The sequence below is a fragment of the Pseudomonas koreensis genome, assembly GCF_036668835.1.
Classification (GTDB): domain Bacteria; phylum Pseudomonadota; class Gammaproteobacteria; order Pseudomonadales; family Pseudomonadaceae; genus Aquipseudomonas; species Aquipseudomonas koreensis_I.
Genome location: NZ_JAZEVW010000004.1, coordinates 228,971 through 344,313, shown reverse-complemented (window position 1 = coordinate 344,313; position 115,343 = coordinate 228,971). Strand labels below are relative to the sequence as shown.

The following is a 115,343-nucleotide window of genomic DNA, read 5'->3' as shown; positions in this document are numbered from 1 at the left end:
CATCCCGGCGGACAAACCGCAGTTCTGTGGGGTTGAGCGCAACCCGCCGTTCGACAAAGGTCTGCTGGCCGAGAAAATGGTCGAAATGGCTTCGGCGGCGATCAACGACCTCAGCGGTGCCGAGTTCGAACTGGACATCTGCAACTGCGACCGTTCGATCGGCGCGCGGATCTCCGGCGAGATCGCCCGCAAGCACGGCAACCAGGGCATGGCGAAAGCGCCGATCACCTTCCGCTTCAAAGGCACGGCTGGTCAGAGCTTCGGCGTGTGGAACGCTGGCGGTCTGAACATGTACCTCGAAGGCGATGCCAACGACTACGTTGGCAAAGGCATGACCGGTGGCAAGCTGACCATCGTGCCGCCCAAGGGCAGCGTCTATAAGACTCAGGAAAGCGCCATCATCGGCAACACCTGCCTGTACGGCGCGACCGGCGGCAAGCTGTTCGCCGCTGGCACCGCAGGCGAGCGTTTCGCCGTGCGTAACTCCGGTGCCCACACCGTCGTGGAAGGCACTGGCGATCACTGCTGCGAGTACATGACCGGTGGTTTCGTCTGCGTACTGGGCAAGACCGGTTACAACTTCGGCTCAGGCATGACCGGTGGTTTCGCCTACGTGCTCGATCAGGACAACACCTTCGTTGACCGGGTCAACCACGAACTGGTGGAAATCCAGCGGATCAGCGGCGAGGCGATGGAAGCCTATCGCAGCCACCTGCAAAACGTGCTGAACGAGTACGTCGCGGAAACCGACAGCGAGTGGGGTCGTGAGCTCGCCGAAAACCTCGATGATTACTTGCGTCGTTTCTGGCTGGTCAAACCGAAGGCAGCGAGTCTGAAATCTCTGCTCTCTAGTACTCGTGCGAGTCCGCAGTAACGACGCAGCTGCAAGCCACTAGCTTCAAGCGACAAGCTGAAGCTAGTACGCGTTGTACCGGACTAATGTGATTTTCTTGCAGCTTGAAGCTTGTAGCTTGGAGCTGTCGTGTAAGAGGTTTTAGTAATGGCTGAACGTCTGAATAACGACTTCCAGTTCATCGATGTCGGGCGCAAGGATCCGAAGAAGAAACTGTTGCGTCAACGCAAGAAAGAGTTCGTCGAAATCTACGAACCGTTCAAACCCCAGCAGTCGGCCGATCAGGCCCACCGGTGCCTGGGTTGCGGCAACCCGTATTGCGAATGGAAGTGCCCGGTGCACAACTTCATTCCCAACTGGCTGAAGCTGGTGGCCGAGGGCAACATCCTCCAGGCCGCGGAGCTGTCGCACCAGACCAACACCCTGCCGGAAGTCTGCGGCCGGGTGTGCCCGCAGGATCGTCTGTGCGAGGGTGCCTGCACCCTCAACGACGGCTTCGGCGCGGTGACCATCGGTTCGGTCGAGAAGTACATCACCGACACCGCGTTCGCCATGGGCTGGCGCCCGGACATGTCCAAGGTCAAACCGACCGGCAAACGTGTCGCGATCATCGGTGCGGGCCCGGCGGGTCTGGGCTGTGCCGACGTGCTGGTGCGCGGTGGCGTAACCCCTGTGGTGTTCGACAAGAACCCGGAAATCGGTGGTTTGCTGACCTTCGGTATCCCCGAGTTCAAGCTGGAAAAGACCGTGCTGAGCAATCGCCGCGAAGTCTTCACCGGCATGGGCATCGAGTTCCGGCTGAATACCGAAGTCGGCACAGACGTGACCATGGAGCAACTGCTCGCCGAATACGATGCGGTGTTCATGGGCATGGGCACCTACACCTACATGAAGGGCGGTTTTGCCGGTGAGGATCTGCCGGGCGTTTACGACGCGCTGGACTTCCTGATCGCCAACGTCAATCGCAACCTGGGCTTTGAAAAGTCGCCGGAAGATTTCGTCGATATGAAAGGCAAGAAGGTCGTGGTACTCGGCGGCGGCGACACGGCGATGGACTGCAACCGCACGTCGATCCGTCAGGGCGCCAAATCGGTGACCTGCGCTTATCGTCGTGACGAAGCGAACATGCCCGGTTCGCGCAAAGAGGTGAAGAACGCCAAGGAAGAAGGCGTGAAATTCCTCTACAACCGCCAGCCGATCGCCATCGTCGGCGAAGACAAGGTCGAAGGCGTGAAAGTCGTCGAGACCCGTCTCGGTGAACCGGACGCCCGTGGCCGTCGCAGCCCCGAGCCGATTCCGGGTTCCGAAGAGATCATCCCGGCCGACGCCGTGGTCATCGCGTTCGGTTTCCGCCCGAGCCCGGCGCCGTGGTTCGAACAGTTCGAAATCCAGACCGACAGCCAGGGCCGCGTCGTTGCGCCTGAGCAAGGTCAGTACAAGCACCAGACCAGCAATCCGAAAATCTTTGCGGGTGGCGACATGGTGCGCGGTTCCGACCTGGTGGTGACGGCGATTTTCGAAGGGCGTAATGCGGCCGAAGGGATCCTCGATTACCTGGGCGTCTGACGACGCCAGCGGCAAGCTTCAAGTTTCAAGCGGCAAGCTACAAAGCAATCCTGCCTTTAACTTGCCGCTTGTAGCTTGCCGCTTGCCGCTGTCTTTTGAGACCATGCCCGCACTTTTTTTCCGGATGCCGACATGACTGCCCTGAAGAACGACCGCTTCCTCCGCGCCCTGCTCAAGCAACCCGTTGACGTCACCCCAGTGTGGATGATGCGCCAGGCCGGTCGCTATCTGCCGGAGTATCGCGCCAGCCGTGCCCACGCCGGCGACTTCATGAGCCTGTGCATGAATCCGCAATTCGCCTGCGAAGTCACAATGCAACCGCTCGACCGCTATCCGCAACTGGACGCGGCGATCCTGTTTTCCGACATCCTCACCATCCCCGACGCCATGGGCCAGGGCCTGTACTTCGAGACCGGCGAAGGTCCGCGCTTCAAGAAAGTCGTCAGCACGATGGCTGACATCGAAGCCTTGCCGATTCCTGATCCGCACAAGGACCTCGGTTATGTGATGGACGCGGTCAGCACCATTCGCCGCGAGCTGAACGGCCGCGTACCGCTGATCGGCTTCTCCGGCAGCCCGTGGACCCTGGCGACCTACATGGTCGAAGGCGGTTCGTCGAAGGACTTTCGCAAGACCAAAGCGATGCTCTACGACAATCCGCAAGCCATGCACCTGCTACTGGATAAACTGGCGCAGTCGGTGACCTCCTACCTCAACGGTCAGATCATGGCGGGTGCGCAAGCGGTGCAGATTTTCGATACCTGGGGCGGCAACCTTTCGGCCGCGGCGTATCAGGAATTCTCGCTGGCCTACATGAAGAAAATCGTCAGCGGCCTGATCCGTGAGAACGATGGCCGCAAGGTGCCGGTGATCCTCTTCACCAAGAATGGCGGCCTGTGGCTGGAGAGCATCGCCGAGGCCGGCGCCGATGCTCTGGGCCTGGACTGGACCTGCGACATCGGCAACGCCCGCGCCCGTGTCGGCGACAAGGTCGCGCTGCAAGGCAACATGGACCCGACCGTGCTTTACGCCAAGCCGGAAGCGATCCGCACCGAAGTCGGGCGCATTCTGGCCAGCTACGGCAAGGGCAGCGGCCATGTATTCAACCTCGGCCACGGCATCACGCCTGAGGTTGACCCGGAGCATGCCGGTGCATTTTTGCGCGCGGTGCATGAGCTGTCGGCGCAGTATCACGAGTGATCAGCGCACAATAAAAAACGCCCGGTTTATGCCGGGCGTTTTTGTTCCACGATCGCATGTCGAACGCCGATCAAATGTAGGAGTGAGGCTGCTCGCGATAGCGGTGAGTCAGTCGCTGAAAGTGCTGGCTGACCCACCGCTATCGCGAGCAGGCTCACTCCTACAAGGGTTTTGTATCAGGCTTTGACACCTTGCAGCGGTGGCAGCTTCGCCAGCTTCAACGCCACCCCAAGCGCAATCAGCAACAGCGCGCCAATGAACAACCCGATCCCGTTCCACTCGCCCAAATGCCAGAACACTCCACCCGCCGTGCCGGCAATGCTCGACCCGGCGTAATAGCTGAACAGGTACAACGACGATGCCTGGCCCTTGGCCTTGGTCGCGCGGCGGCCGATCCAGCTGCTGGCCACCGAGTGCGCGCCGAAGAAGCCGAAGGTGAAGATCAGCATGCCGACGATAATCAATAGCAGTGGTGCAAACATCGTCAGCGCGAGGCCGACGAACATCAGCGCAATCGTCGCCCAGAGCACTTTGCGTCGCCCCAGGTTGTCCGCCAGCGAACCGATCTTTGCCGAGCTGTAGATTCCCGACAGGTACACCACCGAGAGCAAACCGACGTACACCTGATCGAGGTGATAGGGCGCTGCCAGCAAGCGATAGCCGATGTAGTTGAACAGCGTGACGAATGCGCCCATCAATACGAACGCCTCAAGAAACAGCAGTGGCAGACCGGCGTCGCGAAAGTGCATGGTGAAACCGTCGAGCAGGCTGCGCGGGTGCAGTGAGCGTGAGCGGAAATTGCGCGACTCGGGAAGGATCTTCCAGAACACTGCGGCCGCAATCAGCGCCAGACCGCCGATCACCAGCATCGCCGTGTGCCAACTGACGAAGTCGATCAGCACCCCGGTAATCAAACGTCCGCTCATCCCGCCGATGGCGTTGCCAGCGATGTACAAACCCATTGCCAGACCAATGTGTTGCGGATGAATTTCTTCACTCAGATAAGTCATCGCTACCGCCGCCAGGCCACTGAGCGACAGGCCGATCAGGGCGCGCATGATCAATACGCCATGCCAGCTCGGCATCATCGCGCTGGCCATGGTGCACAGCGCAGCGGCGAACAAGGCGGCGACCATCACCGGTTTGCGCCCGACCCGATCGGAAATCGGCCCGGTGATCAGCAGGCCGAAGGCGAGCATGCCGGTTGCCACCGAAAGGATCAGGCTGCTCTGCGCCGCGTTGATCCCGTATTCATGAGACAGCAGCGGCATCATCGGCTGCACGCAATAGAGCAAAGCAAAGGTCGCGAAACCGCCGCAGAACAGCGCCAACACCGTGCGCATGAACGCCGGTGTGCCTTTTTCGATAAAGACCTCTTGCAACTCGGCGATGGCATCGTCCGCTGCAGTAGGCGGGACTTCATGGGCTAATGGCGCAACGGCAGTTTTCACTTCAGACCTCGGGGAAGCACAGCCAGGCTGGCAATGAAAAAATCATATAGCTGGCTAATGTTTCTATCCAATATATTGTTCGTCTTGTTTGATAGCTTTAACGACCTAATGAGAAATCCATGGAACTGCGCCATCTACGCTACTTCATTGCCGTCGCCGAAGAACTGCATTTCGGCCGCGCGGCACAGGTGCTGGGCATTTCCCAGCCACCGCTGAGCCAGCAGATTCAAGCACTGGAGCAAGAGGTCGGCGCACGCTTGTTCGAGCGGACCAATCGTCGGGTCGAGCTCAGCGAAGCCGGCCGGCTGTTTCTGCAGGAGGCGCGGTTGGTGCTGGCGCAGGTCGATAAGGCTGCGGATGTCGCGCGGCGGGCGCAATTGGGGGAACTGGGCGAATTGAAGATCGGCTTCACTTCGTCGGCGCCGTTCAATTCGACGATTCCGCAGGCGATCTTCGCCTTTCGCCAGCGTTTCCCGGCGGTGCATCTGAACCTGCGCGAGATGAGCAGCACCATGGTCGCCGATGCATTGGTCGACGAGTCGATCGAGGTCGGCATCATGCGTCCGCTGGGGTTGCCGGATTCGTTGAGCGTGGTCGAATTGATGCGCGAGCCGTTGGTCGCGGTGCTCAGTTCCACGCATCCATTGGCGCAGGGCTCCGAGCAAGGGCTGTTTCTCTCGGCGCTGGCGCTTGAACCATTCGTATTCTTTCCGCGCAGCTATGGCAGTGGCTTGTACGCGCAGCTACTGAGTTTGGCGCGAGACGCCGGTTTCAGTCCGCACTTTGCCCAAGAAGCCGGCGAGGCGATGACCATCATCGGCCTGGTGGCTGCGGGGCTGGGGGTTTCGGTGCTGCCGGCGTCCTATCAGCGGATGCGCATCGACGGTGTGGTCTACCGCCCGCTGCTCGATCCGCAAGCGATTTCGGCGGTGTGGCTGGTGCAGCGCAAAGACCAGAAATCACCGATGGCCAAGGCATTTGTCGAACTGCTGACGCGCAAGGTCGACTCCATGTGACCGCTGATGGCCCCTTCGCGAGCAGGCTCGCTCCCACAGGGGAACGCATTCCAAGGTGGGAGCAAACCTGCTCACGAAGGCATCCGCTGCGACACCACAGCCTTCAGGGCAACCGCACCAGATCCCCCTTCAACGCTACCCGCGTGACAAAGATCCCCGCCCGACACTCGTAGGTATTCAAATCCTTGCGCACACGCTGGTCGTAATAACTGACGATATTGACCACCGCATTCGCCCCGACCCGCTTGGCATCGGCCTGCAACTTGATCAGATTCGACTGCAACACCCACTCGCAGGAATGGTGATCGCTCTTGTTGAAACCGTTGGTCTTCAGATCACTGACCACGCCCCGCCGCAACAACTGCTGAGTGCCCTGCGGCCCGTTGCCGATCAGGTAGAACCTCACACTGCCATCCAGCCGCCCGGCACGAATCGCATCCGACAGCACGGTTTCGAAGGGCATGTACATCAGGTTGGTCGCGTGGCTGGCTCCAGGCAGCAGACTGAAAAGCGCAGCGGCGATCAGGGCTTTCGCTTGCATGGTCATCTCCTTGACGGTGAAAGAGAATGCGCGTGCCGCTCGCCGGTCTGGCAGGCGCGAGGCGACGGTTCGCTAGGGCGAGTGTAGATGCAGAAAATAAAAAGGGCGCCGAAAGGCGCCCTTTGTCGTTTCTACAATCCCATCAATCCACGTGCGCCAGATCTCCGCGCAGCGCGACGCTCGACACCAATGTCCCGGCACGGCACTGGAATTTCTCGGTGTCTTTGTACAGGTCGCGCTGGTCGACGCTGGCGATGTTGATCACGGCGTTGGCGTCGGCGTTTTTTGCGGCGTTCTGCAGGGTGGCAAGGGCTGATTGCAGGGCCCAGAAGCAGGCGTCTTCGTCGGACTTGTTCGAGCCGTTGGTCTTGCGGCTGCTGCTCACGGTGTCGAGTTTGCGCACTTGCTTGGGCAGGGTTTCGCCGGCCAGGTAGAACTTCACGCTGCCATCGAGCAGGCCAGCGTCAGTGGCGCGTTTGACGCCTTCACGGAAGCTCAGGTAGGTCGGCTCATCAGCGCCCTGTTTGATGATGCCGAGGTTGTTGACGGCTTCGATATCCGGGTTGATCGACAGTTCTTTCAGTACGTTGTCACGCAGGCGGTTGACCCAGCGGTTGTAGTTGCCGTGGATCTTGCCGTCCTTGGCATTGAGGCCGTAGCTGCTGCGGTAGTCGATCTCGAACGAGGTCGGGCTGAACGGAATGTCGACTTCGGCGTGATGGCGTCCGCGCACGGTGATTGCCGCTTTGATCATGCCCGGGCGCACCGATTGCACCACCCATTGCCGATCATTGAGCGCTGTGACGATCGCGCGGCTCATCTGTTGCTGGGTGAAGCCCAGGTTCGGCGAAAATTCTTCCTTGGCGTTGTACACCGGTTTGCTGGTGCAACCGCCGAGTACCAGAAGCAGTGCCAACAGAGCAGCGATGCGGTGAAACTGAGTCATTCCCTTCACTCCAAACGTATTGCGGTCAGTGCCAGCGGCGAAAAATCAACGAGGTGTTGACGCCACCAAAAGCGAAATTGTTGTTCATCACGTAGTCGTGATGCATCTGGCGGAATTCACCGCGCAGGTAATCGAGCTTGCCGCAGTGCGGATCGACCTCGTCGAGGTTGAACGTGTGCACGTACAGGTCGCGGTTCATCATCTCGATGCTGAACCACGACTCCAGCGCACCACAGGCGCCAAGGGTGTGGCCGAGAAAACTCTTTTGTGAGCTGATCGGCATGCGTTCGCCGAACAAACTGCTGGTTGCCAGTGTTTCGGCAATGTCGCCCTGTTCTGTAGCGGTGCCATGACCATTTACATAACCGATCGCATCCGGCGTCAGCCCAGCGTCTTCCAGCGCCAGCTCCATGGCGCGGCGCATGGTCACTTGCTCGGGGCGCGTGGTGTGCTGGCCGTCGGCATTGCTGCCGAAACCGACGATCTCGGCGTGGATGTGCGCACCACGGGCGAGGGCGTGCTCCAGTTCTTCAAGGACCAGCATGCCGCCGCCTTCGCCGATGACCAGACCATCGCGGCCCTTGTCGTATGGGCGCGGGCTGGTCTGCGGCGCATCGTTTTTCAGGCTGGTGGCGTAGAGCGCGTCAAAGACCATGGCTTCGGTCGGGCACAGCTCTTCGGCACCGCCGGCGAGCATCAGTGGCAGGCGACCGAACTTGATCGCTTCATACGCATAGCCGATGCCCTGGCTGCCGCTGGTGCAGGCGCTGGAGGTCGGGATCAAACGGCCGGTGAGGCCGAAGAAGATGCTGATGTTGGCCGCCGTGGTGTGCGGCATCATCCGCACGTAGGAGTTGGCGTTGAGCCCCTCGGCCACCGAGTTGAGCAACATGTTGCCGAACGCCTTGATCTCATCGGTGCTGCCGGTGGACGACCCGCACGCGACGCCCATGCGGCCGTCCTTGATCGATTCGTTGCCGAGCAGCCCGGCATCGGCCAGGGCCCTTTCCGAGGCACCGACCGCCAGCCGCGAAACCCGGCCCATGCTGCGCAATTGCTTGCGCGTCCAGTGCGCGGGCACTACGAAGTCGTCGATGGGACCGGCCAGGCGCGTGTTCAGTTCGCTGAAGCGGTCCCACTCGTGCATGCGACGGATACCGCTGCGGTTGCTGGCGAAGTGGCCGGCGATGGTGTCCCAGTCGCTGCCCAGCGAGGTGATGCCGGCCATGCCGGTGACGACGACGCGCTTCATCAGCACAAGCCTCCGTTGACCGCCAGAACCTGACGGGTGATGTACGAGGCTTCCGCCGACATCAGGAAATTCACCGCAGCGGCCACCTCTTCAGGGGTGCCCATGCGTTGCGCGGGGATCATTTTCATCAGTTCTTCCACCGGCACGTTTTCATCGAGCATCGCCGTGTCGATCAGGCCCGGGGCGACACAGTTAACGGTGATTTTGCGCTTGCCCAGCTCGATCGCCAATGCCTTCGCCGCGCCGATCACACCCGCTTTGGAGGCGCTGTAATTGACCTGGCCACGGTTGCCGATCAGCCCGGACACCGAAGTGATGCAGACAATCCGCCCAGCGGCGCGGCGGCGAATCATCGGCATCATCACCGGGTGCAGCACGTTGTAGAAACCGTCAAGATTGGTGCGCAGCACCACGTCCCAATCGTCATCGCTGAGCGCGGGGAAGGCGCCGTCCCGGGTGAGGCCGGCATTGAGCACCACGCCGTAATAGGCGCCATGGGTTTCGACGTCGGCTTCGAGAATGGCTTTGCAGGTATCGCGCTCAGCCACGTCGAATTGCAGGATGCGTGCGTTGCGCCCCAGCGCTTGGATTTGCGCCTGAACGGCTTGCGCTTCAGCCATGCCGCTACGGCAATGCAGGACGATATCGTGCCCGGCCTGTGCCAGACGCAGGGCAATGGCGCGGCCGATGCCACGGCTGGAGCCGGTGACCAGTACCGATTCAGTCATCGTTCGACTCCTTGGTTTGTTGCAGATATTGAGTGGCCTGCGGCGGACGAAACACATTCAGCCGCGCACTGGCATGGATGCCCTCGCCGTGAACGTGGCATTCGAACACGCCCATGCCGTTGTCATCTTCCAGCGAACGCAGGCCGTGGACGGTCAGTTCGCTGCCGGCAGGAAAAGCTTCGACGTTGCACTCGAATTTGCGCGTGCCGAGCAGAAAACCCAGCTCGACCGGATTGCCTTTCTGCCGCGCGTGACAGCCGGCGAACGCGGCGACGCTTTGCGCCATCAGCTCGATGCCGACCCATGCGGGCAGGCTGCCGTCGGCGAGGCTGAACAGGCCGTCCGGCTGGACCGTGAGGCGGGTGAAAATCTGCTCATCGTCGAAACGCTCGATCGCGTCGATCAGAATCATGTCGCCGGCATGCGGCAGCAGTTCGGCGAGCGGCCAGGGGGTCATGGGGCGTCTCCGATAATCAGGCTGACGTTATTGCCGCCGAAAGCAAACGAATTGCTCATCAGGTAGCGCGGTGCAATGGACGACAGGCGTGTGCTCGCGGTCACCCAGTTCAGTGCAGGCAAGGCAGGATCGGCCGCGCCGTCCCAGATGTGTGGCGGCAACGCGTGCTTGTGGTTGTCGGCGCTCAGGCTCAGCCAGCAAAACGCCGCTTCCAGCGCGCCGGCAGCACCGAGGGTGTGGCCGGTCAGCGGTTTGGTCGAGGAGCAGGCGACGCCTTCGCCAAACAGCGCCGCGACCGCGAGACTTTCCATGGCGTCGTTGTGCTGGGTCGCGGTGCCGTGCAGGTTCAGATAATTGATTTGCGCTGCTTGCAGTTGCGCGCGACTTAGCGCTTTCTGCATCGCTTGCAGGGCGCCGCGCCCGCTCGGTTCCGGCGCGGAAATATGGTGCGCATCGGAACTGGCGCCGGCGCCGAGCAGCGCGATCGCCGGGCCTGCGCCTGGCTGTTTGCTCATCACGAACAGCACCGCCGCTTCGCCGATATTGATGCCGTTGCGGTTGGCCGAGAACGGATTGCAACGCTCCTCTGACATGGCTTCCAGTGAGGAGAAGCCGTTCAGGGTCAGTTTGCACAGGCTGTCGACACCGCCGCACAACACGGCGTCACACAGGCCCAGATCGAGCAGGCGCTGAGCGCTCATCAACGCCCGAGCGCTGGAAGTGCATGCAGTGGAAATCACATACGCCGGGCCGCTGAGTTGCAGCCACTCGGCGAGAAAATTCGCCGGGGCGCCGAGTTCCTGCTGCCGGTAGTCGTATTCAGCCGGGAAATGCTGCTCACGGATGTAGTGCGCCAGACCCCGGCTGGCTTCGTCGATGCCTGAAGTGCTGGTGCCGAGCACCACGCCGATGCGCTCGCGGCCGTAGGTCTGGATCGCCTGCTCGATGTCATCGCGTATTTGCAGCGCGGCTTCGAGCAGCAATTGATTGTTACGCGTGCTGTGCTCGGCCAGCTCGACTGGAATCGGCGCCAGTTCACCGGGCACCGCGGCCACCGGCAGCTCACGTTGCGGCACCCACGCCGATTCGCGGCGCATGCCCGAGCAATCGCCGGCAAACAGCTTGCGTGCAACTTCGCGTTTGTCACGGCCCAGGGCGCAGATCACGCCCAGAGCATTCAGGTAAGCGGTCATGGCGTAGAGTCACCGAGCGGGGAAACGCGATAATGCGGGCCTTGCGGCAGGTTCAGTTCGAAGCTCAACGGTTGTGCATAGTCAATGGTCCAGCGTGCTGGCAGGGAGCGTTGCCGGTCCTGTTGCTGCGCGGCGGGGTAGTTGCGCAGCAACTCGCCGGACGGGGTCAGGGCGAACAACAGCGCGGCAAACAATTCCCGCGCTTCGGGGTTCGGCGGCAGCAGACCATCGGCCTGCCAATGACCGTCGATCAATTGCTGACGGGCCTGAGGGATGCCCAGCGGGTCCATCATCGACCAGCGGATGCCCGGGCCTTCGCGCTGGATCACCAACAGCCAGTCCTGACGCTGCCCGGCCTGCTGGCGTTCGATGTGCAGTTGCAGCGGCAGGGGCAAAGTCGGGTTGGCCGCGGGCAGCGGCGCCTGGCTGGCGCAGGCACTCAACAACAGGGAACAGCACACCATTATCAGCCACACCACAATCCCTGTGGGAGCGAGCCTGCTCGCGAATACGCCGGCACATTCAACAAAGAGGCTGGCTGACCCACCGCTTTCGCGAGCAGGCTCGCTCCCACAGGTTATGTGTCGCATCGACGATCACCTTCAAGCGGTTTACGCGCCACAACGTTGACCAAGGTCTCTTCCCGCTGCCCGAACGGCTTAGGTTTGCGCAACCCGAAGCGCTCCAGCAAACCAAAATCCTTCGACCGGCTCCACCACAAATACGGGTAGGAAACATTGCGTTCGGCAAACTCAAACCCCTGCCCGCGAATCATTTCCAGATACTGCGCCGCGCTCTTCTGCACATGCATCGGATGGCGGAACAGCCAGCGGATCACCCAGGTATCAATGTAAGCCTCGGTGGACTCGGCGAACAGCAGATAGCCGCCCGGCTTCAGTACGCGATAAAACTCGGCGAGGGCTTTTTCCTGCTCGACCAAGTGATGGAACGTCTGGTGGCAGAACAGCAGGTCGACACTGGCGTCCGGCACATTGAGCCTGGCACAGTCGCTGCCGATCAACTCGACCTCCAGCTCCAGGCGCGCCGCTTCTGCAGCGCTCAGCTCGAGGCTGTGCCGATCGGCGTCGACACCGATCAGGCGCTGCGGGGCGAAGGTCTGGCGAAGATGAGCGAACGATTTGCCCTGGCCGCATCCGGCATCAAGCAACACCGGGTTTTGCGGCAGCGCCTCGGTGAACAAACCCCGCAGATCATTGATCGCCACGCGCAGTACATGGTGCTGCCAGGTGTGGCTGCGCAGGAACCAGAAACCGAAGCGGGTTTCCTCGACGTAGCTGTCGCTCAAGTGGTTCATGTGGCATCCTTTGCACAGAGTTCGGAAATCATTTTCAGGCGTCGGCGCGCTTCGCTGACGAACGGGTTGCGTTCGTCCCAGGCGTAACCGGCGAGAATCGAGCAGATCATCCGGCGAATATCCGCCTGACCATTTTCATAAAAAATCACGTCCTGAAAGGTGCCGGCGTACCAGCCCTCAACGTAGCAGCGGAAGGTGTCGACGCCGCGCTTGAGCGGCTCGGCAAACTCGCTTTGCCAATCGACCGCTTCACCCTGCAACTGACGGTGCAGCACCGCGGCGGCCATGCTCGCCGAGCGCATGGCGATGGTCACGCCGGAGGAAAACACCGGGTCGAGAAATTCCGCAGCATTGCCAAGCAAGGCAAAGCCCGGCCCGTGCAGGGTTTTCACATTCGCCGCATAACCGCCGAGGGTGCGTGCCGGGGTATCCCAAACGGCGTTGTTCAGTACGCCGGCCAGGCTCGGCGTTTCACTGATGAAGCCGCGCAGGCAGGCGTCCAGATCAGTATCACGACCGTTGAAGTGTTCAGCCGCGGCCACCACGCCCACCGAACAGCGCCCGTTGCTGAACGGAATCGTCCAGAACCATACGTCGCGGTGTTCAGGGTGGGTGGTGACGAGGATTTTCTCGCGGTCGAAGGCCGGATTGTCGATGTGATCTTCGACATGCGTGAACACGGCCTGACGCACGGGGAAATTCGACGGTGCCTCCAGATCGAGCAAGCGCGACAACACCCGCCCGTAGCCGCTGGCATCGAGCACGAAATCGGCTTCGACGCGGTACTCGCTGCCGTCCTCGCGACGGACATCAAGCTGTGGTCGGGTCCGCTCGAAATCAACGTTGACGATGGCATCGCCGTAACGGATTTCCGCACCTTGCAGCGCCGCTTGATCGGCCAGCAGTTTGTCGAAATCTGCGCGTTGTACCTGAAAGGTGGTCGGCTTGCCGTCGGTGAAGGTGTCGCTGAAATCAAAGGCGCTGTAGCGCTCGCCCCAGGCGAAGGCAGCGCCGGTCTTGCGCTGGAAGCCGGCGGCATTCACCGCCTCAAGCATGCCGGCCTCTTCGACGAAATCCAGACAATGGCTGAGCAGGCTTTCACCAATGGAAAAGCGTGGGAAATGCTGGCGCTCGATCACCAGCACATCATGGCCCTTACGCTTGAGCAGGGCGGCGGCGATGGCACCGGACGGGCCGGCACCGATGATCACCACCTGACGCGATTGCAGTTCAGCGATTGGCACGGGAGCTCCGGGACAAATGAGATTTGATATTCAGTGGTGCGCGGTGCAGACCGATCAGCGCCGGCAACAGCGTTGCGATCAGGCCCATCAGCATCAAGGCAAAGTACAGCGCCGGGCTGATCAGTTGTTGCTGCAACAGCAGATTCAGAAAAACGATTTCGCTCAGGCCGCGAATGTTCAGCAGCACGCTTTCGCGCCAGCGGCTGGCCCCTGCGAACGAAGCCCCGGCCCAGCCGAGGCCGAGCCAGTTGCCGAGCAGTTTACTGACAATCGGCAACAGCAGCAGCGCCGCCCATTGCCGCGCGTCGAGACTGGCGAACGCGCTGTGCACATCGATCTGGACGATGCCAAAGGTGAGGATCAGCGGAATCGCCAGCCACGTCTGCAAACGGTTCATCCACAGCGCCGGCAACGGCAGCACCAACGGCACTTTCAGGGCGGCCATGCACAGCAGGTAACCGATGCCGAGAATCAGCGCGTTGAGTTTGTAATGCTCGGCCATCACCAGCAGCGCAAAGAAGCCGAGGCTGAACGTCAGCGGCCGACGCACCCCGAACAGGCGCAGCAGCAACGGCACGCCAGCCAGGGCCAGCGGCAGCAACAGACTGCTCAGGTGCAGACTGCCCTGAGCGAGGCCGAACAGTGTCCAGCAGGCCAGATCAATGAGGATCGCGGTCTGCACCAAGCGGCGAGTAGCGGCGGGCGGGTAATCGATATGGCGCAGATACAGATACAGCACCGGGATCGCAGTGATCGCGAACACCAGCCCGATCGCCAGCGAACTGAGCCACGGCTGCGCGGGCAGCAGCCAATAAGCGGCTGCGAGACCCGCAGCGAAGGGTACGGCGAAACTCGGTACGGCGATCTTCAGGCTTTGCCGATCCAGCTTCAGATCGATGACATCACTGAGAATGTGCCCCAGCAGCAGGGCGAAACTCAGGCTGTACAGACTTTTCAGCCAGTCTGGCGCTATCAGTTGCACGCCGCTGAGCTGCCAGCCCGGCTCGATCCAGACGTACATCAACAGCGGCAGGCCGAAGCTCGCCAACAGCAACTGACTGACAATCGGGATCAGGCCGAAGTGGCGGCCAACGCGGGTCGCCCCGGCGAACAAGGCCAAAGCCAACAGCCAGAAAGCCGCGATCATCATGCGTGCGGCTCCGTGGCAGCGGCGCTGTGCGTATGGCGTCCGGCCCACGGCGCGAGCATGAAGCTGAACGCCAGACCGAGGCTCACCGACAGACCGAAATTGCTCACCGCCGGGGTGCTGGACACCGCCAGCAGACCAAACGACAGCCAGGTTGTCACTGCCGCGAGCAAGGTGCCAAGCAGGCTCACTGCCGCGCCGCCGACCTGTTCACGCATGAGAATTGCGTAGTCGACACTGATCGCCGTCACCAGCAGCAGGCCGAACAGGCTGAACAATGTCAGCGGCTGACCGAGCCAGCCGAGGCTGGCCAGGCTGCACAGCGCCGCGAGCAACGGCAGGGCGACGATGCGCAGCGCCCCACCGAGGCCGAACGGCAACATCAGCACCAGCACGATCAGCACGCAGGAGGCGAGCTTGAGTTCGGCGGCGCTGATCTGCGTGGCCGCGAAGACTTCATTCAATTCGCCGAGACGGTCGACCAAGCGCACGCCCGGCAAGTCCAGCGCCTGCACCCGCAGCAGCGCCGGGTTGTTCAGGCCTTGCAGGCTGGTGATCGCTGCGACGCCATCGTCGGTGGGGCCGAGCCACAGCGTACGGTACGGCTCGCCGAGCGGACCGGCCAGTGCGGCGTCAATGTCCTCGGCAGGCACCGTCTGCAAATGCTGCAGCTCGGCTTGCAGCGCCGCGAGCGGCACGCCGAGGTCGAGCAGTGGCTGCCAGTGCTGCGGCAGTTGATTCAGCGCGGCGCGCACCCGCTCTTGCTGAGATGGCGGGCTGACCAATTGATCAAGCGCCAGATAGCCTTGCAGCTTGTCGAGATTGACCAGTTGCTGCAGTCGTTCGCTCAGCGCCGCCTGGCGTTCGAGCAATTGCTCCTGATTGGCGGCGCGAACGAGGAAAAACTGGCTGGTCGGCTGATAACCGGTGATGCGCGCGATGGTCTGCGCTTCATCGGTGAGCTGCTGCGGTGCGCCGACCCACTGGCGGATGTCGTTCTTGCTTTGCAGCTGCATCAAACCACCGGCGCAGAAAGCAATCAGCAGCGCCAGCAACACCGGGGTGCGGACGCGTTCGAGCAGTCTTTCGCGCAGCGTGACCAGGCGTTCGGCCAGTTGCAGCGGCCATCGTGCCGGGCGCAGTTCGAGGTTGTTCAGCAACGCCGGCAGCAGGCACACGGCGGATAAATAGGCGCCGAGCAGTCCGGCCGCCGAGAACACGGCAATCTGCGTCAGCGCCGGGAACGGCGTCCACGCCAGCGCCAGGTAGCCGATGGCGCTGGTGATCAGGCTCAAGGTCAGCCCCGACAGGGTCAGACGCAAGGCCGGCCAACTGCGCCACGGCTTCAGGCTCCAGCTTTTCGATAAATAGTGCAGCGGATAATCCACCGCCACGCCGATCAGGCTGGAACCGAGCACGAGGGTCATCACGTGCATGTGGCCGAACAGTGCGACGCAAGCGACCGCACCGAACAACATGCCGACCAGCACCGGGACGAACGCCAGCAACACCCGCCAGCGGCGGAACGCGAGCAACAGCAGCAACAGGATGCCGACCGTGGCACCGCCGCCAACCCAGGTCATTTCCCGGGTCGCCTGCTGTTGGCCGTTGGCGGCATACAGCAAGCCGCTGGCGGCCAGCAGTTGCACGTCGGCTTGCGCTGCTTGCGCACGACCTTGCGCGAGCAGATCGGCGACTTGCAGCGGCAGGTTCATGTCGAAGGCGTTGCCGCGGGTACGCGCCCGCAGCAACACCCAGCTCTTGCCGTCGGCATCCGCGATCAACGCGCCGCTGCCGATGTCCAGTTGCACCGCGCCGTGTTGCGGCTGGCTGTTCTGGATGCGCCCGGTCAGGCCCAGCCAATCCTCCTGACTGGAGACCAGACTGAAGCCGCTGAACGGGTCGAACAGCGCCTGAACCCGTTGCTGAATGAACGCGTCGGGATGCTCGATCAGCAATTGCCGATCATCGGCCGAGAGCATCGCCAGCCGCCCTTGCAGCAGTTGCGCGCGCAGGGCCGGCAGATCGGCTTGCAGGTTCCACTGCACTTTCTCGAACAAGCCGCTGGCCTGCCATTGCTCGCCGAGCGCCTGCGCCATGGCCACCGCCTGCTGGCGATCGGCGTGGCCGACCAGCACCAGCATTTCGCGGTTGAGTGGTTCCTGCATGCGCTGCTCGGCGCGCTGTTCGAGGGCGTCAGGCTGGGTGCCGGGCACCAGTTCCATGAGGTTCGCCGACAATGGCGGACCGGCGCGCCACTGCCAGCCGGCCAGCGCAACGACCGCCAACAGCAGGATCAGAAACAGCCACGGCAGCCTGCGTTCACTCGGCAAAGTCATGTTGCTCCGCGTCGCTCAATGGCTGGTCGGCCGTGCTGTTCTGCATGCGCAGCACCGTGCTGTCGCCTTGGGTTTCCAGCAGTTCGATAGTCTGCACCAGCGTACCGCCGTCGATATTGATCTGCTTGAACACTTGCTTGAGCAGCAGCGAGCGCGGGGTCAGGGTCAGTTGCCACTGCTGCGCATCGCCTTTGAGAGCCAGTTCGAAATCCCGTTGCAGGCCGCTGCTGTCGCCTTGCAGTACGGCAAGGAACAAACGGTTCTGCTCGGCACCGGCGCTCTTGTTCGGCAACAATTGCCAGCCCGCGCCGTCACGCCGGGCGATGCCCTTGGCGCTGATGCGGTAGTCCTGCTGCAAGGGGGTTTTCAACAGCCACAGCAAACCGTGATTTTTCGCCAGGACGAAGCTGCCTTTGCTGATCAGCGGCTGCGGCAGGGCCCGCAGGTGTTTTTCCTGGACGAACTGGCCGTGGATGACGTCCGGCTTCGCCAGTTGCGCGCTCAGTTGCTGCAGGTCGAAGGCCTGGGCGAGCGATGAGATGAGCAGCAGCGCCAAGGCGCTGAGGCTTTTGACGAGAACGTTCATAGCAGCATCCTTTCTACGGCGTCGGTAAAGACTTTCGGCGACACCAGCTGCATCTCGCGGCGGCTGACTTCGACAGCGACCTGCACCGAGCTGGCGCGGGTCAGGCGCTCGCCGGTTTGCAGGTCAGTGATCAGGTAATGGATCTTCAGACGGTTTTCCCACTCGACCAGGCTGGCGCGCACATTCAGCCGCTGGCCGAACACCGCACCGCGCACGTAGCGCAGTTGCAGGTCGATCACCGGCCAGGCGTAACCGGACTCGACCATGGCCGTGTAGTTGTGGCCGATCTTGTCCAACAGCGCACACCGCGCCACTTCCAGGTATTTGACGTAATGCCCGTGCCAGACCACATGCATGGTGTCGACGTCGAAGAACGGCACGAGGATTTCCGTGTCGGCGTGCAGCACTCCGGCGCTACGCATGCAGCCTCCAGTGTTGCGCGGCAATGCGTTGCAGGCACAGGCGCAGCTCGCCTTCCAGCGCGCGGTCTTCGATGACCGGCGGAAAGTCTTTGCTCAGTTCTTCATGCATGGCGGCCAGCGCCGGCGGCAGCGCGCGTGCATCGTCAGCTTGTGCGCGCAGCCAGACGCCTTGGTTGGCGGCCAGCAAGGTGGCGGCGGCGACCTGTTCGGTCAGCTCCAGCACGCGGATCGCATCGCGGGCGGCGATGGTGCCCATGCTCACCTTGTCCTGGTTGTGGCACTCGGTGGAGCGCGAGAACACGCTGGCCGGCATAGTATTTTTCAGCGCCTCGGCGGTCCACGCGCTGGTGCCGATCTGCACGGCTTTGAAGCCATGGTTGATCATCGCCCGATCCGCCGGAGCGCCGGAGAGGTTGCTTGGCAAGCCGTGGTTGTAACGCTCGTCGACCAGCAGCGCGAGTTGACGGTCGAGCAGATCGGCAACGTTGGCCACCAGATTTTTCAGGCTGTCCATGGCGAAGGCGATATGCCCGCCGTAGAAGTGCCCGCCGTGCAGCACGCGCTCGGCTTCGGCGTCGATGATCGGGTTGTCGTTGGCGCTGTTCAGTTCGGTTTCGATGAACGAACGCAGCCAGTTCAGGCTGTCGGCCAGCACGCCGAGCACGTGCGGGGCGCAGCGCAGCGAATAGCGATCCTGCAAGCGATGCAGCGGCGCGGTCGGTGCGTCGATCGCCAGATCCTTGCGCAACCACGCGGCCACCTGCATTTGCCCTGGATGCGGTTTGGCAGCGAACAGGCGTTCATCGAAGTGCTCGGGATTGCCTTGCAGCGCGACCACGTTGAGCGCGGTGATGCGCGTGGCCAGTTGCAGCAGGTAGTCGGCGCGGGCGAAAGCCAGGCAGGCGAGGCCGGTCATCACCGCCGTGCCGTTCATCAGCGCCAGCGCTTCTTTCGGGCGCAGCACCAGCGGCGTCCAGCCCAGTTCGCGGTGCACATCGGCGGCCTGACGGCGCTCGCCACGGAACAGCACTTCGCGCTCGCCGGACAAGGTTGCGGCGACGTAGGACAGCGGGGTCAGATCGCCGCTGGCGCCGACCGAGCCTTCTTCGGGAATCAGCGGCAGGATGTCGTATTCGAGAAACGCATGCAGACGCTCGAGAAGCTCGACCCGAACCCCGGAGACGCCGTGACACAACGACTGCAACCGCGCCGCCAGCACCGCGCGGGTGGCTTGCGCGTCGAGCAGTTTACCGAGGCCGCAGCCGTGGAAGGTGTAGAGATGACGCGGCAATGCTTCGACGTGATGCAGCGGCACCGCCACCACGCAGGAATCGCCATAACCGGTGGTCACGCCGTAGATGACGCCTTCCTTGTCCAGCAACGAATCGAGAAACCGCGCGCCTTTGGCGATGCGTTCGCGGTAATCGGCATCGTTCTGCAACTGCACGGGCACCTGACGGTTGGCCAGGGCCAGCACGTCTTCGATGCGCAAGGGGCGTTCGCCGAAGGTTACCGGCTCAGGAATTGGCGTGGTCATCGGTTTTCCAGAAAGGGTAGAAGTTGAACCATTGCTGTGGCGCTTCGAGGCAATAGTGACTCAGGCGCTGCGCATAAAGACTGGCCCACTGATGAATGACCTGCTCGCGTTCGCGGCGCGTCCACACCACGGCGTCGGCGAACGGTTCGAGGGTCAGGCGATAGTGGCCGTCGGGTTGTTTCAGACACATCAAAAGATTGACCGGGCACTTCAACAGGCCGGCCAACAACCATGGCCCTTGCGGAAATGGCGCCGGGTGGCCGAGAAAGTCGACGGTGACGCTGCGCCCGCCGTGCAGCGGCACGCGGTCGCCGGCAATCGCCAGCCACTCGCCGCGCTCCAGCCGTTCGTGCAGCTGCAGCATGATCACCGGGTCGAGTTCGCTGACCTGAATCAGGCGCAGATTGGTTGCGCCGGCCTCGCCGAGCAAACGGTTGAATTGCTCGGCGTGCTTGGTGTGCACCAGAACGTTCATGGTGACTTTTTCGCCGATTTCCGCCAGCGCGCGGCAGACCTCGAGGTTGCCCAGATGCGCGCCGACCAACAGCTGACCACGACTGCCGCGCAACTGCTTGCGCAACAACGCCGGGTCGATGATTTCGATCTGCTCGATGCGCAGCTTGCCGTTCCACACGTCGAGTTTGTCGAGCAACGAATCGGCAAACGTCATGAACTGGCTGAAGACGCGCCAGTGGCTCGGGCGCAGATCATCGCGCTGACTCCAATCGGCCAAGCGCTGCTGGTACTGCCAGGCGCTGCGCCGGGCGATGCGGCCGAACAGGAAAAAGTACAGCACGATGCCGTACAGCAAGGGGCTGAGCAGACGGCGACCAAGAACCTTGGCAGCCACCGCGGTGAGTTTCATCAGCAGGAAGCTGCCGCGCTCTTCGCGGTCGGCCCAGTGCTTGTTGTCGGCTTCTTCGCTCATGGTTTGCACCGGCGCCAGAGGATCACCGGCAAGCGCAGCAACATGCCGAAGAACAGTCGCGTGTGCATGCTGGAAATCAGCGCGTTGTCATGGAACAGGCGAAAGTGCGACACCCCATCCAGCGGGTAATGCACACTGGTTTGCAGCCAGCGCATCGGTTGGTTGCGCCACGCCAGGCGCACCAGGATGTCGGAATCGAAATCCATACGCTTGCCGACTTTCGCCGAGTCGATCACCGCCAGCGTCGGCGCCAGCGGATACACGCGAAAGCCGCACATCGAATCGCGGATCTGCAGCGACAACGTGTTGATCCATACCATCACATGGGTCAGGTAGCGCGCATACAAACGGCCCTTGGGCACGCTTTCATCGAACAGCGGATAACCGCAGATCATTGCCTCGGGATGCGCGCGGGATTCGGCGACGAATCGGGCGACATCCTGCAAATCGTGCTGACCGTCGGCATCGACCTGCAGGGCATGGCTGAAGCCCAGCCGCGAGGCTTCGCGCAGCCCGGTCATCACCGCGCCGCCCTTGCCCTGATTGGCGGTCAGACGCACCAGAAACACGTCTTCACGCTGGGCCAGGCCATCGAGCACGCGCGCGCAGGAAGGCGCACTGGCGTCATCGACCAGAATGCACGGCAGGCCCTGGGCGAGGAGGGCATCGACCACGCTGCCGACTGCGGTTTCGTGGTTGTAGACCGGAATCACGGCGCAAGGCTTATGCATGCCCGTTCTCCTCTGGCACACCGCAAACCCTGTGGGAGTGAGCCTGCTCGCGATTGAGTGCGCAGCACTCACCGAAATCAACCATGTTCAACACCCAGCAAGATCCGTCCACTGGAACACGTCGCCGTGTCATTGCGATAAGCAAAATACAACTTGCGCCGTTCGGCATCGAAACGCAGGTGCAATTGAATTTCATCACCCGGGCGCACCAGTTGCTGGAATTTCAGCACTTCCATGCCGGCGAATGCACCGTCGAGTTTCAGCAATTGACGACCGAGATTCAGTGCCCATTCCACTTGCACCACACCGGGCAAAACCGGCGCTTTGGGGAAGTGCCCGCTGAAGTAGGCCAGGTCGGGCGGCACGCTGAGTTGCAGACTCCACTCACCGTTCGTTTCGATCTGTTCGAGCACTTCTGGCGCTTTCGGGCGCGGCGCAACCAGCAAGGTGTCGACTTCGGCCTGGGGCAGTTTGCCCTGGCTGTTGAGCGGTAGTTGCCGCAGCAGCCGCCAGCGCCGTGGCAGGGCCAGCGCTTCGCAATGCGCCTTGAGGTGTTCGCGCAGCGACTCGGTCAAACCGCGGCGGCCGTGTTCACGCAATGCAAACAGACCGGCGTTGCTGAGCACCAGCAAAGCGCCGAGGGAGGCGCGGTTTTCCTGGACAACGCCCAGACGTGCTTCGGCGACCCACTCGTGGACAATCAGGGCCTGTTCGAGCATGGGCAGGGAGATGCGTTTTTCTTCGAGTTTGACGATCCGGTCGAGGCGCCCGAGCAATTCAAAGCGCCCATCGGCGGCGAATCGTGCAGCATCTGCGCTGTGCTCGATGTGCCCGGCAGGTAAATAGGGTGAGGCGATCAGCAGCGCGCCGTCGCTGTCCTGACTCAGTTCGACCGCAGCGAACGGTTGCCACAATGCTTCCCCCTGACGCCAGGCAATGCCGCCGGTTTCCGAGCTGCCGAGAATTTCTGTCGGCCATTGTTGCAAGCGCTGATGCAGGCTTTGCCCGGCCTCAAGCGGCAGCGCGCCACCGGAGGAAAATACCCGGCGCACCGCGCTCAGCGCCGGCCAGTCGAGGTTGTCGCCCATGCGCTTGAGCAATGCCGGGCTGGCGACCCAGGCGAAGGCCGGATGTTCGCGGCTGGCGCGCTGCATGTCCTCGGGGAATGCCAGTTGTTTGCGCACGAACGGGCGTCCGGCGCACAGCGGCCACAGCACGCGAAACAGCAAGCCGTAGATGTGCTGGGTGGCGACGCTGCCGATGACGCACGCTTGGCCAAGATCCGTGCCCCACAACTGTTCCAGTGCCTGGACTTCATTGGCGAGTTGGCGCAGGGACTTGTCGATGCGCTTGGGTTCGCCGCTGGAGCCTGAGGTGCACAGGCTCAGTCGGCATTGATCGAGATCCAGCGCCGTGCCCGCTAATGGCGGCTGCTGAATTTCATCGAGTCGAGTATCGCCAGGCTGGTCGGTCAGCCACATATCGACCTCGGCCGCCCAGCGCTGGCGCGTCTGCCCTTGCAGATCTGCAGGCAACAGCACGCTGACGCCTGCGCGCCAGGCACCCAGCAGCGCGATAGCCAGTTCGGCGGCGTCTTCCAGATGCACAGCCAGATGCCGCACACCGTTTGCCCGCAGGCCGGCGGCGACGCTCAGCGCCTGCTCGCACAGCGCGGCATGATCAAGTCCCGGTGCGAAGCTAACGGCCCGCAGCGGTTGGGCCTTGAGCAACAGATGCTCAAGTTTTATCCAGTTCATGTACGGCCTCTTACCCGTTGTCGTATCAGCCATTCAATGGCAAACATCAGGCCGATCAATCCATAGGAGATCAGGCCGGTGTACAACATCCACCAATCCAGCGGCGCCCACAGGGTCAGGAGGGCGGCGCACAAACCGTTGCAGAAGAAAAACACGCTCCAGGCCAGCGTGACCTGGCGCGTGTAGCGAATCGCCTCGGGTGGCAGATCCGGCTCACGCAAGCGCGCCAGCCGCTCGACCATCGGCATGCCGAACGTCAGGCTCGAGGCGAACAGCACCAGCATGAAGCCGCTGATCAGCACCGGGTACCAGCGCAGCAATTGCGGACTGTCGAACAGCGCCAGCAGCACGCAGAAGGCAATCGCGACGCCAGCCATCCACACGCTGCCGGGTTTGCGCTCACCGCTCAGTACCCGCGCCAGCCACAGACTGCCCAACAGCAGGCCGAACTGCCACGGCGCGAAGTGCTCCATGCCGAAATACACCGCAAAGGGGTACAGCAGGCCGGCCAGCAGCAGGCCGAGGCCGATCAATCGGCTCATGCGGCCGGTTGAACCAGACGGTAGACCGCCTCGACCACGTCGCCGACGGTGCGCACCGACTTGAATTCTTCGGCGGCGATTTTCTTGCCCGTCTGGCGTTTGATGTGATCGATCAGATCGACCGCGTCGATGCTGTCGATCTCCAGATCCTGATACAGATTGGCGTCCATGCTTACGCGGGCCGGATCGAGCTCGAACAGCTCGACCAGGGCATCGCGCAGGGTGTTGAAAATATCGTCACGAGTTTGCATGGTCCGGTCTCAAGCTGCCTGTCTGGCCGTGACGAAAGCCGCAAGGCTCGCCACGTTGGAGAAATGGTTACGGGTGTCTTTGGCGTCGGCGTCGATCTTGATGCCGTATTTTTTCTGGATGGCCAGGCCCAGCTCCAGCGCGTCGACCGAGTCCAGGCCCAGGCCTTCGCCAAACAGCGTCTGCTCGTCACCGATGTCGTCGGGGCCGATGTCTTCGAGACCGAGGGCGTCGATGATCAGCAGTTTGATGTCGCGCAGCAGGTCAGGGTTGTTCAATTCGCTCATCTTCGGCGAGCTCCTTAATGAAATAGTCATGCAAATAATCGTTGAGCTTGCGCGAGGCCTGCGGTGCGGGCCCCTGCGCGGCGAAGGTCTGTGGGTCTATATCGGCGCCCACGCGAAAACTGAAGTGCACGCGGCGCTTGGGGATGCGGTACCAGGGTTCGGCTTTGGTCAGGGTGGTCGGGCTGACCTTGATGATCACCGGCGTGAGTATTTTCGCACCGCGCAGGGCAATCGCAGCGGCCCCCCGATGAAAGGCCGGCGCCTGCCCAGGCTGGGTGCGAGTGCCCTCTGGGAAGATGATCAGGGTCTGGCCGTTTTGCAGGGATTGGGCGGCGGCGTCGAGCATGTCCATGCTGCCGTCATTACTGATGTATTCGGTGCTGCGCAGCGGGCCACGGGTGAAGGGGTTTTCCCACAGGCTTTTCTTGACCACGCAATTGGCCTGGCGCACCAGACCGATGAGGAACACCACGTCGATCAGCGACGGGTGATTGGCGATGATCATCTGCCCCGGTCGACCGAGGTGCTCGGCGCCCTGTATTTCGTAAGTCAAGACACCGGTGCGGGCCATGAAACGCACGAAAAACCAGAACAACCGGCTAACGGTTTTGCGTGCGCGTTGCCGGTGCGCAAGGGCATCGCCGGGCAGGCAGTTGAGTAATGGAAATATCAGCACGCGCAGGCACAGGCCGCCCAACCCGAACAGGGCGAAGCTTGCGGCGGTGGCCAGCAAGCGCCAGTAATAGGCGTCGCGGTTTTTCTCGGTCACGGGTTGCGTTGCCAGGTCCATACACGATTTTTCCACGCATGTTGGCAATGGGGTTGCTGGCCGAGCAGGGTTCGCAGCAGGTTCAGCGCGTGTGGCCAGTGCGTCTTGGACCGTGTTTGCGGGGCGCTGTTCAAGGTCAGCCGCCAGTCGGTACCCGGCGTGAGCAGCAGCCCGAGCGCATAAGGGAATGGCACGTCATCGACCCACGCCGAATAGGCCGCTGGCGGTTGCTCCTCGGTAATCACCAGCAGCACCGCCGGAGCGCCTTCAGCCAGCAGGGCAGCAGCTTCGAGCATGCCGTGTTCAAGACCGTCGCCAGCGGCGGCGAGCGCGGTCATTTCACTGGTTTCGCCGCGCATGATCGACCACAAACCGATGATCGCGTTGTGCACCGAGAGGCTGAACTGGGTGGGCGACAGTGGCTGTTCGTTTGCCAGATCGCAAAGGATGTCGAAGGTGCGCGGGGTTTCGCCGTGGCGCGAGACGAACACCAGCGGCAGATTGTCCCGTCCGTCGGCCAGCGGCCAGCCGACGCTGAAGGCCATCCGCGCCAGCCGGCTCAGGCGGCGGCGCTGCATGGCCGGCAAAAACGACACATCGGGCGCGGCATCACTGCTCTGGAGCACGACCGGTTGTCGGCTCCAGGCCTGCCAGGCGTCCACGCTGTCGAGCCCGGGGGCCCACGCGCGCCATTGGGCGATGTTGAAGTTGATCACGGACGTTCATCCCGCCCCTGCGGGCAATTATTGACGCGTTGAATCGCCCAGGCCGCGGCAGGCCTGACGTGGCGCTCGGCGCCGGGTGGCGCGCATTATCCCGGTGCGACGGGTGTGTAGCAAATGCTGGTTACATTTTGCCCAGCGAAATGTACCGACCGGTTCGCCGGGCGACTGTCACATGGCCATTATCCAGATTCTCACCGGCGTGTCTGTCGGCCTTCTCGGCGATCAATGGCGGTTGTCGCGTCTTCTGACTGCGGATATTTGCCCCAGAGGTTGTAGTCCACGTCCGTGAAGGTAGCGAAGCGAGGTCGCGCGCATCTACACTCGGTCATTCTTTGATACACGGAGGTTTTGTCATGCGGCGCGTGGTGTTCAATCAGAAAGGTGGCGTAGGCAAGTCGAGCATTGCCTGCAATCTGGCGGCGGTCAGCGCCAGCGAGGGTTATCGCACACTGTTGGTCGACCTCGATGCCCAGGCCAACTCCACTCAGTATCTGACCGGGCTGACCGGCGACGACATCCCGATGGGCATCGCTGATTTCTTCAAACAGACCCTGTCCTCCGGGCCGTTTTCCAAGAAGAACCAGGCCGACATCTACGAAACCCCGTTCGACAACCTGCATATCATCACCGCCACCGCCGAACTGGCCGACCTGCAGCCCAAGCTTGAGGCCAAACACAAGATCAACAAGCTGCGTAAATTGCTTGATGAACTGGCTGAAGATTACGATCGAATCTACCTCGACACGCCGCCAGCGCTGAATTTTTACGCGGTTTCAGCGCTGATCGCCGCCGATCGGGTATTGATACCTTTCGACTGCGACAGTTTTTCCCGTCAGGCCCTGTACGGACTGATCGCCGAAATCGAAGAGCTCAAGGATGACCACAACGAAGGCCTGGAAGTCGAGGGCATCGTGGTCAATCAATTCCAGGCACGGGCCAGTCTGCCGCAGCAGATCCTTGATGAACTGATTGCCGAAGGCCTGCCGGTGCTGCCGGTGTACCTGTCCAGCTCGGTGCGCATGCGCGAATCCCATCAGGCCAGCATGCCGCTGATCCACCTCGACCCACGGCACAAGCTGACCCAGCAGTTCGTCGAGCTGCATGACCTGCTCGAAGGCCACTGATCCATCGAACCCCGCGTAAATGCCCTGTAGGAGTGAGCCTGCTCGCGATCAGGCCGTTACATTCAAAGCTTGCGTTGACTGACACGACGCCATCGCGAGCAGGCTCACTCCTACCATTGGATCTGTGTTGGGTCAGATTCCTTGGCTGCGCAACCACGCCATCAACTGCGGCAACGGAAACGCGCCACTCTGCCGCGCCACTTCCCTGCCGTTCTTGAACAGAATCAGGCTCGGAATCGAGCGAATCCCCAACTGCGCCGACAACTGTTGATTGGCCTCGCTGTCGAGCTTGGCCAGCCGACACTTGCCCGCCAACTGCGCCGCCGCCTGCTCGAACACCGGCGCAAATGACTTACAGGGCCCGCACCAGTCCGCCCAGACATCCACCAGCAGCGGCAGATCGCCCTTGATCTGACTGGCGTAATCGCCTTGCTTGAGTTCGAAGGGTTTGCTCAACAACACCGCCGATTTGCAGCGCCCACATTTGGGCTGATCAGCCAGGCGCTCGGCGGGAATGCGGTTGAGGCCGTTGCAGGACGGGCAGGGGATGAGGAGTGGTTCGGGCATGATGGGCTCTCCAGCGAAGTCTATGAGACTGATCTGGAGGCAAAGTCACCATTATCAAGGATAGGTCCGTAGGTCATTACCTTCTCTATTAGAGGAAATGGCCTACGTGCGTCAGTGCGGAGGCTGACTATCTGTATCCGATCGAATCAGTAATCTTGTGCGGACTTGAACAAGTCATCTTTTGGATATCCATCTTTATGACCGTCAAAACAATCAACCGCCTCTCACTCTCGGAGCCTTTAAAGGGTTCTGAATATCGAAATACGGGAGTCTTCCCCCATTCGCTGCATCGTCCAGAAAATGAAGATGACTACGATACCTTGGTGCTAGTGCTCGACGAACTTCTAGAGATTACGGGCGACGATGAGTCGCATCCTTTGATGAGCCTTGTCGATATCATCGGTGACTGGATCGAGGAGTGGGATCACACCCATCACCCCATGGCCCAAGCGAGTGGCGAAGAGGTTCTCGGTTACATGATGCGCGAACACGGCCTGACCCAAAGCGATTTGCCGGGCGTCGGTCCTCAATCCGTCGTTTCGGAAGTTCTCAGTGGCAAGCGCAAGCTGAACGAGCGCCAGATTCGCTGGTTGGCTGAGCGCTTCAATGTGCCCATCGACGTGTTTACCTGATTCTGCCTCAGGAAGAACAACTGACCTCCAGATGCTTGCCCCACTCCGGCGGCCGTTCGGCGTAACTCTCCATCCCCGCCTGCTGTTCAAAAGGTTTGCTCAACACGGCGTGCAGTCGACGCACCTCGGAGTAATCGCCTTGCTCGGCGGCGTCGATGGCTTTTTGCGCAAGGTAGTTGCGCAGGATGTACAGCGGATTGACCGCATGCATCCGCGTGCGGCGCTGCTCTTGATCGGTATCGCCATCGCGAGCAACGCGGGCCACATAGCGTTCGCCCCAGGCATCGAAACCCTTGATGTCGAAAAAGTCATCACGCAAGCGGGCGACGGCCTGTTCGGCTGACTCTTCACCGAGGCGGCGGAAGAACAGCGTGTAATCGACGCCGCTGTTCTGCATCAGCTGCAGCAGGTTTTCCAGCAGTTGCTGGTCGTCGTCTTCGGCAGAAGTGAAGCCGAAACGGCGGCGCATCAGGTCGAGGTAATGCGCCTGGAACAGCGGCAGGTACAAGCCGAGGGTTTCGCGCAGGGCTTCGACGCTGATGAACGGCGTCAGTGCCTGGGCGAGGGCGCTCAGGTTCCATTGGCCGACCGGCACCTGATTGCTGAACGAGTAGCGGCCCTGATCATCCGAGTGGTTGCAGATGAAGTTCGCATCGAAATCGTCGAGGAAGGCGAACGGGCCGAAGTCGAAAGTGATGCCGAGGATCGACATGTTGTCGGTGTTCATTACGCCGTGACAGAAGCCGTAGGCCTGCCATTTGGCGATCAGTTCGGCGTTGCGTTCGACGATCTCGCGGAACATCGCCAGATACGGTTCCGGTTGTTCGAGGCATTCGGCAAAGTGCATCGCCAGGACGTGCTCGCCGAGCTGCTTTTGCTGCTCGGGGCGCTTGGTGTAGTAGAAATATTCAAAGTGGCCGAAGCGGATATGGCTCGGTGCCAGGCGCAGCACCATCGCCGCACGCTCCTGTTTTTCCCGCCAGACTGGTGTGTCGGAGCCGATCACGCAGGCTGCACGCGAGGAAGGGATATTCAGCGCATACAGCGCTTCGGAAGCGAGAAATTCGCGGATCGAAGAGCGCAATACTGCGCGGCCATCGCCCATGCGCGAAAACGGCGTCTGCCCGGCGCCCTTGAGGTGCAGGTCCCAATGTTCGCCGGCGTTGTTGTAGACCTCGCCGAGCAACAAACCACGACCGTCGCCCAGTTGCGGCGTATAGCCGCCGAACTGGTGCCCGGAATACACCATCGCCCGTGGTTCGGCATCGGCCCACAGCTTGTGGCCGCCAAACAGTTCGGCAAATTCCTCGGTTTCGGCGGTCGCCGGGTCCAGATCGAGCAGGGCCAGTGCGGCCGGGCTGGCCACTACCAGCCGTGGATTGTCGATCGGCTCGGGCAGTACGTGGGCGGAGAACGCGTCGCCCAGACGGGCGAAGCGATTGTCGAAAGTCAGTTCGTCGAGGGCTTTCACGGGCCGGCTCCAGCAGAATGTCCGAGCATTCTGCTGGGACCATAGCGGTTAGTCGAGTTTGCTCGGCGGCGGTTCCGGCAACGGTTTCTCCGCATCGACGACCGGCGCGATGGTTTTGTTCTCCGGCTCCACCGGCACCATCTTGTATTCCTGACCGTGAAGATTTTTCAGATAAATCTCCATTTGCCGGAACGAGATGTTGATGTGCTGCTTCTTGAACTCGCGGTTGATGAAGCGGTTGACCTCATCAAGCACCGGGTTGCGGTCGCCGAGGTCGCGCACATGCATGCGCAACTCGTGATCAAGGGTGCTTTCGCCGAAATTGAGGAAGTACACGTGCGGCTCCGGTTCCTTGAGCACGCGCGGGTTTTCACGGGCGGCCTTGAGCAGCAGTTCCTTGACCAGATCCAGGTCCGAGCCGTAGTCCACGCCGAGTTTGAGGGTGACGCGGGTGATGGTGTCGGTCAGCGACCAGTTGATCAACTGGCCGGTGATGAACGTTTTGTTCGGGACAATGATGTCCTTGCGGTCGAAGTCGGTGATGGTCGTGGCGCGGATGCGGATCTTGCTCACCGTGCCTGACAGGTTGCCGATGGTGATGGTGTCGCCGATCCGCACCGGACGTTCGAAGAGGATCATGATGCCGGAGATGAAGTTGGCGAAGATCTCCTGCATACCGAAGCCGAGGCCGACCGACAGCGCCGCCACCAGCCATTGCAACTTGTCCCAGCTCACACCAAGGGTAGACAGGGTCGAAACGAAGCCGACGCCGGCAATTACATACGACAACAGGGTCGTGGTCGCGTAGGCGCTGCCCTGGGCCAGATCGAGCTTGGACAATACAAACACTTCAAGCAGGCCGGGCAGGTTGCGCGCCAGGGCGAAGGTGATGCCGATGATGATCAGCGCGCCGAGCATGTCGCCGATGCTGATCGGCACCATGCTCATGTTGGCGCCGGTGCCGCTGGTGTATTCGTAGAGGGTGATGTTGTCGAGGTACGAAAACACCGAAATCAGGTCCGACCAGACCCAGTACAGCGCGGCGATGAAGCCGCCGAGCAGGGCCAGGCGGATCAGGCGCAGGGACTGTTCGTTGACCTTTTCGATGTCCAGCGTCGGTTCTTCGATCACCGCTTCGCCGTCGCCGGCCTCTTTCGCCGCCTGTCGTTTGGCCAGCGCGCGCTGGTAAGCCAGACGCCGGGCGGCAACGCTCAGACCACGCACGAACGTGGCCTCGATCACCAGCCAGAACATCAGCAGGTACAGGGTGTTGATCAGACGATCGCTGAGTTTCAGTGCGGTGTAGTAATAGCCGAAGCACACCGCGACAAACAGGGCGATCGGCAGCAGGGTGAACAACACGCCGACGGCCTTGCGGAACAACGAGGTGTTTTCGTGGGTCGGGCTGGCGATCAGCAAGCGGCTGAGCAGCCACGCCATCAAGGCGTAGCAGGTCAGCACCACCGGCATGCCGAGCACATCGTCGGCCAGCGCGGCCGGCTGCAGTTCGGCGACGGCAACGATAGTCACCAGCGCCATCACCACCAGACCGAGGCGACGGATCCAGCCCTGGAGGAATTCGACCTGCGGTTTTTCCCAGCGAAAGTGCAATTCAGCCACGCCGCCCGGCGCCAGAATCCGGTAGGCGGTGTAGAACACCAGCCACGCCTGACCCATCTGCAGCAGTGCCGCGCCCATATTGGCGTTCTGCCCGCGTGCGTCGATCTGCAACGCCAGCCCGCACAGCGCCAGGCCCAGCGCCACCGGCATCGCCAGCAGAATGTTGATCAGGATCGCCTGCGGCGTATGCCACTGGCTGTCGCGTTTGAAATGACCGATGTCCTGGTGGACCTTGTTCAGTCGCGCGTAGAGATTCTTGCGCCGCCACAGCAACGCACCGATCAGCAGCGCCAGCGGCAGGAACAGCAGCGGGCGCTGGATCAGGCCGTCGACCAGCTCGCTCAGGCTCGATGCCCAGGGCAGGGTGTTGACTTGACGCTCCAGACGTTCCGGCACGCCGCGCATCCATTCGACGTCCAGTGGCTTGTTGCTGGGAATCCAGAACATCTGTTCATCGAGGGTCGCGCGCAGGCTCTGCGCGGTGCTGAGCAATTGCTTCTGGTTGAGCTGCAGGGTGATCGACTCGTTGAGCACGGCGCTCAATTCGCGGTTCAGCCGCTCCAGCAGATCGGCGCGGGTGTTAGCCAGATCCAGCAGGCTTTTGCGCAGTTGCGGGGTGACCTGTTCCGGCGGCTGTGTCGCCAGCAGGTTGTCGACGTAGGTCGCCGGGTTGCTGAGCAGTTCGCGCTGCTGGCTGACTTCGAACTGATAAAGACGAATATCGGCGATCTGATCAGCCAGATCGCGGTCGACCTTGAGGTGCGGCAGCGCCTGTTTCTGTTTATAGAGAATCTTCGACAGCAACAGGCTGCCCTTGAGCACGTTGATTTGCTCGTCGAGCGCTGAATCGCTCTGGGTCAGGCTGTCGAGTTGCTGTTTGGTCTGCAGGTTCTGCTGGGTGACTTCGTTGAGCCGGTCAGTGCTTTTGAGCAGATAGTCGGAGAGCTTGAGGTTGGCCGTACTTTCGCTGGCGAGCAGGCTGCTGCCGCCGGCCTTCTGCGCTTCGATCGACTGCTGGGTGACGGTTTCCTGCGACTGCGCCAGACGCTTCTGGTTGATCAGGGTTTGCAGTTCCTGAATTTCACGGTCGAGGCGGTCGGACTTCTCCGAGAGCAAATCATGTTGAGCATTACCCAGATCCTGCAACTGGCTGTTGCCGGCCAGTTCCTGACGGCGCAGCGGAATCAGTGCATTCAGCGCTGCCAGCTCGGCGTTCAACTGGTCGCGCTGTTCGGCGCTAACGGTTTTACCCGCATCCTTGCCGGATTTGAGGATGTTGTTGATCTGCTGAATGCGCGTCTGGCTGGCGGAAATCTCTGCCTGAGCACGCTCGGGGCGAGTCTGCGCGGTGATGATCAGGCTGTTGGCGTCGGCCAGGGCCTTTTGCAGGTCGCTTTGCTGGGTCGAACGCTCGGTGAGGATCTGCTCCAGCTGCGCAATCGATTCCTTGGCGAAACGCTGCGCCACCGGCACCACTACAGTGGCTTTGAGGCGTGCCAGTTCGCGGGTGTTTTCGATGGTCTGCTTGGGGGCGCTGGCCAATTGCTGCTTGAGATCGACCAGCTTCTGCTCGTAATCCCGGCGATTGGCCAGCTGCGTGAGGGTGCTTTGCAATACACCCTGCAAAGCCTTTTTATCGGCATCCGGCAGTTTGCTGTCGGCAAGCTTGTCGAGGCTCGCCTGCACGGCATCGCTGGACGGTGGTTCGGCGGCATACAACGGGCCGACAGTGAGACTCAGGCCCAGCAGGGCCACGGCGAAAAAGGAGCGCAGGGTAGGCATAGAGACCGGTCAAGCAAGTGAGAGTGGACGCAGTTTAGAGGAAGAGCCCGGGGCCCGGGCGACTTCCTTCGGGGAATCTGACGCCCACTTTGCCGATCTTGTTCCCGTCCATGACCGCCACCGTCCAGTGGGTGTTGTTCCACTCCACCTGGTCGCCGACGACGGGTGCACCGCCGACTTTCTGCGCTATGAAGGCGCCCAGGGTCATGTCCGGATCGATGCCCTCGGCCGGCAGGCCATAAAGCGCAGCAACCGCTTTAAGCTGGGCGTCTCCTTCGAGCACAAAGTCGCCGAAAAAGCGCAGATCGAGGCCGCGCTGCGGCGCTTGGCTGAACAGTTTTCCGAGGGCGCCGAGGTTGTGTTCATGGCCAATAACACACAGCAAATCATCGACTTCCAGCACCGTACTACCCGACGGATGGAGCAGTTGCTGGCCGCGAAACAGGGCTGCGATGCGTGTGCCTTCGGGCATTTTCAGCTCGCGCAAGGGCGAACCGATGCACCATTTCTCCGCGCCGAGCTTGTAGACGAACAGCTCCCACTCGCTGGTGACATGGACCTCCAGCGCCGAGCGTGAAATCGGCGCCGGCTCCGGCGGCACCGTCACTTTCAACAGTTTCGCCACCCACGGCAGGCTCGTGCCTTGCAGCAGCAGCGACACCAGCACGATGAAGAACGCGAGATTGAAATACAGCTGCGCATTCGGCAGCCCGGCCATCAGCGGGAACACCGCAAGAATGATCGGCACTGCGCCGCGCAGGCCGACCCAGGAAATGAAGGCTTTCTCGCGACCATGGAAAGCCTTGAACGGCAGCAGGCCGACCATCACCGACAATGGTCGCGCGAACAGAATCATCCACAGCGCCAGACCCAGCGCAGGCACGGCAATCGGCAGTAGATCGTGCGGGGTGACCAGCAGCCCCAGTACCAGGAACATGCCGATCTGTGCCAGCCAGGCCATGCCGTCGAGCATGTGCAGAATGCCGTGCCGGCTGCGCACCGGGCGGTTGCCGATCACCAGACCGCACAGGTAAACAGCAAGGAAACCGCTGCCGTGCAAGGCGTTGGTCAAAGCGAATACCACCAGCCCGCCGGCAATCATCAGAATCGGATACAGACCGGTCGCCAGGTTGATCCGGTTGACCAGTTGCAGCATCACCCAGCCGCCGCCGAGACCAATCACCCCGCCAATGCCGAATTCGCGGATCAGGTGGGTCAGCAGGCTCCAGTGCAGGCCGGTCTGGCCGCTGGCGAGCATGTCGATCAAGGTGACGGTGAGAAACACCGCCATCGGGTCGTTGCTGCCGGATTCGATTTCCAGCGTGGCGGTGACCCGTTCGTTGAGGCCCTTGCCACCGAGCAGCGAAAACACCGCTGCGGCGTCAGTCGAACCGACAATGGCGCCGATCAGCAGGCCTTGAATCAGGTTCAGGTCAAACAGCCAGGCCGCGGCCATGCCAGTGAGCCCTGTGGTGATCAACACGCCGACGGTGGCCAGCGACAGCGCTGGCCATAACGCCACGCGAAAGCTCGACACCCGCGTGCGCAAACCGCCGTCGAGGAGGATCACCGCCAGCGCGAGGTTGCCGACCAGATAGGCCGTCGGGTAGTTATCGAAAATGATCCCGCCGCCATCGACCCCGGCGGCCATACCGACCGCGAGGATGATCACCAGAATCGGAATGCCGAGACGCGAGGAGAGTGAGCTGACCAGAATACTTGCGCCTACCAGCAACGCGCCGATCAAGAACAGGCTGTTGATGGTCGTCGCATTCAAAGGCAGTACTCCAGAAGCGTAAAGACGGGCACAAACTGACCATGCAGTCTGCGTGCCAGCGATTCTAACCTGTTGAAATGTGATGCTGTCAAAAAGCTTTTTCAGCGAGGCATCGGGATTTGCGCTCGGCGCACGACTGCTGCCCTCACGCTAGCCCTCTCCCGGAGGGAGAGGGGACTGACCTCGGTGTTTGTGCGAGTCACGCCGACCTGACAGACCGGAGTCGAACTCAGGTTTGAGAAGCCCTCGATCTGCTCCCTCTTCCCCTCGCCCCCTTGGGGGAGAGGGTTGGGGTGAGGGGGTAAGCTTTTGACCTTAGAGGCTGAACCGCCCAACCATGTTGTTCAGATCCAGCGCCAACCGCGACAACTCATTGCTCGCCGCGCTGGTCTGATTCGCCCCGGTCGCCGATTGCACCGACAGATCACGAATGTTCACCAGATTGCGATCGACCTCGCGTGCCACTTGCGCCTGCTCTTCGGCGGCGCTGGCGATGACCAGATTGCGCTCGTTGATTTCGACGATGGCGCTGTTGATGGTGTCCAGCGACATGCCGGCACCACGGGCGATGTTCAGCGTCGATTCGGCGCGCTCGGTGCTGTTGCGCATCGAGTCTACGGCGTGTTCGGTGCCGCTCTGAATGCTGCCGATCATCCGCTCGATCTCGCTGGTCGACTGCTGCGTGCGATGAGCCAACGCGCGGACTTCATCGGCGACTACCGCAAAACCACGCCCGGCCTCGCCAGCGCGGGCCGCTTCGATCGCTGCGTTCAGCGCCAGCAGGTTGGTCTGATCCGCCAGGCCGCGAATCACGTCGAGCACCTTGCCGATATCGCGAGATTCATTGGCCAGATCACCGATCAACGACGCCGTGCTCTGCACATCGGCGCTCATGCGTTCGATGGCGCTGACGGTTTCCTGAACCAGATCGCGACCGTCGCCAGCCGAGGTGGTGGCATTTTTCGAGGCTTCCGAAGTGCTGACGGCGTTGCGCGCGACTTCTTCTACGGCGCTGGTCATCTCGTTGACCGCGGTGGCCGCCTGTTCGATTTCGTTGTTCTGCTGAGTCAGGCCACGGGCGCTTTCGTCGGTGACGCTGTTCAGCTCTTCGGCGGCAGAGGCCAGTTGCGTGGCCGAGCCAGAGATGCGCTGCAGGGTGTCACGCAGTTTCGCTTGCATCTTGGCCATGGCGGCGAGCAGGCGCCCGGCCTCATCGCTGCCATCGACATGGATCGGCTGGGTCAGGTTGCCTTCGGCGATGGTTTCCGCCGCATCCAGTGCCTTGGCGATCGGTTTGGTGATGCTCACGGTCAGCAGCCAGGCGAACAGCAGCGTCAGGCCGGAGGCGATCAGCAACAGGGTGACGACCAGATTGAAGGACATCGAATACTGGTCCTTGGCGCCCTGATCGATGTCGGCGATCTGCTGGGTATTGATGTCCAGCAGGCGTGCCAGCGCGGTATTTACCGCTTCCGAGTTGGCCAACAGGTCGGTGTTGAGCATTTGCTGCAACGCGTCGATCTGATTGTTGCGCGACAGGGTCTTCATCCGCTCTTCGAGCTGGCGGTATTGCGTCAGCAATTGCACATACTGATCGTACGCCGAGCGTTCTTCCGGGCTGGAAATAAGCGGCTCGTAAGCACGTTGCGCCTCGGTGATCTGGCGGTTGCGCATGTCGAACAGCTCGATGGTTTTCTGCTGCACGTCCGCTTCGCGGTTGATCAGCAAGCGATACGACAACACGCGCAAACGCAGGGTCAACTGGGTGAAATCGTCCAGGGCCTTGATCGACGGCACGCTGGCGTTGGCGATGTCTTCGCCCGCCGCGCGGATCTTGCTCATCTGATTCAAGGCGAAGACGCCGAGGATCAACATCAGGCCGCCGATCAAGGCGAAACCGGTGAACGCCCGGGGGGCGATATTCATATTGCGAAGGGACATGGGCGGATACCGAAAAAGGGCCGCATCCATGCGGGTTGAGCTGCTGTATGGCTGACTTATCGGTCATACGACTAAAGTCTTGAGGTGGTGCGCGTATTTGTCGCAGTGGGCGCGGGGCGACGAAGTGCAGGAACCAGATCGGCAGATCACAGTCTTTTAAGCTCGCGGGAACGGTCCCCCGCCAGGAAAATCAAGGCCTTGCGCCGGTTTAACCCTGGCATCCGTGGTGACTTTTCTTTATCGTACGCGCCCTTTGAAAAACGCTTGGAAGATCAAAATGTTGGAAGCATCCCTCAGCCAATTGGAACAGCTCGTCAGCGACCTGGTGCAACAGAACCAGACCCTCGCGCAGACCAACCAGACCCTGTCCACGGAACTGGCCCAGGCCAAGGATGAAAACGAAAGTCTGCAACTGAACCTGATGGAGCAGGAAGAAAAACACGGCGCCACCGCTGCCCGCATCCAGGCACTGGTTGATCGCGTCAATGCCGGCCCTGTCAGCGCATGAACCACGGCACAGCAGGGGTAAAAGTCATCTCCATTCTCGGCGAGGACTATTCGATCAAGGCACCGGCCGGGGAAGAACAGACCCTGCTGGACGCGGCCATGATGCTCAAGGCCACGCTGGAAGACACCAAGCGCAAATACCCGACCCTGATCGGCGACCGCTTGCTGGTGCTGGCGGCGATGAATCTGTGCTCGCAGCAGATTGAAATGAAGAAGCAGCACCAGGAAGAACTCGACCGTTATCAAGAGCAAGTCAGCGCCACGGTCGACACCATCGCCAAGACCATTAATCAAGGTTGACGGTTTGGGCACAACCAAAGAATAGATTGTCGATTGCGCTGTATACAATCGGCACGGCTGTTGCAGTGTTTCAGCCACTTATTCTTTGGGGGTGCTCCATGCAGTGGTGGCGACGCAGTATTCAATGGCAGCTGATTCTCGGCATGGGCGCAGCCCTGCTGTTCAGCATTCTGATTGTGGTTGGCATTTATACCCTGGTGGTCAATCGCCTCGCCCAGTCCTATCTGGTCGAGCAAGCGCTGCCGTCAAGCATTGAAGCGACGCGCAACGATATCGAACGCATCCTCGTGCAGCCGCTGACGGCGGCCAAGGACATCGCCAGCAATTCCATGGTCCGCGACTGGCTCGCGGCAGGCGAAGACAGCGGCAAACTGGCCGGCTTCGCGCAATATCTGGAAGGCATCCGCGCCGAACATAAAGCTTTTACCGCCTTGATCATTGGCACCGAATCCAATCATTACATCACCGAAAAAGGTCTGGATCGGACCCTCAGCCGGGACAAACCGGCGGATGCCTGGTTCTATTCCTTTCTCGACAGTAATCAGCCACGCACCCTTAATATCGATAACGACGGCGCGACCGGTGAGCTGGCGTTGTTCATCGATCTGAAGGTCGAGCAGGCTGGCAAAGTGGTCGGCGTTGCCGGGCTCGGGCTGAGCATGAAAGAGCTGTCCGAGCTGATTCACAACTTCAGCTTCGGTGAGCGCGGCAAGGTCTATCTCGTGCGTTCCGACGGTTTGATTCAGGTGCATCCCGAGGCGCAGTTCAGCGGCAAGCGCACCTTGAGCGAGCAGATCGGCACCGATGCAGCGCAAGCGCTGCTGGGCCATAAGAATGCGGTAAACAGCAGCTTCCAGCGCGACGGCGAAGACTTTCTCGCGTTCAGCCTGCCGCTGCGCGATCTCGGCTGGACCCTGGTGGCCGAAGTGCCACAGTCACAGATCTACGCCGAAGCACGTAAAGCCATGTGGATGAGCGGCGGTATTGGTCTGTTGGTGGCCTTGATCTGCCTCGCATTGGTGGTCTGGTTGGCGCGAGGGCTGGTGCGGCCGATTCGTCAGGTAACAGCGGCGCTGGTAGCAATCGGTAGCGGTGGTGGAGATTTGACCCAGCGGTTAGATACCAGCCGCGGCGATGAACTGGGTGACCTTGCCCGCGGCTTCAACCGATTCCTCGACAGTCAGCGCGCGATGATCAGCGAGGTGCTGACCACCAGCGAGCATCTGCGCAGGGCCGTGGGCCAAGTGGCGAAAGTGGTTGAGAACACCGCCGAGCGCTCCGGCCGTCAACAGGAAATGACCGATATGGTCGCCACGGCGGTCCACGAAATGGGCCTGACCGTGCAGGAAATCGCGCAGAATGCCGGCAACGCCGCGTTCGCCTCGCAAGCCGCGCGCGATGAAGCGTTGCAGGCGCGGGAAGTGGTCGGCGGCTCGATCCGGCATATTGAAAGCATGTCCGACGAGATCGGCGTGGCGGCCGGCGCGGTCGGTGAGCTGGCGCAGCAGGTCGCGTCCATCGACTCGGTGCTGGCGGTGATTCGTGGCGTGTCTGAACAAACCAATCTGCTCGCGCTCAATGCCGCAATCGAAGCCGCGCGCGCTGGCGATATGGGGCGAGGCTTTGCGGTGGTAGCCGACGAAGTGCGAACCCTGGCGCGTCGCACCCAGGCCTCGACGGACGAAATTCAACAAATGATCGGCAGCCTCAAGCAAGGCGCGGAAAACGCCGTGTCGTCAATGCGCACCGGGCAGGCAGCGACCGGCACCGGGGTTGAGTCGAGTCAGCGCACCGGCGCGTCGTTGACGGCGATTACCGGACAGGTCGAGCGCATCAGCGACATGAACCATCAGGTGGCGACGGCGACCGAAGAGCAGTCGGCGGTGACCGAGGAGATCAATCGCAACGTGCAGGGGATTTCCGATCTGGCACGGGCGACGGCAGGAGAGGTTCGCGCGTGTCGTGAGGATTGCCGGATGCTGCAGACGCTGGCGGATGATCTGGCGCGGCAGATGGGTGGGTTCAAGTTGAGTTGAATGTTGAGCTTGAAAAGCCCCTCACCCTAACCCTCTCCCAGAGGGAGAGGGGACTGACCGAGTGGTTTTGCGTCATGCGCCGACTTGAAAGACCGAGTCGATTATGGATTCGGCAAGGCACTTTCAGGTCGGTGTACTTCTTGAATATCCCCCACTCGGCCCCCTCTCCCTCTGGCAGAGGGCTGGGGTGAGGGTCGGCTTTCAGAACCACGCCTCCTGCATCCCCAGACACGTATCATCCCGCGCCTCAAGCAAGTCCAGCTCATGCTGACAACCCGGAACTTCCCACGTCAGAAAATACCGCGCCGCCTGCAACTTGCCTTTATAGAAGTCGACGTCCGCCGCGTTACCTTTGGCCAGCCCTTCTTCGGCACGAATCGCCTGTTCCAGCCAGCGCCAGCCAATCACCGTATGCCCGAACACCTTCAGGTACAGCGCCGAGTTCGCCAGACTGCTGTTGACCTTGCCCTGCGCCAGATCGCTGAGCAAACCGAGGGTCACGGTCTGCAGCCGCGCCACGAGTTTTTCCAGCGGCTCACGCAGAGCGGTCAACGATTCATACGCGGTTGCACGTTCGCCCGTAGTGGCGATCAGGCGGATCAGTTGTTTCAAGCCTGCACCGCCGTTCTGCGCCAGTTTGCGCCCGAGCAGGTCCAGCGACTGAATGCCGTGAGTGCCTTCGTGAATCGGGTTCAGACGGTTGTCGCGGTAATACTGCTCAACCGGGTATTCGCGGGTGTAACCATGGCCGCCGAGAATCTGGATCGCCAGTTCGTTGGCTTTCAGGCAGAACTCCGAGGGCCAGGATTTAACGATCGGCGTGAGCAGATCCAGCAACTCATGGGCCTGTTTGCGCTCGGCTTCGGTTTCGAGAGTGGTGGTGTCATCGAACAGGCGTGCAGCGTACAGGCCGAGGTCAAAGGCACCTTCGACGTAGGATTTCTGCGTCAGCAGCATGCGTCTGACATCCGCGTGCTGAATGATCGCCACCGGTGCGGTGGTCGGGTCCTTGCTGTCCGGCACCCGACCTTGCGGCCGTTCGCGGGCGTACCCCAGCGAATACAGGTAGCCGGCGTAACCGAGCATCACCGCGCCCATGCCGACGCCGATGCGTGCCTCGTTCATCATCTGGAACATGTAGCTCAAGCCGTGATGCGGCTTGCCCACCAAGTAACCCACACATTCGCTGTTATCGCCGAAGTTCAGCGCTGTGGATGTGGTGCCGCGCCACCCCATCTTGTGGAACAGCCCGGCCAGCAACACATCATTGCGCTGGCCGAGGCTGCCGTCGTCGTTGACCAGAAACTTCGGCACGATAAACAGCGAAATGCCTTTAACCCCCGGTGGGGCGTCCGGCAGCTTGGCGAGGACCATGTGCACGATGTTTTCCGACAGCGGATGGTCACCGCCGGAAATGAAGATCTTGTTGCCCTTGAGGCGATAAGTGCCGTCGGATGCCGGCTCGGCGCGCGTACGAATATCCGACAGCGACGAACCGGCATGCGGCTCGGTCAGGGCCATGGTGCCGAAGAAGCGCCCGTCGATCATCGGTTGCAGGAAGCGCTGCTTCTGCTCCTCGGTGCCAAAGCTTTCGATCAGGTTCGCCGCACCCATGGTCAGAAACGGGTACGAGGTCGACGCCGCGTTGGCCGACTGGAAGTGCGCGAAGCACGCTTGCGACAACAGTGTAGGAAGTTGCATGCCGCCAGCCTCGAAACTTCTTGCGGCGTTGAGGAATCCCGCTCCAAGGAAGGCATCCACCGCCGGTTTCACTTCGGGAATCAGAATCGCCTTGCCGTCTTCATAGCGCGGCTCGTTCTCGTCGCCCTTGCGGTTATGCGGGGCGAAGTACTTCTCGGCGATGCTGCGCGCGGTACCGATGGCGGCGTCGAAGGTTTCGCGGTTGTGCTCGGCAAAACGCTCACGCCGGGTCAGGCCCTCGGCATCGAGGACTTCGTACAGCTCGAAAGCCAGATTGCGGGAACTGAGCAGCGTCTCGGACATGGTGGCTTACCTTAAAGAAAGTATGCCGCAGTCTAGGTATGCCCATAAAAACGGGGAAGGAAGATAGATAAGGGTGATGGGGCGGCACAAGCCGCAAGCTGCAAGCTGCAAGCTGCAAGCAAGAGCAGTTTGCTTTTACTTGCAGCTTGTCGCTCGAAGCTTGCAGCTGCTTTTAGCCGATGGTCATCAGACTGGCATTACCACCTGCCGCAGCCGTGTTAACACTCAACGCCCGCTCAATCACCAGACGCTCCAGCGCAATGTTGGTCTCGCCCTGGGACAAGCCCTGAACCCCGACAATCGCGCCAGCACGCTTGGCGATCTGCTGGCAGACGCCGCGCAACTGGTCGGAGTGGCCGTGATGCAGAACCGCATCGAACACCACATCGTCCTTGTTCCAGTCGGAGACCAGTTTGATCCGCGCCTGAATCTCCTTCGGCAGGCGTGCGAACAAGGCCTTGCTGATGTCGGACTCCGGCCATACCGCCGAACCGCCCACCGCCAGTACCGCTGCCAGTTGCGTCAGCAGATCGCCTTCAACTTCGGCCAGGCACAACACGTGTTCGCGCGGCAGGATGGCGTAGCTGTTTTTCTCACCGGTCGGGCCGGCCAGCACGCGGGTAATCCCGCTTTGCGATTGCGCAGCGTACTGCGCGCACAGGGTGCTCAGGTCAGCGAACTTGTTGCTATCGGCCCACGCTTTCAGTGCGTTCAGCGGTTTGCTCATGGCGTCGCGCAAACGAACGTCCGGGGCAATAACGGCATCACCGCGAGCGAAGGATTGTTCGATGGCATCTGTAGGACGTGTCGCCAGCAAACGGTACAGGTACAGCGGGCCACCGGCTTTCGGGCCAGTACCCGACAGGCCTTCGCCGCCGAATGGCTGCACGCCGACCACTGCACCAACGATGTTGCGGTTGACGTAGACGTTACCGGCATTGACGTTGTCGATCACCTTGGCGATGGTCTCGTCGATACGGGTGTGCACGCCCAAAGTCAGGCCATAACCGGAAGCGTTGATCTGGCCGATCAGTTGATCGATCTCTTTGCGCTTGTAGCGCACCACGTGCAGCACCGGGCCGAAGATCTCGCGTTGCAGTTCGTCGAAGCTTTCCAGTTCGATCAGGGTCGGCATGACGAAGGTGCCGCGTTTGACCTCTTCGGTGTCGGCGATCGCGACCTGATACACGTTGCGACCTTTGTCGCGCATGGCCTGGATGTGCTTGTCGATGCCAGCCTTGGCTTCGGCGTCGATCACCGGGCCGATGTCCACGGACAAGCGCTCAGGGTTGCCGAGACGGCTTTCGGCCATGGCACCTTTGAGCATTTCGATGACGCGATCGGCGGAATCTTCCTGCAGGCACAGGACCCGCAGCGCCGAGCAACGCTGACCCGCGCTGTCAAAGGCCGAGGACACCACGTCGATCACAACTTGTTCGGTCAGTGCCGAGGAGTCGACGATCATTGCGTTCTGGCCACCGGTTTCGGCGATCAGCGGAATCGGACGGCCCTGGCTGTCGAGACGGCCAGCGATGTTGCGTTGCAGCAGACGCGCGACTTCGGTGGAACCTGTGAACATCACGCCCTTGACGCGCTCATCACCCACCAGACCGGCACCGACGGTTTCACCGCGACCCGGCAGCAGTTGCAACACGCCTTCCGGAATGCCGGCTTCGAGCATCAGGCGCACGGCCTGAGCTGCCACCAGCGGAGTCTGTTCGGCCGGTTTGGCCAGTACCGGGTTGCCGGCAGCCAGCGCCGCAGCGACTTGACCACTGAAGATTGCCAGCGGGAAGTTCCACGGGCTGATGCACACCACCGGGCCCAGTGGACGGTGGGCGTCGTTGCTGAAATCGTTGCGTGCCTGCACCGCGTAATAACGCAGGAAGTCGACCGCTTCACGGACTTCGGCGATGGCGTTGGCGTAGGTCTTGCCGGCTTCGCGAGCGAGCAGGCCCATCAGCGGCTGGATTTCGCCTTCCATCAAGTCAGCGGCACGTTCCAGAATCGCCGCGCGCTCGGCCGGCGGGGTAGCCTGCCAGATCGGTGCGGCGTTGAGCGCGCATTGAATGGCGTTGTCGACGTCTTCGACGGTGGCTTCCTGAACGTGACCGACCACATCGCGGTGATCCGACGGGTTCAGCACCGCTGCCGGCGTTTCGTTGCTCGATGCGCAGCCGAGCATCGGTGCGGCTTTCCAGTCGTTGTGGGCAGTTGCCAGCAGCGCGCAGGACAGCGAGGCCAGACGATGTTCGTTAGCCATGTCGATGCCGCTGGAGTTGGCGCGCTCGGCACCGTACAGGTCACGCGGCAGCGGGATGCGCGGGTGCGGCAGGCCGAAGCCACCTTCCACGGTCGCCATCTGCTCGATCTGCGCCACCGGATCGGCCACCAGTTCCTGAATCGAAATCGACTGGTCGGCGATGCGGTTGACGAACGAAGTGTTCGCGCCGTTTTCCAGCAGACGACGCACGAGGTACGCCAGCAGGGTCTCGTGGGTGCCAACCGGTGCGTACACGCGGCACGGACGGTTCAGCTTGCCTTCGGAAACTTTGCCTACAACTTGTTCGTAAAGCGGTTCGCCCATGCCGTGCAGGCACTGGAATTCGTACTGGCCGGGGTAATAGTTCTGACCGGCGATGTGGTAAATCGCCGACAGGGTGTGGGCGTTGTGCGTGGCGAACTGCGGGTAGATGACTTCAGGCACCGACAGCAGTTTGCGTGCGCAAGCGATGTAGGAAACGTCGGTGTACACCTTGCGGGTGTAGACCGGATAGCCTTCCAGACCTTCAACCTGGGCGCGCTTGATTTCGCTGTCCCAGTACGCGCCTTTCACCAGGCGGATCATCAGGCGGTGACGGCTGCGACGTGCCAGATCGATCACGTAGTCGATCACGTACGGGCAACGCTTCTGGTACGCCTGGATAACGAAACCGATGCCGTTCCAGCCGGTCAGTTGCGGCTCGAAGCACAGGCGCTCGAGCAGATCCAGCGACAGCTCGAGACGGTCGGCTTCTTCGGCATCGATGTTCAGGCCGATGTCGTATTGCTTGGCCAGCAGGGTCAGCGACAGCAGGCGCGGGTACAGCTCGTCCATCACGCGCTCGTACTGCGCACGGCTGTAACGCGGGTGCAGCGCCGACAGCTTGATTGAGATGCCCGGGCCTTCATAAATCCCACGGCCGTGGGAAGCTTTGCCGATCGAATGAATGGCTTGTTCGTACGACGCCAGGTACTTCTGTGCATCGTGTTCGGTCAGCGCCGCTTCACCGAGCATGTCGTAGGAATAACGGAAACCCTTGGCTTCGAACTTGCTCGCGTTGGCCAGGGCTTCGGCGATGGTTTCGCCGGTGACGAACTGCTCGCCCATCAGGCGCATGGCCATGTCGACGCCCTTGCGGATCATCGGCTCGCCGCTCTTGCCGATGATGCGGCTCAGCGAAGAAGTCAGGCCGGCTTCGTTGTGCGTCGAGACCAGTTTGCCGGTCAGCAGCAGGCCCCAGGTCGCGGCGTTGACGAACAGCGACGGGCTATTGCCCAGGTGCGGCTGCCAGTTGCCGGTGCTGATCTTGTCGCGGATCAGCGCATCGCGAGTGCCCTTGTCCGGAATACGCAGCAGCGCTTCGGCCAGGCACATCAGCGCCACGCCTTCCTGGGACGACAGGGAAAATTCCTGCAGCAGGCCCTGAACAATGCCGGCACGGCCGCCAGCACTTTTCTGGTTACGCAGTTTTTCCGCAATGGTCGCGGCGAGCTTGTTGGTGGCTTCGGCCATCGCTGCCGGCAGACGTGCCTGCTCGATCAGCATCGGCACCACTTCCGGCTCAGGGCGACGGTAAGCGGCGGTGATCGAGGCGCGCAGCACCGATTGCGGCAGGATGCTTTCGGCGAATTCGAGGAAGCACTGATGGGCGTGATCGGTGTGGACTTCACCGGCGTCGTCGGCGTCCTTGGCGGACAAGCCGTTCAGCTCGGTCAGGGTTGCACCACCCTCGAGTTTTTCCAGGTAATTGAAAATTGCCTGCTTGATCAGCCAGTGCGGCGTGCGATCGATCGAGGTTGCGGCAGCCTTCAGGCGTTCGCGGGTCGGGTCGTCGAGTTTGACCCCAAGGGTGGTGGTAGCCATATTTTTATCCTCATGGTTGCCACAGTTGCGTGGCATCAGCTGGCGCCAAGATTAGCCGTGCGCCGAATGAGGTGCAACCGGGTGCAACCCTTTTTTGTCGGAAAAAACCGCAACTCGTCAGGAAATAAATTCCGCGACGAAAGTACTGCTCCTGCTTGGTGCTTTTGCTTCTAGCAAAGGGCCATGACTGCTACAAAAGGGAGCAAAAACGCGGCGATTGTCGGTAATTCCGACTGGGTGCAACTTATTCTCATGAAATTGGTTGCACCTCATTTGATTTGTTGCATAGCATTCGCGCCCAAGGTGCAACCGGATCTGATCCGGTGTACCGGCTGATGGCTTTCCTGGGGAAACATCAGTCATAAATGCGCGGGATCCAGGATCGTCTGCCAAACGTCGTCGTTTGCGTGCGGTTCATCACCGCCGCTACATAAAAACAAAGCCAGGGCGTAACTCAATGAGCGTAAGCAATCCAACCCTGATCACGTTCGTGATCTACATCGCAGCAATGGTGCTGATCGGCTTGATGGCCTATCGCTCCACCAACAACCTTTCTGACTATATTCTCGGCGGTCGCAGCCTCGGCAGCGTCGTCACCGCGCTGTCTGCCGGTGCCTCCGACATGAGCGGCTGGTTGCTGATGGGCCTGCCGGGCGCCATCTACATGTCCGGTCTGTCCGAAAGCTGGATCGCCATCGGTCTGGTCATCGGTGCCTACCTGAACTGGCTGTTCGTTGCCGGCCGTCTGCGCGTGCAGACCGAGCACAACGGCGACGCCCTGACCCTGCCGGACTACTTCGCCAGCCGTTTTGAAGACAAGAGCGGCCTGCTGCGGATCATCTCGGCGATCGTGATTCTGGTGTTCTTCACCATTTACTGCGCTTCCGGCATCGTCGCCGGTGCTCGCCTGTTCGAAAGCACTTTCGGCATGTCCTACGAAACGGCGCTGTGGGCCGGTGCGGCGGCAACGATTGCCTACACCTTCATCGGCGGTTTCCTCGCGGTGAGCTGGACCGACACCGTACAAGCCACGCTGATGATCTTCGCGCTGATCCTTACGCCGATCATCGTTCTGCTGGCCACCGGCGGCGTCGACACCACGTTCCTGGCCATCGAAGCCAAGGACCCGAGCAACTTCGACATGCTCAAGGGCACCACTTTCATCGGCATCATCTCGCTGATGGGCTGGGGTCTGGGTTACTTCGGTCAGCCGCACATCCTTGCGCGTTTCATGGCCGCGGACTCGGTGAAATCGATCGCCAAGGCGCGTCGCATTTCCATGACCTGGATGATCCTGTGCCTGGGCGGTACCGTGGCCGTGGGCTTCTTCGGCATTGCTTATTTCTCGGCGCACCCGGAAGTGGCGGGCGCGGTCACCGAAAACCCTGAGCGCGTGTTCATCGAACTGGCCAAGATCCTGTTCAACCCGTGGGTTGCCGGTGTCCTGCTGTCGGCGATTCTGGCTGCCGTGATGAGCACCCTGAGCTGCCAGTTGCTGGTGTGTTCGAGCGCCCTGACCGAAGACTTCTACAAAACCTTCCTGCGTAAATCCGCCTCCCAGGTGGAACTGGTCTGGGTCGGTCGCGCCATGGTCCTGCTGGTTGCGCTGATCGCCATCGCGCTGGCCGCCAACCCGGAAAACCGCGTACTGGGCCTGGTGTCCTACGCCTGGGCCGGTTTCGGTGCCGCGTTCGGTCCGGTGGTGCTGATTTCCGTGATCTGGAAAGACATGACCCGCAACGGCGCACTGGCCGGCATCATCGTCGGTGCCGTCACCGTGGTGGTGTGGAAGCATTTCGAACTGCTGGGTCTGTACGAAATCATCCCGGGCTTCATCTTCGCCAGCCTGGCGATCTACTTTGTCAGCAAGGCGGGCGAACCGACCCGCGGCATGGTCGAGCGCTTCCAGGCAGCGGAAAAAGATTTCAATCTGAACAAGTAAGGCGCTGAGCTTCGGCTCACATCAAACGGCCCGTTTCCGAAAGGAAGCGGGCCGTTTTTTATTGCCTGTGATTTCTCTGACTCGCCACCAACACCTGTAGGAGTGAGCCTGCTCGCGATAGCGGTGTGTCAGTGAAAAAAATGCCAACTGATACACCGCTATCGCGAGCAGGCTCACTCCTACAGGGTTCAGTGGTGTTGCTGAGGGATTTGTCTGTAGTCGAAGGCGTCGGTTTTCGAGGTTTTTTCGCCAGCGCAAGTAGGGCAAATCTGATTTTCCCGTCACCCGCTCTCCACCCCTTGCCCCTCATGCAGAATCGCCCGCCCTCAAACTGCAGAGAGACATCGGATGTTCGCGCCTGCCAATCAACCGCGTTTCACGTTGACCCTCGAAGGCGTCCGGGATGAGCTCAAAGTGCTTGAGTTCACGGGCAAGGAAGCCATCAGCCAACCCTATCGTTTTGATTTGGAGCTGGTTTGTGAGCGGCCGGATCTGGACCTCGAAAGCCTACTGCACGGTCAGGCGTTTCTGAGTTTCGATGCACATGGTGGCGGTATCCACGGTCAGATTGATCAGGTCGGGCAGGGTGATTCCGGGAAACGTCTGACGCGCTATCACGTCAGTCTGGTGCCGCGTCTGGCCTATCTCGGTCACCGCATCAATCAACGGATTTTCCAGCATCAGACGGTGCCGCAGATTGTTGCGCGGGTGCTCAAGGATCATTCGATCCTGCGCGATGCCTTTGAATTTCGCCTCGGCAGTGAATATCCGGAGCGTGAATATTGCGTGCAGTACGCCGAAAGCGATCTGGCGTTCATTCAGCGACTGTGCGCCGAGGTCGGCATTCATTACCACTTTCAGCACGGCCCGCAGGGCCATCTGCTGGTGTTCGGCGATGACCAGACGGTATTTGCGCGTCTGCCCGAACCGACGCTGTACCGGCCGGGCAGCGGCATGTCCACTGGCGCGCCGGCAGTGCAGCGTTTTAACGTGCGCGTGCAGACCCGCACCAGCGTCGTCACCCGGCGCGACTACAACTTCGAAAAACCAAACCTGCAACTGCACAGCCGTGTCGACAGCGAACAGCGGCCGGTGCTGGAGGATTATCATTTCCCCGCCAATTTCACTGACCGGGCAACCGGCAAGCACCTTGCTCAACGGGCGCTGGAACGGCATATCGCCGATTATCGTCAGGCCGAAGGCATCAGCGATGAATCCGCGCTGGTCTGTGGACATTTCCTGCAACTGACCGAGCATCCGCGGCAGGACTGGAACGATCTGTGGTTGCTGACCGCCGTCGAACACCATGGGCGCCAGCCGCAGGTGCTGGAAGAATCGGTGACCAGCGATGGCGAAGGCTTCCAGGGTTACCGGAATACTTTTCTCGCCACGCCGTGGGACGTGTTCTTCCGCCCGCCGTTGGGGCCGGACAAGCCGCGCATGCTCGGCTATCAACCCGCTGTGGTGACCGGGCCGAAAGACAGTGAAATCCACTGCGACGAGTACGGTCGGGTCAAGGTGCAACTGGCCTGGGATCGCGACGGTGAACTGAACGAGCATTCCAGTTGCTGGCTGCGCGTTGCCACCGGTTGGGCACACGACGGTTATGGCAGCGTGTTGATTCCGCGAGTCGGCATGGAGGTGCTGGTCGGTTTCATCGATGCTGACGCCGACAAACCTTTGGTAATGGGTTGTCTGCCCAACGCCGCGACACCCGTGCCGCTGGATTTGCCGGCCGACAAGACCCGCAGCATCTTTCGCAGCCACAGCAGCCCCGGCGGTGCTGGCTACAACGAGCTGCGCATCGAGGACAGGAAAGGCGCCGAGGAAATCTACCTGCGCGCCCAGCGCAACTGGACCCAACATGTGTTGCACGACCAGCAAGTGCAGGTCGACAACCAGCGCAGCATTGTCGTCACCGGCACCGCACGGCACGAGTTGAAAGCCGATGAACAGCGCATCACCCACGGCCAGCGGCAGACCGAGGTCAAGCAGGACGATCATCTGACCGTCAGTGGCGAGCGGCATATTCGTGTCGGCAGCCAAACCCTCAGCGCCAGCGCTCAGTTTCACGTCAGCGCTGGCCAGCAAGTGGTCATCGATGGCGGCGCAAGCGCGACGATTCAGGCGGGCGGGCAGTGGATCAACATCGGTCCCGGCGGGATTTTCAGCAGCGTGCCGATCGTCGTCGGTGGCGCGCCGATGGCAGCGCTCAGCGCCGCGCCGGTCGTGCCGGGGTTGCCGGAAAAACTCGCCGCCGCGCCGGCTGCCGTGCTGACGGCCGCGCAAATCATGAGCTTCAAGGGCGATGCGCCATTCTGTGAAGAATGCGAGCGCTGCAAGGACGGTGTCTGTGCCGCCTGATTCCCTCTCACCTGCCGATTGGCTGGCGCAAGCGCCGTTGCAGGACTGCGAACAATTGTTCGCGGTGTTCAGCCATGCCAGCGCGGCCAAACCACCCAAGGCCTGGCTCGACGCGGCGAGTCCGCTGTGGGCTGACACGGTGTATGCCGAGTGGGATGCGGTGATGCCTTGCGTGGGAACTGTCAGCCTCGACAGTGAGTTTTTGCATTGGGTCGCCGACACCGAGTCGCGCGATTGGGGGTGGCTGGTGGTGTCTTCGGCAAGCCTGGAGGTGCTGGTCGAGCATTTCCGCAGCCTGACTCAAGTGCTGATGCCGAACGGCAAAACGGTGTTCTTCCGCTTTTGGGACGGGCGCTTTTTATTGCCGATTTTGCACTTTGGTGAGGTGGAGGCATGGAAACTGTTTCCGCTGGTCAGTCGCGCTCTGATCAACGGCCAGGCGCTGCACATCGGTGGCGCGGCGCAGACTTCGGGCAAGGTCTTTCCGTGGTGGCAGGTGCCGGAGTCGGTGCTGGCAGTGGAGGGCGTTGCCGTCCGTACGGCCAATGCGATGCAGTGGTTGAGCGAAGAAAGCCCGGCGATATTTGAAGCCTTTCCCGAGACTGTTCTGCGCTGCAAGGTCAGGCAGTTTTTTCAGCTTTCGATGTCGGAAGATTCTTCGCAATCGGCGATGCTGGTCTATTTGCTGGCAGAGCTGGAGTGACATTTCGGGGCAACGGACTCGGAGATTTCCTTCGAAGTGCGGCGGATTGCGTGAACTGGTGGGCGGTGTGTTGCAGGGATAGTCTTTTCGTTGTCACTGCGGGAGTGGTGACAGGGTGTAGGAACCCTCGCTTTCATGGCGTTACAGTTCGTTGGATTTTTTACGGCGCTTGATTCAAGTCCGTAAGATCGTTTTGCGGCGGCTGTGCGTGGGACACGCTTCGGCGTGACCGAGGTCCATGATTGCTCGGTTCCTACTCTTGCGCACAGCTGCCACCCAAACCTGTAGGACGGTTAATTGGCGGCTCACCTTTATCAATCATGGAGCTGACAAATGACGAATATGCATCCCGATCCACCCTACAAAAAAATCATCCCTCACCCGGACAATCGCTTCATGGCGCTGACCGACAACTGCAGCGACATGCCGACCCTGTTCATCGACACCCACGTCCCCCTCGACATCCTCATGGACGCCGCCAATCACCGCCTGCGCGCCGTGATTCAGGTTCTGGAAAACATGTGCATGCGCGGCTCGGTCGAATGCGACTCGCTCATCCTCAGCGACTTCGCCCGGCTCTGCGTGATTCCCTTGCGTGATGGCTGCGATGTGCTGGATGTGATCGGCTCGCGCTTGCGTGCGATGCCATAAAAGCAAAGCCCCTCACCCTAACCCTCTCCCAGAGGGAGAGGGGACTGATCGAGTTGTCTGGGAGACGTTCGCCGACCTGCGGTTTCAATGGTGAACTTGGCTTGGGCAGGCTTGATATGAGTTGTTCTTTCTGGGGACTGACCGAAGTGGCTGGGTGATATGCGCCGACCTGTGACTTGCGCTGATTTTCGATTGGCCAAGCCTGAGATCACACTGATCTTTCAGGTCGATGCAACCCGCAAGATCACCACCTTCAGTCCCCTCTCCCTTCGGGAGAGGGCCAGGGTGAGGGCAGGCTTTCGTCCGCTCGGCCGCCAACCCCTGACTTGCCACGCGGTAAAAGGTAAACTTTGCGCCCTTCGCAGGAGCAGCCATGAATTATCGTCACGCCTTCCATGCCGGCAATCACGCCGATGTGTTCAAACACCTGACCTTGACCCGCCTCATCGCCCTGATGTCGCGCAAGGAGCAGCCGTTTGCCTATCTCGACAGCCACGCCGGCATCGGTCTTTATGACTTGCAGGGCGATCAGGCCAGTCGTACCGGCGAGTATCTGGAAGGCATCGCGCGTTTGTGGGATCAGCCGGACCTGCCGGCGCTGACCGCTGACTACATGAACGTGCTGCACGAGATGAACCCGGATGGCCAGTTGCGCTATTACCCCGGTTCGCCGGAGCTGGCGCGGCGCCTGACCCGCCCGCAGGATCGGGTGATGCTCAACGAGAAACACCCCGAAGACGGCGTGTTGCTCAAGGACAACATGGCCGGTGATCGTCGGGTGAAGGTGCATCTGGGCGAGGGCTGGCATGTCGCGCGGGCGATGTTGCCGGTGCAGGAAAAGCGCGCCGTGATGTTGATCGACCCGCCGTTCGAGCAGCTCGATGAAATGCAGCGCTGCGCGGCGTCGATGAAAGAGGCGATCGGGCGCATGCGCCAGACTGTGGCGGCGATCTGGTACCCGGTCAAGGATCAGCGCGCGTTGCGGCGTTTCTATCAGGACCTGGCCGGCACCGGGGCGCCGAAGTTGTTGCGCGTGGAACTGCTGGTGCATCCGCTGGATACGCCGAACAGTCTGAACGGCTCGGGTCTGGCGATTGCCAATCCGCCGTGGGGGCTGGAGGAAGAACTGCGCGAGTTGCTGCCGTGGTTGTCGAAGAAGCTTGGCCAGACTCAGGGTGGCTGGCAGATGGATTGGCTCATAGCGGAATGACTTCGAGCTACAAGCTTCGAGCTACAAGCTACAAGCTACAAGCTGAAGCGAACACAGCACTTGCAGCTTGCAGCTCGCAGCTCGCAGCTCGCAGCTTTAGTCAGGCATACACACGCCGGTGCCGCCAATCCCGCAATAACCTTCCGGATTTTTCGCCAGATACTGCTGGTGATACGCCTCGGCAAAGTACACGGTCGGCGCCTGGTCGATTTCGGTGCTGATTTCGCCCAGCCCGGCCTTCGCCAGTTCTGCCTGGTACAGCGCTTTGCTTTTCAGCGCGGCGTCCAGTTGCTCGGGAGAGGTTGCGTAGATCACCGAGCGGTACTGCGTGCCGATGTCGTTGCCCTGGCGCATGCCTTGAGTCGGGTTGTGCAGTTCCCAGAACATCGCCAGCAGCTCTTCGTAGCTGACAACGGCCTTGTCATACACCACCAGCACCACTTCGGCGTGGCCGGTCAGGCCTGAGCAGACTTCTTCGTAAGTCGGGTTCGGCGTGAAGCCGCCGGCATAACCCACGACCGTACTGACCACACCTTCGCGCTGCCAGAAGCGCCGTTCCGCACCCCAGAAGCAGCCGAGGCCGAAGATGGCGAAGTCGACGTCCTGAAAGAACGGGCCGAGCAGTGGGGTGTCTTCGAAGACGAAATGCTTTTCAGGCAGGGTCATCGCGGTTTCGCGGCCGGGCAGGGCTTGTTCTTTGGTTGGAAGCACGTTTTTGTTCACCAGAATTTCCGAGCGCAGAACCATGAGCGTTCCTCTCAGTCAGGTTGGATGTGAAAAGTCAGACCGCCAGTGTGCCCAATGATGCCCGGTTAATCACTACCCAAATGTATGGGTACTGTAGGAGTGAGCCTGCTCGCGATAGCGGTGGGTCAGTCAGCAAAGAAGTTACGGACAGACCGCTATCGCGAGCAGGCTCACTCCTACAAGGGGACTGCGGTGGCTTATAGGCACAGCGGCCCGCGCGGATAGCGCTTGAGCGCCGGGATCAGCTCGGCGCCGGGGATTGGCCGGTCGAACAGGTAGCCTTGGCCGACGTCGCAACGGTGACGCCGCAGGAATGCCAGTTGCTCGGCGGTCTCGATGCCTTCAGCGACAACCTTGAGTTTCAGGTTGTGGGCCATGGCAATCACCGCCGAGGTGATTTCCATGTCGTCCTGGTTGTCCGGAATCTCGTGGATGAAGCTGCGATCGATCTTGATGATGTCGATCGGGAATTTCTTCAGATAGCTGAGCGATGAATAGCCGGTGCCGAAGTCGTCCATCGCCAGGGTCAGGCCCAAACGCTTGAGCTGATCAAGCTGCAAGTGCGTGTCTTCGGTGGCTTCCAGCAGCAGGCCTTCAGTCAGTTCCAGCTCGAGCAGATTGGCCGGCAGCGCTTCTTCCTTGAGGATGTTGGCGATGGAGGCAACCAGGTCCGGGTCGGAAAACTGTTTCGGTGACAGGTTGATCGCCACTTGCAGATTACCCAGGCCGGCAGCGGTCAGGGCTTTGCTCATGCGGCAGGCCTGGCGAGCGATCCATTTGCCGATCGGAATGATCAGCCCGGTCTCTTCGGCAACGCTGATGAACTGGTCCGGGCGAATCATCCCGCGTTCCGGGTGATTCCAGCGCAGCAGCGCTTCCATGCCCAGCAGGCGACCGCTGCGCAGGCAGAGCTTGGGCTGATAGAACACGTCGAGCTCGTTCTGCGTCAGGGCGCGGCGCAGGTTGTTCTCGACAAACAGCTTGTAGCTGGCTTCGGCATTCAGCGCTTCGGTGAACACCTGCAACTGGTGTTTGCCGTTGGCCTTGGCTTTGTGCAACGCCAGACCGGCGTTACGCATCAGCGTCTGCGGGTCGCGCCCGTGCAGCGGTGCGCAGGCCAGGCCGACCGAGCCGGTGACGCTGATCAACTGGTTATCGACGAACATCGGCTTGTCGAGGGTCAGCAGCAACTGGCTGGCAATCCGCTGCCCGGCTTCGAGGTCGGTATTGTCGAGCAACACGGCAAACTCGTTACTCGCGAAGCGCGCCAGACTGCCGCTCGGGCTGAGACTGTTGCGCAGACGTCGAGCGAGGCTGATCAGCAGTTTGTCGCCGGTTTGATGGCCGAGGCTATCGTTGATGCGCTTGAAGTTGTCGATGTCCACCAAGAGCAGGCTGATCGGCGTATCGCTGTCGCGGGCGAAGCGCTCGTCGAGGTTGCGGATGAATGCGGGGCGGTTGCCGAGGTTGGTCAGGTTGTCGGTGTAAGCCAGGCGCTCGATGCGCTGCTGCGCCAGTTTGGTCTGGGTGATGTCTTCGTAGATGCCGATGTAATGCGTCAGCTCACGGTTGTCGCCGTACACCTTGGAAATCGACAACTGGCCCCAGTACGGTTCGAGATTTTTTCGTCGGCTTTTGAACTCGCCCTGCCAGCTGTTGCTTTGCGCCAGCGCCGAAGGCGCGTCGAACAGCAGTTCGCTGAGGTTTTCCAGTGCCGGCAGTTCCGACAGGCGCTGGCCGTGGACTTCTTCGGTGGTGTACTGGGTGATCGCCGTGAAGCTTGGATTGACGTACTCGACCACACCGTCGCAGTTGACCAGCAAAAAGGCGTTGGCACTTTGCTCGACCGCACGCTGGAACAGGTGCAGGGCGCTGGTGGCGGTGCGACGGTTATGGTTGTTGATGACTTGCGCGAACTGATCGGCCAGCTCACCGGCAAACGCAATCTCGTCGGACTGCCAGGCGCGGGTCACACCGGTCTGCTCCAGACAAAGCACGCCGACGACCTGGCCGTCGACGCGGATGCTCGCATCGAGCATGGCGTTGACGTCACGCGGGCGCAGGGCTTCGGCCATCTCGCGGGTGCGCGGGTCGCGCATCGCGTTATGTGCATCGATGGCGCGGCTGCCGTGCAGTGCCTCCATGTAATCAGGGAAGCCGCCGATGTCGATCACGTCCGGGAGGATGTATTCCTGCGTTGCGCGATGGTAGGCCGAGATCGGCACCAGCAGATTGCCCTCGAGATTCCACAGGCTGGCGCAGTCGATTTCATAAATATCGCAAGCGCAGCGGGTGATCAGTTCGGCGGCTTCCTGCAAGGAGTTGTGCGTGCTGTAGCGCTGGCGGGCGAGCAGTAGAATCAGCTCCTGCTGGGCACGCACGCGTTCCAGATGCTGCAGTTGCTCCTGCTGGGCACGCTGATTGAGTTCAAGGGCGATCTGCAACCGCGAGTTCTGCGTTTCGAGGTCGACGGAGGGCAGTAGCGGCGGCTCGTCGAACACATCGTCGACCGCCAGCAGGTAACCGCGCAGCAGATGCCGATTGTGCTGTTTATAGGCTTCGCCCAGCTCGAGGATGCTCAGCGCCCCGGAGGCGGTGTGCAGGGTGTAGCGCACCAGGTAATGTGGGCTGATGGTGAGCTGTTGCTGGATCGCGTCATGCAATTGGTAGCGCGCTTCCGGTTCCATCAGGCTGGCATACGGCGAGCCGACCAGTGCACACAGCTCGACCGCCGGCTGGCCGAACTGGCGTTCGCAGTTGGGGTCGAGAAACAGCATGGCCCAACTGGCTTCATTCAAGCGCTCGAAACGCAGCATGCCGAGCCGCGAGGGCACAGGCAACTGCGTCACTACCTCGGCCGCCATACGGCTGGCGGCATCGGGTTGGCTCTTCATGAAGGGAACTCGCTTGGAAATATGCTGAACGCGCCGGGCTCGCGCCCTCTTAACTGTTGCCTGCGGCAAGGTTGCATCATTGCGGCCCCGACTGACAAGAGAGATGAAGGCCAAGTGCTATAAGAATATGTCGGCTGGACTGAACATTTCTCCAGCCAGTGCACAAAACTAATGCGCGGAGCATGACCGAGCGCCGTTCCAGAGCGGTTGATGCTCGGCAACGGCGCCCAGTGCACCCACCGATCAGCGTAGGGGGATGACGATCGATTGCAGGCGTTTGCCGTCACGGTCGTGATAGTTGACCTGAATCTGCCCGGCCTCGACCACCAGATGGGCAAAATTGTCCTCGCTGACCACGGTGCTGGTCAGCTCATGCCGATAATCCCCCGCAGCGGTGCGCACCAATGGCTGATCGAGAATAAACGTCGAGGCTTTGGCATACGGCAGCAGTTTGCTGTTGCACAGCGGTGACGACACCACGGTGTGGACTTCGAAGTCGGGGTCTTCGCTGTGACTCAGGCGAGCGGTCAGCGAACCGTGAACATCACCCGAAATGAACACGACATTCTTGATCCTTTGCGTGCGAATCGTTTCCAGCAGGCGCAGGCGTTGTCCGGGAAAGGCTTTCCAGGCGTCATCGCCATGAAGTTTGCGGTCCGGGTAGAACATCACGCTGGTTACCACGAACTTGACCCGCGCTTCGCTGTGGCTCAGCCATTTGAGCAGGGCCTGTTCCTGCGCCTCATCGAGAATGCGACGACCATCGGCAGACAAGTTGCGGCGAGTACGACTGTCGGTCACAAACCATTCGATATCGCCGTCGCTGAATTGATACCAGTAATGCTCAAGCGACGATCGGTCTATTTCACCGTTAGTTGTCAGTGGATGTACCGGGCTGTGACTGGCCTGATACAACTCATAGGCCGCCATTGCGTTGCGGAATAAATCGACGTCGGACTTGTTGGCATTGGCTGGCCAGTTGTCTTCAATCTCATGATCGTCGAGGATCATGTAAGTTGAAGTGCCAGACATCAGCCGTTTTATATTGGGTTGCGAGAAAGCCGCGCGGTACTTGCTGAGAATATCCTTGTACTCACGATCCGGCGCGATCAGATTAAGATCATCAACATAGATCTGGTCGCCGGTCATCAACACCGCACTGATCGGTGGCTCAATCCCCTCGATCACTTGATTGATTGAAGCAAAGATCCGGTCGCCCAGCTGCGGCAGGGACGCAACCCCCGCAGTCATGCGCAAATAGCGACAAGAGCCGACAATATAAGCTCGCGGCTGCATCGGCTTGCTGGAGCGGGTACGCAGACGATGAATCTCTCGCGGCCATTGCAGTGGCAGTTCGGCAATGCTGTCCGGTGTGTGCACCGGGCTCATCGGACTGAACCAGCCGGCTTGATATTCAAATTCAGTGTCGGCGCTCAAGTTGTTGAGGACGAACACGTGAGACATATCGCGTAAATCACTCAAGCGCGCGAAGTTACCCTTTGTCCATTGTTGTGCACCGGCTGCGCGATAACGTACTCCGGCAAACACCCGCGAATTGTTCTGACGGTCGCCACGCAGGAATATACGTGCATGATTAGTTGTAACGTGGCCGACGATCGGCCCGATAGTTGGTTTTAACATGTCGAATCCATTCGAAGTAACTTGAATCAGCTGGGTTAGCTAACTTTATTAGTTGTGGTGGCTGTGCCTAGGTTAGTTGCGTGCCGGGCAAAAAGATCGGTGCCAAGCCGACCAGTGCTGTGGCCGATATCAACGCGACTTGTAGGAAAAGGAAGAAAAAGGTTTTTCTTGAGCAAAAAAAAGCCCCGCCAGATGACGGGGTTGAGGTACGAGCGTGTGGCGCTCGAAAGGGTGCAGCAAGCGGCCCTCCGTTGCCGGAGGGCCGCTTGGATTACAGCAGGATGGTGCGGATGTCGCCCAGCAGGCTGCCCAGACGCTGGGTGAAGCGTGCGGCAGCGGCGCCATTGATCACACGGTGATCGTAGGACAGCGACAGTGGCAGCATCAGTTTCGGCTGGAAGGCTTTGCCGTCCCAGACTGGCTGGATGGTTGCCTTGGACACACCGAGGATCGCTACTTCCGGCGCGTTGACGATCGGCGTGAAGCCGGTGCCGCCAATATGGCCGAGGCTGGAAATGGTGAAGCAGGCGCCTTGCATCTCGTCCGAGGACAGCTTCTTGGTGCGGGCTTTTTCAGCCAGCGAAGCCGCTTCGGCTGCCAATTGCAGCAGGCTCTTCTGGTCGACGTTCTTGATCACCGGCACCAGCAGGCCATCCGGGGTGTCGACGGCGAAGCCGATGTTCACGTATTTCTTGCGGATGATCGCTTTGCCGCTTGGCGCCAGCGAACTGTTGAAGTCCGGCAGCTCCTTGAGCAGATGCGCGCAGGTCTTGAGCAGCAGCGGCAGGATGGTCAGCTTGACGCCAGCCTTCTCGGCCACGGCTTTCTGCGCCACACGGAAGGCTTCCAGCTCGGTGATGTCTGCCGAGTCGAATTGCGTCACGTGTGGCACGTTCAGCCAGCTGCGGTGCAGGTTGGCAGCGCCGACTTGCATCAGGCGAGTCATCGGCACTTCTTCGATTTCGCCAAAACGGCTGAAATCGACGACCGGAATCGGCGGGATACCCGCGCCACCGGTTGCACCAGCAGCAGCGGCCGGTGCTTCCTTGGCCTTCTGCATCATCGCTTTGACGTAGGTCTGCACGTCTTCTTTCAGAATACGACCGTGCGGGCCGCTGGCGCCGACAGCACTCAGCTCGACGCCGAACTCACGGGCCAGTTGACGTACGGCGGGACCTGCGTGAACTTTCGCGCCTGGCTTGGCCGGTGCGGCAGCTTGAGCAGCAGGTGCAGCGGCAGCCGGGGCAGCAGCGGCGGGTGCCGGAGCGCTCGGTGCAGCAGCGGCCGCTGGAGCCGGGGCAGCAGCAGGTGCCGCGCCTTTGACTTTCAGCTTGAGGATCAGGTCGCCGGTGCCAACTTCGTCATCCAGCTTGATCGAAACGCTTTCGACCACGCCAGCGGCAGGCGATGGAATTTCCATGCTGGCCTTGTCGGATTCCAGGGTGATCAGCGACTGGTCGGCTTCGACGGTGTCGCCGGCCTTGACCAGTACTTCGATGATCTTGGCCTTGCCGGCCGAACCGATGTCCGGAACGTGGATGTCCTGAACGCTGTCGGCGACCGGTGCGGCTGGAGCGGCAGCCGGAGCTGGCGCAGCGGCGGCAGCAGGCGCGGCAGCCTGAGCCGGAGCGGCCGCAGCAGGCGCCGCAGCACCCGCCACTTCCAGATCCAGAATCAGATCGCCAGTGCCGACTTCGTCGTTGAGCTTGACGCTGATGGCCTTGACCACGCCAGCGGCAGGCGACGGGATTTCCATGCTCGCCTTGTCGGATTCAAGGGTGATCAGCGATTGATCAGCTTCGACGGTGTCGCCGACCTTGACCTGGATCTCGATGATCTGCGCCTTGCCCGACGAACCGATGTCCGGCACGTGTACTTGCTGTACCGAAGCGGCAGCAGGTGCAGCGGCAGGCGCGGCAGCAGCAGGTGCCGCAGCCGGTTTTTCTTCAGCTTTGGCAGCCGGAGCCGCCGCCGGAGCAGGGGCTGCCTCAGCAGCGCCCTCGACTTCCAGCTCAAGCAGTTCGTCGCCTTCTTTCAGGCGGTCGCCCAGCTTCACTTTCAGGCTTTTGATGACGCCGGCTTTCGGGGCTGGCACTTCCATGCTGGCCTTGTCCGATTCCAGGGTCAGGATGCTCTGGTCGGCTTCGATGCGGTCACCGACCTTCACAAACAGTTCAATTACTTCACCTTCACCGCTGCCGATGTCAGGTACGCGAATGAGTTCGCTCACAAAATGTCTCCTCAGCAGTCCAGTGGGTTGCATTTTTCCGGGTCGATGCCGAACTTGACGATGGCCTCAGCCACGACCTTAGGTTCGATATCACCACGGTCAGCCAGTGCTTCCAGGGCTGCCAACACCACGAAATGACGGTCGACTTCGAAGAAATGACGCAGTTTCTTGCGGCTGTCGCTGCGGCCGAAACCGTCGGTGCCCAGGACTTTGAATTCCTTGGACGGTACCCACTGACGGATCTGTTCGGCGAACAGCTTCATGTAGTCGGTAGAGGCGATGACCGGACCCTTGCGGCCGCTCAGGCACTCTTCGACGTAGCTCAGCTTAGGCTTCTGGCCAGGCTTGAGACGGTTGCTGCGCTCTACGGCCAGGCCGTCGCGACGCAGTTCGTTGAAGCTGGTAACGCTCCACACGTCGGCGCCGACGTTGAACTCTTCACGCAGGATCTTCGCCGCTTCACGCACTTCGCGAAGGATGGTGCCGGAGCCCATCAGCTGGACGTGGTGTGCCGCGTCGCGAGTGTCTTCCTCGAGCAGGTACATGCCTTTCTTGATGCCTTCTTCGGCACCGGCCGGCATGGCTGGCTGCTGGTACGACTCGTTCATCACGGTGATGTAGTAGAAGATGTCCTGTTGCTCTTCGGTCATCTTCTTCATGCCGTCCTGAATGATCACCGCCAGCTCGTAGCCGTAGGTTGGATCGTAGGTGCGGCAGTTCGGGATGGTTGCGGCCAGCAGGTGGCTGTGACCGTCTTCGTGCTGCAGACCTTCACCGTTCAGGGTGGTGCGGCCGGCGGTGCCGCCGATCAGGAAGCCACGGGTACGGCTGTCGCCGGCAGCCCAGGCGAGGTCGCCAATGCGCTGGAAACCGAACATCGAGTAGAAGATGTAGAACGGCAGCATCGGCTGGTTGTGGCTGGAGTACGAAGTGCCGGCAGCGATGAACGAGCTCATGGCGCCTGCTTCGTTGATGCCTTCTTCAAGGATCTGACCTTTCTGGTCTTCCTTGTAGAACATCACCTGGTCTTTATCGACTGGCTCGTAGAGCTGGCCGACGGACGAGTAAATACCCAGCTGACGGAACATGCCTTCCATACCGAAGGTACGGGCTTCGTCCGGAATGATCGGAACGATGCGCGGGCCGATTTCCTTGTCCTTGACCAGTTGCGCGAGGATCCGCACGAACGCCATGGTGGTGGAAATTTCGCGGTCGCCGGAACCGTCGAGGATGGCCTTGAGGGTGTCCAGATCCGGAGTCGGTACGCTGAAGCTCTGCGCGCGGCGCTGCGGCACGAAACCGCCCAGTGCGGCACGACGCTCGGCGAGGTAGCGGGCTTCGGCGCTGTTTGGCTCAGGCTTGAAGAACGGCAGGTTCTCCAGTTCTTCGTCCTTGACCGGGATGTCGAAGCGGTCGCGGAACAACTTCAGGCTGTCGACATCGACTTTCTTGGTGTTGTGCGCCGTGTTTTTCGCTTCGCCGGCACCGGTGCCATAACCTTTGATGGTTTTGGCGAGGATGACGGTCGGTTGTTCTTTGTGGTTGACCGCTTCGTGGTACGCCGCGTAGACCTTGTACGGGTCGTGGCCGCCACGGTTGAGTTTCCAGATCTCGTCGTCGGACAGATCGGCAACCATTGCCTTGAGTTCAGGCGTGTTGAAGAAGTGCTCGCGAACGAACGCGCCGTCTTTGGCTTTGTAGTTCTGGTACTCGCCGTCGATGACTTCGTCCATGCGACGCTGCAGGATGCCATCGACGTCCTTGGCCAACAGAGGGTCCCAGAAACGGCCCCAGATGACTTTGGTCACGTTCCACTGTGCACCGCGGAACACACCTTCGAGTTCCTGGATGATCTTGCCGTTGCCGCGAACCGGGCCGTCGAGGCGCTGCAGGTTGCAGTTGATGACGAAGATCAGGTTGTCCAGCTTCTCGCGGCCGGCCAGGGAGATCGCGCCCAGGGATTCCGGCTCGTCGCACTCGCCGTCGCCCAGGAAGCACCAGACTTTCTGTTTGCCCGGCTGAATGAAACCGCGGTGTTCCAGGTACTTCATGAAACGTGCCTGGTAGATCGCCTGGATCGGACCCAGACCCATCGATACGGTCGGGAACTGCCAGAAGTCAGGCATCAGCCAAGGGTGCGGATAGGACGACAGGCCTTGACCATCGACTTCCTGACGGAAGTTGTTCATCTGGTCTTCGGTGATGCGGCCTTCCATGAATGCACGGGCGTACACGCCTGGCGAGGTGTGGCCCTGGAAGTAGATCAGGTCGCCGCCGTGTTCGTCGGTCGGGGCCTGGAAGAAGTAGTTGAAGCCGATGTCATACAGCGTCGCACTGGAAGCGAAGCTGGAGATGTGACCACCCAGGTCAGAATCTTTCAGGTTCGTACGCATTACCATGGCCATCGCGTTCCAGCGTACCAGCGAGCGAATGCGGCGTTCCATGAACAGGTCGCCAGGCATGCGTGCTTCGTGGGTAACGGGAATCGTGTTGCGGTAAGGCGTGGTGATGGCGTAAGGGAGCTGCGAACCGCTGCGGGTCGCCAGTTCACCCATACGGGTCATCAGATAGTGAGCACGGTCTTCGCCTTCTTTGTCGAGAACCGATTCCAGGGCGTCCAGCCATTCCTGGGTTTCGACGGGATCGAGGTCTTGCATGGCTTGCTCCAGGGCGGAAAGGCTTCCAGAATCGGTTGCCTGAGTTTGCGACTGGCCTTGTGGGCAGACGATTTAAAATTCTTGGATTGCCGACTGGTTGTTCCGGCGGCGTGTAGTTTTACTACAAATCTTCCGGCATTTCAGCCTTTCGAATGTATAGACGAGTAGTAAAACTACAGAGGAATGGCTCGTGGCCTCCAACTGCGTTGTGAGAATAATCGTTAAGGTTGGTCTTTTGCCATCCGAAAAAGGTGAAACTTTGATATTCGCTGCCAACGACAATGAATTTTCAGCTATTTCTAACTTTTGTTCGACATTCCGGCGCGTAGCGGCTTTTCGCCAAACACTACAAGCGGCCGTTTACACGCCGATCAAGGATAGACCATGACCCTGCCCGTGCTTGCCGAACTGCCCGCCATTCTCCTGCCGTTGGTCAATCGATCCGAGCAGTCGTTCCGTACGGCCGTCGCCGCGCTGGATGACGATCACGGTCTGGCGAACTGGACGCCCGAGCGCTGGGCGCAGTTCGCCCGCGTCACCGCTGCCAGCGAGTTTGTTATTGAACAGAGCGTTCGTGACCCTTTGATGTTGCTGTCGCTGGTGCAGTCCGGCGAACTCGACCGGGCATTTGCGCCGGGAGAACTGTGCATGCAAATTGCTGCCGCAGTAAATGCCGCGCAGAGCGAAGATGAGCTCGGCCGCGCGCTGCGCCGTCAGCGCGCCCGGCAGCAGGTGCGGATCATCTGGCGTGACCTCACCCGCCAAGCCGATCTGGTCCAGACCTGTCGCGACCTCTCGGACATGGCCGACGCCACGATCGATCAAGCCTATCAATGGCTGTACAGCCGTCATTGCGAACAGTTCGGTACGCCGACCGGGCGTCGCAGCGGTCTGCCGCAACAAATGGTCATTCTCGGCATGGGCAAGCTCGGCGCCGTCGAGTTGAACCTGTCTTCGGACATCGACTTGATTTTCGCCTACCCCGAGGGCGGCGAGACCGTTGGGGTGAAGCGCTCGCTGGATAATCAGGAATTCTTCATCCGTCTCGGCCAGCGCCTGATCAAGGCGCTCGACCCGATGACCGTCGACGGCTTCGTCTTCCGTGTCGACATGCGCCTGCGTCCGTACGGTTCCTCCGGCGCGCTGGTGCTGAGCTTCAACGCCCTGGAGCAGTATTACCAGGACCAGGGCCGCGACTGGGAGCGCTACGCGATGATCAAGGCGCGGGTGGTGGCCGGCGATCAGGCGGCGGGTGCGCAATTGCTCGATATGCTGCGGCCGTTCGTTTACCGGCGCTATCTGGACTTCTCGGCGATCGAAGCACTGCGCACCATGAAGCAGTTGATCCAGCAGGAAGTGCGGCGCAAGGGCATGGCCGACAACATCAAGCTGGGCGCCGGTGGCATTCGCGAGGTCGAGTTCATCGCCCAGGCCTTTCAGTTGATCCACGGCGGGCGCGACCTGAGCCTGCAACAGCGTCCTCTATTAAAGGTATTGAGCACGCTGGAAGGGCAGGGCTATCTTCCGCCGGCAGTGATCACCGAGTTACGCGAAGGCTACGAATTCCTCCGTTACACCGAACATGCCATTCAGGCGATCGCCGACCGCCAGACCCAAATGCTCCCGGACGGCGCACAGGATCAGGCGCGCATTGCCTTCATGCTCGGTTTCGCCGATTGGGACGCTTTCCACGAGAAACTGATGTTCTGGCGCGGCCGTGTGGCCTGGCACTTCGCTCAGGTGATCGCCGATCCCGACGAGGAAGAGGGCGCTGAAAACGAAGTGGTGGTGGGCGGCGAATGGCTGCCACTGTGGGAAGAAGCGCAGGACGAGGAAGCGGCCTGCCGTCAGTTGCAGGAGGCCGGTTTTGCCGATGCGAGCAAAGCCCTGAAAGCACTGGCCGGTTTGCGCGGCAGTCCGCAATTGCGCGCCATGCAGCGCTTGGGTCGAGAGCGACTCGATGCGTTCATTCCGCGTCTGCTCGCACAGGCGGTGGAGCATGACAATCCGGATCTGGTGCTTGAACGGGTGCTGCCGTTGGTTGAGGCGGTGGCTCGGCGTTCGGCTTATCTGGTGCTGCTGACCGAGAACCCCGGTGCCCTGCGGCGTTTGTTGACGCTGTGCGCGGCGAGCCCATGGATCGCCGAACAGATCACCCGCTTCCCGCTGCTGCTCGACGAGCTGCTGAATGAGGGTCGCCTGTTCAAGCCACCTTTGGCGCCGGAGCTGGCCGCCGAGTTGCGCGAACGGCTGACGCGGATTCCCGAAGACGACCTCGAACAGCAGATGGAAGCGTTGCGCCATTTCAAACTGGCGCACCGTTTGCGCGTCGCCGCCTCGGAAATTGCCGGCAGCCTGCCGTTGATGAAGGTCAGCGATTACCTGACCTGGCTGGCCGAGGCGATTCTCGAACAAGTGCTGGCCCTGGCCTGGCGCCAGACGGTGGCCAAATACGGCACACCGCTGCGCACCGACGGTACTTTGTGCGACCCCGGCTTCATTATTGTCGGTTACGGCAAGGTCGGCGGTCTGGAGCTGGGGCATGGTTCGGATCTGGATCTGGTGTTCGTTCACGACGGCGATCCGCAGGCGGAAACCGACGGGCCGAAGTCGATCGATGGTGCGCAATTCTTTACGCGGCTGGGGCAGCGGATCATTCACCTGCTGACGGCGCAGACCAACTCGGGCCAGCTCTATGAGGTCGACATGCGGCTGCGGCCGTCCGGTGCGGCGGGGCTGCTGGTCAGCTCGCTCGGCGCTTTCGCGCGCTATCAGGAAAACGAAGCCTGGACCTGGGAGCATCAGGCGTTGGTGCGGGCGCGGGTGCTGGTCGGTAGTCAGGATGTCGGTCAGGCGTTCGAGAAAGTCCGTGCGCAGGTATTGGGCAAGGCCCGCGATCTGACGAAGTTGCAGCAGGAAGTCAGCGAGATGCGCGCGAAGATGCGCGACAACCTAGGTACCAAAAGCACCGTCGCCGGCACGGCGGCCAATGCTTTCGAGGCTGCGGCGCCCTTCGACCTCAAGCAGGACGCCGGAGGTATCGTCGATATTGAATTTATGGTGCAATACGCGGCTCTGGCGTGGTCGCAAAGCCACCCGCCACTGCTGCGCTGGACCGATAACATCCGCATTCTGGAAGAACTGGAACACGCAGGGCTGATGCCTGCCGAAGATGCCAGCCTGCTGCGCGAGGCCTACAAAGCCTACCGCTCGGCCGCGCACCGGCAGGCCCTGCAGAAGGACGCCGGGGTGATCCCGGGCGACCAGTTTGCCGAAGAGCGCCGGCAGGTCATGCGAATCTGGAAAGAGATGGGGCTAAGCTGAAAGCGGTTTGTGCAGCACCCAATACCCTGTGGGAGCGAGCTTGCTCGCGAAGGCGGAGTGTCAGACGACACCGATGTCGGATGTGATGGCCCCTTCGCGAGCAAGCTCGCTCCCACAGTAATCTGCGCTGAAATGCAGATGTTGAAACAGATGCATAACCCTGTGGGAGCGGGCTTGCCCGCGATAGCGGAGTATCAGACGACAATAATGTTGGATGTGAAGACCCCATCGCGAGCAGGCTCGCTCCCACAGAAGATCTACAGTGTTTGTAGAATTCTCGAGGCGGGGAGGCGTAATTGCCTCCCCGGTTCGTTTTTGGAAAGCACATGAATATTTTGATCGTTGGGCCCAGTTGGGTCGGTGACATGGTGATGGCGCAGACCCTGTTTCAGTGTCTCAAACAGCGCCACCCGCAATGCGAGATCGACGTACTGGCGCCCGAGTGGAGCCGGCCGATCCTTGAGCGCATGCCCGAAGTGCGCAAGGCCTTGAGCTTCCCGCTCGGCCATGGCGCGCTGGAACTGGCGACGCGTCGGCGCATCGGCAAATCCCTCGCCGGGCAGTACGATCAGGCGATCCTGTTGCCCAATTCGTTGAAGTCGGCGCTGGTGCCGTTTTTTGCCGGCATTCCCAAGCGCACCGGCTGGCGTGGCGAGTTCCGTTATGGCCTGCTCAACGATGTGCGCACGCTGGATAAAGAACGTTATCCGCTGATGATCGAGCGCTTCATGGCCCTGGCCTACGAGCCGAACGCTGAACTGCCGAAACCCTATCCGCGCCCGAGCCTGCAAATCGATCCGCAGACCCGCGAAGCGGCGCTGGCGAAGTTTGGCCTGAGCCTCGACCGCCCGGTGTTGGCCCTGTGCCCCGGCGCCGAGTTCGGTGAATCCAAGCGCTGGCCGTCCGAGCACTACGCCAAGGTCGCCGAAGCGAGCATTCGCGAAGGCTGGCAGGTGTGGCTGTTCGGCTCGAAAAACGATCACGCGGTCGGCGAAGACATCCGTGCGCGTTTGATCCCGGGCCTGCGTGAGGAATCTGTCAACCTCAGTGGTGGTACTTCGCTGGCCGAGGCCATCGACCTGCTGTCGTGCGCCGACTCAGTGGTGTCCAACGACTCCGGCCTGATGCACGTCGCCGCCGCGTTGAACCGCCCGCTGGTCGCCGTCTACGGTTCGACTTCGCCGGGCTTCACCCCGCCGCTGGCCGAGCAGGTCGAAGTCGTGCGTCTGGGCATCGAATGCAGTCCGTGCTTCGACCGTACGTGCCGGTTCGGCCATTACAACTGCCTGCGCCAATTGATGCCGGACGCCGTCAACGACGCCTTGCACAAGTTGCATGGCTCCGTGGTCGAGGTTCATTAAGTTGCGGGTACTGTTGATCAAGACTTCATCGCTGGGCGACGTGATTCATGCGTTGCCGGCGCTGACCGACGCGGCCCGGGCGATTCCCGGGATCAAGTTCGACTGGGTGGTGGAAGAAGGCTTCGCCGAGATTCCGACCTGGCACCCGGCGGTCGGCAAAGTGATCCCGGTGGCGATCCGCCGCTGGCGCAAGAATCTGTGGAAAACCCTCAGCAGCGGCGAGTGGAAGCGCTTCAAGCAAAGCGTGCGCGCCAACAAGTACGACCTGGTGATCGATGCTCAGGGCCTGCTGAAAAGTGCCTGGCTGACCCGCTACGTCAAAGCCCCGGTGGCCGGCCTCGATAAAACCTCGGCCCGCGAGCCGTTGGCGGCGCGTTTCTATGATCGCAAACTGGCCGTGGCGCGTGGGCAGCACGCCGTCGAGCGGGTGCGGCAACTGTTCGCCATCGCGCTGGGCTATGACTTGCCTAAAGGCCTGGGCGATTACGGCCTCAACGTCGAGCGCCTGGTCGAGCTGCCGCGCAAGAACGCCTTCGTGGTGTTCCTGCATGGCACCACCTGGGACACCAAGCACTGGCCGGAAATCTACTGGCGCGAGCTGACCGAACGGGTCGGCTACCTTGGCGTCAGCGTGAAGCTGCCGTGGGGCAATGAGCAGGAAAAGGCTCGGGCCGAAAGGATTGCCGCTGGCTTCAAGCATGCCGAAGTGTTGCCAAAGCTGAATCTGGCCGGCGTCGGCAAGGTTCTCGCTGGCGCGCAAGCCTGCGTCGCAGTGGACACCGGCCTCGGTCATCTGGCCGCGGCGCTGGACGTGCCGACCATCTCGCTGTTCGGCCCGACCAATCCGGGTCTGACCGGAGCCTACGGCAAGCTGCAGATTCACCTGGCCAGCGACTTTCCATGCGCGCCGTGCATGCAAAAGAAATGTACTTATCAACCGACCGCGCAGGATGCCCGTCAGTTTGACCTCAAGCGTGAACAGCCGCTGTGCTTCACGCGTGTAAACCCCGAGCGTGTCGCCAGCCGACTGAGCACGTTGTTAATGGCTGAGGAGCTGCGCTGATGCAATTGGCATTCGTCCTGTACAAATATTTCCCGTTCGGTGGCTTGCAGCGCGACTTCATGCGCATTGCCCTCGAATGCCAGCAGCGCGGCCATCAGATCCGCGTCTACACGCTGATCTGGGAAGGCGACGTGCCGCCGGGTTTCGAGGTGCTGGTGGCGCCAGTGAAGGCAGTGTTCAACCATCGTCGCAACGAAAAACTCAGTGCGTGGATGGCAGCGGATCTGGCCAGGCGTCCGGTCGACCGGCTGATCGGCTTCAACAAGATGCCGGGCCTCGACGTTTATTACGCGGCCGACGGCTGCTTCGAAGACAAGGCGCAGAACTTGCGTAATTCGCTGTACCGCCGCTGGGGTCGTTACCGCCACTTCGCCGAGTACGAGCGCGCCGTGTTTGCGAAAGATGCGAAAACCGAAGTGCTGATGATTTCCGAAGTGCAGCAGCCGCTGTTCATCAAGCATTACGACACCCCGCTCGAACGCTTCCATCTGCTGCCGCCGGGCATTGCCCAGGATCGTCGACGCCCGGCGAATGCCGATGAAATTCGTGCCGGTTTCCGTGCTGAATTCAATCTCGGGGACGACGAGCTGCTGCTGGTGCAGATCGGCTCCGGGTTCAAGACCAAAGGCGTCGATCGCAGCCTCAAGGCCCTCGCCGCGCTGCCCGCCGAACTGAAGAAACGCACCCGGCTGTTTGTAATCGGCCAGGATGACCCCAAGTTATTCCAGATGCAGAGCGCGACGTTGGGCCTGGGCGACAACGTGACGTTTCTCAAGGGCCGCAGCGATATCCCGCGGTTCCTGCTCGGCGCCGATCTGTTGATCCACCCGGCGTACAACGAAAACACCGGCACCGTGCTGCTTGAAGCGCTGGTCGCCGGCCTGCCGGTACTGGTCAGTGCGGTCTGCGGTTACGCCCATTACATTGCCGAGGCCGACGCCGGGCGAGTACTGGACGAACCGTTCGAGCAGGCGCAGTTGACGCAATACCTGACTGGCATGTTGAGTGACGACGCTGCACGGGCGGCCTGGAGCCGCAATGGTCTGGCCTTCGCCGAGACGGCCGACCTCTACAGCATGCCGCAGCACGCGGCCGATGTGATTCTGGCGGAGCACGCTTAATGAAGTTGATGCTGGCTGAACCGTTCAAAAGCCTTTGGGCCGGACGTGATCCGTTCGCCGAAGTCGAAGGCTTGCAGGGCGAGGTCTACCGCGAGCTGGAAGCACGCCGGACACTGCGCACGGAAGTCGACGGCCACGGATTTTTCGTGAAGATCCACCGTGGCATCGGCTGGGGCGAAATCTTCAAGAACCTGCTGACCGCCAAGCTGCCGGTACTCGGCGCGGGCCAGGAATGGCAGGCGATTCAACGTCTGCAGGAAGTCGGCGTACCGACCATGACCGCTGTCGCCTATGGCGAAAAGGGCAGCAACCCGGCGGATCAGCATTCGTTCATTGTTACCGAAGAGTTGGCGCCGACCATCAGCCTGGAAGACTTCAGCATCGACTGGGTCAAGCAACCGCCCGAGCCAAAGCTCAAGCGCGCATTGATTGCCGAGGTCGCACGCATGACCGGCATGATGCACCGTGCCGGCGTCAATCACCGCGATTGCTACATCTGTCACTTCCTGCTGCACACCGATAAACCGGTCACGCCGGAAGATTTCAAGCTGTCGGTGATCGACCTGCACCGCGCCCAGACCCGCACGGCGATTACCCAGCGCTGGCGCAACAAGGATCTGGCGGCGCTGTATTTCTCCGCGCTGGACATCGGCCTGACCCGCCGCGACAAGCTGCGTTTCCTCAAAGGCTATTTCCAGCAACCGCTGCGGCAGGTCCTCGCTGAGGAAGCAGCGTTGCTCAGCTGGCTGCAAGGCAAGGCCGACAAGCTCTACGCGCGCAAACAGCGCTACGGGGATGCGCTCTGATGGCGGGGTGGATTCTGGAGCCCGCCTACAGCGATCTCGCCGAAGATTTCGGCAGCCTTGAAGCGGTGTTTGCCCTGCAAGGCGAGCGTCTGACCCGTGACCCGTTGTCCGAGGTGATTCGCGTGCAGCGCAACGGCGTCAATTACTACGTCAAACGCTACGTCGGCGCCGGTAAAGGCTTGCGCCGTTACCTCGGCAAGCCGCGGGTGAAGATGGAGTGGCAGAACCTCAAGCGCTTCGCCAAGTGGGGCATTCCCACTGCCGAAGTGGTCGCCTGGGGCCTGGAACGACGCGGTGCAGCGTACGATCGCGGCGCGATGATCACTCGCGAACTGCCGCATACCGAAGACCTTTCGGCGCTTGCCGAACGCAAGGATCCGAAACTCAAGGATCGCGCCTGGGTCGATGGCGTCAGTCGGCAACTGGCCGGTTATACCCGGACAATGCACGATCACCGTTTTACCCATAACGATCTGAAATGGCGCAACCTGTTGATCGACGATCAGGCGCACATCTTCCTGATCGACTGCCCCAATGGCGAGTTCTGGCGCGGCTTCTGGCTCAAGTATCGGATCACCAAGGATCTGGCCTGTCTCGACAAGCTCGCCAAATATCACCTGTCTAACACCCAGCGCCTGCGCTTTTACAAGCAGTATCGCCAGTGCGATCGGCTTGATAGCGCCGACAAGAAGCGGATTCGGCACGTGGTGAGATTTTTCGAGGGACGTGAATGAATGATTTTCTGGCCGACGATGACCGCGCACTGCTGGCGCGCCATGGCCTGGACACTTTTGATGCGCTGTGGGCAAAAGAGCTTGAGGCGGTCGACGAACCCAACACCGCCGGCGGAGGCTGGAGCAGTGTGTTTCGTCTGAATCTGGAGGGGCAGGGGTATTACCTCAAGCGCCAGAGCAACTATCTGACGCGCACGTTGCATGCGCCGTTCGGCGAGCCCAGTTTTGCCCGCGAGTTTCGCAACATCAGCCGCTATCGCAAGCTCGGCATACCGGCGCTGCAAGCGGCGTTCTTCGGTGAGCGCAAGGTCAACGGTGAAGTTCGCGCCATTCTGCTGACCCGCGCGCTGGAAGGCTGGAGCGATCTGGATTCGCTGCTGCAACGCTGGGCGCAACTCGACCGAGCGCAGCAGTCGGCGATCCTGCGTGCCTGCGGGCTGCTGGCGCAGCGCCTGCATGGTGTGCGTCAGGTGCACGGTTGTTTTTATCCCAAGCATATTTTCTTGCGGGCCGTGGGTGACGGGTACCAGGCGCAATTGATCGATCTGGAAAAGACCCGGCCGTTGCTGTTCGGCCAGCGCGATCGCATCAAGGATCTGGAGCCGCTGCAGCGCCGTGCGCCGCAGTGGACCGAGGCGCAACTGCGCGAGTTGCTGGCGGCATATCTGGATCAGCCTGGCGATAGCTCGCTGGTCGACAGCTGGCTCGCCCGGCTGACCGCGCGTCGCACGCACAAGGAGACGCGCTGATGCGATTGTCCGAACTTGCCGATATCGGGCGTACCCCGGCGCTTCCGCTGACGGTAACGCTGGCCGATGCCGCCGGCAGCGCCGACTTGCAACTGTTGAGTCTGCTGCGGGTATTGCCGGGGCAGCGTTATGTGGGCGCCGGCGTCTGGCGCGGCCGTCCGGTGCTGGCCAAGCTGCTGGTTGGCAGCAAGGCCGCGCGGCATTTTCAGCGTGAGCTGCAAGGCGTGCGTCTGCTGGCTGAGCAAGGCATGACCACACCGCTGCTGCTGGCCGATGGGCTGACCAGTGGCGAGGGCGGCTGGCTGCTGTTCGAGTTTCTTGAAAACGCCGAAAGCCTTGGCGAGGCCTGGGCGCAAGTCGAATCCCTGCCGGCGCTGGCCGACGAGCAGTCCGCGGTGCTGGCCGAGGCGCTGGGCGCGATTGGCCAATTGCACGGCAAAGGCCTCTGGCAGGAAGACCTGCACCTGGACAATCTGCTGCGCCATGGCGGCCAGTTGTACTTGATCGACGGCGCCGGTATTCGCGCGCAAACCGCGGGGCAGCCGTTATCGCGGCAAAAGGTCCTGGAAAATCTCGGGGTGTTTTTCGCCCAGTTGCCCAAGGCGCTGGAACCGTTCACCGAAGAGTTGCTGGTGTATTACCTGCTGAGCAACAGCGAGCACGCATTGCCGCTGGAAGCCTTGCAAAAACAGATCGACAAAGTGCGCCGTTGGCGACTGAAGGACTTCCTGCTCAAGGTCGGCCGCGAATGTACGCTGTTCAGCGTACGGCGCGGCGCATTCGGCCTGCGGGCGATCCGCCGCGAAGAAGAAGCGGCGATGGTGCCGGTGCTGGAACAGGCCGATGCATTGCTTGATCAGGGGCATCTCTACAAGACCGGCGGCGCTGCGAGCGTCGGCAAGGTTCAGGTGGGCGAGCGTACGCTGGTGATCAAGCGCTATAACATCAAGGGGTTCGCGCACTGGCTCAAGCGCTTCTGGCGGCCGAGCCGTGCGTGGCACTCATGGCGCGAAGGCAATCGCCTGGCGTTTCTCGGGATCGCCACACCCAAACCACTGGCCGTGCTGGAGAAGCGCTTCCTGTGGCTGCGCGGTCGCGCCTGTCTGGTGACCGAGTTCCTGCCAGGACCGGACATCATTGAGCGCTTTGCGCCCTATGTCGAAAGTGGGGACGCGCCCGAGGCGGAGCTGCAGGCACTGGAACTGCTGTTCGCGCAATTGATCAGCGAGCGCATCAGTCACGGTGATTTCAAGGGCCACAACGTGTTCTGGCAGGAGGATCGCTGGGCATTGATCGATCTGGACTCGATGTGCCAGCACGGCTCTGTCGGCAGTTTCGCGCAGGCTTACGTCCGTGACCGTGCGCGATTCATGCGTAACTGGCCGCAAGGCAGTGCGTTGTATCGGGTCATTGACCAGCGGTTACCGAATGAGGTGGCCGATTCATCCTCGGCCAATCGCACAGGGTAATTCCCCTCTCGTTTACGCTATAATCCCGCGCTTTAGCTGTCTCTCGCCTGTGCGGAGATACATCAATTTTTCAAGGCGCATCGCGCCTGTACGCAGACTAAAGAGGCTAGACCCCTGTGGCATTGACGATTCTTGGCCTGTCCGGCGCCCTTAGCCATGACCCTTCAGCAGCCTTGTACATCGACGGCAAGCTGGTGGCGGCGGCTGAGGAAGAGCGCTTCGTACGCGATAAGCATGCAAAGAACCGCATGCCCTACGAGTCGGCGAAGTTCTGCCTGGAACAGGCCGGCATCAAGCCCTCCGATGTTGACGTGGTCGCGATCCCGTTTGCCCCGATCAGCCTCTTCGGCAAGGCCCGCTGGCACTACGCCAAGCGCTACTGGTACGCACCGGATCGCGCCCTCGATGCGATCCTGATGGGCAACCGCCGCTACAAGCGCTATCGCAACAAGATCGTCTGGTGCCTTGAGCAACTGGGTTTCGATCCGAAAAAGATCAAGATCGAGCCGGTCGAACATCACCTGGCCCACGCCTCCAGCGCTTACCACTGCTCCGGCTTCAAGGAAAAAACCGCAATCCTCGGGATCGACGGCAAGGGCGAGTACGCCACGACCTTCTTCGGCTATGGCGAAAACGGCAAGATCCACAAGATCAAGGAATTCTTCGATCCGGATTCCCTCGGCGGTCTGTACGGGGCAATCACCGAGTTCCTCGGCTTCGAAATGCTCGACGGCGAGTTCAAGGTCATGGGCATGGCGCCCTACGGTGATGCCAGCAAGTACGACTTTTCACGTCTGGCCTCGTTCGAGAACGGCGAGCTGGTGATCAACACCGACTACGCGAACGTGATCGGCCTGCGTCGCTACAAGGAGAAGGGCAAAGGCTTCTACTTCTCGCCAAAGCTGATCGAATGGCTTGGCCCCAAGCGCGAAGGGGATATCGCTGACGAGCCTTACATCCACTACGCCGCGAGCATGCAAGCGCTGTTCGAGAAGCTGGCGTTGCAGATGATCGACCACTATCTGGGCGATGTACTCAAGGAAACCGGCAAGCTGGCGTTCGCCGGTGGCTGTGCATTGAACGTCAAGCTGAACCAGAAAATCATCGCCCGCGACGACATCAAGGAATTGTTCGTGCAGCCTGCGTCCGGCGATGCCGGCACCGCAGTGGGCGCCGCCGCCTACGTGTCGCACGCTCGTGGCGTACCGGTGGAGAAGATGGAACACGTCTATCTCGGTCCGTCCTACAGCAACGAAGACGTGATCGCCGCGTGCGCCCGTCACGCCAACAAGCCGGCCTGGCGCAAGCTCGACAACATGCCGGAGCAGATCGCTAAAATCATGGTCGACGGCAACCCGGTCGCCTGGTTTCAGGGGCGCATGGAGTTCGGCCCGCGTGCCTTGGGCGGTCGTTCGATCATCGGTTGCCCGAGCGTCGCCGGCGTGGCTGACCGGATCAACCATCAGATCAAGTTCCGCGAGCGCTGGAGGCCTTTCTGCCCGTCGATGCTCGACACCGTTGCGCCGCAGATGATCAAGATCGATCACCCTGCACCGTTCATGACGTTCACCTTCGAAGTCGCGGAAGAGTGGAAAACCCGTGTACCGGAAGTCGTCCACGAAGACGGGACTTCTCGCGCCCAGGTACTCAAGCGTGAATACAACCCACGCTACTACGACATGATGAAGGCGCTGGAAAACCTCACCGGCAACGGTGTATCGCTGAACACCTCGCTCAATCGTCGTGGCGAGCCGATGATCTGTTCGCCAACCGATGCGCTGAACATGTTTTTCGGTTCGGATCTGGAATACCTGATCATGGAAGATATTCTGGTCGTGAAAGAGGGTGTGAAAGGATACGAACTTGACTGAAACACTGATCAGCGTCGTCATTCCGGTCTACAACTACGCGCGAACTCTCTCACGTGCAGTGGAGTCGGTGTTGGCGCAGCTGGACGAGGCGAAGGCGGATCTACTGGTCATTGACGACGGGTCGACGGACGACACGCCTCAGGTTGTCGAACAGCTCTTGCTCAAGCATGGCGGGCGCTTTCGTGCGCTGCGCAAAACCAATGGTGGACTGTCCTCGGTGCGCAATCTTGGCATCGAGGAAACCACCGGGCAGTTTCTGGTTTTTCTCGATTCCGATGACGAGATGGCGCCCGGCGCATTGGCGGCGCTGTCGCAACACATCGCGGGTAACCCGCAGAGCCTGATGGTGATCGGGTCGCATTGGTCGGTGTTCGCTGATGGCAAGCGCAGCTTGCAGGCCGCCAGGCCACTGCCGGCGGAACCGCGACAGCGGTTGCAGGGTTACTTGCTGGACAAGACCGTATCCATTTCAAATGGCGCGTGCGCGATGCATCGCAGCGTTTTCGGCCCGGGCAACTATCCTGAACATCTGCGCAACGTTGAAGACTTGCCGGTATTTGCCCAGGTTCTGGCGCGTTTTCCCTGCAGTGTCGTGAACGAACCGTTGGCGCTCATTTACAAGCACGCCGACAGCATGCGCCATGATTTGCGCCAGAGCCTTGCGGCCGGCACCGATCAGGTGGTCAACGAAGTGTTTTCCCGCCGGCGCATGCCTGAACAAATGCAGGATTTGCGTCAGGCATTTCTGGCACAGCGTTGTCTGTCATTGTTTCGCGATTGCTACTCGCACGGCAAATACCAATTGGCCAAGGACTTCTATGTAAAGGCCTTGCGTGCTGACTGGCGCACGATCAAGCGCTGGTCCTACGCGCGCAAGGCATTGCGATCATTATTTCGGTAATTCGCAGGGAAGAGTGTGTACCTGATTATGGATGAGGTGGCTGGGTGAGGGTTGTGAGCATGAAGATTGGGGCTCAAGTCTCCCGGATCATCGAGGAATATCCTGTAGGGCTGGCATTCTTTGGCAGTGTGCTGTTGTCGCTGATCGCTGTGTTGGGCACGGCGACAATAGGGCGTGATGCCGCGCTGTACATCGATATTGCGCAACAGGTCACCGAACTCGGGCCCAATGTAGCTTGGGCTACGTTCGACTGGCCGTGGTTTTCGTTATTGCTCGCCGCCACGCACAGTGTTTTGCGTTTGCCGCTGGAACTGAGCGCGTATCTCTGGTGCGGTCTGTTTTTCGCCGGTACCAGCGCGTTGATGGTCGATTGCGTGCGCCAGCGCTCTGCTGATCTGGCGCGCTGGGCCTGCCTTGTCATGCTGGCGATGCCGGCGGTCAATGCCTTTCGAAACGACATCATCCGCGAATGCGGCTTCTGGTTTTTCTGCACCTTGACGCTCTGGCTTGCGTCGCGCTGGCAATCGCGCGGCGGTTGGCTGTGGGCTGCCGCCATTCATCTGGCGATTGCTGCTGCAGCGCTGTTTCGCCTTGAGGCGCTGCTGCTGGTGCCGGCTCTGGCCCTGTGGCAACTGCCTAATCTGTGGACGCCGAACCGTCGCATGCAATTCGTGCAATTCTCGATTCTGCCGATCGCAGGCCTGCTGCTGGTGGTCGTAACGGGTGTGTTGATGTCGGCGCGGGTCATGCTTTATCTGGACATGATCGAGCCTCGCGGTGTGCTGGCTTCCTTCCAGATGTTGTGTGATCAGTTCGGCAACTCGCTGATCAACAAATATTCCCGGGACGAGGCTGGCCGTATCATCTTTTTCGGCATCGTGGCGACGATGACTATCTCGTTCGTCAAGTTGATGGGGCCGTTCGCTGTGCCGTTCGTACTGCGCCGCAATTGGGGCGTGCTCGGCACGTACTGGCGCGATTACCGCCCGTTCGCCTGGGCGGCGTTGTTGTATGTGGTGGTGCTGGTGCTGTTTTTCATCAAGCAACAGTTCATGAACGCCCGCTACTTGAGCTTCCTCAACCTGTTGTTCGTGCCGGTGATGGCGATGGGGCTGGCGGCGTTCGTTCGCCAGTTTCCGCGGCTGGGCAAGGCTCTGTTGATTCTTGGCGTGCTGATGATGCTGGCGAACGTGGTGTCTACCGGGGTCGGCAAAACGCATTACGTTGCCGCCGGGCGCTGGGCGTCAAGTCACATCGAGCGCGGCGTGCCGACCTACTTCGAAGACGGCCGGATCAGTTATTACGCCGGTCGCGGTTATGTGCTGCCCAGCCTGACCCGCGAAGAAGCGATGTCGCCGACGCATGCGGCAAAATTCCGCTATTTCGTGATCGAGGCGAAGGGCGATGAGCCGTGGCTGAAGGAGTGGCTGGCGGCGCATCAGATGCACGTGCTTGAACACTTCGAGAATCGCAAGGGTGCTGCGATCGTAGTCATCGGACGCTGAGGCTTACACCAGCAACGGCCGCAGGCGCGAGATCAGTGGCGCCTGGCGGTTGCTCGGCAGCGCCTGGCGGTAGCCTTCGATAAAGCTGTCGCCGGCATCGTCGCCGAGCAACCACCGACGGTCTTCCTTGTAGCGCAGCAAGTGCGCGAAGTTGCGCAGGCGTTTGCTGTCACTCAGGGCTCGTTTTTGGCAGCGCAGATCGGCGATGTCGATCAGGCCCAGTTGGTTGTCCGGGGTCAGCACCACATTGCCGAAGTGCAGCGATCGAAAATACACGCCTTTTTCATGCAGCAGGGCGAAGTAGCTGCCCAATTGCTTTCTCAGTAAGTCGCCATCCTCAGCTGAGCCTTGTAGCTGGCGCACCGTGCTGCCTTCCAGTGGACTGTAGTAAACACCGTCGCGCTCGATGCTCGGGATGCGATAGACCGCGATGACTTGCGGGCAAAGAATGCCGCGTTGCTGAAGCGCCCGGGTGTTGTTGGCAAAGCGCTGCGCGTAGGGGAAGAACAGCGCCGAGCTGAGCAAGCGCTTGCGACGGAACAGTTTGAGCATGCGACCGTCGGCCAGCCTCAGCACTTTGTCGCCGGAACCGTCGGCCTCCAGAACCTGTGCACCTTTGCGCAGTGCCTCGTAAGTGCTGTGGTCAATCGATTGCATAGCGGGCTCCCCATCGTTAGCGGCGTATCTTAACCGACTTGGTCAAGGGCTGGCGCGCCGTCATGTTTATCGGGGAAAAAAGGCCTGTGATATCATCCGCGCCTCACTGAATTGTGCGGATCACCATGAGCAGTCCTGAACCGAAAGCCCAGTCAACGCTGGCGATCTACTTCCGCCTTTTGGCTTACGTGCGGCCCTATGCCGGTCTTTTTCTCCTCAGCATCGTCGGGTTTCTGATTTTCGCGTCGACCCAGCCGATGCTCGCCTACATCCTCAAGTACTTCGTCGACGGGCTGGCCAATCCTGAAGCCAGCCTGTTCCCGGGCAACCCCTATCTGGGCGATTTGCAATTGCTGCAAACCGTGCCGTTGATGATTGTGTTCATCGCCCTGTTGCAGGGCGTGGGTTCGTATCTGGGTAACTTCTTTCTCGCCCGGGTTTCTCTGGGGCTGGTGCATGACCTGCGGGTGGTGCTGTTCAACAAGCTGCTGGAATTGCCCAACCGCTTCTTCGACAAGAACAACTCTGGTCATTTGATTTCGCGCATCACCTTCAACGTGACCATGGTCACCGGTGCGGCAACGGACGCGATCAAAGTGGTCATCCGCGAAGGCATGACCGTGATCTTTCTGTTCTGCACGTTGTTGTGGATGAACTGGAAGCTCACCCTGGTGATGGTGGCGATCCTGCCGGTCATCGGCATCATGGTGAACAGCACCAGCAAGAAATTCCGCAAGCAGAGCAAGAAGATCCAGGTATCGATGGGCAACGTCACGCATGTGGCCTCCGAGACTATCCATGGTTATCGCGTCGTGCGCAGCTTCGGCGGCGAAACCTATGAGAAGCAACGCTTTCGCGATGCCAGCCAGAGCAATACCGACAAGCAGCTGACGATGACCAAGACAGGTGCGGTGTATACGCCGATGCTGCAATTGGTGACATACAGCGCCATGGCCGTGGTGATGTTCCTCGTGCTTTACCTTCGCGGCGACGCCTCGCCGGGCGATCTGGTGGCCTACATCACCATGGCCGGCCTGTTGCCCAAGCCGATCCGGCAGTTGTCGGAAGTCAGCTCGACGATTCAGAAAGGCGTGGCCGGTGCCGAAAGCATTTTCGAGCAGCTGGATGAGCCAGCGGAAGTGGATCAGGGCAGCGTCGAACGCGATCGCCTCGAAGGACGCCTGGAAGTACGCAACCTGAGCTTCCAGTATCCGGACACCGACAAACCGGTGCTCAACGACATCAGTTTCAGCGTCGAGCCGGGGCAGATGGTTGCGCTGGTCGGGCGTTCGGGCAGCGGCAAGTCGACGCTCGCCGGGTTGATTCCGCGCTTCTACCAGCACGAGCACGGGCAGATACTGCTCGATGGCGTCGAAGTCCAGGACTTTACCCTGCGCAGCCTGCGCCGCCAGATCGCGCTGGTGACCCAGGCTGTGACGCTGTTCAACGACACCGTGACCAACAACATCGCTTACGGCGACCTGGCTGGTGCGCCGCTGGATGAAGTCAAGCGCGCGGCTCGCGAGGCTTACGCCGACGAGTTCATCGCCAAGATGCCTCAGGGTTACGAAACCATGGTCGGCGAAAACGGCGTGCTGTTGTCCGGTGGTCAGCGTCAACGCATCGCCATCGCCCGCGCCTTGCTCAAGGATGCGCCGTTGCTGATTCTCGACGAGGCCACATCGGCCCTCGATACCGAATCGGAACGGCACATTCAGGCCGCGCTGGATCACGTTGTGCAAAACCGCACCACGCTGGTGATCGCGCACCGCTTGAGCACTATCGAAAAAGCCGACCTGATTCTTGTGATGGACGAAGGACGGATTGTCGAGCGTGGCTCCCATGTGCAATTGCTCGAGCAAAACGGCTATTACGCGCGACTGCACGCCAAGGAATTCGAAGAAGGTGACGAACCTCAGCCGACCCACGCGACTGACGTATGCTGACGGTGTTTCGCAGCTTTCGTGAGCGTGGCTGGACCGAGATCGACCGCGACAGCTATGCCCAGGCCTGGCAGCGTTTCGGCGGCAGCTTTGCGACGCATCCCGACGTGGTCGAGCGCTTGTCCAGTTTCGTGGATATCGAGTTACGTTATCTGGGCTGGCTGGTCGGTGGTGAAATCGTCGCCGCCGTGCCGTGCTGGGGCCGGCATGTGGCGTTGTCCAAGGAAGTGCTCAAGCGCGAGGGCAAGCGCGGCTTGCTCGACATGGGCAACGCGGAAATCATCCTCCCCATTGCTGCCGACGTAGTTGTGCCGGTACGCCAGCGCATGGCTTACGTGTCCCAGCTCAATGCCACGCAGATCAGCACGTTGAAACCGCAACCTGAAGGCTTGGCCCTGGCCCGATTACCGGAAGAGTATTCGAAGAAATTCCGCTATAACCAGCGCCGCGAGCAGCGTCTGCTGGAAGAAGCGGGTGGGTCGCTGGTGCCGATGTCCGACTTTAGCGCGCAGGAACAAGCCGCCGCTTACGGCGATCTGTTTCAGCGCCGCTGGGGTTTTGAAGTGCCGGGCAAAGCCGGGCTGGTTGAAGTGTTCAGCTTGTTGCGCGAGTTCATGACCGGCTCGGTGGCGATGCTCGATTCAGCGCCGGTGGCCATTCAGGTGTTGTATCGCGTCGAGGCACCGCAGTGGGTTTCGCTGGAGTACATCAACGGTGGCGTCGATCCGCAAAGCCGCGAATTCAGCCCCGGCAGCGTGCTGAGTTTCGTCAACACCCAGCAGGCGTGGGCGGATGCCCAGGCGCTGGGCAAACCGCTGCGTTATTCGTTCGGCCGTGCCGATCGTGAATACAAGGATCGCTGGTGCCACACGGTGCCGGTCTACAAGGTCTGAATCGATGAGCGCACGCAAGCAGCAACTCCTCAAGGCCCACCGGCGCAACAAGCGCCTGTTCCTGATCGGCTTTCTGCTGGCGCTGTTATTGATCGGGATTCTGATCAAATGGTGGCTGGTGCCGCTGTTGCTGGTGCTGGCCTGGATCGCTCATGAGGCATGGTTCGCCGATCATCTGTTCTATCGGCCATCTGACGACTATCAATACAACTTTCCCCCGCAGACCGCGCGGCAGGCCGTGAGCGTCGACGGCGGTGTGGTGCGCCTGAGCGAGCCGTTGGCGCCGGGCGAGACGCTGGTGCTTGAGCTGGAATTGAAGGCCACGTGGCTGGGGCGCTGGCTCGACCCGTATGTTCAGGTCGGCGATGATCGTCAGGAATTCGAGCGCGCAGTGCGCGGTCGGCGCTTTGTCAATCTGTCCGGGCAGGAAATGGCCTTGGCGCAAGGTTCGCTGACCCTGCGCGGTCGCCATTGCGTGCCAGCAAGCAAGGGTGTGCTGTGGATCATGGCCAACCCTGATTTCAGCCGGCAGCGGGTGATGGTCATCGCGCCGCATGCCGATGACGCCGAGCTGGCGGCGTTCGGCCTTTACAGCCGCTGCGATGACGTCAGTATCGTCACGTTGACCCAAGGCGAAATCGAGGCCGAAAACTACCAGCGGCTAGGGCTCGATCAAGCCGCAGCGGCGCGTCTGAAGGGGCGTTTGCGCAGTTGGGACAGTCTGGTGATTCCGCTCTGGGGTGGCGTGCCCGCCGAGCGCTGCGTGCAATTGGGGTATTACTGCCTGCAACTGCCGGCGATGGCCGCAGCGCCGACGACAGCGTTCGGCTCCCGCGAATCGCAGGAAAGCGACGTGCGCAGTGTGCGGCGGCACAATCCGTTGCGCCTGCCCGCCGATAGCGACGGCCAGCCGACCTGGGAAAATCTGCTCGGCGATCTGATCGCACTGCTTGAGCATTATCGTCCCGAAGTGCTGGTGACACCACATCCCCAACTCGATCCGCACAGCGACCATGTGGCGTCGACGCAAGCGCTGCTCGAGGCGGTCAGCCGCAGCCAGTGGAAGCCAGGCACGCTGCTGATGTACGCCAATCATCTGCACGACAACGATCGCTGGCCGATGGGCCCTGCGGGTTGCGGTATTGCGCTGCCGCCAGCCATCGAGCCATTGCCGGCCGATCGCTTGTGGAGTCCGCAGCTGTCGGCGCCGGTGCAACTGGACAAAGCCATGGCACTGGCCATGGAGCATGATCTGCAGGGCGCCGAGGTGTTCAAGCGCAGACTGCGCCGCTGGATCCAGCAGGGGCTGGCAGGCCGGCGCTGGCCTGTCACAGGCAATAACGAGTTTTTCCGCAAGGCTGTGCGGCGCCACGAATTGTTCTGGGTGCGCGACCTTTCAGAATGAGGCGGACGGCGCTTTACCCTGTGGTAATATCGCGCCCCTGTTCATTTTGTATGTGGGTTGCTCCATGAAGTTGTCCATGCCGCGTTTCGATCAAGCCCCGGTCTTGGTAGTCGGCGATGTCATGCTCGACCGCTATTGGCATGGCGGAACCTCACGGATTTCCCCTGAGGCGCCGGTGCCGGTGGTCAAGGTCGAGCAAATCGAAGACCGCCCGGGCGGTGCCGCCAACGTTGCCCTGAACATTGCCGCGCTGGGTGCGCCGGCCTCGCTGGTCGGTGTGACCGGTGATGACGAAGCCGCCGACAGCCTGAGCAACAGTCTCAAGGGTGCAGGCGTTAGAGCCTTGTTCCAGCGCATCGCGCACCAGCCAACCATCGTCAAGCTGCGGGTCATGAGCCGGCACCAGCAATTGCTGCGTATCGATTTCGAAGAGCCGTTTGCCACCGATGCTTTGGCCTTGGGCTCGCAGGTCGATGACCTGCTCGAAGGCATCAAGGTGCTGGTACTTTCCGATTACGGTAAAGGCGCGCTGAAAAACCATCAGGCGCTGATCCAGGCCGCCCGCGCGAAAAACATCCCGGTGCTGGCCGATCCGAAAGGCAAGGATTTCTCGATCTATCGTGGCGCCAGCCTGATTACTCCCAACCTTAGCGAATTCGAAGCCATCGTCGGCGGCTGCGCCGATGAGCATGAGCTGGTGAGCAAGGGCGCCGCGCTGATGCACGACCTCGACCTCGGTGCGCTGCTGGTGACCCGCGGCGAGCACGGCATGACCCTGCTGCGCCCGGAGCAACCGGCACTGCACCTGCCAGCGCGAGCCCGCGAAGTATTCGACGTCACCGGTGCCGGTGATACGGTGATTTCCACCCTGGCCGCAGCGATTGCCGCCGGTGAAGACCTGCCCCATGCGGTCGCGCTGGCCAATCTGGCCGCCGGCATCGTGGTCGGCAAGCTCGGAACGGCCGCCATCAGTGCCCCGGAACTGCGTCGCGCCATCCAGCGTGAAGAAGGTTCCGAGCGCGGTGTACTGGGTCTGGAGCAATTGCTGCTCGCCGTGGCCGATGCCCGCGCGCACAACGAGACAATCGTTTTCACCAACGGCTGCTTCGACATTCTGCATGCCGGCCATGTGACCTATCTGGAGCAGGCGCGGGCGCAGGGCGATCGTTTGATCGTCGCGGTCAACGACGACGCTTCGGTCAGCCGCCTGAAAGGGCCGGGCCGACCGATCAACAGCGTGGACCGGCGCATGGCGGTCCTTGCCGGGCTGGGTGCGGTGGACTGGGTGATCAGCTTCTCCGAAGGCACCCCGGAAAACCTGCTGCGCGAGGTCAAGCCGGACGTGTTGGTCAAGGGTGGCGATTACGGCATTGATCAGGTGGTCGGCGCTGATATCGTCAGCGCTTACGGCGGCACCGTGAAGGTGTTGGGACTGGTGGAAAACAGCTCGACGACTGCGATTGTCGAGAAGATCCGCAGTCGCTGACCAGATGAATCTTTACCGTTGTGTACTGCGTGTGAACGGATTTTGCCTTGGGGATCTCACCGTTTCCGTTGAAGTTGGCAGGTTTGAATCCGCTGCGCGTGCCTGCCAATGTCGCGTGGTCAATAATCTATGAAAGTCATGCTCCTGGTGATGGACGAACAGCGGGTCATTCTTGACCGGCTTTACGACATCGTGCAGCAGAACTGTGATGAATGTGTCATCTATCGTTTGACCAAACAGCAGCAGATGAACCTGGGACCGTTTCTGGCCTCGGTGCAATACCAGACCTTCGATCGTGTGGTGATCTTCTCCCGCGTCAAGCGCCTGGCTCCGCAGTTACGGGTGCTCAAGTGCATTCCCGGATTGATCTTTCTTGAGCACGACGCCTATCAGAACTACATGCCGGCGAGTAAATATCGCGGTGTGTATTCGCGGTTGTACCGGCGGCTGCCGAGTTGCAGGGCGCTGGTGTCCGGGGCTGTCGTCGCACGCAAGATGCTCGCCGAGGGTATCGACACGGCGTTCGTCTCCAAGGGTTACGACGAGCAGATGCTGCACAACACCGGCGTCGAGCGCGACATTCCCATCGGGTTTCTCGGCAGCCTGAAAAGCACCGAGTACGCCGAGCGCAAGGCCATGCTCGAGTCGCTTTCGCGGCGGACCGGGATGCTGGTGACCCGGACCAAATCCGGTGATGAATACCTGCAAACCCTCAACCGCATCCGCATTTTCGTCAGTGCCGACATCGGCATGAACGAGTTCATGATCAAGAACTTCGAGGCCATGGCCTGCGGCTGCGTGCTGCTGGCCTGGAGCCAGGGCGAAGAAGACCGCTTGCTCGGTTTCGAAGACATGCACAACACCGTGTTCTATCGCAGCGAAGAAGAAGCGGTGGAGAAGATCAAACTGCTGCAGGGCGATCCCGAGCTTGCCGAGCGCATTGCCCGCAATGGCCAGGCGTTTGCCGAGAGCCGCTATTCGTTTGCCCGTGTCGGGCAAGCCTTGGCGGCAGAAATCCAGCGCGAAATGCGCCCATGGCAGCCACCGTCGGCATTCACGCAGTGGTGGGTGAAAGTGCGTTACGGGATGAAGGTGCCGGTCTGAAATGAAGGATCTACCCATGGCGCTGGATGCGCTGCCCGGTGGCGATCAGGCTGTGTTCGAGGCATTGCCGGGAGAGCTGCGCGAATGCCTGGGCCGTGCGGCGCGGGTGGTGCTGATTGCCAATAACCCGGCCATCACTGCCGCGGATTTTCAGGCGCTGAACATTGGCGCCGATGACGTCGTGGTCAGCTTCAATACCTGCATCAAGGCCACGCTGCTCAACGAGCAAAGCGTCAATGTGTTCGTGCACGGTTACAACGCGCCGGACGCGTATTTTTTTGGTTTGCCTTACGGGCCACGCGTTCAGCACATGTTCGAGCGCTCGGCCGAACGCTGTTTCAGCATGCTGGTGGGCTGCGCCGCGCCGATGTGCCCGATGCCGCGCGTGGCCATGTACTGGGACCGCATCCCGCTGCCGCCGCTGTGGCATTACCCGGTGGACCGTCCGGGCGGTAAACGCTATGTCGGGCCGTCCACTGGTTTCAATACGCTGGTGCTGTTCGACTGGTTGCGCGGTGAGGCCGGTTATACCTATCAGTTGATGACCCTGGGTTTTTCCAACGAAGCCGGGAAACTCTGGGGTGGGCACGCCTGGGACTACGAGCGCGACTGGCTGCGCCAAGCGAATATCATCGCCATAGCGCTGCAACCGCGACGCTGGTGGCAAAAGCTGTTTCGACGAAAGTAAGCGACATCGTGTGTCCGGATGCCGGCAGGCCCGAACGACTATCAAAAAGGTGCTATTGAGTGTTGAAAATCGCCGTGGCTTTTTTCGGTATCCCGAGAAATTCGCCGATCTGCTTCCCCTCCATCGAACAAAACGTCCTGGCCCAGTTGCCTTCGGGTAGCGAGGTGCAATGTTTCTACCATCTGTACAAGGTCGATGAGGTACAGAACGCGCGCTCCGGTGAAAAAGGCACGCTGACGGCTGATAATTATCAGCCTTTCGAGGCGATGGCTGGCACGCTGACTTCGACCGAAGGCGTGCTGGAGCGCTGGGATTTTGAACGGGTCAAGTCGCTCGGCGACACCTGGGCCGATGACTATGCGTCGCTGCGCAATCTGATTTATCAGCTCAATTCGCTGTACACCGTGACCACGATGATCGAAGCCTTCGACCCGGACTTCGTCGTTTACGTACGCCCGGACAACTTCTTCCATACGGCGTTGCCCGGCTACGTGTTCAATCATGCCCAGGCCCGGCGGCACCACGCCTATATTCCGGACTGGCAATGGTGGGGCGGGCTGAATGATCGGTTCGCGGTATGCGGACGCGATACTTACGTCGCGTATGGCAAACGCATCGAGCGGATCTTCGACTTCTGCAAGGCCACCGGCAGAAAGCTGCACTCCGAACGCTTGCTCAAATACGCACTGCAGCAGGCCGGGGCGAAAATCTGCACGCTGCCGACACAGGCGTCACGGGTACGCATTACCGGCGCCTTCGCCGAAGAGTCGTTCTCGCCCAAGCGTGGCATGGGCAAGCGCGAGAACCGTTACTTCCATTTCTTCGCCACGCTGCGCACCTGGTTCGACCGCCGGCGTTAACTCAGGGCCTGGCCGGTTTCTTTTTGCCCAGGCCAACCAGTCGCAGTGCCTTGATGCTTAATTGCTTGAGCCCTGAACGCGGAGCTTTGGCCGGTTGCAGACCTTGTTGCACCAGCCAGTCTTTCCAGCGAATCCGCTCCTCGCGCACCACCCAGCCTTGCTGAGTGGCGAAGCTCTCGGCCAGATAAAGCCCGCGGGTACTGGCCGGAACCAGTTTGTCGCGTTTGAGCGTGAACAACTCGGCCACTGGCGCGCCGTCCTTGAGCGGCATCAGGTACAGGTCGGGGCGCTTGCGGTCGAGGCGGGCCACCAGTTGATCACCTTCCAGCCGCTCATCGACGTGGAACAGGCTCAGGGACTTGGCCTCCTTGGGCACGTCCAGGCGCAAATCGTAGATCAATTGCAGGGAAGCGGTCGGCAGATGTACATAGGCCCGCGGCCGTTCCAGCAATTGCAGACTGGCGCAACGCACCGGCCGCGCTGAACCGGACAACGGAGTCAGGCGAAAGGGCAGCGCTTCGCGATAGTGCAGGGCCGCCGAGTAGGGCGCCGGCAACCAGGTGTCATTGAAGCGCCCGCCGAGCCAGCCTTCCGGCGTTTCAAGCAGGCACTCTTCGGCAATTTCCTGAATCGCTGTGTGCAGTGGAATGTTCAATTCGTGAGCAGGTACGTAACCGGAGATCAATTTCAGCACCACGTCGCCACGATCCTGTCGGCGTTGGCGCACCAGCACCCAATAATCGCGATTCTGCCAGTGCAGGGTCAGGCGCACCGAGACGCCGAGGTTGGCCAGTTCCAGCGAGAAATGTTCGGCGTCGGCCACGCTCACCGGTTTGCGTCGCTGCAAGGTCTGCGCGAAATTCAGCGGCATGCCGACGCTCTGGTAGCTCAGGCCTTCGGCAGTGGCTTCGACGAACAGCGGCAGGGTCTTGAAGTTGCTCGGGTTCTTGCGGATGAGCGTGCGCGGCATATCGGCTCCTGCTTAAGGCCGCGAGGCGGCGTCAGTGACCACGAAGGACCTGGGCAACAGTCGCAACGTTGTGGGCGAGGTGCAGCGGATTGATCGTGCCGACAATAGCACTGGCTACGCCAGCTTGCGCGAACAGCAACTCGAAGCTGGCACGCACCGGATCCACGCCCGGACTCAGACAGACGTGACCGCTGGCCAAGGCCTTTTTCACCAGAATGGCTTTGCCGTGGGCAGCAGCATAGTCAATGACCGCCTTCTCGTTTTGTTCGTTCAGATTGTAGGTGACCATCGCACAGTCGCCTTGCTCCAGCGCTTTGAGACCGCCCTCGACGGTTTTGCCGGAAAAGCCGAAGCCGCGAATCTTGCCCTCGGCCTTGAGCGCCGCGAGCGTTGTGTAAACCTCTTCGTGCTCAAGGATCGCCAGATCGTTGCCGTCGGAATGCACCAGCACCAGGTCGATAAAATCGGTTTCCAGACGTTGCAGACTGCGTTCAACCGACATTCGCGTGTGCGCTGCGCTGAAATCGTGGCGCGACAGGCCTTCGGCAAACTCCTCGCCGACCTTGCTGACGATCACCCAGTCCTGACGCTGGCCGCGCAGCAACGGGCCGAGGCGTTCTTCGCTGCGGCCATAGGCCGGGGCGGTGTCGATCAGGTTGATGCCCAGCTCGCGGGCCTGACGCAGCAGCATGCGCGCGGCGTCGTCGTCGGGAATCTGAAAGCCGTTGGGGTATTTCACCCCTTGGTCGCGGCCGAGTTTGACCGTGCCCAGGCCCAGCGGCGAAACCGTCAGACCGGTGCTGCCCAATGGGCGATGAAGATCATGCAGGTTGGCGATGGTCATGGCAGCAGTTGCTCCCAGGCCGGAACGCCCAGCGGCGGTTTTGGCAGCGGCGGCAGCGGTTCAGTGACTTGCGGCGCAATACCATCGCGCTCCAGTGCGGCGATGACCCGATCGGCAAAGTCCGGCGCCAGCGCCAGTTTGGTTGGCCAGCCGACCAGCAAGCGGCCCTGTTCGGCAAGAAACGCATTGTCCGGCCGGGTCAGCCCGGTCTGCAGCGGTTCGGCGCGGTCGACGCGCAGGGTCGCCCATTGTGTGGTGCTGAGGTCGATCCACGGCAGCAACTGAGCGATCTCCTTTTGCGCGGTGGCGATCTGCTCGGCCGGCTCGCGATGCACGCCTTCGCTTTCGGCGATGTCGCCGCCCATGTACCAGACCCACTGACCGTCAGCGGCCGGGTGGGTGGTCACGGTGATGCGCGGTTTGGTGCCGCCGCCCAGGCAGTGGGCGTACAGCGGTTTCAGGTCCGGGCCTTTGGCGATGATCATGTGCAGCGGCCGGCGTTGCATCGCCGGTTGGCTGAGGCCGAGTGCTTCAAGCAACTGCGCGGTGCCGGCACCGGCACTGAGGACGATGCGCTGGGCGTGAATGGCGCGGCCGTCGACCGTCAGGCCGACCAGTACGCCATCCTCCAGCAGCGGCTCGATGGTCTGTCCGGCGAGCAGGCCATCGCCGGCCAGGTCGGCCAGCCGCTGGATCAGGCTTGGCACGTCGACCACCAGTTCGGCGAGACGGTAGACCTTGCCCTTGAAGCGCTTGTCTTGCAGGGCCGGCGGCAGTTCATCGCCCTTGACCTGATCGACGCGGCCACGCACGGCTTTGCTGGCGAAAAAACTCGTGAGGTTGCCGGCCAGAGTGCCCGGCGACCACAGGTAGTGGGCTTCGGACAGCAGGCGCACGCCAGTCAGGTCCAGCTCGCCATTGCCGGCCAAGGCTTCGCGCCAGCGCCGCGGCATGTCGGCGATCGCTTCCGAAGCCCCGGTCAATGCGCCGTGCAAGGCGTATTTGGCGCCGCCATGAATGATTCCCTGCGACTTCACGCTTTGCCCGCCGCCGAGGCTGGCGCTTTCCACCAGCACGGTCGAAAAACCCTGACGGCGCAGACGCGCGTTCAGCCAGAGGCCGGCGACACCAGCGCCGACAATCAGAACGTCGGTGGAAATAACGGATGGCATGCAGCGACCTCGGGGTATAGAGAAGCTGCAAGTTTCAAGCTTCAAGCTGCAAGCTGCAACCTGAAGCGTCAAATCGGTCGTGCTTGCGGCTTATCGCTGGGAGCTTGTTGCTGCCCTCAGTGGCCGGCGGTTTTTGAAAAGAGTTGAATCACCACCACGCCAAGCACGATCAGCGCCATCCCCAGCATCGCCGGGATATCCAGTTTCTGCCCGTACAGAAACAGCGCTGCGACACTGACCATCACGATGCCCATTCCCGCCCACACGGCGTAGGCCACGCCGACCGGCACGGTGCGTACCACCAGCGTCAGCATCCAGAACGCGATCGCATAGCCGACGATGACCAGGATCAGCGGCAACGGTGTGCTGAAGCCTTTAACGGCTTTCATCGATACGGTGGCGATCACTTCGGCGCAGATCGCGATAGCGAGGTAGGCGTAGGCGTTCATGGTTTCAATCCTCAAATAAAATGCTGCTCACTGAGGCGAAATTCTAAAGGTTCGCCAGATGGGGTAAAGTCATTACCTATCTGTTCAGTAGATGGGTTGGTAAGCCACATGCAATGGAACCTGGACCAGTTGCGCGTATTTGTAGAGGTCGCCGAACAGCGTTCGTTCTCTGCTGTGGCGCGTCTGCAGCGCAAGGCGCAATCAGCCATCAGCAGCGCCATCGCCATGCTCGAAGATGACTTGGGCGTAAGCCTGTTCGAGCGCAGCAGCGGGCGTCAGCCGACGCTCACCGAGGCCGGGGAAGCGTTGCTGGAAGAAGCCCGGGAAGTCTTGCGTCAGTGCGAGCGCCTCAACGGCCGCGCCATGGCGATGCTGCGCGGTCAGGAAGCGCAGTTGCGCGTGGCGCAGGACGAGGCGATGCCGTATCAGGCGCTGGTGGAAAGTTTCGGTGAACTGGCCGAGCAGTTTCCCAGCCTCGAAGTGCAGCTGACCAGCGCCGCCCAAGGTGAAGTCGCGCACAAACTGGTCGAGCGCCGTGCCGATCTCGGCCTGCTGTTCTATCACGATGAAATTCCCGAAGCGCTCGAACGTCGCGTGCTCGGCAGCGTGGAGATGGTCACCGTTTGCGGCATGCATCATCCGTTGGCTGCGCAGTCTTACGTGACGTGCCAGCAACTGGCGCAGCACCGGCAGTTGCTGATGTCGACGCAAACCAGCGTCTACCCCGGCAACGAAGCGGCCAGCCCGCAAGTGTGGCGCGCCGACAGTTTCTATGTGATGTCCGAATGGCTGGTGCGCAACCTTGGCTGGGCTTGGTTGCCACGCCATGTGGTGCAGTATTCGGCCTATCAAGGGCAGATGGTCGAACTCGCCAGCGAATGGACGCCGCCGGCACTGGTGGTGGAACTGGTCTGGCGCCGTGACGAACCGCTCGGCCCGGCCGCGCGCTGGCTGGCCGAACGATTTGCCGTGCACTTGCGCGCGATCGGCGACAAAAGCCGATAAACTCCGCCGCCATGAATAGAACTCTCTACACCGCGCTGTTTTACCTGGGGCTGCCATTGGTGGCGATTCGGCTGTGGCTGCGCGCGCGCAAGGCGCCGGCGTATGCCAAACGGATCGGCGAACGTTTCTCCTGCAACATGCCGACACTGCAGCCCGGCGGCATCTGGGTTCACGCCGTGTCGGTGGGCGAAAGCATTGCCGCCGCACCAATGATCCGCGCCTTGCTGCAGCGTTATCCGCAGTTGCCGATCACCGTGACCTGCATGACCCCGACCGGTTCGGAACGGATTCAGGCCCTGTTCGCCAACGAGCCGCGCATCCAGCATTGCTATCTGCCGTATGACTTGCCGTGTGCGGCGGCGCGCTTTCTGGATCGCGCGCAACCGAAGCTTGCGGTGATCATGGAAACCGAGTTGTGGCCCAACCATATTCACCAATGCGCCAAGCGTGGGATTGCGGTGGCGCTGGCCAATGGACGTTTATCGCAGCGCTCGGCCAAAGGCTACGGTCGCTTCAGTAAACTCACCGCGCCGATGCTTGCTGAAATGAGTCTGTTTGCCGTGCAGACCGAAGCCGAGGCTCAGCGCTTCCGCGATCTGGGCGCGCGACCGGAAACCGTCGAAGTCACCGGTTCGATCAAGTTCGACCTGATCATCGACCCGCAACTGCTGCAACGCGCCGCCGAACTGCGCGCTCAGTGGCAGGCACTCGAGCGTCCGGTCTGGATTGCCGCCAGCACTCACGAAGGCGAAGACGAAGTGGTGCTCGACGCCCATCGCCGCCTGTTGGCCAATCACCCCGACGCCTTGTTGATTCTGGTGCCGCGCCACCCGGAACGTTTCAACTCGGTGTTCGAGCTGTGCCGGCGCGAAGGTTTCGCCACGGTGCGTCGCTCGTCCGGCGCCCCTGTCGATGCGCAGACCTCGGTGCTGCTCGGCGACACCATGGGCGAATTGCTGTTTCTCTACGCCCTGGCCGACAGCGCTTTTGTCGGCGGCAGCCTGGTCGCCAACGGCGGGCACAATCTGCTCGAGCCGGCAGCGCTGGCAAAACCGGTGATCAGTGGCCCGCACCTGTTCAACTTTCTCGACATTGCCGCGCAACTGCGCGAAGCCGGGGCATTGGCCGAAGTAGACGATGCTGAAGGGCTGGCGGTCGAGGTGCAGCGCTTGTTCGAATTGCCACGTGATGCGCAGCGCATGGCGGAGGCCGGGCTGGCGGTGATGCGCCGTAATCAGGGCGCGTTACAGCGTTTGCTGGAGGGGTTGGGCAGGCTGATCAAATAAGTCGGGCATAAAAAAAGATCGTCCGGGCATGCCTCGGACGATCTTTTTTTTGTTTCAAGGCCGTGCTTTCAATTGCGCCTCGGCTGCCGACGCCAGATCCGGCGGGAGGAAATCCTTGTCCGGGTTGTAGTCGGCTTTCAGATAGCGCCGCAGGTCTTGCAGATCCCCCGGGTTCAACGTGCCCGCCGCCTGTTTCAGACGCAGATTGTCGAGGATGTAGTCGTAGCGGGTGTTGTTGTAGTTGCGCACCGAGGTGTACAGCTGACGCTGCGCGTCGAGCACGTCGACGATATTGCGCGTGCCGACCTGATAACCGATTTCCGTGGCTTCCACCGCGCTCTGGTTGGAGATGATCGACTGGCGGCGCGCCTGCACCTGCTCGACGTCGGTGTTTACCGCGCGGTGCAGGTTGCGCGTATTTTCCACCACCTGACGGCGCAGCGATTCGCGCTGTTGCTCACTCTGATCGAGTTGCGCGTAGGACTGGCGCACTTGCGAACTGGTCAGCCCGCCGCTGTAGATCGGGATGTTCAGTTGCAGGCCCAGCGTGCTCTGTTCGACGTTGCCGCCATATGGCGCGCCAAACGAATTCGGATTGGCGAAGCCCAACGCGTCGTTGTCGCCTTTTTCGTATTTGGCCACCGCATCGAGGGTCGGCAAGTGCCCGGCCTTGCGCTGCTTGAGCGTTTGCTCGGCCGAGCTGACGGCGTAATTGCTGGCGAGCAGATTGAGATTTTGCCGCGCCGCGGTGTCGACCCAGGATTTCGCATCGTTCGGCGCTGGCGGCAGAATCGGCAGGCTGTGGACGATGCCCTGAATCGAGTTGTACTGGCGGTTGGTCAGGGTGATCAACGCTTCGAACGCATCATCGACCTGGCGCTGCGCGACGATGCGGTTGGCCCGTGCGGTGTCGTAACTGGCTTGCGATTGCAGCACGTCGGTCTTGTCCGAAAGGCCGACATCGAAGCGCTCGTTGGACTGGTCGAGCTGACGCTTGAAGGCGGCTTCTTCGGCCTTGGTCGAGGCGAGGTTGTCCTGGCTGCGCAGCACATTGAAATAGCTTTCAGCGGTTTGCAGGATCAGGTTCTGTTCGGTCGCCGACAGTTGCAGGGCGGCCTGTTCGTTGACGTCCTTGGCGGCCTGGTACTGGAACCAGCGATCGGCGCGGAACAACGGTTGGGCGAGGGTCGCCTGATACGAATGAGCGCTGCGATTGGCAATCGCCGAAGGCTGGTCGATCGAGGTGCGCACGTCGGCGACTTCGGCGCCACCGGACAGATTCGGCAACAAGCCGGCGCGGGCCTGTGGCACCACTTCTTTCTGCGCGCCGTACTGGGCGCGGGCGGCGGCCAGATCGGCATTGTTGTCGACCGCTTCCTGATAGACGCTGACCAGATCGGTTTTGGTCGACAAGGGCGCTTCGGCCGCCCAGGCCATTGCGGTGGACGCACAAGACACGGCAACAGCCAGTGAAAGTTTGCGCAGCATGAGGCGATCCCTAGCATTAATATTATGGAAATAATCCGGGCGCCAAAGGTAAGGCGCAGCCCGCACAGCGTCAAGGCTGGGCAAGGCACAGCGAGTGTAGTTGCGCATTGCTTCGGCAACAATCGGGTACACCGGTGTATTTACGCCATTCATCACGGCGTTCGCTGCGGTGTTGGCGTTCCTCGGCGGTTGTGTCTAGACTGGCCGGGTTCTTGTCGGGGTGCCTTGCTATGAGGCTGAGATCGAATAATTTCGGATCCCGTTGAACCTGATCAGGTTAGCGCCTGCGTAGGGAACAAGATTTCTCGTCACCCGGCGAGTCCTCTTGTGCTTCGTCCGGGAAATTGTTCGACAATCGAACGTCCTCATGACGAATGCACAGCACCGGTTCTGGTGCGTCCGTGCCTCTCAGGTTCTCCTCCGACAATCCACTGCTGGATGCTGTCTGGAGAGCCCGTGATGACGACAAAAGAAAAAAACGCGATCAACCTCAGTGACTCGGCCAAGGTCGACGAGCAATCGGTCAAGCCGTTCACCCGTTCGCAAAAAGTCTACGTTCAGGGCTCGCGCCCGGACATCCGTGTGCCGATGCGCGAAATCAGCCTCGACGTGACCCCGACCGACTTCGGCGGCGAAATCAACGCGCCGGTCACCGTCTACGACACCTCCGGTCCGTACACCGATCCGAACGTAGTGATCGATGTGCGCAAAGGTCTGGGCGATGTGCGTTCGGCGTGGATCGATGACCGTGGCGACACCGAGCGTCTGCCGGGCCTGAGTTCGAATTTCGGTCAGCAGCGTCTGGCCGATGCCGAGCTGACCAAGCTGCGTTTCGCTCACGTCAACAACCCGCGCCGGGCCAAGGCCGGGGCCAACGTCAGCCAGATGCACTACGCGCGCAAAGGCATCATCACGGCCGAGATGGAATACGTCGCCATCCGCGAAAACATGAAGCTGCAAGAGGCCCGCGCGGCCGGCCTGCTCAAGCAGCAACACGCCGGCCACAGCTTCGGCGCGAGCATCCCGAAAGAAATCACCCCGGAGTTCGTCCGCGAAGAAATCGCCCGCGGCCGCGCAATCATTCCGGCCAACATCAACCACGTCGAACTGGAACCGATGATCATCGGGCGTAACTTCCTGGTGAAGATCAACGGCAATATCGGCAACAGCGCGCTGGGTTCTTCGATCGAAGAAGAAGTGGCGAAACTGACCTGGGGCATTCGCTGGGGTTCGGACACGGTGATGGACTTGTCCACTGGCAAGCACATTCACGAAACCCGCGAGTGGATCATCCGTAACTCGCCGGTGCCGATCGGTACCGTGCCGATCTATCAGGCGCTGGAGAAGGTCAACGGCGTTGCCGAAGACCTGACCTGGGAACTGTTCCGCGACACGCTGATCGAGCAGGCCGAGCAGGGCGTCGACTACTTCACCATCCACGCCGGCGTGCTGCTGCGTTATGTGCCGCTGACCGCCAAACGCGTGACCGGCATCGTTTCCCGTGGCGGTTCGATCATGGCCAAGTGGTGCCTGGCGCACCACAAAGAGAACTTCCTCTACACCCATTTCGACGAAATCTGCGAAATCATGAAGGCCTACGACGTCAGCTTCTCGCTGGGCGATGGCCTGCGTCCGGGCTCGATTGCCGACGCCAACGACGAAGCGCAATTCGGCGAACTGGAAACCCTCGGCGAGCTGACCAAGATCGCCTGGAAGCATGACGTGCAATGCATGATCGAAGGCCCGGGCCACGTGCCGATGCAGTTGATCAAAGAGAACATGGACAAGCAGCTGGAATGCTGCGACGAGGCGCCGTTCTACACCCTCGGCCCGCTGACCACCGACATCGCGCCGGGTTACGACCACATCACCTCCGGTATCGGTGCGGCGATGATCGGCTGGTTCGGTTGCGCGATGCTGTGCTACGTGACGCCGAAGGAACACTTGGGTCTGCCGAACAAGGATGACGTGAAGACCGGGATCATCACTTACAAGATCGCGGCGCATGCGGCGGACTTGGCCAAAGGGCATCCGGGCGCACAGATTCGTGACAACGCCTTGAGCAAGGCGCGCTTCGAATTCCGTTGGGAAGACCAGTTCAACCTCGGCCTGGACCCGGACACCGCGCGGTCTTACCACGATGAAACCCTGCCGAAAGACTCGGCGAAAGTCGCGCATTTCTGCTCGATGTGCGGGCCGAAGTTCTGCTCGATGAAAATCACCCAGGAAGTCCGCGAATACGCGGCCAACCAGCGCATCGACGCGGTCGACGTGGACGTCGCCAAAGGCCTGGCGGAACAGGCCGAGCGGTTCAGGCAGGAAGGCAGTCAGCTTTATAAAAAAGTCTAGCCACAAGCGGCAAGCTGCAAGATAAAAGCAGTTGCGAAACCTGCTTTTTCTTGCAGCTTGTGGCTTGCAACTTGTAGCTATCACTACTGTGAGATCAGCACCCTTGAGCATTCAACCCGGCACTTATTCCCCCGACCTCGCCGTACCTGCGGACAAACGTGTATTCGGTGGTCGCGATCTGTTTTCCCTGTGGTTCTCCCTCGGCATCGGCCTGATGGTCTTGCAGACCGGCGCCTTGCTCGCGCCTGGCCTGGGCCTGTCCGGCTCGCTGCTGGCGATCTTCCTCGGCACGCTGGTCGGTGTGTTGCTGCTGGCCGCCGTCGGCGTGATCGGCAGCGACACTGGCCTGTCGTCGATGGCGGCGCTGAAACTCAGCCTCGGCAATAAAGGCGCGAGCCTGCCGGCGCTGCTCAATCTGCTGCAATTAATCGGTTGGGGCTCGTTCGAAATCATCGTCATGCGCGACGCTGCCAGCCTGCTCGGCACCCGTGCGTTCAGCGAAGGTTCACTGTGGGCCAATCCGATCCTGTGGACTTTGTTCTTCGGTGCGCTGGCGACCTTGCTGGCAGTGAGTGGACCGCTGACGTTCGTGCGGCAGATCCTGCGCAAGTGGGGCATCTGGCTGTTGCTCGCGGCCTGCCTCTGGCTGACCTGGAATCTGTTCGCCAAAGCCGATCTGGCCGCACTCTGGGCGCGCGCCGGGGATGGTTCGATGCGCTTCGCCGTGGGCTTCGACATTGCCATCGCCATGCCGTTGTCGTGGTTGCCATTGATTGCCGACTACTCGCGTTTCGGCAAGCGTGCGAAGAACGTTTTCGGCGGCACCGCTGTGGGTTTCTTCATCGGCAATTTCTGGCTGATGAGCCTCGGCGTCGCCTACACCCTGGCTTTCGCGCCGAGCGGTGAAGTCAACGCGCTGTTGCTGGCACTGGCTGGCGCCGGGCTGGGCATTCCGTTGCTGCTGATTCTGCTCGACGAGTCGGAAAACGCCTTCGCCGACATTCATTCGGCAGCGGTATCGAGCGGGGTTCTGTTGCGTCTGAAAGTCGAGCATCTGGCCTTGGCCATCGGCGTGATCTGCACGCTGATCGCCATGCTGGCACCGTTGGCGCAGTACCAGAATTTCCTCTTGCTGATCGGCTCGGTGTTTGCGCCGCTGTTCGGCGTGGTGCTGGTCGATCACTTCATCCTGCGCAAGCGCAGCGCCCAAGTAGCATCAGCGGCGTTGCGCTGGCCGGCGTTGCTGGCGTGGCTGGGTGGCGTGAGCACTTACCACTTGCTGGCGAATCTGTATCCGGATGTCGGCGCAACCCTGCCGGCGCTGGTGCTGGCAGGGCTATTGCAGCTGGTGCTGGGCCGGGCTTTCAGTTACGGCCGGGAAACAGCTCAGGCTTGAGAATGCCGTTCAGGCGCGGATAAGGAATCTTCAGTTCGACGTGGCCCAGCGCGTAAGGCGCAATGGTGGTCACGTCGTACTTGAGGATCACGCCGCCGTAGGTCAGCGCCACGTTCGGCGTTTTCACGAACGGCCAGTTCGCCAAGAATTCCGGCTCCTGATCGAGCTTGGTGCTGATCAGCCAGCTGTTGTGTGCAACCTGCGCGGCTTTCCAGAAGGCTTCTTCCTGGCCCGGCAACAACATGTCGGACAGGTTCAGCACCTTGTGCTGCTGGCGCGAATAGTTGATGAAGCCGCGACCCGGCGTGCCATGGGCACCGCCGGTGTCGAGGTAGCTCGACAGCTCGATGATCACCAAGCCGTCATGCTGCTCGCGTACTTTCGCTTGCAGGTAGCTGCTGTAGCGCGGGCCGGCGCTGGCCAGAAACTGTTCGCGATAAGCCGCCAGTGTCGGCGCGACCGGGGCGTTTTTCTCAGTGCGGGTCATCTGCAGCAGGCGTTTTTCGATGATGCCGTCCAGTGCCGGTTCGTCCGGGAATTGCAACGTATCGATGTTCACCAGCGGGCATTCAGGGTTGGCGCAGCCGGGTTTGAGCTGTTCCGAGGCATCGCGTTTGGTTTCCAGCGGCGTACGGTAGTTGGGCTGGAACAGGCTGGCACAGGCGCCCAAAGTCAGGGCGATTGCGGCCACAGAGGCAATTTTGAAAAGCGACATGGGCGTCCTTTCGAAAGCAGGGGAAGGCAAAAAAGTTACCGCTTCGACTCTCAACGAAGCAGTCAGTTCGCCACTAAGCTAATTAGAGTGGGTTTCGCCGTCACCGTCCATCCCGCTGACGGTAAAGGGGCTGCATCAAACGGTGCGGGCGCGTTAGGATGGCGCGAAGTCGAGGTTGCCCGATCACTCAATGCAACCTCGTCATGGATTTGCAGTAAAGAGAGGATGCTCATGACCGATTTTGCCAACGCCATTCCGACCGCCGTCGATATCGTGCGCCGCGAAAAATGCTACGAGGGCTTCTACAAGCTTGATCGTGTGCACCTGCGCCATGAACTGTTCGCCGGTGGCATGAGCCGCGAGATCAACCGGGAGATTTTTGTCCGTCACGACGCCGTGTGCGTGCTGCCCTACGATCCGCAGCGCGACGAAGTGGTGCTGATCGAACAGTTTCGCGTCGGCGCCATGGGCAAGGCCGACAATCCGTGGCTGGTCGAACTGGTTGCCGGTCTGATCGACAAGGATGAACAACCGGAAGAAGTTGCTCACCGCGAAGCGCAGGAGGAAGCTGGGCTGGACATCAAGGCGCTGTGGCCGATGACCAAGTATTTCCCTTCGCCGGGTGGCAGCAACGAATTCGTGCACTTGTATCTGGGGCGTTGCAGCACCGAGGGTGTGGGTGGCCTGCATGGCCTGGAAGAAGAGGCAGAAGATATCCGCGTTACGGTCTGGGCTTTTGAAGATGCCTTGCAGGCCGTCCGTGACGGACGCATTGCCAATGCGGCGAGCATCATCGCCTTGCAGTGGCTGGCGCTGAACCGCGCCGAAGTGAGGGGGTTATGGTTGTAAACAAGCTGCGCGATCGTTATCGAGTCGACCTCGTGGGGCTGCAAGCCGCCTGCGAGGCCAACTACGCGCGCCTGATGCGCTTGCTGCCGGACATGCGCAGCGAGCCCGAGGCGCGGCGCATCGCCGTGACCCAGGGCGAGCAGATGCTCGGCGTGCTCGCCCTCGAAGTGCTGCAGACCTGCCCGTACACCACGACGTTGCAGGTGCGTCAGGAACACAGCCTGCCCTGGCTGCCGGTGCCGCAACTCGAAGTGCAGGTCTATCACGACGCACGCATGGCCGAAGTGGTCAGTGCCGAACATGCACGACGCTTTCGCGGCATCTATCCTTACCCGAACGCTTCGATGTACCAGCCGGATGAAAAGGCTCAGCTCAATCTGTTCCTGGGGGAATGGCTGAGTCACTGCCTGGCGTTGGGGCATGAGTACGAAGTCGTACGCTAGTTGTGAACTGCGTCCGGTTCGCCGGTTTCCTCTTTGCCTGAACCCCCAGCATAATTGCGGCACCTACCGAATCCGTGCTTTGCCTTGGGAGAACGCCTTTGCCGAGCGTATCCACGTTGACCACCGCCGATCCGGCGCTGCTGGTGCAGTTGTCCGACAGCCATCTGTTCGCTGAAGCGGACGGTGCGCTGCTGGGCATGAAAACCCGCGAGAGCCTGCAAAAAGTCATCGACCTGGTGCTGGAGCAGCAGCCGCAGATCGATCTGCTGCTGGCCACCGGCGATATTTCCCAGGACGGCACGCTGGAGTCCTATCAGGCATTCCGGCAGATGAGCGCGCAGATCGATGCACCAGCGCGGTGGATTCCAGGCAACCACGATGAACCGATGATCATGGCCGAGGCCGCGGTACAGAGCACCTTGCTCGAACCGGTGGTCGATATCGGCAACTGGCGAGTGACGCTGCTCGATTCAGCCGTGCCGGGCTCGGTGCCTGGGTTTCTGCAGGACGATCAGCTGCAATTGCTGGCCCGCTCGCTGAGCGAAGCGCCGGAGCGCCATCATCTGGTGTGTTTCCACCATCATCCGGTGTCGATCGGCTGCGCGTGGATGGAGCCGATCGGTTTGCGCAATCCCGAGGCGTTTTTCGACGTACTGGATCGCTTTCCGCAGGTGCGCGCGGTGTTGTGGGGGCATGTGCATCAGGAAATCGATCGCGAGCGCAATGGCGTGCGCCTGATGGCCTCGCCTTCGACCTGCATCCAGTTCGAGCCGGGCAGTGTGGATTTCAAGGTCGGTGAGCAGGCGCCGGGGTATCGCTGGTTGCGGCTCTGGCCGGATGGGCGGTTGGAGACGGGTGTCGAGCGGGTCAGCGGTTTTGCTTTCACCGTTGATTACGGTTCCAACGGCTACTGAGGCTCGCTGGCCTCTTCGCGAGCAGGTCGAATCGTCGCACCGTCGCTCCCACCTTGAAATGTGTTTCTCCTGTGGGAGCGAGCCAGCTCGCGAAGGCGTCCTCACAAACACCCACGATTGCCCTGACTCCCTGTAAACTCCGCTGTCTTTCGCCGACAGTCAGGGAACTCAAATGTCCGGTTCGATCCTCTATATCCACGGTTTCAACAGTGCGCCGGCCTCGAAAAAGGCCTGTCAGCTGGTGACGGTGATGGAGCGGCTGGGTTTGAGCGAGCAGCTGCGGGTGCCGGCCCTGCATCATCATCCGCGCGAAGCCATCGGTCAGTTGCAGCAAGCGATTGCCGAACTCGGCCGGCCGCTGCTGGTGGGAAGTTCGCTCGGCGGCTACTATGCCACTCACCTGGCCGCGCGCCATGGCCTGAAAGCCTTGCTGGTCAACCCGGCGGTCAGCCCGCACCGGATGTTCGACGGCTATCTGGGCCCGCAGAAAAACCTGTATACCGATGAAACCTGGGATCTGACCCACGACCACGTCGCGGCGCTGGCCGAACTTGAAGTGCCAGCACCGCAGGATGCGCAGCGCTATCAGGTCTGGTTGCAAACCGGCGACGAAACGCTGGATTATCGCCTCGCCCAGCAGTATTACCGCGCCTGTGCCCTGCGCATCCAGGCCGGTGGCGATCACAGTTTCCAGGGCTTTGCCGGGCAATTGCCGGCATTGCTGAGTTTTGCCGGCATTGGCGCCGATACGTATCAGGCAATCGATTTCACCGCACTGTGAAGTCTTGCCCCTATTCAATGAATGACTGACGACGAGACCCTATGGCCACTCCCAGCGCTAGCTCCTATAACGCCGACGCCATCGAAGTCCTCTCGGGCCTCGACCCGGTGCGCAAACGCCCCGGCATGTACACCGACACCAGTCGGCCGAACCACCTCGCCCAGGAAGTCATCGACAACAGCGTCGACGAAGCCCTGGCCGGCCACGCCCGATCGGTCCAGGTCATCCTGCACGCCGACCACTCGCTGGAAGTCAGCGACGACGGCCGTGGCATGCCGGTCGACATCCATCCGGAAGAGGGCGTGTCAGGCGTCGAACTGATCCTCACCAAGCTGCACGCGGGCGGCAAGTTTTCCAACAAGAACTACCAGTTTTCCGGCGGTCTGCACGGGGTGGGTATTTCCGTGGTCAACGCGCTGTCGACCGAAGTGCGCGTGCGGGTCAAACGTGACGGCAATGAATACCAGATGACCTTCAAGGATGGCTTCAAGGCCTCCGAGCTGGAAATCGTCGGCACCGTCGGCAAGCGCAATACCGGCACCAGCGTGTACTTCGCGCCGGACCCGAAATACTTCGATTCATCGAAATTCTCCATCAGCCGCCTCAAGCATGTGCTCAAGGCCAAGGCTGTGCTGTGCCCGGGCTTGTTGGTCAGCTTCGAAGACAAAGGCACCGGTGAAAAAGTCGAGTGGCATTACGAAGACGGCCTGCGCTCGTATCTGGTCGACGCGGTCAGCGAATTCGAACGCCTGCCGAACGAGCCGTTCTGCGGCGCGTTCGCCGGCAATAAAGAGGCGGTCGACTGGGCGCTGTTGTGGCTCCCGGAAGGTGGCGACGCGGTGCAGGAAAGCTACGTCAACCTGATTCCGACGGCGCAGGGCGGTACCCACGTCAATGGTTTGCGCCAGGGCCTGCTCGATGCGATGCGCGAATTCTGCGAATTCCGCAGCTTGCTGCCGCGAGGCGTGAAGCTGGCGCCGGAAGACGTCTGGGAGCGCATCGCTTTCGTCCTGTCGATGAAAATGCAGGAACCGCAATTCTCCGGCCAGACCAAAGAGCGTTTGTCGTCGCGTGAAGCCGCGGCGTTCGTCTCCGGGGTGGTCAAGGACGCGTTCAGCCTGTGGCTCAACGCCAACCCGGAAACCGGTCTGGCCCTGGCCGAGCTGGCGATCAACAACGCTGGCCGTCGTCTGAAAGCGAGCAAGAAGGTCGAGCGCAAACGCGTCACCCAAGGCCCGGCATTGCCAGGCAAACTGGCGGATTGCGCCGGGCAGGACCCGATGCGTTCCGAGCTGTTTCTGGTCGAAGGTGATTCCGCTGGCGGTTCCGCCAAGCAAGCGCGCGACAAGGAATTCCAGGCGATCCTGCCCTTGCGCGGCAAGATCCTCAACACCTGGGAAGTCGACGGCAGCGAAGTGCTCGCCAGCCAGGAAGTGCACAACATCGCCGTGGCCATTGGCGTCGATCCGGGCGCGGCGGACATGAGCCAGCTGCGCTACGGCAAAATCTGCATCCTTGCCGACGCCGACTCCGACGGCCTGCACATCGCCACGCTGCTCTGCGCGTTGTTCGTCCAGCACTTCCGCCCGTTGGTCGATGCCGGTCACGTCTATGTAGCGATGCCGCCGTTGTACCGCATCGACCTGGGCAAGGAAATCTACTACGCCCTCGACGAGGCCGAGCGCGACGGCATTCTTGATCGTCTGGTCGCTGAGAAGAAGCGCGGCAAGCCGCAGGTCACCCGATTCAAGGGTCTGGGTGAAATGAACCCGCCGCAACTGCGCGAAACCACCATGGACCCGAACACCCGGCGCCTGGTGCAATTGACGCTCGGCGAAGATTTCGCCGAAACCTCGGAAATGATGGACATGCTGCTGGCGAAAAAACGCGCCGGCGACCGTAAATCCTGGCTCGAATCCAAAGGCAACCTCGCCGAGGTGCTGGCCTGATGCGTTGTGGCTTGGCCCTGGCGTGTGCGTTGCTGCTGAGTGCGATGAGCGTGTCGGCCGAGCCGTTGCAGGAACTGCGCGTGCTGTCCGAGCATGCCGTTGAAGGCATGCGCGGTGGCAATCTGTCGGGGCTGGCGATGTGCGGCGACGCACTGTGGGCGGTATCGGATCGCGATGACGATCAGATCTACCGACTCGATACCACCGCTCAGGTCTGGCAGGCCGAAGCCATGCGCATCGACGTGCCGCTGGTGCCGGATACCGGTTTGCCATGGGGCTTGCGCTCGCGCAACTGGGCGGCGTCGTTCGTGCGCGGTGGCGACCTGGATTTTGAAGGCATCAGCTGCGACCGCGCGGGCAATCGCTACCTGGTCAGCGAAGGCCATGCGGCGGTCCTGCAGGTGCCCCTCATTGGCCCCGCCAACTGGCTGAAAATTTCACCGATGATGGTGCGTGAAGCGCGGGCCAGCGGCATGCTGCTGCATTTCAATGCGATTTTCGAAGGCTTGGCAATCAACCCGGCGGGCGATCAGATGTGGCTCGCCGCCGAACGTCAAAGCCGTGGCTTGCTGTTGATCAAGCGCCAGCAGGCGGTGTGGGATTGCGAGGGTCGCTGCGTGCTGCTCAGCGAGGGCGGCAAAGAGATGCAGCCGCCGCAGTTCCCCCATGCCAGAGCGGTGGATCGCGATTTTTCCGATATTGCGTTGTTCAACGGCAAGCTGTTCACCCTTGAGCGCAACGCGTTCCAGATCTGTCGTCGCGATGCGCTGACGGCCAAGGTCGAGCAGTGCTGGTCGTATGCCGCCGAACTGTTGCAAGCCAATCGCCGTTACGCGCAGAACTACGGACTCGAAGAAGCGCTGATCATTGATGCCGATGGTGCCTGGGTGGGCGTCGACAATAATTTCGGTCCGCGTGCAGACGGTGAGGTCCGCCCGATCGTCTGGCGTTTCGCCGCGCCAGACGGCGGTTGGGGTGCCCGGCCATGAGCCAGCAGCCACCGGGCAAACGCGCCGGGCGGGTGCTGATGGTGCTCGCCTGGTGCGCGGCGCTGTTTCTGGCCACGCGTTTTTTCGGCCAGTGGGAACAGCGCCAGCAGAATCCGAACATCGTCGTCACGTCCGAGCAGGGCGAAGGGTTTATCGAAGTGAAACTGGCGAGCAATGCTCAAGGGCATTTCGTCGCCAGCGGGCAGATCAACGGCGAGCCGGTGGAGTTCATGCTCGATACCGGGGCGACCGACGTGTCGATCCCGGCGGATCTGGCCAAGCGTTTGAAGCTCGAAGAAGGTTTCGGTGTGACCCTGAGCACGGCCAATGGCCTCAGCCAGGGCTACCGAACCAAAATTGCCCGCCTGCAACTGGGCGACATCGTTTTGCGCGACGTTCGCGCACTGGTGGCGCCGGGGCTGCATGGCGATCAGGTGCTGCTCGGCATGAGCGCCCTGAACAGACTTGAATTTACTCAGCGCGGTGGCACCATGCTGCTGCGCCAGACAACGAACCGATGAGGCCCGCATGAGCGACATCCTTGCAGACAGCTTAGACGGCGTAGAACGCCGGTCGCTGGCTGACTTCACCGAAAATGCCTACCTCAACTACTCGATGTACGTGATCATGGACCGCGCGCTGCCGCATATCGGCGACGGCCTGAAACCGGTGCAGCGGCGTATCGTCTACGCCATGAGCGAGCTGGGGCTGGATGCCGATTCCAAGCACAAGAAGTCGGCGCGTACCGTCGGTGACGTGCTCGGCAAGTTCCACCCGCACGGTGACTCGGCGTGCTACGAAGCGATGGTGCTGATGGCCCAGCCGTTCAGCTATCGCTACACGCTGGTCGACGGCCAGGGTAACTGGGGCGCACCGGACGATCCGAAGTCCTTCGCCGCCATGCGTTACACCGAAGCGCGGCTGTCGCGCTATTCCGAAGTGCTGCTCAGCGAGCTGGGCCAGGGCACTGCCGACTGGGGCCCGAACTTCGACGGCACCCTGCAGGAACCGCTGGTGCTGCCGGCGCGCCTGCCGAACATTCTGCTCAACGGCACCACGGGTATCGCCGTGGGCATGGCCACCGACGTACCGCCGCACAACCTGCGCGAAGTCGCCACCGCCTGCGTGCGCCTGCTCGATGAGCCGAAAGCCACGGTCGAACAGCTCTGCGAGCATATTCAGGGCCCGGATTATCCGACCGAAGCGGAAATCATCACGCCGCGTGCCGACCTGCTGAAAATGTACGAAACCGGCAAGGGCTCGGTGCGCATGCGCGCCGTGTACCACGTCGAGGACGGCGACATTATCGTCACCGCGCTGCCGCATCAGGTCTCCGGTGCCAAAGTGCTGGAGCAGATCGCCGCGCTGATGCAGGCGAAACCGTCGAAAGCGCCGCAGATCGCTGACTTGCGTGATGAGTCCGACCACGAAAATCCATGCCGCATCGTGATCATCCCGGTCAACAGCCGCGTTGATCACGACGCGCTGATGCAGCACTTGTTCGCCAGTACCGAGCTGGAGTCGACCTACCGGGTCAACGTCAACATCATCGGTCTGGACGGCAAGCCGCAGCTGAAAAACCTGCGCGCGTTGCTGGTCGAGTGGCTGGAATTCCGCGTACTCACCGTGCGTCGTCGCCTGCAATTTCGCCTCGACAAGGTCGAGCGCCGCCTGCACCTGTTGGACGGTTTGCTCATCGCTTACCTCAACCTGGATGAAGTGATCCACATCATCCGTACCGAGGAGCACCCCAAGGCCAAACTGATCGAGCGCTTCGCCCTCAGCGAAATCCAGGCGGACTACATTCTCGATACCCGTTTGCGTCAGTTGGCGCGACTGGAAGAGATGAAGCTGCGCGACGAGCAGGACGAACTGCTCAAGGAGCAAGCCAAACTGCAAGCGCTGCTCGGCAGCGAAGCCAAGCTGAAGAAGCTGGTGCGTACCGAGCTGTTGAAAGACGCCGAGACCTACGGCGATGATCGTCGCTCGCCGATCGTCGAGCGCGCTGAAGCCAAGGCGCTGACCGAGCACGATCTGCTGCCGAACGAGAAAGTCACCGTGGTGCTGTCGGAAAAAGGCTGGGTGCGTTCGGCCAAGGGCCACGACATCGATGCTACGGGTCTGTCGTACAAGGCCGGTGACGGCTTCAAGACTTCTGCAGCCGGGCGCTCCAACCAGTTTGCGGTGTTTATCGACTCCACAGGCCGCAGCTATTCAGTCGCCGCGCACACCTTGCCGTCGGCCCGTGGTCAGGGCGAACCATTGACCGGTCGTCTGACGCCGCCGCCGGGTGCCTCGTTCGAATGCGTGCTGATGCCTGAAGACGACGCGTTGTACGTGATCGCCTCCGACGCCGGCTACGGCTTCGTGGTCAAGGGTGAAGACCTGCAAGCCAAGAACAAGGCCGGCAAGGCTTTGTTAAGTCTGCCGAACAACGCCAAGGTCATCGCCCCGCGTTCCGTCGCCGACCGTGAACAAAACTGGCTGGCGTCGGTCACGACCGAAGGTCGCCTGCTGATCTTCAAAATCAGCGATCTGCCACAATTGGGTAAGGGTAAAGGCAACAAGATCATCGGTATCTCCGGTGAACGCGTCGCCAGTCGCGAGGAATACGTGACAGACATCGCCGTCCTTCCGGAAGGCGCCACTCTGGTGTTGCAGGCTGGCAAACGCACCCTGTCACTGAAGGCCGATGACCTCGAACACTACAAAGGTGAGCGTGGTCGCCGCGGAAATAAACTCCCGAGGGGCTTTCAAAGGGTCGATGCGCTGCTCGTCGAAAACCTCAATTAGGCGAGAATGCCCTCCTAGAGCGCTCGATCTGCGATTAAACACGTGGATCGACACTTTGGCGCTGGAGTCGGAACGCATATTCACGGATGATATGGCCTTTCAAGCGCCGGCGTGGCCGAGCGTTCTTCATATTTATTGAGTACTTTCACTGTGGTCAGCCTTGTGGCGGCCACCTGGACGGGATGATGATTGCTCTGCGCCTTCCTCTTTTTTTGTTGCTCGCCGGCGTTCTTGGCCTGGCGGGTTGCAGCGTACACCAGCCGGTGTCGCTGTATCAGCTGGACAGCGGAAGTCCGGCTCAGCCTGCGCAAAGCGCAGGCATGGCGGTTTTGCTGGGGCCGGTAGTCGTAGCGGACTACCTGCAACGAGAGACTTTGCTGCAGCGCCAGCCCGACGGCAGCCTGCAGGCGGCGACGGACGGTCGCTGGGCCGGCAGCCTTTCGTCGGATATCGACCAGTTGCTGATGCGTCAGGTCGCCGGTCATCTGGACAGCCAGCGTGTGGTGCTGGCTCCGGCGACGACCGGTTTTACTCCGGATGTACAAGTGCTGCTGACCATCACGCGTCTGGATTCCGGTGCGAAGCAACCGGCGATTCTCGATGCGCAGTGGCGCTTGATCGACCGTCGCGGTCAGGTGCGCGATAACCGCATTGTTCATCTGCAGGAGCTGCATGCCGGCAGTACCGCTTCGCAGGTGCAGGCGCAGGGCATCCTGTTGCAGCGTCTGGCCGAGCAGTTGTCGGTGGCGCTCAAGCCGTTGGCCAATCAGCCACCGGTGGCCGAGGCGCCGCGTAAGCGGGACGCCAAGCCGGCAGCCCCGGCCGCGGAAACCGAAAAGCAGCCGAAGATTCCGATGGCCTCGCCGATTCGTACGGATATGGAAGTGTTTCGCTTCTAAGCCTGTTTCGAGTCAGAACAGAGCCCGCCTTGTGCGGGCTTTGTTGTGTCTGGGGTTCTGCGTGAAAGATCGAAAGCCCCTCACCCTAGCCCTCCCGAAACGTCGGACCGCCCGGAGGGAGAGGGGACTGACCGAGCTGTCTGGCGTCTTACATCGACCTGAGAGATCTTGGCGATTATGGATTTACAGCCAAACGTTCATGTCGATGTAATTCTCGAATATCCCCCAATCGGTCTTCTCTCCCTCTGGGAGAGGGCTAGGGTGAGGGGTTTTTAGGGGATGAACGCGACCTCATTAACACCGCACACAAAAAAGCCCGCAGACAATCCCTCATCTGCGGGCTTTCATTTTTCAGGCCTAAGGCTTAAGCCCGACGCTCATGCATCCGCGCCAGTTGCCGCTCGAGCATCGACGGATACGGCTCCATCAACCGCTCCACGCAGCATGCGCCTTCGGGGCTGGCGATCGGGCGAATCCGTGCACGCTGGCGAATCAGCGCATCGTCACTGATCTTGCGCTCGACCAGCAGCAGGTTGCGGCTGTGTTGCGACAGCGCCAGGGCATCCTGCGCCGAATCGGTCAGCAACAGGTCGATCTGGCTCAGGCCAAACAACTCATCGCCCAGCGTCAGGCCCAGCTGCAATTGCAGGGTGATGCCGCTGTCCGCCACCTCGATCTGCAACTGATGACCCAGTGCGCGCAGCAGTTCACCGCAGCAGATCGCGTTGGTCAGGTAATCGTCACCGCAATCTTCGGTGTGAAACAACATCAGCGTGCTGCCATCGTTGAGCGTTTCGATCTCGCCCTGATACAGCGAAGCGGCCTGCTCGAGGCAATCGCGATAGCGCTCCTGCAATTCTTCAAGACGCGCACGCGGCAACCGCCGCAGTTGCTCTTGCGAGCCGAGCTGCACGGCCAGAACGGCGGTGTGCTGCGGCACGCTCGGCGTGGGCTTGCGCACGAGCGGTTGCGTCGCGTCGTCGAGCGATTCGTCGCGCAGATCGGCAAACGCATCATCGTCCTCATCGTCCTCGATGGTGCTGACCAGATGGCGCGGTGCAGGCTTTTGAGCGGCCATCGGGCGGGTTTCGTCGAAGCTTGGGTCGCGCAGATTGCGCACCTCGAATTCGGGTTCGTCTTCTTCGTCTTCGAACACGGGCGCAGGTTCCGGCGCGGGCTCCGGGGCGTAGCTGGCGTGCAGCTGCCGCGCCAGATCGCCGATTTCATCCTGACGATCGATCCCCGGCGTGTGTTCGTCGATCCGCCGCAGCCATACGCGCAACTGCAGCAATGGTGTCGACAGATGCCGGCCCATGCGCAAGCTCAGGGCCAGCGACAGCGCCAGCAGAATACCGCTGAGAATGCCCATGCTTTGCAGGCTGATGGTCATCGGCTGCTGGAACTGGTCCATGTCCAGGCTGATGCGCAGTTGCCCGGCAGTCACGTCCTGGAAGGTGATCTTGCTCTCGTACAACCCTTCGGCTTCGCCGAGCAGGCTGTGCTTGGGGCGCTGACCGGATTCGGCGAGGATGCGGTTATCCACGCTGTAGATCGCCGCATGGGCCACCAGTTTGTTCTTGGTCAGGTTGTTCAGCAGCACATTGAGGCTGAGGATGTCGTTGGACACCAACAGCTCAGTGGCCGAAGTCGCGGTCTGCGTGGTCAGGCTTTCGCCCAGCGCATCGGCCTGCTGGTGCATGGCCTGCTTGAATTGCAGGCCCATCACGCCGGCATAGATCACCAGGGCCAGAGCGACCAGGATCACGTTATGGCTGGCAATGCGCAATGCAATCGGTACACGGCGGTGGCGCAGTGCACGGAAGATCAGCAGGAAGAAGTTATCGGTTTTAACAGGCGTGGGCCGGTTCACTGAGCTCGGCTCTTTGTCCGTGAAGTTGACGCGCAGTATAGCGACAGGCCCCAGACCGGCAAAGCGCTGGCGGTGCCCGATGGTCACTGAAAGTGCGTAGAATGCGGTTTTTTTCCAGTTGCGGGGGTGCGCGTTGCGCGAAATCGTCCTGATTAACATCACGGGAGTCGACCGACCGGGTCTGACGGCAGCCATTACCGGTGTTCTGGCCCAAGGTGGGGTGAACATTCTCGACATCGGTCAGGCGGTGATCCACGACACCCTGTCGTTCGGCATCCTGGTTGAAATCCCCGACTCCGAGCAAGGCAAAGCCGTGCTCAAGGACATTCTGTTCAAAGGCTACGAGCTCGACCAGCAGGTGCGCTTCACCCCGGTGTCCGAAGCGGATTACCAGCAATGGGTGGGCAATCAGGGCAAAAAACGCCACATCGTCACGCTGTTGACCCGCAAGGTCACCGCCGAACAATTGCAGGCGGTCAGTTCGATCACCGCCAGATATGGCTTGAATATCGACCATATCGACCGTTTGTCGGGACGTATGGCACTGGACACCCCGGCCGATCAGGGCAAGGGCTGCATCGAGTTTTCCGTGCGCGGTGAGGCAGCCGACCCGCAAGCGCTGCGTGCCGAGTTCCTCAGCGTTGCTCAGGAATTGAACGTCGACATCGCTTTCCAGGAAGATTCGCTGTTCCGCCGCAACCGGCGTCTGGCCGTGTTCGACATGGACTCGACGCTGATCGAAGCCGAGGTGATCGACGAGTTGGCCAAGGCTGCCGGCGTCGGTGACCGCGTCTCGGAAATCACCGAACGCGCCATGGCCGGCGAACTGGATTTCCGCGCCAGCTTCAAGGAGCGTCTGGCTCTGCTCAAAGGTCTGGACGTCAGCGTGCTCGACTCGATCGGCGCTTCGTTGCGCCTGACCGAAGGCGCGGAAACGCTGTTCGCCGAACTCAAGCGGCTGGGTTACAAAACGGCCATTCTGTCCGGCGGCTTTACCTACTTCGCCAAGCAACTGCAGGCCAGACTCGGCATCGACTACGTGTTCGCCAACGAACTGGAAGTGGTCGACGGCAAGTGCACCGGCGTGGCAATCGAACCGATTGTCGATGCCCAGCGCAAGGCTGATCTGCTAAGAGAATTGGCGCACAAGGAAGGTTTGCGTCTGGAGCAGACCATTGCCGTGGGCGACGGCGCGAATGACCTGCCGATGCTGGCAATTGCCGGTTTGGGCGTGGCGTTCCGCGCCAAGCCGCTGGTCAAGCAATCGGCGAAGCAGGCGATCTCGACGCTTGGTCTGGATGGTGTGCTGTATCTGCTGGGCTTCCGCGATCGTGATGGGCAGGTCTGAGATTTTCATTGCTTGAGCTGGCCTCTTCGCGAGCAGGCTCGCTCCCACATTGGAATGAGGCTCCTTTGGGCGCGAGCCTGCTCGCGAAGGCAGCGCCGCGGTCTAAAGTGACTTCCACAACGAATCAAAATCCTCTTCGCTACCGCCATTCTGCGCAGCCTCCAGCGAGCGATAGGCGAACTGGTTAAAGCTGTGCGTACTCGCCACGCGTCGGTCCAGCCCGGCGCGATGTTCTTCGCCCTGGGTGTTGATCAACACTTTCTGACCTTCCTGGAATGGCAGCCGCGGCGTGAGCAAGGTTGCCGGCAAGTCGATTGCGCTGATCTCCGGCAATAGCAAGCCGCGCAGATACTGGCTGTGGTCATCCTTTGAACGTACCAGTTGCAAGCCGCAGGGCTGGGCATGCGGCGCCACCAGTTCGATGCCCATCTGCGTGCCGCTCCCGCGCACCTGGCGTATCCAGCGAATCACCGCGATGCTCCAGCCCTGGCCGGCGCTGTCCTGAATGCCGAGCATTTCCCCTGCCTGCAATTCGGCAGGGATTTCATTCGGCCATGCCAGGCAATAACCGCCGGGGCTGTGATTGATCACGGGCAGGGCGTAGGTGGGATAATCGGCGGTGGCTTCGCTGCCCTCGTCTTCGATCAATTGGTCGTATTGGATTTCTTCGTAGGGCAGATACTCATCGTTGCTTTGTGGCGCCGCGTCGTACGCCTGGCTCCAGCTGTCCTTTTCGCCTTTGGCGACCACCTGGCTGAAATTCGCCGGGCGCGCCCCGGGGTGCTTGAGTAATTCGCTGAAGGTGCGTCCGCCACCGAGGTAGAAGTGCAGGGCGCTCATGCCCACGCACACGGTGAGGTTGCCTTGGCCGGCGGTGCGTTGGAAGCTGCGCTCGGCAGTCTGGCCCCAGGTGGCGTGCAAATGTTGCAGGGTATCGAGGCTCAGGCCTGTGGGAATCGGCAGCGTCACGGCCGACTGCTGATTCAGATGCGCCTCGATGGCAGCCACCAGCGGTTGTGGATCGAAGCTGAGCAGGCTGCTGCGTTGCTCGCTGCGAAACATGCTGCGATAACGCGGGCCGACATCCAGTTCGGCGCTGATTGCAAACAGGCCTGTGTCTGGCCCGGCGGGCTGCAACTTGAGCAGGGTGCTCCATGGCTCCAACGCTTCGCCCAACCGCGCAATCTGGTTCTGCCGCAACTGATTGCAACGAGCGCTGCCCAACAGCAGCGCGGCGATGTAGGTCTGTTCCTGGCTCAGTTCAGGTGTGAGGCTGGCCAAATCGTCGTGCACGCGTCGATGTTGCAGTTGCAGTTCAACCGCGTTGCGATACAGCTGATGCAGTTCGAACCACAGTTGCTCCGGCGGCGCGCTGTACAGCTGGGTGGCGCGCAGCAGTTGGCCTTTCAAGGCATGCGTGGCCCGTTGCAGGGCGGTGCTGACCAGTGCCGCGCGCTCCTTGCGGTACTTCGGCGCAATGCGCAGGACGATCTGTATATAGCCGATCGCCAGATGGCCTTGCAGGGCCTGGCACAGATTGCTGATCTTGCGCGAACGCTCGTCGAGCATGATCGCCTGATGCAAAAAGTGCCGCTCCAGATGCTGACAGACGAAATACACCTCGGGTCGCAGCAGTTCGAGCAGGGCGAGGCGGTTGTCGCTGGGCGTGAGCAGTTGGTTGAGTTCGCCAAGCCCCTGATACAACTGGCGTGCGGTTTCGCCGACGTTGGCTTTGGGCAGGCCGGCGATCCAGCGCTTGAGGTCGCGCGGGCTCGCTTCGCAAAAAGACAGGCGCGGCTGACTGGGAGTCGGGGCACGCAACGGGAATGCGGAATGGGTCTGGCTCATGCCAAAAACCATAGCAGCAAATCGCGCAGTGTGGGAGCAACACTGTGCTGCCCCCGCTGCGCTCCAATCAGGCTTTTGGCAGTGCCAGGCCTTGGCCCATCTGCACTGGCGAACCGGCCACCAGCTCTTCAGCCCACTTCACTTGATCCGGGCCAAACAGCACGATCGCCGTCGAACCGAGCTTGAAGCGCCCCAGTTCAGCACCTTTTTCCAGATGAATCGGCGCGCGGGCGGCTTCGTCATAGCGGAAGGTTTTCAGCTCGCGCTTCGGCGGCGTGACCAGGCCGGCCCAGACGGTTTCGATCGATGCGACGATCATCGCGCCGACCAGAACGACGGCCATCGGCCCGCGTTCGGTGTCGAAAATGCACGCTACCCGCTCGTTGCGGGCGAACAGTTCCGGGACGTTTTCGGCAGTGGTCTGATTCACCGAAAAGATCCGCCCCGGAATGTAGACCATTTCACGCAGAGTGCCGGCCAGTGGCATGTGCACGCGATGGTAATCCTTCGGCGACAGGTAAATGGTGGCGAAGTCGCCGCCCATGAACGGCGCTGCATTGGCCGCGTCACCGCCGAGCAATTCGAGCACGCTGAAGCTGTGGCCCTTGGCCTGGAACACGCGACCGTGCTCGATCGGGCCGAGCTGACTGACCGCGCCGTCGGCCGGACTGAGAATCGCGCCCGGGGTTGGGTCCAGCGGACGCGCGCCATCTTTCAGGGCGCGGGTGAAGAAGGCGTTGAAGTGCTCGTACGCGGTCAGGTCTTCGACCAGCGCTTGCGACATGTCCACCTGGTAGCGCTTTGCGAACCATTGGGTGAAGGCATTCTTGAACCAGCGCACGCGGCACTCGGCAATGCAGCCAGCCAGACGCGACAGCAGGTGATGCGGCAGCAGGTACTGGCTGAGGATAAACAGACGCTCTTTCATTGATTTTCCTTGGAAGCTTGAATCTCGACGGGCGTGTCAGGGTGGTTGCCCCATTCGCCCCAGGAACCGGCGTAGCCCTTGACCCGCGGATAACCGAGGGATTTGGCCACCAGATAAGTAAAGCCCGACCGGTGATGGGTCTGGCAGTGGGTAATGATTTCTTTGTCTTTGCTGATGCCGAGCTGTTCGAGGATCTGCGGCATGTCAGTGCGGATGCGCAACTGGCGCGCCTTGTCCATGCCAGCGGTCCATTCGAAATTGACCGCACCGGGAATGTGTCCGCCTTTGGCCGCGAGAACTTTTTCACCGGAATACTCCAGCGGGCCGCGTGCATCCCAGATCGCCAGATCGGCGGCGCCGAGGCGGCTTTGCAGGTATTCACGAGTGGCCGTCGGCCCTTCGTGCAGGGTCAGCGCCACCGGGCCACCGACGGCTGGCGGTACCTGAATCGACATCGGCAGACCTTCCGCCAGCCAGGCCGGCAGGCCACCGTCCATATAGTGGTATTTGTCGTGGCCGATGACATCGAGCAGCCAGATGAAGCGCCCGGCCCAGCCGCCGCCCTCGTCGTCATACACCACATAAACCGCATCCGGGCGATGCCCCAGTTCACCGAACAGCGCTTGCAGATCGGCTTTCGCCGGCAGCAGGCCCGGTGCCGGGGGCTGGCCAAGCTGGGTGCGTTTCGGGTCGACAAAACGTGCGCCGGGCAGGTGACCCTCGGTGTAGCGCGCAGGGCTGGTCAGGTCCACCAGAATCAGTTCCGGGGACTCGAGTCGCGGGAGCAGGTCGCTCGGCTCGATGACGAGCCCCAAGCCAGAGAAGTCAGACATGCGAGGTCTCCAGAGCACAAAGGGGAGGATTGTAGCGCAGCCTCATCGGCCACGGCTGCTAAAGCTGTGCAGGGCTTTTTCGATGCACTGCGCAGTCTTGGCGAAGGCTTGCACGCTGATATCGGCGAACGGCCCGCCACCCTGGTCGGCGACGACGATCATGATCACTCGGCCGTTGTTGACCAGCGAGCGCAGGAATAGATGTTCGCCACGGAACAGCGTGCGCAGGCTCGCCGGCAACAGCGCGGAAAACTGCGCGGTGTTTTCCGGGGTGATGCGCACCTGCGCCTGTTGCGTCAGCAGGCGTTGCAGCACCTTGCTTTGACTGACGACGAAACTCAGCGCGCCGGCTTCCTTAGGCAGGCCGGCAGTCTGGTGCACGCGCAGCGTCGAGTGCGTGCGGTCGGCCATCAGAATCATTACCCGGCGCATCCCGCTGGCCGCCAGCGCATCGCGCGCGGCGACGGTCAGGCTCATGGCGTTGGTGAAACGGCTGGGTTCGGCGAGCAGTTCGGCGCATTGCCGACGCCATTCGCTGAGGTCATCAGAGGATGGCGCCGCCGCAGGCAACATCCCCG

At 61.2% G+C, this 115,343-nt stretch carries 92 protein-coding genes, 3 pseudogenes and 1 riboswitch (2 of these 96 running past the window's edge); of the genes and pseudogenes, 47 read left to right on the top strand and 48 right to left on the bottom strand.

Annotated features, from left to right (window positions below; genetic code table 11):
* The 3 genes from gltB to hemE all read left to right on the top strand — a co-directional run.
* A protein-coding gene (gene gltB / locus V6F91_RS14245) for a glutamate synthase large subunit (protein ID WP_332765435.1) crosses the window boundary here: on the top strand, positions 1–874 show its 3' end. Its footprint begins 3,572 nt before the window's first position; only the last 874 of its 4,446 coding nucleotides appear in the window; its start codon lies beyond the left edge, outside the window; its stop codon occupies positions 872–874.
* A gap of 126 nt (positions 875–1,000) precedes the next feature.
* Positions 1,001–2,419 carry an FAD-dependent oxidoreductase gene (locus V6F91_RS14240; RefSeq protein WP_090288392.1) on the top strand — a complete coding sequence of 473 codons (1,419 nt, stop codon included), beginning with the start codon at positions 1,001–1,003 and terminating at the stop codon, positions 2,417–2,419.
* 132 nt (positions 2,420–2,551) lie between these two features.
* Entirely contained in the window at positions 2,552–3,619 is a 1,068-nt protein-coding gene (hemE, locus tag V6F91_RS14235) for a uroporphyrinogen decarboxylase (protein WP_093105744.1), read from the top strand.
* A gap of 176 nt (positions 3,620–3,795) precedes the next feature.
* Here hemE and V6F91_RS14230 read toward each other — a convergent pair whose 3' ends face one another.
* A complete protein-coding gene (locus V6F91_RS14230) occupies positions 3,796–5,070 on the bottom strand; it encodes an MFS transporter (protein WP_332765432.1) in 1,275 nt (424 codons plus the stop codon).
* A gap of 119 nt (positions 5,071–5,189) precedes the next feature.
* Between V6F91_RS14230 and V6F91_RS14225 the strand changes: the two genes are divergently transcribed.
* Positions 5,190–6,086 (top strand): LysR family transcriptional regulator, encoded by an 897-nt coding sequence (locus V6F91_RS14225; RefSeq protein ID WP_332765431.1) that lies wholly within the window; start codon positions 5,190–5,192, stop codon positions 6,084–6,086.
* 103 nt (positions 6,087–6,189) lie between these two features.
* Here V6F91_RS14225 and V6F91_RS14220 read toward each other — a convergent pair whose 3' ends face one another.
* The 22 genes from V6F91_RS14220 to V6F91_RS14115 all read right to left on the bottom strand — a co-directional run bounded on the left by V6F91_RS14220 (position 6,190) and on the right by V6F91_RS14115 (position 25,772).
* Entirely contained in the window at positions 6,190–6,627 is a 438-nt protein-coding gene (locus V6F91_RS14220; protein WP_332765429.1) for an excinuclease, read from the bottom strand.
* Positions 6,628–6,769: 142 nt separating this feature from the next.
* Complete coding sequence (locus V6F91_RS14215; protein WP_332765427.1) at positions 6,770–7,573, bottom strand: hypothetical protein; 804 nt, start codon at positions 7,571–7,573, stop codon at positions 6,770–6,772.
* Between the two features lie 25 nt (positions 7,574–7,598).
* Positions 7,599–8,825, bottom strand: coding sequence for a beta-ketoacyl-ACP synthase (locus V6F91_RS14210; RefSeq protein WP_332765425.1), 1,227 nt, complete (start codon positions 8,823–8,825; stop codon positions 7,599–7,601).
* Positions 8,825–9,553: a 3-oxoacyl-ACP reductase FabG gene (gene fabG, locus V6F91_RS14205; protein WP_332765423.1), complete on the bottom strand. Its 729-nt coding sequence runs from the start codon at positions 9,551–9,553 to the stop codon at positions 8,825–8,827. The genes V6F91_RS14210 and fabG overlap by 1 nt, the downstream gene beginning before the upstream one ends.
* On the bottom strand, positions 9,546–10,010 hold the full coding sequence (locus V6F91_RS14200) for a hotdog family protein (protein WP_332765422.1): 465 nt from the start codon (positions 10,008–10,010) through the stop codon (positions 9,546–9,548). The genes fabG and V6F91_RS14200 overlap by 8 nt, the downstream gene beginning before the upstream one ends.
* Entirely contained in the window at positions 10,007–11,203 is a 1,197-nt protein-coding gene (locus V6F91_RS14195) for a beta-ketoacyl-[acyl-carrier-protein] synthase family protein (protein WP_332765421.1), read from the bottom strand. The genes V6F91_RS14200 and V6F91_RS14195 overlap by 4 nt, the downstream gene beginning before the upstream one ends.
* Complete coding sequence (locus tag V6F91_RS14190) at positions 11,200–11,793, bottom strand: hypothetical protein (protein WP_332765419.1); 594 nt, start codon at positions 11,791–11,793, stop codon at positions 11,200–11,202. The genes V6F91_RS14195 and V6F91_RS14190 overlap by 4 nt, the downstream gene beginning before the upstream one ends.
* On the bottom strand, positions 11,781–12,518 hold the full coding sequence (locus V6F91_RS14185) for a class I SAM-dependent methyltransferase (protein WP_332765417.1): 738 nt from the start codon (positions 12,516–12,518) through the stop codon (positions 11,781–11,783). The genes V6F91_RS14190 and V6F91_RS14185 overlap by 13 nt, the downstream gene beginning before the upstream one ends.
* Positions 12,515–13,762, bottom strand: a complete 1,248-nt coding sequence (locus tag V6F91_RS14180) for an NAD(P)/FAD-dependent oxidoreductase (RefSeq protein ID WP_332765415.1) — start codon at positions 13,760–13,762, stop codon at positions 12,515–12,517. Before V6F91_RS14180 ends, V6F91_RS14185 begins: the two co-directional genes overlap by 4 nt.
* Positions 13,749–14,912, bottom strand: a complete 1,164-nt coding sequence (locus V6F91_RS14175; RefSeq protein ID WP_332765413.1) for a sodium:proton antiporter — start codon at positions 14,910–14,912, stop codon at positions 13,749–13,751. Before V6F91_RS14175 ends, V6F91_RS14180 begins: the two co-directional genes overlap by 14 nt.
* Positions 14,909–17,248, bottom strand: a complete 2,340-nt coding sequence (locus V6F91_RS14170) for a hypothetical protein (protein ID WP_332765411.1) — start codon at positions 17,246–17,248, stop codon at positions 14,909–14,911. Before V6F91_RS14170 ends, V6F91_RS14175 begins: the two co-directional genes overlap by 4 nt.
* A complete protein-coding gene (locus tag V6F91_RS14165) occupies positions 17,232–17,834 on the bottom strand; it encodes an outer membrane lipoprotein carrier protein LolA (RefSeq protein WP_332765409.1) in 603 nt (200 codons plus the stop codon). The genes V6F91_RS14170 and V6F91_RS14165 overlap by 17 nt, the downstream gene beginning before the upstream one ends.
* Entirely contained in the window at positions 17,831–18,256 is a 426-nt protein-coding gene (locus V6F91_RS14160) for an acyl-CoA thioesterase (protein ID WP_332765407.1), read from the bottom strand. Before V6F91_RS14160 ends, V6F91_RS14165 begins: the two co-directional genes overlap by 4 nt.
* Complete coding sequence (locus tag V6F91_RS14155) at positions 18,249–19,793, bottom strand: aromatic amino acid ammonia-lyase (RefSeq protein ID WP_332765405.1); 1,545 nt, start codon at positions 19,791–19,793, stop codon at positions 18,249–18,251. Before V6F91_RS14155 ends, V6F91_RS14160 begins: the two co-directional genes overlap by 8 nt.
* Positions 19,774–20,721, bottom strand: a complete 948-nt coding sequence (locus tag V6F91_RS14150) for a glycosyl transferase (RefSeq protein WP_332765403.1) — start codon at positions 20,719–20,721, stop codon at positions 19,774–19,776. Before V6F91_RS14150 ends, V6F91_RS14155 begins: the two co-directional genes overlap by 20 nt.
* Entirely contained in the window at positions 20,718–21,452 is a 735-nt protein-coding gene (locus V6F91_RS14145; RefSeq protein ID WP_332765401.1) for a glycosyltransferase family 2 protein, read from the bottom strand. The genes V6F91_RS14150 and V6F91_RS14145 overlap by 4 nt, the downstream gene beginning before the upstream one ends.
* 77 nt (positions 21,453–21,529) lie before the next feature.
* Positions 21,530–23,209, bottom strand: coding sequence for an AMP-binding protein (locus V6F91_RS14140; RefSeq protein ID WP_332765399.1), 1,680 nt, complete (start codon positions 23,207–23,209; stop codon positions 21,530–21,532).
* Complete coding sequence (locus tag V6F91_RS14135; RefSeq protein WP_208939038.1) at positions 23,206–23,751, bottom strand: hypothetical protein; 546 nt, start codon at positions 23,749–23,751, stop codon at positions 23,206–23,208. The genes V6F91_RS14140 and V6F91_RS14135 overlap by 4 nt, the downstream gene beginning before the upstream one ends.
* Complete coding sequence (locus V6F91_RS14130) at positions 23,748–24,002, bottom strand: acyl carrier protein (RefSeq protein ID WP_065615459.1); 255 nt, start codon at positions 24,000–24,002, stop codon at positions 23,748–23,750. The genes V6F91_RS14135 and V6F91_RS14130 overlap by 4 nt, the downstream gene beginning before the upstream one ends.
* 9 nt (positions 24,003–24,011) lie before the next feature.
* Entirely contained in the window at positions 24,012–24,287 is a 276-nt protein-coding gene (locus tag V6F91_RS14125; protein WP_332765392.1) for a phosphopantetheine-binding protein, read from the bottom strand.
* Entirely contained in the window at positions 24,265–25,077 is an 813-nt protein-coding gene (locus V6F91_RS14120; protein ID WP_332765390.1) for a lysophospholipid acyltransferase family protein, read from the bottom strand. The genes V6F91_RS14125 and V6F91_RS14120 overlap by 23 nt, the downstream gene beginning before the upstream one ends.
* Positions 25,053–25,772 (bottom strand): beta-ketoacyl synthase chain length factor, encoded by a 720-nt coding sequence (locus V6F91_RS14115; RefSeq protein ID WP_332765388.1) that lies wholly within the window; start codon positions 25,770–25,772, stop codon positions 25,053–25,055. Before V6F91_RS14115 ends, V6F91_RS14120 begins: the two co-directional genes overlap by 25 nt.
* A 362-nt stretch (positions 25,773–26,134) precedes the next feature.
* On the opposite strand from V6F91_RS14115, the gene V6F91_RS14110 reads away from it, so the two are divergent.
* On the top strand, positions 26,135–26,905 hold the full coding sequence (locus V6F91_RS14110) for a ParA family protein (protein WP_090280512.1): 771 nt from the start codon (positions 26,135–26,137) through the stop codon (positions 26,903–26,905).
* Positions 26,906–27,037: 132 nt separating this feature from the next.
* On the opposite strand, the gene trxC is transcribed toward V6F91_RS14110, so the two are convergent.
* Positions 27,038–27,472: a thioredoxin TrxC gene (gene trxC / locus V6F91_RS14105; protein ID WP_332765384.1), complete on the bottom strand. Its 435-nt coding sequence runs from the start codon at positions 27,470–27,472 to the stop codon at positions 27,038–27,040.
* 197 nt (positions 27,473–27,669) lie between these two features.
* Here trxC and V6F91_RS14100 point away from each other — a divergent pair, with 197 nt between their 5' ends.
* Positions 27,670–28,104 carry a transcriptional regulator gene (locus V6F91_RS14100; RefSeq protein ID WP_332765382.1) on the top strand — a complete coding sequence of 145 codons (435 nt, stop codon included), beginning with the start codon at positions 27,670–27,672 and terminating at the stop codon, positions 28,102–28,104.
* Between the two features lie 7 nt (positions 28,105–28,111).
* Here the strand turns inward: V6F91_RS14100 and selO are convergent, their stop codons facing one another.
* From selO to V6F91_RS27440, 5 genes and pseudogenes are all read right to left on the bottom strand, one after another.
* Positions 28,112–29,575, bottom strand: coding sequence for a protein adenylyltransferase SelO (gene selO, locus V6F91_RS14095; protein ID WP_332765380.1), 1,464 nt, complete (start codon positions 29,573–29,575; stop codon positions 28,112–28,114).
* Positions 29,576–29,623: 48 nt separating this feature from the next.
* The gene (gene mscK / locus V6F91_RS14090; protein ID WP_332765378.1) at positions 29,624–32,977 is read right to left on the bottom strand and encodes a mechanosensitive channel MscK; all 3,354 of its coding nucleotides are present in this window, start codon (positions 32,975–32,977) and stop codon (positions 29,624–29,626) included.
* 34 nt (positions 32,978–33,011) lie between these two features.
* A complete protein-coding gene (locus tag V6F91_RS14085) occupies positions 33,012–34,754 on the bottom strand; it encodes a potassium/proton antiporter (protein WP_208939030.1) in 1,743 nt (580 codons plus the stop codon).
* 315 nt (positions 34,755–35,069) lie between these two features.
* Positions 35,070–35,669 (bottom strand): annotated as a pseudogene (locus V6F91_RS27445) (methyl-accepting chemotaxis protein); the annotation flags it as partial.
* Positions 35,670–35,972: 303 nt separating this feature from the next.
* Positions 35,973–36,629: pseudogene (locus V6F91_RS27440) on the bottom strand (MCP four helix bundle domain-containing protein); the annotation flags it as partial.
* A 343-nt stretch (positions 36,630–36,972) separates the two neighbouring features.
* On the opposite strand from V6F91_RS27440, the gene V6F91_RS14075 reads away from it, so the two are divergent.
* From V6F91_RS14075 to V6F91_RS27430, 4 genes and pseudogenes are all read left to right on the top strand, one after another.
* Positions 36,973–37,203: a hypothetical protein gene (locus tag V6F91_RS14075; RefSeq protein ID WP_007909525.1), complete on the top strand. Its 231-nt coding sequence runs from the start codon at positions 36,973–36,975 to the stop codon at positions 37,201–37,203.
* Entirely contained in the window at positions 37,200–37,502 is a 303-nt protein-coding gene (locus V6F91_RS14070) for a cell division protein ZapA (protein WP_186619599.1), read from the top strand. Before V6F91_RS14075 ends, V6F91_RS14070 begins: the two co-directional genes overlap by 4 nt.
* A 98-nt stretch (positions 37,503–37,600) precedes the next feature.
* Positions 37,601–38,671 (top strand): annotated as a pseudogene (locus V6F91_RS27435) (cache domain-containing protein); the annotation flags it as partial.
* Between the two features lie 21 nt (positions 38,672–38,692).
* Entirely contained in the window at positions 38,693–39,538 is an 846-nt protein-coding gene (locus tag V6F91_RS27430; protein WP_423815332.1) for a methyl-accepting chemotaxis protein, read from the top strand.
* A 201-nt stretch (positions 39,539–39,739) separates the two neighbouring features.
* Here the strand turns inward: V6F91_RS27430 and V6F91_RS14060 are convergent, their stop codons facing one another.
* Together V6F91_RS14060 and putA are read right to left on the bottom strand one after the other, a co-directional pair.
* A complete protein-coding gene (locus tag V6F91_RS14060; protein WP_332765366.1) occupies positions 39,740–41,542 on the bottom strand; it encodes an acyl-CoA dehydrogenase in 1,803 nt (600 codons plus the stop codon).
* A 172-nt stretch (positions 41,543–41,714) separates the two neighbouring features.
* Positions 41,715–45,668, bottom strand: a complete 3,954-nt coding sequence (putA, locus tag V6F91_RS14055) for a trifunctional transcriptional regulator/proline dehydrogenase/L-glutamate gamma-semialdehyde dehydrogenase (RefSeq protein WP_332765364.1) — start codon at positions 45,666–45,668, stop codon at positions 41,715–41,717.
* A 457-nt stretch (positions 45,669–46,125) separates the two neighbouring features.
* On the opposite strand from putA, the gene putP reads away from it, so the two are divergent.
* The 5 genes from putP (at position 46,126) to V6F91_RS14030 (ending at position 52,538) form a co-directional block, all read left to right on the top strand.
* Positions 46,126–47,610: a sodium/proline symporter PutP gene (gene putP / locus V6F91_RS14050; RefSeq protein ID WP_208939022.1), complete on the top strand. Its 1,485-nt coding sequence runs from the start codon at positions 46,126–46,128 to the stop codon at positions 47,608–47,610.
* Positions 47,611–47,958: 348 nt separating this feature from the next.
* Positions 47,959–49,974, top strand: a complete 2,016-nt coding sequence (locus V6F91_RS14045) for a type VI secretion system tip protein VgrG (protein ID WP_332765361.1) — start codon at positions 47,959–47,961, stop codon at positions 49,972–49,974.
* Positions 49,964–50,677 carry a DUF4123 domain-containing protein gene (locus V6F91_RS14040; protein WP_332765359.1) on the top strand — a complete coding sequence of 238 codons (714 nt, stop codon included), beginning with the start codon at positions 49,964–49,966 and terminating at the stop codon, positions 50,675–50,677. The genes V6F91_RS14045 and V6F91_RS14040 overlap by 11 nt, the downstream gene beginning before the upstream one ends.
* A gap of 333 nt (positions 50,678–51,010) precedes the next feature.
* Positions 51,011–51,328, top strand: coding sequence for a hypothetical protein (locus V6F91_RS14035; protein ID WP_332765357.1), 318 nt, complete (start codon positions 51,011–51,013; stop codon positions 51,326–51,328).
* 373 nt (positions 51,329–51,701) lie between these two features.
* Positions 51,702–52,538 carry a 23S rRNA (adenine(2030)-N(6))-methyltransferase RlmJ gene (locus V6F91_RS14030; RefSeq protein ID WP_332765355.1) on the top strand — a complete coding sequence of 279 codons (837 nt, stop codon included), beginning with the start codon at positions 51,702–51,704 and terminating at the stop codon, positions 52,536–52,538.
* A gap of 96 nt (positions 52,539–52,634) precedes the next feature.
* Here the strand turns inward: V6F91_RS14030 and msrA are convergent, their stop codons facing one another.
* The 5 genes from msrA to aceE form a co-directional block, all read right to left on the bottom strand.
* Complete coding sequence (gene msrA / locus V6F91_RS14025) at positions 52,635–53,285, bottom strand: peptide-methionine (S)-S-oxide reductase MsrA (protein ID WP_332765353.1); 651 nt, start codon at positions 53,283–53,285, stop codon at positions 52,635–52,637.
* 197 nt (positions 53,286–53,482) lie between these two features.
* Positions 53,483–56,179: a putative bifunctional diguanylate cyclase/phosphodiesterase gene (locus V6F91_RS14020; protein WP_332765351.1), complete on the bottom strand. Its 2,697-nt coding sequence runs from the start codon at positions 56,177–56,179 to the stop codon at positions 53,483–53,485.
* 243 nt (positions 56,180–56,422) lie between these two features.
* A complete protein-coding gene (locus tag V6F91_RS14015) occupies positions 56,423–57,820 on the bottom strand; it encodes an alkaline phosphatase D family protein (protein WP_332765349.1) in 1,398 nt (465 codons plus the stop codon).
* Positions 57,821–58,091: 271 nt separating this feature from the next.
* Positions 58,092–60,050, bottom strand: a complete 1,959-nt coding sequence (gene aceF, locus V6F91_RS14010; protein WP_332765347.1) for a dihydrolipoyllysine-residue acetyltransferase — start codon at positions 60,048–60,050, stop codon at positions 58,092–58,094.
* Positions 60,051–60,061: 11 nt separating this feature from the next.
* Positions 60,062–62,707 (bottom strand): pyruvate dehydrogenase (acetyl-transferring), homodimeric type, encoded by a 2,646-nt coding sequence (gene aceE / locus V6F91_RS14005; protein WP_332765345.1) that lies wholly within the window; start codon positions 62,705–62,707, stop codon positions 60,062–60,064.
* Positions 62,708–63,091: 384 nt separating this feature from the next.
* Here aceE and glnE point away from each other — a divergent pair, with 384 nt between their 5' ends.
* The 11 genes from glnE (at position 63,092) to V6F91_RS13950 (ending at position 77,611) form a co-directional block, all read left to right on the top strand.
* Positions 63,092–66,031, top strand: a complete 2,940-nt coding sequence (gene glnE / locus V6F91_RS14000) for a bifunctional [glutamate--ammonia ligase]-adenylyl-L-tyrosine phosphorylase/[glutamate--ammonia-ligase] adenylyltransferase (protein WP_332765343.1) — start codon at positions 63,092–63,094, stop codon at positions 66,029–66,031.
* A gap of 326 nt (positions 66,032–66,357) precedes the next feature.
* Positions 66,358–67,392 (top strand): lipopolysaccharide heptosyltransferase II, encoded by a 1,035-nt coding sequence (gene waaF, locus V6F91_RS13995; protein ID WP_332765341.1) that lies wholly within the window; start codon positions 66,358–66,360, stop codon positions 67,390–67,392.
* A gap of 1 nt (position 67,393) precedes the next feature.
* Positions 67,394–68,455 carry a lipopolysaccharide heptosyltransferase I gene (gene waaC / locus V6F91_RS13990; protein ID WP_332765339.1) on the top strand — a complete coding sequence of 354 codons (1,062 nt, stop codon included), beginning with the start codon at positions 67,394–67,396 and terminating at the stop codon, positions 68,453–68,455.
* The gene (locus tag V6F91_RS13985; protein WP_332765337.1) at positions 68,455–69,576 is read left to right on the top strand and encodes a glycosyltransferase family 4 protein; all 1,122 of its coding nucleotides are present in this window, start codon (positions 68,455–68,457) and stop codon (positions 69,574–69,576) included. Before waaC ends, V6F91_RS13985 begins: the two co-directional genes overlap by 1 nt.
* Positions 69,576–70,382 carry a lipopolysaccharide core heptose(I) kinase RfaP gene (gene rfaP / locus V6F91_RS13980; RefSeq protein ID WP_332765335.1) on the top strand — a complete coding sequence of 269 codons (807 nt, stop codon included), beginning with the start codon at positions 69,576–69,578 and terminating at the stop codon, positions 70,380–70,382. The genes V6F91_RS13985 and rfaP overlap by 1 nt, the downstream gene beginning before the upstream one ends.
* Positions 70,382–71,116, top strand: a complete 735-nt coding sequence (locus tag V6F91_RS13975; RefSeq protein WP_203420461.1) for a lipopolysaccharide kinase InaA family protein — start codon at positions 70,382–70,384, stop codon at positions 71,114–71,116. Before rfaP ends, V6F91_RS13975 begins: the two co-directional genes overlap by 1 nt.
* Positions 71,113–71,865 (top strand): lipopolysaccharide kinase InaA family protein, encoded by a 753-nt coding sequence (locus tag V6F91_RS13970; protein ID WP_332765331.1) that lies wholly within the window; start codon positions 71,113–71,115, stop codon positions 71,863–71,865. Before V6F91_RS13975 ends, V6F91_RS13970 begins: the two co-directional genes overlap by 4 nt.
* Positions 71,865–73,334, top strand: coding sequence for a lipopolysaccharide kinase InaA family protein (locus tag V6F91_RS13965; RefSeq protein ID WP_332765329.1), 1,470 nt, complete (start codon positions 71,865–71,867; stop codon positions 73,332–73,334). The genes V6F91_RS13970 and V6F91_RS13965 overlap by 1 nt, the downstream gene beginning before the upstream one ends.
* A 116-nt stretch (positions 73,335–73,450) precedes the next feature.
* Positions 73,451–75,205 carry a carbamoyltransferase gene (locus V6F91_RS13960; protein ID WP_332765327.1) on the top strand — a complete coding sequence of 585 codons (1,755 nt, stop codon included), beginning with the start codon at positions 73,451–73,453 and terminating at the stop codon, positions 75,203–75,205.
* Complete coding sequence (locus V6F91_RS13955; RefSeq protein ID WP_332765325.1) at positions 75,198–76,106, top strand: glycosyltransferase family A protein; 909 nt, start codon at positions 75,198–75,200, stop codon at positions 76,104–76,106. The genes V6F91_RS13960 and V6F91_RS13955 overlap by 8 nt, the downstream gene beginning before the upstream one ends.
* Positions 76,107–76,165: 59 nt before the next feature.
* A complete protein-coding gene (locus V6F91_RS13950) occupies positions 76,166–77,611 on the top strand; it encodes a hypothetical protein (protein WP_332765323.1) in 1,446 nt (481 codons plus the stop codon).
* A gap of 3 nt (positions 77,612–77,614) precedes the next feature.
* Here V6F91_RS13950 and V6F91_RS13945 read toward each other — a convergent pair whose 3' ends face one another.
* Positions 77,615–78,268 (bottom strand): toluene tolerance protein, encoded by a 654-nt coding sequence (locus V6F91_RS13945; protein ID WP_332765321.1) that lies wholly within the window; start codon positions 78,266–78,268, stop codon positions 77,615–77,617.
* A gap of 125 nt (positions 78,269–78,393) precedes the next feature.
* On the opposite strand from V6F91_RS13945, the gene msbA reads away from it, so the two are divergent.
* The 7 genes from msbA (at position 78,394) to V6F91_RS13910 (ending at position 86,647) form a co-directional block, all read left to right on the top strand.
* Entirely contained in the window at positions 78,394–80,214 is a 1,821-nt protein-coding gene (gene msbA / locus V6F91_RS13940) for a lipid A export permease/ATP-binding protein MsbA (protein WP_203420467.1), read from the top strand.
* Complete coding sequence (locus V6F91_RS13935; protein WP_332765319.1) at positions 80,208–81,104, top strand: GNAT family N-acetyltransferase; 897 nt, start codon at positions 80,208–80,210, stop codon at positions 81,102–81,104. The genes msbA and V6F91_RS13935 overlap by 7 nt, the downstream gene beginning before the upstream one ends.
* A gap of 4 nt (positions 81,105–81,108) precedes the next feature.
* The gene (locus V6F91_RS13930; protein WP_332765317.1) at positions 81,109–82,509 is read left to right on the top strand and encodes a PIG-L deacetylase family protein; all 1,401 of its coding nucleotides are present in this window, start codon (positions 81,109–81,111) and stop codon (positions 82,507–82,509) included.
* A 64-nt stretch (positions 82,510–82,573) separates the two neighbouring features.
* Positions 82,574–83,995 (top strand): bifunctional D-glycero-beta-D-manno-heptose-7-phosphate kinase/D-glycero-beta-D-manno-heptose 1-phosphate adenylyltransferase HldE, encoded by a 1,422-nt coding sequence (gene hldE, locus V6F91_RS13925; protein WP_332765316.1) that lies wholly within the window; start codon positions 82,574–82,576, stop codon positions 83,993–83,995.
* A 129-nt stretch (positions 83,996–84,124) separates the two neighbouring features.
* Entirely contained in the window at positions 84,125–85,099 is a 975-nt protein-coding gene (locus V6F91_RS13920; RefSeq protein WP_332765315.1) for a glycosyltransferase, read from the top strand.
* A gap of 1 nt (position 85,100) precedes the next feature.
* Positions 85,101–85,787 carry a hypothetical protein gene (locus tag V6F91_RS13915; RefSeq protein ID WP_332765313.1) on the top strand — a complete coding sequence of 229 codons (687 nt, stop codon included), beginning with the start codon at positions 85,101–85,103 and terminating at the stop codon, positions 85,785–85,787.
* Between the two features lie 59 nt (positions 85,788–85,846).
* Positions 85,847–86,647 carry a hypothetical protein gene (locus V6F91_RS13910; protein WP_332765311.1) on the top strand — a complete coding sequence of 267 codons (801 nt, stop codon included), beginning with the start codon at positions 85,847–85,849 and terminating at the stop codon, positions 86,645–86,647.
* A 1-nt stretch (position 86,648) separates the two neighbouring features.
* Here V6F91_RS13910 and V6F91_RS13905 read toward each other — a convergent pair whose 3' ends face one another.
* The 4 genes from V6F91_RS13905 to V6F91_RS13890 form a co-directional block, all read right to left on the bottom strand.
* Positions 86,649–87,617, bottom strand: a complete 969-nt coding sequence (locus V6F91_RS13905) for a metal ABC transporter ATPase (protein WP_332765309.1) — start codon at positions 87,615–87,617, stop codon at positions 86,649–86,651.
* 31 nt (positions 87,618–87,648) lie between these two features.
* A complete protein-coding gene (locus V6F91_RS13900; RefSeq protein WP_332765307.1) occupies positions 87,649–88,461 on the bottom strand; it encodes an aldo/keto reductase in 813 nt (270 codons plus the stop codon).
* Positions 88,458–89,633 (bottom strand): NAD(P)/FAD-dependent oxidoreductase, encoded by a 1,176-nt coding sequence (locus V6F91_RS13895; RefSeq protein WP_332765305.1) that lies wholly within the window; start codon positions 89,631–89,633, stop codon positions 88,458–88,460. The genes V6F91_RS13900 and V6F91_RS13895 overlap by 4 nt, the downstream gene beginning before the upstream one ends.
* Before the next feature lie 116 nt (positions 89,634–89,749).
* Positions 89,750–90,082 (bottom strand): DMT family transporter, encoded by a 333-nt coding sequence (locus V6F91_RS13890; protein WP_093105494.1) that lies wholly within the window; start codon positions 90,080–90,082, stop codon positions 89,750–89,752.
* Positions 90,083–90,190: 108 nt separating this feature from the next.
* Between V6F91_RS13890 and V6F91_RS13885 the strand changes: the two genes are divergently transcribed.
* Positions 90,191–91,087, top strand: a complete 897-nt coding sequence (locus V6F91_RS13885) for a LysR family transcriptional regulator (RefSeq protein WP_332765301.1) — start codon at positions 90,191–90,193, stop codon at positions 91,085–91,087.
* A gap of 11 nt (positions 91,088–91,098) precedes the next feature.
* Entirely contained in the window at positions 91,099–92,373 is a 1,275-nt protein-coding gene (waaA, locus tag V6F91_RS13880; protein WP_332765299.1) for a lipid IV(A) 3-deoxy-D-manno-octulosonic acid transferase, read from the top strand.
* Positions 92,374–92,427: 54 nt separating this feature from the next.
* Here waaA and V6F91_RS13875 read toward each other — a convergent pair whose 3' ends face one another.
* A complete protein-coding gene (locus V6F91_RS13875) occupies positions 92,428–93,861 on the bottom strand; it encodes a TolC family outer membrane protein (protein WP_332765297.1) in 1,434 nt (477 codons plus the stop codon).
* A gap of 206 nt (positions 93,862–94,067) precedes the next feature.
* A riboswitch (TPP riboswitch) is annotated at positions 94,068–94,173 on the top strand.
* Positions 94,174–94,320: 147 nt separating this feature from the next.
* On the opposite strand from V6F91_RS13875, the gene thiC reads away from it, so the two are divergent.
* Together thiC and cytX are read left to right on the top strand one after the other, a co-directional pair.
* Positions 94,321–96,210, top strand: coding sequence for a phosphomethylpyrimidine synthase ThiC (gene thiC / locus V6F91_RS13870; protein WP_332765295.1), 1,890 nt, complete (start codon positions 94,321–94,323; stop codon positions 96,208–96,210).
* A gap of 103 nt (positions 96,211–96,313) precedes the next feature.
* Positions 96,314–97,606 carry a putative hydroxymethylpyrimidine transporter CytX gene (gene cytX / locus V6F91_RS13865; RefSeq protein ID WP_332765293.1) on the top strand — a complete coding sequence of 431 codons (1,293 nt, stop codon included), beginning with the start codon at positions 96,314–96,316 and terminating at the stop codon, positions 97,604–97,606.
* Here the strand turns inward: cytX and V6F91_RS13860 are convergent.
* A complete protein-coding gene (locus tag V6F91_RS13860) occupies positions 97,575–98,321 on the bottom strand; it encodes an RsiV family protein (protein ID WP_332765291.1) in 747 nt (248 codons plus the stop codon). The genes cytX and V6F91_RS13860 overlap by 32 nt on opposite strands.
* Positions 98,322–98,552: 231 nt before the next feature.
* Between V6F91_RS13860 and V6F91_RS13855 the strand changes: the two genes are divergently transcribed.
* The 9 genes from V6F91_RS13855 to V6F91_RS13815 all read left to right on the top strand — a co-directional run bounded on the left by V6F91_RS13855 (position 98,553) and on the right by V6F91_RS13815 (position 107,938).
* Positions 98,553–99,170: an NUDIX domain-containing protein gene (locus V6F91_RS13855; RefSeq protein WP_093105471.1), complete on the top strand. Its 618-nt coding sequence runs from the start codon at positions 98,553–98,555 to the stop codon at positions 99,168–99,170.
* Positions 99,161–99,613 (top strand): DUF1249 domain-containing protein, encoded by a 453-nt coding sequence (locus V6F91_RS13850; protein ID WP_090280686.1) that lies wholly within the window; start codon positions 99,161–99,163, stop codon positions 99,611–99,613. Before V6F91_RS13855 ends, V6F91_RS13850 begins: the two co-directional genes overlap by 10 nt.
* 98 nt (positions 99,614–99,711) lie before the next feature.
* Entirely contained in the window at positions 99,712–100,527 is an 816-nt protein-coding gene (cpdA, locus tag V6F91_RS13845) for a 3',5'-cyclic-AMP phosphodiesterase (protein WP_332765287.1), read from the top strand.
* A gap of 172 nt (positions 100,528–100,699) precedes the next feature.
* Entirely contained in the window at positions 100,700–101,308 is a 609-nt protein-coding gene (locus V6F91_RS13840; RefSeq protein ID WP_332765285.1) for a YqiA/YcfP family alpha/beta fold hydrolase, read from the top strand.
* Between the two features lie 41 nt (positions 101,309–101,349).
* On the top strand, positions 101,350–103,257 hold the full coding sequence (gene parE / locus V6F91_RS13835) for a DNA topoisomerase IV subunit B (protein ID WP_332765283.1): 1,908 nt from the start codon (positions 101,350–101,352) through the stop codon (positions 103,255–103,257).
* On the top strand, positions 103,257–104,246 hold the full coding sequence (locus tag V6F91_RS13830; protein ID WP_332765281.1) for an esterase-like activity of phytase family protein: 990 nt from the start codon (positions 103,257–103,259) through the stop codon (positions 104,244–104,246). The genes parE and V6F91_RS13830 overlap by 1 nt, the downstream gene beginning before the upstream one ends.
* The gene (locus V6F91_RS13825) at positions 104,243–104,767 is read left to right on the top strand and encodes a retropepsin-like aspartic protease family protein (RefSeq protein ID WP_093105455.1); all 525 of its coding nucleotides are present in this window, start codon (positions 104,243–104,245) and stop codon (positions 104,765–104,767) included. Before V6F91_RS13830 ends, V6F91_RS13825 begins: the two co-directional genes overlap by 4 nt.
* A 7-nt stretch (positions 104,768–104,774) precedes the next feature.
* Entirely contained in the window at positions 104,775–107,039 is a 2,265-nt protein-coding gene (gene parC / locus V6F91_RS13820; RefSeq protein ID WP_332765279.1) for a DNA topoisomerase IV subunit A, read from the top strand.
* A 185-nt stretch (positions 107,040–107,224) separates the two neighbouring features.
* The gene (locus V6F91_RS13815) at positions 107,225–107,938 is read left to right on the top strand and encodes a PqiC family protein (protein WP_332765277.1); all 714 of its coding nucleotides are present in this window, start codon (positions 107,225–107,227) and stop codon (positions 107,936–107,938) included.
* A gap of 364 nt (positions 107,939–108,302) precedes the next feature.
* On the opposite strand, the gene V6F91_RS13810 is transcribed toward V6F91_RS13815, so the two are convergent.
* A complete protein-coding gene (locus tag V6F91_RS13810; protein WP_332765275.1) occupies positions 108,303–109,808 on the bottom strand; it encodes an AhpA/YtjB family protein in 1,506 nt (501 codons plus the stop codon).
* Positions 109,809–109,941: 133 nt separating this feature from the next.
* Here V6F91_RS13810 and serB point away from each other — a divergent pair, with 133 nt between their 5' ends.
* A complete protein-coding gene (gene serB, locus V6F91_RS13805; protein ID WP_332765273.1) occupies positions 109,942–111,156 on the top strand; it encodes a phosphoserine phosphatase SerB in 1,215 nt (404 codons plus the stop codon).
* Between the two features lie 102 nt (positions 111,157–111,258).
* Here the strand turns inward: serB and V6F91_RS13800 are convergent, their stop codons facing one another.
* The 4 genes from V6F91_RS13800 to V6F91_RS13785 form a co-directional block, all read right to left on the bottom strand.
* Positions 111,259–113,004 carry a molecular chaperone gene (locus tag V6F91_RS13800; protein ID WP_332765271.1) on the bottom strand — a complete coding sequence of 582 codons (1,746 nt, stop codon included), beginning with the start codon at positions 113,002–113,004 and terminating at the stop codon, positions 111,259–111,261.
* 67 nt (positions 113,005–113,071) lie between these two features.
* On the bottom strand, positions 113,072–113,932 hold the full coding sequence (gene asd / locus V6F91_RS13795) for an archaetidylserine decarboxylase (RefSeq protein WP_332765269.1): 861 nt from the start codon (positions 113,930–113,932) through the stop codon (positions 113,072–113,074).
* The gene (locus tag V6F91_RS13790) at positions 113,929–114,765 is read right to left on the bottom strand and encodes a rhodanese-like domain-containing protein (RefSeq protein ID WP_332765267.1); all 837 of its coding nucleotides are present in this window, start codon (positions 114,763–114,765) and stop codon (positions 113,929–113,931) included. Before V6F91_RS13790 ends, asd begins: the two co-directional genes overlap by 4 nt.
* A gap of 42 nt (positions 114,766–114,807) precedes the next feature.
* Positions 114,808–115,343, bottom strand: partial view of an HDOD domain-containing protein gene (locus V6F91_RS13785; protein ID WP_332765265.1) — the 3' portion only. The gene runs 1,003 nt beyond the window's last position; only the last 536 of its 1,539 coding nucleotides appear in the window; its start codon lies off the right edge, out of view — the gene reads right to left on this strand; it ends in the stop codon at positions 114,808–114,810.

Bases quoted from the DNA above. Each gene is read 5' to 3' on its own strand.
- V6F91_RS14015 (WP_332765349.1), bottom strand. From the start codon at position 57,820: ATGTTAAAACCAACTATCGGGCCGATCGTCGGCCACGTTACAACTAAT.
- V6F91_RS13790 (WP_332765267.1), bottom strand. From the start codon at position 114,765: ATGTCTGACTTCTCTGGCTTGGGGCTCGTCATCGAGCCGAGCGACCTG.
- asd (WP_332765269.1), bottom strand. From the start codon at position 113,932: ATGAAAGAGCGTCTGTTTATCCTCAGCCAGTACCTGCTGCCGCATCAC.
- mscK (WP_332765378.1), bottom strand. From the start codon at position 32,977: ATGCCTACCCTGCGCTCCTTTTTCGCCGTGGCCCTGCTGGGCCTGAGT.
- V6F91_RS14075 (WP_007909525.1), top strand. From the start codon at position 36,973: ATGTTGGAAGCATCCCTCAGCCAATTGGAACAGCTCGTCAGCGACCTG.
- V6F91_RS13920 (WP_332765315.1), top strand. From the start codon at position 84,125: ATGAAAGTCATGCTCCTGGTGATGGACGAACAGCGGGTCATTCTTGAC.
- V6F91_RS13875 (WP_332765297.1), bottom strand. From the start codon at position 93,861: ATGCTGCGCAAACTTTCACTGGCTGTTGCCGTGTCTTGTGCGTCCACC.
- V6F91_RS13970 (WP_332765331.1), top strand. From the start codon at position 71,113: ATGAATGATTTTCTGGCCGACGATGACCGCGCACTGCTGGCGCGCCAT.
- V6F91_RS14155 (WP_332765405.1), bottom strand. From the start codon at position 19,793: ATGACCACGCCAATTCCTGAGCCGGTAACCTTCGGCGAACGCCCCTTG.
- aceE (WP_332765345.1), bottom strand. From the start codon at position 62,707: ATGCAAGACCTCGATCCCGTCGAAACCCAGGAATGGCTGGACGCCCTG.
- V6F91_RS14100 (WP_332765382.1), top strand. From the start codon at position 27,670: ATGACCGTCAAAACAATCAACCGCCTCTCACTCTCGGAGCCTTTAAAG.
- V6F91_RS14185 (WP_332765417.1), bottom strand. From the start codon at position 12,518: ATGAACCACTTGAGCGACAGCTACGTCGAGGAAACCCGCTTCGGTTTC.
- V6F91_RS14190 (WP_332765419.1), bottom strand. From the start codon at position 11,793: ATGCGACACATAACCTGTGGGAGCGAGCCTGCTCGCGAAAGCGGTGGG.
- V6F91_RS14200 (WP_332765422.1), bottom strand. From the start codon at position 10,010: ATGACCCCCTGGCCGCTCGCCGAACTGCTGCCGCATGCCGGCGACATG.
- V6F91_RS13930 (WP_332765317.1), top strand. From the start codon at position 81,109: ATGAGCGCACGCAAGCAGCAACTCCTCAAGGCCCACCGGCGCAACAAG.
- V6F91_RS13890 (WP_093105494.1), bottom strand. From the start codon at position 90,082: ATGAACGCCTACGCCTACCTCGCTATCGCGATCTGCGCCGAAGTGATC.
- V6F91_RS13985 (WP_332765337.1), top strand. From the start codon at position 68,455: ATGCAATTGGCATTCGTCCTGTACAAATATTTCCCGTTCGGTGGCTTG.
- V6F91_RS13895 (WP_332765305.1), bottom strand. From the start codon at position 89,633: ATGCCATCCGTTATTTCCACCGACGTTCTGATTGTCGGCGCTGGTGTC.
- V6F91_RS13945 (WP_332765321.1), bottom strand. From the start codon at position 78,268: ATGCAATCGATTGACCACAGCACTTACGAGGCACTGCGCAAAGGTGCA.
- V6F91_RS14195 (WP_332765421.1), bottom strand. From the start codon at position 11,203: ATGACCGCTTACCTGAATGCTCTGGGCGTGATCTGCGCCCTGGGCCGT.
- V6F91_RS14120 (WP_332765390.1), bottom strand. From the start codon at position 25,077: ATGGACCTGGCAACGCAACCCGTGACCGAGAAAAACCGCGACGCCTAT.
- V6F91_RS14165 (WP_332765409.1), bottom strand. From the start codon at position 17,834: ATGAACGTTCTCGTCAAAAGCCTCAGCGCCTTGGCGCTGCTGCTCATC.
- V6F91_RS14125 (WP_332765392.1), bottom strand. From the start codon at position 24,287: ATGAGCGAATTGAACAACCCTGACCTGCTGCGCGACATCAAACTGCTG.
- V6F91_RS13975 (WP_203420461.1), top strand. From the start codon at position 70,382: ATGGCGGGGTGGATTCTGGAGCCCGCCTACAGCGATCTCGCCGAAGAT.
- V6F91_RS13885 (WP_332765301.1), top strand. From the start codon at position 90,191: ATGCAATGGAACCTGGACCAGTTGCGCGTATTTGTAGAGGTCGCCGAA.
- V6F91_RS14035 (WP_332765357.1), top strand. From the start codon at position 51,011: ATGACGAATATGCATCCCGATCCACCCTACAAAAAAATCATCCCTCAC.
- V6F91_RS14135 (WP_208939038.1), bottom strand. From the start codon at position 23,751: ATGAGCCGATTGATCGGCCTCGGCCTGCTGCTGGCCGGCCTGCTGTAC.
- V6F91_RS13850 (WP_090280686.1), top strand. From the start codon at position 99,161: ATGGTTGTAAACAAGCTGCGCGATCGTTATCGAGTCGACCTCGTGGGG.
- V6F91_RS14240 (WP_090288392.1), top strand. From the start codon at position 1,001: ATGGCTGAACGTCTGAATAACGACTTCCAGTTCATCGATGTCGGGCGC.
- parE (WP_332765283.1), top strand. From the start codon at position 101,350: ATGGCCACTCCCAGCGCTAGCTCCTATAACGCCGACGCCATCGAAGTC.
- V6F91_RS13840 (WP_332765285.1), top strand. From the start codon at position 100,700: ATGTCCGGTTCGATCCTCTATATCCACGGTTTCAACAGTGCGCCGGCC.
- V6F91_RS14215 (WP_332765427.1), bottom strand. From the start codon at position 7,573: ATGACTCAGTTTCACCGCATCGCTGCTCTGTTGGCACTGCTTCTGGTA.
- V6F91_RS14170 (WP_332765411.1), bottom strand. From the start codon at position 17,248: ATGACTTTGCCGAGTGAACGCAGGCTGCCGTGGCTGTTTCTGATCCTG.
- V6F91_RS14060 (WP_332765366.1), bottom strand. From the start codon at position 41,542: ATGTCCGAGACGCTGCTCAGTTCCCGCAATCTGGCTTTCGAGCTGTAC.
- V6F91_RS13825 (WP_093105455.1), top strand. From the start codon at position 104,243: ATGAGCCAGCAGCCACCGGGCAAACGCGCCGGGCGGGTGCTGATGGTG.
- rfaP (WP_332765335.1), top strand. From the start codon at position 69,576: ATGAAGTTGATGCTGGCTGAACCGTTCAAAAGCCTTTGGGCCGGACGT.
- V6F91_RS14130 (WP_065615459.1), bottom strand. From the start codon at position 24,002: ATGCAAACTCGTGACGATATTTTCAACACCCTGCGCGATGCCCTGGTC.
- V6F91_RS27430 (WP_423815332.1), top strand. From the start codon at position 38,693: ATGATCAGCGAGGTGCTGACCACCAGCGAGCATCTGCGCAGGGCCGTG.
- V6F91_RS14145 (WP_332765401.1), bottom strand. From the start codon at position 21,452: ATGCATAAGCCTTGCGCCGTGATTCCGGTCTACAACCACGAAACCGCA.
- V6F91_RS14045 (WP_332765361.1), top strand. From the start codon at position 47,959: ATGTTCGCGCCTGCCAATCAACCGCGTTTCACGTTGACCCTCGAAGGC.
- V6F91_RS14110 (WP_090280512.1), top strand. From the start codon at position 26,135: ATGCGGCGCGTGGTGTTCAATCAGAAAGGTGGCGTAGGCAAGTCGAGC.
- V6F91_RS14020 (WP_332765351.1), bottom strand. From the start codon at position 56,179: ATGAAGAGCCAACCCGATGCCGCCAGCCGTATGGCGGCCGAGGTAGTG.
- hemE (WP_093105744.1), top strand. From the start codon at position 2,552: ATGACTGCCCTGAAGAACGACCGCTTCCTCCGCGCCCTGCTCAAGCAA.
- glnE (WP_332765343.1), top strand. From the start codon at position 63,092: ATGACCCTGCCCGTGCTTGCCGAACTGCCCGCCATTCTCCTGCCGTTG.
- V6F91_RS14225 (WP_332765431.1), top strand. From the start codon at position 5,190: ATGGAACTGCGCCATCTACGCTACTTCATTGCCGTCGCCGAAGAACTG.
- V6F91_RS13830 (WP_332765281.1), top strand. From the start codon at position 103,257: ATGCGTTGTGGCTTGGCCCTGGCGTGTGCGTTGCTGCTGAGTGCGATG.
- V6F91_RS14220 (WP_332765429.1), bottom strand. From the start codon at position 6,627: ATGCAAGCGAAAGCCCTGATCGCCGCTGCGCTTTTCAGTCTGCTGCCT.
- parC (WP_332765279.1), top strand. From the start codon at position 104,775: ATGAGCGACATCCTTGCAGACAGCTTAGACGGCGTAGAACGCCGGTCG.
- V6F91_RS14160 (WP_332765407.1), bottom strand. From the start codon at position 18,256: ATGCGTAGCGCCGGAGTGCTGCACGCCGACACGGAAATCCTCGTGCCG.
- hldE (WP_332765316.1), top strand. From the start codon at position 82,574: ATGAAGTTGTCCATGCCGCGTTTCGATCAAGCCCCGGTCTTGGTAGTC.
- V6F91_RS13915 (WP_332765313.1), top strand. From the start codon at position 85,101: ATGAAGGATCTACCCATGGCGCTGGATGCGCTGCCCGGTGGCGATCAG.
- msbA (WP_203420467.1), top strand. From the start codon at position 78,394: ATGAGCAGTCCTGAACCGAAAGCCCAGTCAACGCTGGCGATCTACTTC.
- waaF (WP_332765341.1), top strand. From the start codon at position 66,358: ATGAATATTTTGATCGTTGGGCCCAGTTGGGTCGGTGACATGGTGATG.
- V6F91_RS14140 (WP_332765399.1), bottom strand. From the start codon at position 23,209: ATGAACTGGATAAAACTTGAGCATCTGTTGCTCAAGGCCCAACCGCTG.
- V6F91_RS14210 (WP_332765425.1), bottom strand. From the start codon at position 8,825: ATGAAGCGCGTCGTCGTCACCGGCATGGCCGGCATCACCTCGCTGGGC.
- fabG (WP_332765423.1), bottom strand. From the start codon at position 9,553: ATGACTGAATCGGTACTGGTCACCGGCTCCAGCCGTGGCATCGGCCGC.
- V6F91_RS13800 (WP_332765271.1), bottom strand. From the start codon at position 113,004: ATGAGCCAGACCCATTCCGCATTCCCGTTGCGTGCCCCGACTCCCAGT.
- V6F91_RS13900 (WP_332765307.1), bottom strand. From the start codon at position 88,461: ATGACCATCGCCAACCTGCATGATCTTCATCGCCCATTGGGCAGCACC.
- V6F91_RS14175 (WP_332765413.1), bottom strand. From the start codon at position 14,912: ATGATGATCGCGGCTTTCTGGCTGTTGGCTTTGGCCTTGTTCGCCGGG.
- putP (WP_208939022.1), top strand. From the start codon at position 46,126: ATGAGCGTAAGCAATCCAACCCTGATCACGTTCGTGATCTACATCGCA.
- waaA (WP_332765299.1), top strand. From the start codon at position 91,099: ATGAATAGAACTCTCTACACCGCGCTGTTTTACCTGGGGCTGCCATTG.
- V6F91_RS13905 (WP_332765309.1), bottom strand. From the start codon at position 87,617: ATGCCGCGCACGCTCATCCGCAAGAACCCGAGCAACTTCAAGACCCTG.
- V6F91_RS14070 (WP_186619599.1), top strand. From the start codon at position 37,200: ATGAACCACGGCACAGCAGGGGTAAAAGTCATCTCCATTCTCGGCGAG.
- putA (WP_332765364.1), bottom strand. From the start codon at position 45,668: ATGGCTACCACCACCCTTGGGGTCAAACTCGACGACCCGACCCGCGAA.
- V6F91_RS13815 (WP_332765277.1), top strand. From the start codon at position 107,225: ATGATTGCTCTGCGCCTTCCTCTTTTTTTGTTGCTCGCCGGCGTTCTT.
- V6F91_RS13935 (WP_332765319.1), top strand. From the start codon at position 80,208: ATGCTGACGGTGTTTCGCAGCTTTCGTGAGCGTGGCTGGACCGAGATC.
- V6F91_RS14030 (WP_332765355.1), top strand. From the start codon at position 51,702: ATGAATTATCGTCACGCCTTCCATGCCGGCAATCACGCCGATGTGTTC.
- V6F91_RS13855 (WP_093105471.1), top strand. From the start codon at position 98,553: ATGACCGATTTTGCCAACGCCATTCCGACCGCCGTCGATATCGTGCGC.
- V6F91_RS13860 (WP_332765291.1), bottom strand. From the start codon at position 98,321: ATGTCGCTTTTCAAAATTGCCTCTGTGGCCGCAATCGCCCTGACTTTG.
- msrA (WP_332765353.1), bottom strand. From the start codon at position 53,285: ATGGTTCTGCGCTCGGAAATTCTGGTGAACAAAAACGTGCTTCCAACC.
- thiC (WP_332765295.1), top strand. From the start codon at position 94,321: ATGACGACAAAAGAAAAAAACGCGATCAACCTCAGTGACTCGGCCAAG.
- V6F91_RS14150 (WP_332765403.1), bottom strand. From the start codon at position 20,721: ATGAGCGAAGAAGCCGACAACAAGCACTGGGCCGACCGCGAAGAGCGC.
- V6F91_RS13950 (WP_332765323.1), top strand. From the start codon at position 76,166: ATGAAGATTGGGGCTCAAGTCTCCCGGATCATCGAGGAATATCCTGTA.
- V6F91_RS13965 (WP_332765329.1), top strand. From the start codon at position 71,865: ATGCGATTGTCCGAACTTGCCGATATCGGGCGTACCCCGGCGCTTCCG.
- trxC (WP_332765384.1), bottom strand. From the start codon at position 27,472: ATGCCCGAACCACTCCTCATCCCCTGCCCGTCCTGCAACGGCCTCAAC.